The organism is Actinomycetospora sp. 2LY8.5 (assembly GCF_057180585.1).
Genome location: NZ_JBXUHE010000009.1, coordinates 1 through 114,403, shown reverse-complemented (window position 1 = coordinate 114,403; position 114,403 = coordinate 1). Strand labels below are relative to the sequence as shown.

Sequence of the window (114,403 nt, the reverse complement as noted above, 5' to 3'; positions counted from 1 at the left end):
CCGCGACCAGCTGGGCGCGCAGCACCGCGTGCGGGACGAGCAGGTACGGCCGGCCGTACCGGGCGCGCACCACCGGGCCGAGGTCGGCCGCCCGCAGGAGCGCGCCGGTCTCGGCGTCGGCGTGTGCGAGGCGGCGCGGCTCCCAGGCGTGCGGGGCGAGGGTGTCGGCGAGCCCGAGCGCCGCGAGCTCCCGCAGCGCGGCAGGGGTGAGGACGGCCAGACCCCGGTCGACGTCCTCGGGGCGGTCCCGGTCGACCACGTGGACCGGGAAGCCCTGATGGGCGAGGAACAGCGCCGTGGCGAGCCCGGCGAATCGGGCGCCCAGCACGAGCAGCGGTACGACAACCACGGCTCACCTCGTTCACCCGAGCAGACGAGACAAGCGTAGGCAGATCATCTCGGACGGAGCAATCGGGCCCCGTTGCGTATTCGAATGATGCACGCACATCCGAAATCGGTCACTCCGCGGAACGAGAAGTGTCCGGACGGTTCACCGGTAGGTCACCGTCGGGGCAGTCGCCGAGCCGCGTGCGAGCGTCGAGGACGCGGGCCAGCGTGACGCACGTGATCGCCAGCGCGGTCCCGAGGAACCAGCCGGCGAGCACGTCGGTGGTCCAGTGCACGCCGAGGTAGACCCGGCTCGCCCCGACGAGCAGGGCACCGAGCACCGCGAGCACGGTCACGACCCGCCGCACGAAGGCGGCGCGGGGGGTGTCGACGGTCAGGGCGATCACCGCCGCCGCCGTCAGCGTGAGCCCCAGCGCGGCCATCAGCGCGTGGCCCGACGGCAGCGACGCCGTCGTCTCCTCGGCGAGCCGCAGCGGCTCGGGTGGCCGCGGGCGCTCGACGCTCACCTTCACCAGCCGGATCGCCACCGCGCCGGCGAGAACTCCGAGCACCCAGATCAGGGCGGTGCGCCGGTGCCCGCGAGCGAACAGGACGACCGCGGCGACCACCGCGAGCCCGCCCGTCCCCATCGTGCCGCCGATCAGCGAGACGGCCTCCGCCGCGACGGTCAGCCCGGGCGTGCGGATGGCCAGCACCCACGACAGCACGGGCGCGTCCGCGTCGGCGAGGGCCTCGTCGGTGGCGACGAGACCGAACACGATCCCGGCGGCGAGGACGAGCACCGCGACGAGCCCGAGGTCGCGCAGGGCCCCCGGCACGCCCGTCAGGGCGCCGCCGGCGGCCCGGTCGGCGAGCACCGCGCCCCCGAGCAGGATCCCGAGGGCCACGAGCGTCACGGCGGTGGCGTCGAGGGCCACGGAGCCTCCTGCGGTGTCGGGGCGGGCATGAGCATCGCGACGCGCCGGGCTTCCCGATGTCTGTCCCGATCATCCCGAGGCAGACTGGTCGGGTGCTCCTCCTGGGGCTGCTCGCCGCGCTCGCGTCGGCGGGCGCCAACGCCGGTGCCGCCCTGCTCGAGGCGAGTGCCGCCCGCCGCGCCACCCGCGCCGCGACGGTGGTGCTGCACCCCATGTACCTCGCCGGGCTCGCCCTCGACATCGGCGGCTGGGTGCTCACCGTGCTCGCGCTGCGCTACATGCCCATCGTGGCGGTGCAGGCGATCGTCGCCGGCCAGGTGGGCATCACGGTCATCGCGTCGCACTGGGTCTTCGACACCCCACTGCGCCGGATCGACCTCGCGGCGGCCGGCGCCAACATCCTCGGCCTGGCGCTGCTGGTGGCGAGCGCGAGCGTCGACGACGCGCCGGTCGTCGCGTCGACGGCGAGCGAGGTCGCCCTGATCGTGGTGTTCGCCGTGCTGCTCGTGGTGTCGGTCCCGATCGTCTTCCGCAGCAAGCGCGCCATGCTGCTGTCGTTCCTGGCCGGGCTCGCGTTCGGCGGAACCGCGGTGGCCGTGCGCATGGTCGACCTGCGCGGTTCACTGGGCGAGATGGCGCGGACCGCGGCCACCGACCCGGTGATCTGGGCGCTGCTGGGGTTCGCCCTCCTGGGGCTCGTGCTCTACACGGTCGCACTGGGCCGCGGGGCGGTCGGGCCGGTGGTGGCCGTGCTCGCCGTGACCGAGACGCTCGTGCCGGGCCTGCTCGGGCTCGTCGCGCTCGGCGACTCCATCCGGCCGGGCTGGACACCGTGGTTCGTCGTCGGCCTGGCGCTCGCGCTGGGCGGGGTCGTCGTGCTGGCCCGTTCGCCCGCGCAGGCGTCGCTGTCGGGTGACGACGGCGTCGCGCCGCCGCCCCTCAAGCGACTCTGACCGCGAGGGACGACGGCGCGCCCGGCGTCACTTCTTGAAGGCGTCCTTGATCTTCTCGCCGGCCTGCTTGAGGTTGCCGACGGTCTGGTCCTTCCTGCCCTCGGCCCGGAGCTCGGGGTCGTCGTTGGCCTCGCCGAGGCCCTCCTTGACCTTGCCCTTGAGCTCCTGCGCCTTGTTCCCGATCTTGTCGTCGGCCGACATCGACGCCTCCCCTCCGGCGCGCGGGGCGCGCGCTCGCGTGTACCGGGAGACATACCCCCGGCCGGCCGGGGTCAATCCGGGAGCGCAGCCGGGCGAGCCGAGGAGTCCGAGCTGCCGAGCGTGATGTCACGCTCGACCTCGCCCTGGTCGGGGACGGCGACCCAGCCGACCTCGGGCCGGTACCCCTCGGCGCGCGCGACGAGCTGGAACGTGCCCGCGTGCTCGGGCGCGAGGTGGAAGGTCCCGTCGTCGACCGCGGCGACCGCGACCTCGCGGCCGTCGCGCCCCACGAGCGTCACCGTCGCCCCCGGCACGGGGTCGCCGTGCGCATCGACGACCCGGCCGCGCAGGGCCGCGCCGTCGGCGGGCACGGGGTGCTGGGCGACCGGCTCGACCGGGGTGTCGTCGGTCCGGGCAGTGCGCCGGCGTCGGCCGAGCAGCAGGTCGATCACCCCGAGGACGAGCGCGAGCACGACGAACGCCACGGCACCGACGAGCCCGCGGCTGATGGCCAGCGCCCAGTCGCCGCCGGTGGCGGTGAGCTGGCCGAAGAACACGGCGCCGACCGCGGAGATGCCGACCGCCGAGCCGACGCGCTGACCGGTCTGCAGGACGCCTGCCGCGGTGCCGCCCTCGCGGGGCGGGACCTCCTCGAGCGCGAGCGTCTGGTTCGGGGCGATGACGAACCCGCTGCCGATGCCCGCGACGAGCAACGGCCCGGCGATCGCCCACCCGACCTGCTCGGGGTCGAGGCGCAGGACGACGTCGACGGCGACCAGGCCCAGGGCGACGAGGAGGAGCCCGCCGACGACCAGCGGCTTGCCGAGCCGCGACACGAGCCGCCCGCCGATCGCCGACGAGACCGCGGAGCCGAGCGCGAACGGGGTCAGCGCGAGTCCGGCCTCGAGCGGCGTGTAGTTCCGCCCGTTCTGGAGGAAGAGGGTGACCACGAAGAAGATCGCGGTGAAGCCGGCGAAGTAGAGCAGGCCCAGCGAGGTGCCGAGCGCGTAGCTGCGGGTGCGCAGCAGGGCGAAGTTCACGAGCGGATGGCCGTGGGTCCGGCGCGCGCGGCGCTCCCAGAGCACGAAGACGAGGAGCAGGACGACGGCGACGGCGATCAGCCACCAGGGCGCGCCCGACCGGTCCTGCTCGGAGAGCACCAGCGGGACCATGAGCGACACGACGGCCCCGCCGAGCAGGATCGCGCCGACCGTGTCGAGGGGGCGCCTCTCGCCGTCGGTCGCGGTGTCGCGGGGCAGCAGCCGGGCGCCGAGCACGAGCGCGGCGACGCCGATCGGCGCGTTGACGTAGAAGACCCAGCGCCAGCCGTCGGTCTGGCCGCCCCACTCGAGCAGCAGGCCGCCGAGCAGCGGGCCGATGGCGGTGGAGACGCCGATCGCGGCGCCGAACAGCCCGAACGCGCGCCCGCGCTCACGTCCGGTGAACAGCTGCTGAATGAAGCCGATGACCTGCGGGTTCAGCATCCCGCCCGCGGCGCCCTGGAGGAGGCGGAACACGACGAGCGAGGCCGCGTTCGGGGCGAGGCCCGCCGCGATGCTCGTCAGCGTGAACAGCGCCAGCGAGATCATGAACATCTTCTTGCGGCCGCGGTCGTCGCCGAGCCGCCCGGACGCGACGAGCACGAGCCCGAAGGTCAGCGCGTAGCCCGACACGACCCACGACAGCTCCGCCGACGACGCGCCGATCCCCCGCTGCATGGCGGGGAGGGCGACGTTGACGATGCTGACGTCGAGCAGCGTCATGAACCCCGCGATGAGGCACACCGCGAGGGCGTGCCAGCGTCGGGGGTCGGGCTGGGGAGAACTCACCTCGGGGAGTTTCCCCGACCGCACCAGGCCAATCGTGACCCGAGACGGAGGGAACACCCGTGGAGATCCTGTCGAGCCGCATCCTCGTGCGCCCGCGGGACTGGGACGTCTCGCGGCGGTTCTACGCCGAGACGCTCGGTCTCGCGGTGGCCCGCGAGTTCCCCGGCGGTGTCGTGTTCTTCCTGGGCACGGGCTACCTGGAACTCTCGAAGGCCGGGGCGGTGGCGACGGGGGACGGGGAGACGGAGCACGACGGGGGGCACGCCGAGAGGGGAGCTCGACCCGAAGGGGACGCGCTGTGGCTGCAGGTGCGCTCGCTGCCCGACACGGTGGCGGAGCTGCGGGAGCGCGGCGTGACGGTCGTCCGCGAGCCGCAGCGGGAGTCGTGGGGCCTCGACGAGTGCTGGATCGCCGACCCCGACGACCGCGCCATCGTCCTCGTCGAGATCCCCCCGGGCCACCCGATCCGGACCGACACCCGCACGTGAGCACTTTCCGGGCCCATAGGCCCGGAAAGTGCTCACATCCCCAGGGCGACGGCGAGCTCGCGGAGGTCGTCGCGGGGGTCGGCCATGGGGTTCCCGCGGAGGGCCTGGATGAGGACGTGGTCGGCGCCGGCGTCGAGGTGCGCAGTCACCGAGGCCGCGACCGCGTCGATGCTGCCCATCCCGACCAGGGCCTTCTTGAGGCGGTCCGAGCCGCCGCGGGGCATGTCGGACTCCTCGAATCCCTGGCGCAGCCACGAGTTCCGGTAGTTCGGCAGGCCCGAGTAGATCTCGAGGTGCGTGTGCGCCCGGCGCATCGCGTCGTCGGCGTCGTTCCCGACCGCGACCGCCTGCTCGGAGACGACCCACTTGTCGGGGCCGAGGGCCTCGCGCGTCACCCGGGTCTGCTCCGGGGTGACGAGGTAGGGGTGCACGCCGTCGGTCTCGGCACCGGCGAGCTCGATCATCTTCGGCCCGAGGGCGGCGACGAGCCGGGCCGGGCGCCCGACGCCGGGCTCGATCTGCTCGGGGACGGCGGCCATGCGCGCGAGGTAGTCGCGCATCGTCGCGAGGGGCTTCTCGTACGTGCCGCCGCGTCCGCGCTCGACGAGCGGCGCGTGGCTCACGCCGAGCCCGAGGACGAACCGGCCCGGGTGCAGCGCGGTGAGCGTGCGCCCGCCGCTCTCGGCGGCGATCGGGTCACGGGCGTGGATGTTGGCGATGCCGGTACCGACGACGATCCGATCGGTGGCGGCGAGGAACGCGCCCGCCTGCGTCAGCGTCTCCTTGCCGTAGGCCTCGCCGTAGAAGATCGAGCCGTAGCCCATCGCCTCGATGTCGCGGGCGGCCTGCTGGGCGTCCGGCATCGACCAGGTGTCGCTGGTCCACCAGACGCCGATGCGGGACGGGAAGTCGATACGTGCGGCCATGGCCGCGGACGCTAGCCCGCGCCGGCGCTCGCCGCCGGGTCGGGCGCAGGCCCGAAGCGGTGGGCCGACTCCGACGCTTCGGCCATCCCCCGCAGGCCGGCGATGAGGGCGCCGCCGAGCACGACGCCGACGACCATGCGCTCGACGGACCGATCGCGCTCACCGGCGTCGACGACCGCGGACACCTCGTGCCCGGCCACCGAGTCGACCGCCTCGGCGTAGACGTCGAGCAGCCCGGCGACCCGCTCGCCGCCGAGGCGCTCGAGACCCGCCAGCGCCTCGACGGCGGCCCGCCGTCCGGGGTTCCTCTCGGTCGCGAGCCACCCCCGGCGCGCGACGAGGTCCGTGACCGCCTGCTCGGCCCGAGCCGAGGCCTCGTCCTCGGTCGGCCCGGTTCGCGCCATCACCGCCGCCTGGGCACGGCCGAGGGCGTCGTGCAGCGAGATCCGGTCGTCGTCGACGGCGGCGAGGACGTCGCGGGTTCCGGCGATCGACAGGCCGCCGACGTCGACGAGCGCGCGGATGAGGCGTAGCCGTCGGACGTGCGCCTCGCCGTAGCTGGCCTGGTTCGGGCTGCTCAGCTCGCCCGCGGGCAGCAGACCCTCGCGCAGGTAGTACTTGATCGACGCGACGCTCACGCCCGTCTCGCGGCTCAGGTCCCCGATCCGCATCGCTCTCCTCTCTGGACACCGCCGACGGATAGTCCTACTCTCCGTTTATGGACAGCGTCACTATCCGATCAACGGCGAGGGAGTCCCGATCCCTCGCCGCGTTCTGTGTCGCCATGGCCGCACTCGCGGTCGTGTGCCTCGTCGGACTGGTGCTCGACCCCCGTCTCCTCGGCGGCCAGCCCATCTGGGCCAAGCCGCTCAAGTTCTCGATCAGCTTCGTCCTCTACTCCGCGACCCTGGCCTGGATGATCTCCCTGATCGCGACGCCGCGCACGCGCCGCTGGGCCCGCCGCGCCGGCGTCGTCATCGCGGCCGCCGGGACGATCGAGATGATCGCCATCGTCGGTCAGGTCGTGCGCGGCCGGGCGAGCCACTTCAACGTCGCCACCCCCCTCGATACGGCCGTCTGGGGCGTCATGGGCACGACCATCGTGGTGCTCTGGCTCGCGACGGCCGCGCTCGGCGTCCTGCTGCTGCGCGAGCGCAGCCTCGCCGTCGACACCGCGTGGGCCGTGCGCCTCGGCCTCGTCGTCACCCTGCTCGGCATGGCCGTCGCGTTCCTCATGACGAGCCCGACCGGCGCGCAGGTGGCCGCCGCGGAGTCGACCGGGACGATGCCGACCGTCGGCGCCCACGCCGTCGCCGTGCCCGACGGCGGGCCGGGCCTGCCGCTGGTCGGCTGGAGCACCACGGGCGGCGACCTGCGCATCGCCCACTTCGTCGGGCTGCACGCCCTCCAAGGGCTGCCGTTGCTCGTCATCGTGCTGACCCTGCTCGCCCCGCGCGTGCCGGTGCTGCGCGACGCGCGGGTGCGCGCCCGTCTCGTCGGCGTCGCCGCGGCGGCCTGGACCGGGCTGACGGTGCTGCTCACGTGGCAGGCCCTGCGCGGCCAGCCGCTGATCGCGCCCGACGGCGCGACGATCCTCGTCGCCGGCGGCCTGGCCGTCGCCACCCTCGTCGCCACCCTGCTGGTCCTGCGCGGGGGCACCCGTCCCCGCGCCACCCCCGACCCCGTCCTGGAGCCGCAGTCATGACCGCACCGACCACGCTCACCCCCGCCCGCACCGGCAGCCCCGTCCTCGTCGCCGTCTACGCGGCGCTCTCCGTGGTCGGCCTCATCGGCACCTGGTACTTCAACCTCGCGTTCTTCGCCGCCGGCGGCACCGACTACCTCGGCGGCTGGTTCGCCAACGCCGCCAGCAGCTCGGCGGCCGTCGACATCATCGTCATGGCCGTCGCGGCCTGCGTGGTGATGGTCGTCGAGGGCCGCCGGCTGGGCTTCCGCACGATCGGCCTGGTCGCGCTGGTCGTGCTCAGCTTCGTGCTCGCCGTGGCCTTCACGTTCCCGCTGTTCCTGGCGCTGCGTGAGGTGCGCCTCCGGCGCATGTGAGCACTTTCCGGGCCCATAGGACCGGAAAGTGCTCACATACCGGTCAGAGCCCCAGGTGGCGCGCGATGAGGATCTTCTGGACCTCGCTGGTGCCCTCGCCGATCTCGAGGATCTTGGAGTCGCGGTAGTGGCGGGCCACCGGGTACTCGTTCATGAAGCCGTAGCCGCCGAAGATCTGCGTGGCGTCGCGCGCGTTGTCCATCGCGGCGTTGGAGCTGACGAGCTTCGCGACCGCCGCCTCCTTCTTGAACGGCAGCCTGGCGGCCATCCTCTCCGCCGCGTCGTACCAGGCGAGGCGGGCGCAGACGGTGCGCGCCTCCATCTCGGCGATCTTGAACTGGATGCCCTGGTAGGTCCCGATCGCGGCGCCGAACGCCTCGCGCTCGCGGGCGTAGCGCAGCGACTCGTCGACACAGCCCTGCGCGGCGCCGGTCGAGAGCGCGGCGATCGCCACGCGGCCCTCGTCCAGGATCGACAGGAACTGGGCGTAGCCGCGGCCCCGCTGCCCGACGAGGTTCGCGGCGGGCACCCGGACGTCGTCGAACGAGAGCTCGTGGGTGTCCGAGGCGTTCCAGCCGACCTTCGAGTAGCTGGGGGCGACGGTGAACCCGGGGGTCCCGGACGGGACGAGGATCGCCGAGATCTCCTTCTTGCCGTCCGCGCCCCGGCTCCCTCCCCCGTCGCTCCGCTCGCCCCGCCCGGTGACGGCGGTGACGGTGACGAGCGAGGTGATGTCGGTGCCGGAGTTCGTGATGAACGCCTTCGTCCCGTTGATCACCCAGTGGTCGCCGTCGAGCGTCGCGGTGGTCCGCGTGGCGCCGGCGTCGGACCCGCCGCCGGCCTCGGTCAGCCCGAACCCGCCCAGGTGGCGCGCCGTCGCGAGGTCGGGCAGCCAGCGCTGCTTCTGCTCGTCGGAGCCGAAGCGCAGCAGCGGCATGATCCCCAGGGACACGCCGGCCTCGAGCGTGATGGCCACCGACTGATCGACGCGCCCGAGCTCCTCGAGGGCGACGCACAGCGCGACGTAGTCGCCGCCCATGCCGTCGTACTCCTCGGGCACCGGCAGCCCGAACAGCCCCATCTCGCCCATCTGCGCGACGAGGTCGTACGGGAACTTCTCCTTGATGTAGTACTCGCCGATGACCGGCGCGACCTGCTTCTGCGCGAACTCCTCGACGGTCGCGCGCAGAGCCTCGTGCTCGTCCGACAGCTGCATGATCATTCTCCCGGTCCGGGCACGACGGTGACCAGTGGCGCGTCGAGGGCGACGGCGGCGCCTGCCTTCGCGGCCAGGTCCTTGACGACGCCGTCGACCGGCGCCGACACGACGTGCTCCATCTTCATGGCCTCGACGACGACGAGCCGCTGGCCTGCGGTGACGTGGTCGCCCTCGGCGACCTCCACGGCGGTGACCGTGCCGGGCATCGGCGCGGTGAGGGGGCCGTCCTGCCCCGCGGCCGCCGTGCGCGCGGCGCGCAGGCGCTCCTGCTCGCGCAGCGCCCAGACGCCGCCCTCGCGACCCAGCCAGCGGACCCCGCCGGCCATCGCGGTGCGGAACCGGCGGGTGGCGCCGTCGAGGGTGAGGACGAGGTCGGCACCCTCCCTCCGGCCGGCGACGGCGCGGGGTGTCCCGTGGGCCCCGATGGTGACCGCGGCGTTCGCCGGGGGCCCGGCGACGGCGACGTCCACCGGCTCACCGCCGGCGCCCGCGGCCGGCACGACACGCCAGCGGGCGGGCGCGGGGTCGGCGCCGAGGCGCCAGCCGCCGATGCGGTCGAAGGGGTCGTCGCCGGTCGGCAGGTCCAGGACGCCCGCGAGCGCGGCCGCGGCGAGCACGTCGTCGGGAAGGTCCTCGGCGGGCACCGGCAGGCGCGCGATCAGCCCGGTGTCGAGCCGGCCGGCGCGCACGTCGTCGTCGGCGATCAGGGTGCGCAGCCAGGCGAGGTTGGTGCGCACGCCCAGGACGGTGGTGGACGCCAGGGCGGCGTCGAGGCGGGTGAGCGCGGTGGTGCGGTCGGGCCCGTGCACGATGATCTTCGCGAGCATGGGGTCGTAGCGGGACCCGACCACGGTGCCTTCCGCGACCCCGGCGTCGACGCGGACACCTCCGTCGACGGTCGAGCTCCGCTGCGCTGCGTCTCCCCCCGGCCACACCAGGTCCAGCACCGTGCCGCCGGTGGGCAGGAAGCCGCGCGCCGGGTCCTCGGCGTAGAGGCGCACCTCGACGGCGTGCCCCTCGAGGGTCACGTCGCCCTGGTCGTAGCCCAGTTCCTCGCCGGCGGCGACGCGCAGCTGCTCGGCGACGAGGTCGAGCCGGCTGTGCAGACCGCTCTTCGGGCTCCGGACGCGCACGACCTCCTCGGTGACGGGGTGCTCCACCTGCAGGCGGGTGTTCATCTCGAGGAAGAAGAACTCGCTCGCGTCGGCGTTGGTCACGAACTCGACGGTCCCGGCCCCGACGTAGCCGCAGGCGCGCGCGGCCTCGACCGCGGCCTCGCCCATCGCGAGGCGCTGCTGGGCGTCGAGCACCGCCGAGGGCGCCTCCTCGACGACCTTCTGGTGGCGGCGCTGCAGCGAGCACTCACGCTCGCCGAGGTGCACGACGGTGCCGTGGGCGTCGGCGAGCACCTGGATCTCGACGTGGCGGGGGTCGGTGACGTACCGCTCGACGAGCAGGGTGTCGTCGCCGAAGGATCCGCGGGCCTCGCGGCGGGCGGCGGCGATCGCGTCGTCGAGGTCGGCGTCGCGTTCGACGACGTGCATGCCCTTGCCGCCACCGCCGGCGCTGGGCTTGAGCAGGACGGGGAAGCCGATCCCGCGCGCGGCCGCGGCCACCTGCGCGTCGTCGAGTCCGGAGCCGTCGGAGCCGGGTACCAGTGGGACGCCCGCCGGGCCGACCGTGGCCTTGGCGCGGATCTTGTCGCCCATCGCCTCGATGGCCTCGGGCGGCGGGCCGATCCAGGTGAGCCCCGCCTCGGTGACGTGCCGGGCGAAGGCGGCGTTCTCGGCGAGGAAGCCGTAGCCCGGGTGCACGGCCTGCGCACCTACCGACCGGCCGGCCTCGACGACGGCGGCGCCGTCGAGGTAGTCGGGCACGCGGACGGCGACGTCGGCGGCCGCGACGTGCGGGGCGCCCGCGTCGGGATCGGTGTACACCGCGACGGCTCGCAGGCCCCGCGCGTGCAGGGTCCGGGTGATCCGCACGGCGATCTCGCCGCGGTTGGCGATCAGCACGCTCGAGAACACGGTGACCCTCACATCCGGAAGACGCCGAAGTGCGGCGCCGTGGCGTCGGAGAGGGGGGCGTTGGCGCAGGCGGAGAGCGCGAGGCCCAGGACGGTGCGGGTGTCGGCGGGGTCGATGACGCCGTCGTCCCACAGGCGCGCGGTCGAGTAGTACGGATGGCCCTGGTGCTCGTACTGCTCTCTGATGCGATCCCCTTGGCCACCCTCGGCGTCACGCGACCCGACCGTCCCGAGCACCGTCGCCGCCTGCTCGGCGCCCATGACGCTGATCCGCGCGTTCGGCCACATCCACAGGAAGCGTGGCGAGTAGGCCCGCCCGCTCATCGCGTAGTTGCCGGCGCCGTAGGAGCCGCCGATGACGACGGTCAGCTTGGGCACGCGGGTGGTGGCGACGGCGGTGACCATCTTGGCGCCGTCCTTGGCGATGCCGCCGGCCTCGTACTCGCGGCCGACCATGAACCCGGTGATGTTCTGCAGGAACACCAGCGGGATGCCGCGCTGGTCGCACAGCTCGACGAAGTGCGCGCCCTTGAGCGCCGACTCGCGGAAGAGGACCCCGTTGTTGGCGACGATGCCGACGGGGTGGCCGTGCAGGCGCGCGAAGCCGGTGACGAGCGTGGTGCCGTAGTCGGGCTTGAACGGGGTGAACGCGCTCCCGTCGACCAGCCGCGTGATCACCTCGTGGACGTCGTAGGCGGTGCGCCCGTCGACGGGCACGACGTCGTAGAGCTCGGTCTGGTCGTGCTCGGGCGGGACGGTCGGCCGGCGCTGCCACGGCGGGGCGGGGCGGGGACCGAACGTGTCGACGATGGCGCGGACCATCGACAGGGCGTGGGCGTCGTCGTCGGCGAGGTGGTCGACGACCCCGGAGGTGCGCGCGTGCAGCACGCCGCCGCCCAGCTCCTCGGCCGTGACCTCCTCGCCGGTCGCGGCCTTCACCAGCGGCGGGCCGCCGAGGAAGATCGTGCCCTGGTCGCGGACGATGATCGCCTCGTCGCTCATCGCCGGGACGTAGGCGCCGCCCGCGGTGCACGAGCCCAGCACCGCGGCGATCTGCGGGATGCCGAGCCCCGACATCGTCGCCTGGTTGTAGAAGATCCGGCCGAAATGCTCGCGGTCGGGGAACACCTGGTCCTGCTCGGGCAGGAACGCGCCGCCGGAGTCGACGAGGTAGACGCACGGCAGGCGGTTGTGCAGCGCCACTTCCTGGGCGCGCAGGTGCTTCTTCACCGTCATCGGGTAGTAGGTGCCGCCCTTGACCGTGGCGTCGTTGGCGACGACCACGCACTCGCGCCCGGCGATGCGCCCGACACCGGTGATGATCCCGGCGCCCGGGGCGGCGTCGCCGTACATCCCGGTGGCGGCCAGCGGGGACAGCTCGAGGAACGGGCTCGACGGGTCGAGCAGGGCGTCGACGCGGTCGCGCGGGAGCAGCTTGCCCCGCTCGACGTGGCGCTGCCGCGAGCGCTCCGGGCCCCCGAGCCGCGCGGCCGCGAGCCGATCACGCAGGTCGGCGACGAGAACTTCATGTGAGGGCTCGTCTCGGCGATGGCCGTCAAGTCCGCTGACATGGTCGGTGCTGGGCGCAGCCACGCTCGACCTCCTCGCCGTCGTAGGTTAACGCTCATTCACGTTAGCGTCCGTTCACAACCCGTGGCAAGAGGCATTAGTGTGCCGAGGGTGCCGGTCACCACGTCGCGTCGCGAGCAGATCCTCAGCGAGGCCGCGCGCCTGTTCGCCGCCCACGGCTTCCACGGCGTGTCCATCGACGGGATCGGCGCGGCGGTCGGGGTCAGCGGGCCCGCCCTGTACCGGCATTTCCCGTCCAAGGAGGGCCTGCTCGCCGAGATGCTGGTCGGTATCAGCGAGCACCTGCTGGCCGGCGGGCAGGAGCGCGCCGTGCAGCACACCGATCCGGTCGCGCTGCTCGACGCGCTGATCGCGTTCCACACCGACTTCGCGCTCCACCAGCCCGAGCTGATCACCGTGCAGGACCGTGACCTCGCCAACCTCCCCGACGACGCCCGCCGCCAGGTGCGCGGCCTGCAGCGCGCGTACGTGGAGATCTGGGTCGGCGCCCTCGTCCGGGCCGGGCTCGCCACGAGCGACGAGACCGCCCGGGTCGCCGCGCACGCCGCGTTCGGGCTGATGAACTCGACCCCGCGCAGCGCCACCCACGCCGGCGCCGACGTCGCGGGCGACATCCTGACCACGATGACCCGGGCCGCGCTGCACACGCGCCCCGTCTGACCGGCTGTCTGACCGGCTGTTCGACCGGCCGTTCGACCGGCCGTTCGACCGGCTGTTCGACCGGCGACGAGCCGAGGCGGGATCGCACCCCTGTGCCCGGTCCCGCCGCTACGCTCCGCGCCTGTGAACCAGCCGCACGGTCAGTACCCGCCCCAGCAGCAGGGCCAGCACCCCGGGCAGTTCCAGGGTCAGCGCTACCCGATCCTGCTCTCGACGATGAACGACCTGCCGGGCTACGAGGTCGTGCGCGTGTTCGGCGAGGTCTTCGGCCTCACCGTCCGGAGCCGGAACATGTTCTCGACCATGGGCGCGGGCTTCAAGGCGATGGCCGGCGGCGAGCTCAAGGGCCTGTCGAAGCTGCTCTCCGACTCGCGGCACGAGGCGCTCGGCCGGCTCTCGGAGGAGGCGATGGCGTTCGGCGCCAACGCCGTGCTCGCGCTGCGCTTCGACTGCAACGAGATCGCCCAGACCGCGAGCGAGATCGCCGCGTACGGCACCGCCGTCTACGTCGTGCCGCACACCCAGCGCTAGGCGCGGGAACGGTGGGACAGCGCGACGACGGAGCGCTGTCGGACCGACTTCTCGTCGCCGGAGGACCTACGTGCTGCGCGTGGCGGCGCGCAGCTCCTCCTCGGTGCCGAGCAGACGGTTGCGCCGCACGATCGACTCCTCGAGGCGCGCGCGGACCGCGCGCTGGCGGGAGAGCAGCTCGCGGACGTAGTCGTCGCGGCCCTCCTCGGTCGCCTGGTGGATCTGCGCGCTCAGCTTGGCGTCGAAGCGCTCGAACACGCCCACCTGCTGGTCGGCCTCGCGCCGGCGACGCACAGCGTCCTCGTACTGCGCCCAGGTCACGACCCCGACGGGCGTGCGCGGCGCGGGCGCGCCGTACCCGGCGGTTCCGTGACCCGGTGCGCCCGGCGGCGGGTCGTACGGCCGCGGCGCACCGACGCCGGTGTACTGGGGCGGCGCGGTGTCGACCGCCCCCTCGTCGCGGCCGCGCCCGAACAAGCGGCCCAGTCGTGAGGTCGCCATCGCGATCCCTCCTCACCCGCCAGTGGCACGTTTCAGGGTGCACCGCACGCAGCCGGGACGGAAGCGGACACCGGCGATCGGGCGAGAACAGCTGATATGGAGGGTGTTCCTGTCGAGCGGGCAGGGTGTTCGGCCCGCGATGTGTTGTATCGTGGCTCGTCAGAGCGTTGTGGGTCCGGCGGGGCCGGGTGGGTGGAGGCGTGTCGGCGCGACGCGCGGTCAGGCTGATATGCGCGGGTTGGTTACCGCATGACCGGGTGTTCGTCGAGTTGCTCATAGCTGTTTCGCGGGTCGCTCCTCGCGCTGCCTGCATCCGCATCCGGCGCCCGCCGGGTCTGTGGGGGCGCCAGGGCTTTCGGTTGGGTCGGTGCCTGCTGGTCGTCGAGTACCGCGAGGCTCCAGCACCAGCCGGCGAGCTCGCGGGCGACCGCGATCAACGCTGGTGCCGCCTCGAGCAGCGCCGCAAGCGCCGGCCCGGCCAGCACCGGGTCGCTCGCGGCCATCTCGACGATGGCGGTGTCGAGCCGGTCGCGGCGGGCGTGCACGGTGAACACGGCATCGAGGGCCTCGCCGAAGGCCAGCTGCACCCCGCGCCGGTCGAAGTGCTGGCCGCGCAGCCAGTCGAGGTGCGCGGCGGTCCACGCGCTGTGGTCCCAGACCAGGCCCTGGCGCAGCAGCAGCTTCGAGAGGCGGTGCCGGGCGCGCATCAGATCGCCGCGGCAATCCTCCCGAGCCCGGACCAGGTCCCGGGCGGCTTCCTCGGCCTCGGTGGGCACCCGCACCCCGGGGACCTCGCGCCTCCCCGTGAATGCGGCACCGCCACCACCGACGGTGACCCGCGCCAACTTACGAGCGGAGGCGCCGGCCTCCATACGGTCTAGCGCTCGATCGGTACGGGAGCGATGTCCTCGCCCGCGGGCAGCACGAAGCCGAACATCTCGGCGTAGAACGCGAGCTCCGCGTCGAGGGCGCGGCGGATGTTCTCGGCCTTCCGGAAGCCGTGCTGCTCGCCCTCGAAGAGCAGGTACGCGACGGGCACGCCGCGCCGGCGCAGGGCGTCGACGATCATCTCCGACTGGTTCGGCGGGACGATGGCGTCCTCGTCGCCCTGGAGCACGATCAGCGGGGTCGCGAAGCGCTCGACGTGCGTGATCGGCGAGCGCTCTACGTAGACCTCGCGGGTCTGCGGGTACGGGCCGACGAGCCCGTCGAGGTAGCGCGACTCGAACTTGTGGGTGTCGGCCGCCAGCGCCTCGAGGTCGGCGACGCCGAAGTGGTCGGCGCCGGCCGAGAACGGGGTGTCGTCGCGGGCCAGTGCGGCGAGCGTGGTGAACCCGCCCGCGGAGCCGCCCCGGATGGCCAGCCGGTCGGGGTCGACGCGCCCAGCGTCGGCGAGCGCGCGCGCCGCGGCGAGGCAGTCGGCGACGTCGACGACACCCCAGGCGCCCTTGAGCTGCTCGCGGTAGGCCCGGCCGTAGCCGGTGGAGCCGCCGTAGTCGACGTCGACCACCCCGAAGCCCCGGCTCGTCCAGTACTGCAGGCCGAGAGCGAGCACCGGGGCGGCCTGCCCGGTCGGGCCGCCGTGGATGACGACGAGCAGCGGCGGGCGCTCGGCCGACGGCCCCTCGCCGGCGGGCGGGTAGTAGAGCGCGTGCGCCTCGCGGGGCCGTCCCTCGCCGTCGACCGACGCGAACGTCATCGGCTCCGGGACGGAGATCCTCGCGGGATCGAGTCCGAGGTCCCGGGGCTCCCGCAGGGTCGTGACCGTGCCGTCGACGCCGACGCGGTGCACCCCGGCCTCGGCGGTCGGCGAGCCGGCGATGCAGACGACGGCGTCCGGACCCTCGGCGCGCACCGAGCGGATGACGGTGAACGGGGTGTCGAGCTCGGTGACGACACCATCGGCGCCACGGACGGCGAGCGCGTCGAACCCCTGCGAGGAGCGCGCGAACACGACGTTCTCGCCGACGGTCGCGCTCCGGGAGCCGGCGAGCTGCCAGGCGGGCAGGCCGATCTCGGCGTCGATCACGACGAGCGGGCTCACGCCGTCGTCGGCCGACCAGCGGTAGAGGTTCCACCAGCCGGTGCGGTCGGAGAGGAAGTGCAGGGAGCCCCCATCGGTGTGCTCCCCTTCTTGCTGCCAGGCCGGCTCGACGACCGACTCACCGGGCCCGCCCGCGACGACGGTGTCGGCGCCGGTCGCGAGGTCGCGCACGATGAGCACGGTGTCGTCCCACGGCATCGACGGGTGGTCCCACGAGACCCAGGCGAGGCGGCTCGCGTCGGGCGACAGGCGCGGGGCGGCGACGAAGTCGGGGCCGGTGACGAGCACCTGCGGCTCGCTCGGCGCCCGGGCGTCGAGGCGCACGATCTCGTTGACGACCTCGGTGGCCGGGGCGCCCTCGCGCGGGTGGTGCTCGCGGACGCAGACGAGCCAGGTGCCGTCGGGCGCGACGTCGCCGTCGGCGTAGCGGTCGCCGCGGGGGGTCGCGGGCTCCGGGGTGAGCACCGTGATCGCATCCCCGTCGAGGCGGCGCAGGCGCTGGTCGGCCCAGTCGACGTAGAAGACCACGCCGCCGTCGAGCCACCATGCGCCGCCGCCGTACTCGTGCACGGCCGTGCGGGCGTTGGCGCCGTCGGGCAGCAGGTCGGTGACGGTGCCGCCGGCGTCGCGGCGCACGAGCTGCGTGCGCCCGCCCTCGGCCGCGCGGCCCTCGCCCCACACGACACCGCCGAGACCGTCGGGGCGGACGTCCTCGAGCCGCACGGCGGCGGCGACGACGCGCTCGGACGTGATCGGTGTCGGCCAGGATCCGTAGGGCAGCGGGGTCACGCCGCCACCGTAGGCGCCCCGTGATCGACGGAAGAATACGGACGTTGAGTGTCAGCGACGCCACGTCGCTGACACGAGCACTACTCCGTCCGGTCGCGGAGAACATTCTTCTGGATCTTGCCGGTCGAGGTCTTCGGCAGGTCGCCGAAGACGATGCGCTTCGGCGCCTTGAACCGGGCGAGGTGAGTCCGCACGTGCTCCACCAGCGTGTCGGGGGCGACGTCCTGCGACACCGTCACGAACGCGACGGGCACCTCGCCCCACCGCTCGTCGGGTGCGCCGACGACCGCGGACTCGATCACCGCGGGGTGGCTGTCGAGGACCCGCTCGACCTCGACCGACGCGATGTTCTCGCCGCCGGAGATGATCACGTCCTTGCTCCGGTCGCGGATCTCCACGTAACCGTCCGGGTGGATGACGCCGAGGTCGCCGGTGCGGAACCAGCCGTCGGCGTCCACCTCGGCGGTCGCCTCGGGGTCGCGGTAGTAGCCGAGCATGACGTCGTTGCCGCGCAGCACGAGCTCGCCGAGGGTCTCGCCGTCCCACGGCACGTCGGCGCCGGTCTGCTCGTCGAGCACCCGCAGCCGCTGCGCGACGACGTTGCCGACGCCCTGGCGCGCCTTGAGCCGCGCCTGCTCGTCGGGGTCGAGCCGGTCCCACTCGGGGTGCCAGTCGTTCACGGCGGCGGGCCCGTAGGTCTCGGTCAGGCCGTAGAGGTGGGTCACCGACATCCCGAGCTCGTCCATCCGCGCCAGCAGCGTCGGCGAGGGCGGGGCGCCGCCGGTCGCGACCGTGACCCGCTCGGGAGCCGGGCCGTCCTGCGCCGCCTCCGCGTGGGCGATCATCGTCAGCACCGTCGGCGCCGCGCAGTAGTGCGTGACGCCCTCGGTGCGGATCAGCCGCCAGATCTCCACGGCGTCGATCGCTCGCAGGCACACGTGCAGCCCGCCGGCCGCGGTGACCGCCCAGGGGAAGCACCAGCCGTCGCAGTGGAACATCGGCAGGGTCCACAGGTACCGCGAGGCGGGCTCGAGGCGCAGGTGGAAGGCCATCGCCAGCGCCTGGAGGTTGGCGCCGCGGTGGTGGTACATGACGCCCTTGGGGCGCCCGGTCGTCCCCGAGGTGTAGTTGATCGCGAGCAGGCCGCGCTCGTCGGCGACCGGCACGACGCGCTCGGGGGAGTCGGCGACGAGGCCCTCGTAGCGCTCACCCTCCTCCACCAACTGGACACCCGTCCGCTCCGCCACCGCCCGGGCGTTCCGGACCAGCTCGCGGGTCGCGATCAGCAGCTTCGCCCCGGAGTGCTCGACGATGTGGACGATCTCGTCGACGGAGAGCCGGGTGTTGAGCGGCACGAGCACCGCGCCCGCGTACGGCACGCCGTGGTGGCACTCGAGCATCACGTGGCTGTTGGTCGCCAGCGCCGCGACGCGGTCGCCGGGCTCGATGCCGATCTCGTGCAGCGCTCCCGCGAGCCGCCGCGAGCGCGCGCCGAACTCGGCGTAGGTGAAGCGTCGGGCCCCGTCGACGATCGCGTCGCGGGGGGCGAACACGTGCGCGGCGCGGTCCAGGAACGCCGTCGGGGTCAGCTCGGCGAAGCTGAAGGGCGCGGGGGTGAGGGACATGCCCCGAGTCCTACACGACGCCCCTACACGACACCCAGCGCCGTCATCGCCTCCGCGACGCGCAGGAATCCCGCCGCGTTGGCGCCGTTCTCGAGGTCGGTCGGGTCGCCGTGGTAGCGCTCGGCGGCATCGCGGACCCGATCGAAGGCCTCGCCCATGATCGTCTGCAGGCGGTCGTCGACGTCCTCGGCGCTCCAGCGCTCGCGGCTCGCGGCCTGCTGCATCTCCAGCGCCGACACCGCGACACCGCCGGAGTTGGCGGCCTTGCCCGGGCCGAAGCCGACGCCGGCCTCGCACAGGATCTCCCGCGCCTCGGGGGTGACCGGGCCGTTGGCGCCCTCGGCGACCACCCAGCAGCCGTGGTCGACGAGCGCGCGGGCCTCGTCCGGGCCGATCTCGTTCTGTGTCGCGCACGGCAGGGCGACGTCGCAGTCCAGGGTGAACGCCGAGCCGTCCGAGGCGGTGGCGTCCGAGCGCTTCTCGGCGTAGTCGGCGACCGAGCCGCCCGGCCCCTTGATCTCGCGCAGCGCCTCGACGTCGACGCCGTCGGGCTCGGAGACCGACCCCCGCGAGTCCGAGCAGCCGACGACGGTGCCGCCCGCGGCGATCACCTTGTCCATCGCGAAGAGCGCGACGTTGCCGCTGCCGGAGACGACCACGCGGGCGCCGTCGAGGTCGCGGCCCTGTTCGGCGAGCATCCGGCGGGTGAAGTAGACGGTGCCGAAACCGGTCGCCTCGGGCCGCAGGGCCGAGCCGCCCAGGACCGCCGGCTTGCCGGTGAACGCGCCGGGCTCGTGGTAGCCGATCAGGCGCTGGTACTGCCCGTGGATCCAGCCGACCTCGCGGGGCCCGACGCCCATGTCGCCGGCGGGGACGTCCACCGCGGCCCCGACGTGGCGGGCCAGCTCGGTGGCGAACGACTGGCAGAACCGCATGAGCTCGCCCGTCGACAGCGACTTCGGGTCGACGTCCGCGCCGCCCTTGCCGCCGCCGATGTCCTGGCCGGTCAGGGCGTTCTTGAACACCTGCTCGAAACCGAGGAACGTGATGACGTCGAGATCGACCGACGGCGCGAACCGCAGGCCGCCCTTGTACGGGCCGAGCGCGGAGTTGAACTGGACGCGGAACCCGCGGTTGACCCGCACGCGACCCGCGTCGTCGACCCACGGGACCCGGAAGACGATGACGCGCTCGGGCTCGCAGAGCCGGCCCACGACGTCGACGTACTCCGGGTGCTCGACGAGCACCGGTCCGATGCTGCGCAGCATCCCGCGGACGTCGGCGTGGAAGAAGCCCTGGCGGGGGTCGCGGCGCCGGACGTCGCGCCAGACCTCTCGCAGCACCGCGTTCTCGGGCTCGTCCGTGCGCTCGGGCGCCATCGCCGTCCTTCCGAAACGTCGCTGTTCCGGTCGGCTGGTACCCCGCGCTGATCGTTCTCAGTCGGACTGCTCGGCCGAGCACCACCAGGTCGTCCGGCCGCCGACCGTGCCCTTCTCCATCGGCGCGCCGCAGCGCGGGCACGTCTCGTCCTTCGCGCGGTGCGGGATCACCGCGCCGGTGTGCACGCCGCCCTTCTCGATCGCGTCGCGCGTGGCCTTGCGCAGGACGCGGCGCAGGTCGTCGAGCTCGGAGACCGACAGGTCCCCCGCCGGGCGCGACGGCGACAGCTTCGCCGCCCAGAGCGTCTCGTCGGCCAGCAGGTTGCCGACGCCGGCGAGCACCGACTGGTCGAGCAGCTTCGCCTTGATCGCGACGATCCCCTTGCCGACGCGGGCGCGGAACTCGTCGCGGGTGATCTCGGCGGCGTCCGGGCCGAGCGCGTCGAGGTCGGGCTCGAGGTACACGCGCCCGAGGCGGCGCTTGTCGAACAGCCGCAGCTCGCCGCCGTCGTCGAACGTGATCCGCACGCGGTCCCACTGTGGCTTCTCATGGGGCTGCTCGTCCGGCCGTTCGCCGGGCTTCGTGGGCATGCCGCCGACGTGCGGGTCGCCGCCGGCGTAGAGGCTGCTCGTCTCGCCGGTCGGCCCGGCCACGAAGATGCGCCCGCCCATGCCGAGATGGATGCCCAGGTGCGGGCCCGGGTCGCCGTCGGCGGTCACGGTGTCGCACCACATCGTCTTGCCGCGCCGGTGCGCCGCGGTGAGGCGGCCGCCCTTGAGGGCCCGGTCGATCTCGCCGGGGTGGTGCGGGCGGCAGACGTACTCGTCGGTGTCGTCGACGCTCGCGATCACCCGGTCCAGGGCCTTCTCGACGACCTGGCGTGCGTTCTCGACCTCGGGAAGCTCCGGCACGCCACCAGCATGCCCGGTGGTGCATCACCGACGCTTAACAGCCAGGACACCTCCGGCATCGCGCGCGGGCGCAGGGTGGCAGCGTGACCGCCGTGCTCACCCCCACCGCGATGCTCGCCGTCGCGCTCGAGGAGGCCCGGACCGGCGCGGCAGCGGGGGGCGTGCCGGTCGGCGCGGCCCTGTTCGGCCCCGACGGGGAGCTCCTCGGGCGCGGTCACAACCGCCGCATCCAGGACGGCGACCCGGCGACCCACGGCGAGACCGCCGCGTTCCGTGCCGCCGGGCGCCGCCCGCACTACCGCGACACGACGATGGTCACGACGCTCTCGCCGTGCTGGTTCTGCGCGGGGCTGATCCGCCAGTTCCGCATCCCGCGCCTGATCGTGGGCGAGGCGGAGAACTTCGGTGGCCAGCACGCCTGGCTCGCCGACCTGGGTGTCGAGGTGTCCGTCCTCGACGACCCGGCCTGCGCGGCGCTCATGCAGCGCTTCGCCGCCGACCACCCGGAGGCGTGGCTCGAGGACATCGGGGGCCCGGAGTGAGCGGCCTGGACGCGCAGCGATCAGTGGAGCACGCCGAGAGGGGAGCCGGACCATCGATGCCGCCCGTCCCCCTGATCGACCTCGAGCCCTGGTTCCACGGTGACGACGACGACCGGGCCGACGTGGCGCGCCGCACCGACGAGGCCCTGCGGACGTCGGGGTTCCTCCTGGTCACGGGGCACGGCGTGCCAGGCCCGGTGCGCACGGCCGCCCGCGCCGCGGCACGGCAGTTCTTCGCCATGCCCACCGAGGTCAAGGCCGCGTACACCGTCGGCGTCGGAGGCCGCGGCTGGCTCCCGCCCGGTGCGGAGGCGAACGCCGGCGCGGAAGGGGAGGCCGGCCCGCCCGACCTCAAGGAGAGCTGGACCTGCGGCGCGGACACCCCCACCGGGGACCCCGCCGTCGACGCCGTGTGGTTCGCCCCGAACGTCTGGCCGCGGGAGGTCCCCGCGCTGAGGCTCGCCCTCTCCGAGCACCTCGCCCACGTGCGGGCGCTGGCCGACGAGCTGCTCGTCGTCGGTGCCTGCGCGCTCGGGCTGGCGGACGACTTCTTCACCCGCCACACCGGCCACCCGTCGTACACGCTCAACGTCAACCGTTATCCCCCGCTGGCCGAGACCGGGGAACCCGCCGAGGGGCAGTTCCGCATCGGTCCGCACACCGACTTCGGGACGGTGACGGTGCTCGACCGCGAGGTCGGCGCCGGCGGGCTCCAGGTCGACGTGCCCGGGCTCGGCTGGGTCGACGCGCCGCACCACCCCGGTGCCTTCACGATCAACATCGGCGACCTGCTGGCGCGGTGGACCGGGCAGCGCTGGCGCTCCACCCGCCACCGCGTGCTGCCGCCGCAGGACGTCGCGCCCGACGAGGACCTGGTCTCGCTCGTCTACTTCTACGAGCTGGACCCGGACACGACGGTCGAGGCCCTCGGCCCGCCCGTCGGACACGTGGCCGCGGCACCGGTGCGCGCCCGCGAGTACCTCGCCGCGAAGTTGGCGGCGATCACCGTGCAGTGAGGGGGACCCGCGATGTCGATCGCCCAGGATCCGTCCGACGTCGTCGTCCGCGAGGGTGAGTACGGCGACAAGGTCGTCGCCGTCGAGCCCGGCGGCGCCGAGTTCATCCCGGTCGCAGAGCGCCACGGCCGGCCGCGCCAGCTGTTCTGGACGTGGTGCTCACCCAACCTCGAGTTCGCGACGATCTTCGTCGGGGTGCTCGCGGTCAGCGCGTTCAGCCTGTCGTTCTGGGGCGCGGTGCTGGGCATCGTGGTCGGCACCGCGCTGGGGTCGCTGACCCACGGCCTGCTGTCCTCGCGCGGGCCCGGTTCCGGGGTTCCGATGATGGTGCTCTCGCGCCTCGGTTTCGGCTTCCGGGGCAACGCGCTGCCCGCCGGGCTCAACGCGATCGTCGGCGGCATCGGCTGGTTCGCGGTCAACAGCGTGTCCGGCGCCCTGGCACTCGCGACCCTGACCGGGATGCCGGCGTGGCTGGGCCTGCTGATCGTCGCGGCGGTGCAGATCGGGGTGGCGCTGCTCGGGCACAACCTGATCCACGGCTTCGAGAAGGTCGTCCTGCCGGTGCTGGCCGTGGTCTTCGCGATCACCTCGGTCGTCATCCTCACCCAGGTCGACCCGGCGTTCGTCCCGACCGACGGCCAGCCCGCCGGGCCGGTGGCCGGGTTCCTGCTGACCGTCGGGGCCACGTTCGGCTACGCCGCGGGCTGGAACCCGTACGCCACCGACTACACCCGTTACCTGCCGCCGACGACGAGCCGGCGCGCCACCGGCTGGGCCGCCGGGCTCGGCGTCTTCGTGCCCTGCGTGATCCTCGAGACGGTCGGCGCGGCGTCGGCGACACTGGCCGCCGCTCCCGACGCCACCCCGACCGGCGCGTTCACCGAGCACCTGCCGGGCTGGCTCGCGGCGCTGACCCTGCTGTGCATCGCGGTCGGGGCGGTGGCCGCGAACGCGATCAACGTCTACTCGGGCGCCATGTCGTTCGTGGCGATGGGCATCCGGATGCCGTTGCACCTGCGCCGGGCGCTCGCCGTCGGCGCCTTCGGGATCCTCGGGTTCGTCGTCGCCCTCTTCGGGCTCGCCGACGCGGGGCACGCGTACGAGAGCTTCCTGCTGATCATCGCCTACTGGATCGGCCCGTGGCTCGCGGTGGTCTTCGCGGACTGGTGGCTGCGGAGGGGCACGGACGCGGAGGGGCTCCTCTTCGACGTCACCCACCGCAACCTCGCCGGGCCGGCGGCCATGCTGACCGGCATGGTCGTGTCGATCGCGCTGTTCGCGAACCAGGTCGCGTTCACCGGCCTCGTCGCGTCGGCCCTGCCCGGGATCGGCGACATCTGCTTCGAGGTCGGCTTCCTCGTCAGCGGGGCCGTGTACCTGCTGATGCACCGCCGGAGCCACGCCACCACCCCCTGAGAGCCCGGAGCCACCCTCCGCCCCGGCTCGCACCGTCTCCCGCGCCACGGTCCGTGGCCTCGCCGTCGTCGGTGCGGGTGCTGCCGCGCTCGCGGGCTGGACCGTCGGCGCGCTGCTCGGCGCCGACTACTGGATCACCGACGCGCAGGGCACCGCCCGCGTCGACATCCCCGCGGCCGTCGGCACCACGGTGATCACGGTCCTGTTCGCCTGGGCGCTGCGGGCGGTCCTCGAGCGCGTCGCCTCCTGGGGCCGCACCGCCTGGACCTACCTCGCCGTCGGCGTCCTGGCCGTGTCGATGACCCCGATCGGCCTGGTCGAGGCCAGCGCCCCCACCCGCATCGGTCTGATGATCGCCCACCTCGCCGTCGCGGCCGTCGTGATCCCCGCCTTCACGCGCCGATGAGGTGCACGGCGGGCGTGTGAGCAGCATCAGTGCCGGAGCGCTGATGCTGCTCACGTGCGCGCAGCGCACACCTCGGCGACGCACCGGGCGATCGGGCCCTCCGGATCCGCCGCCGCCGCGACCGCCGCCTCGCCGACGCCGAGCCCGCGCAGCAGGGTGCGCGTGAACTCCGCAGCCACGTCCCCGGGGCGCATCCGGCCGTGCGGGTCGAACCAGGTCCACATCCAGTGCAGCGAGCCGAACATCTGCAGGCTGCGCAGGCGCGCGTCGCCGGGCAGGAACACCCCGGCGTCCTCGCCCTCACGCAGGACCGCGACGACCAGGTCGCGGTACGCGTCGCGCTGGGCCCGGGCGGTCTCCATCCCGGGCACGTCGGTGAGACGCACGACCTCGCGCTGGAAGGCGACCGTGGTCGCGGGCTCGTCGGTGGAGTACCGGACCCCGGCGTGGACGAACGCGGCGATCCGTTCCTCGGGAGCGGTAAGCCGGGCCAGGAGCGCGTGCGCCTCCTCGAGACGCCGGCCCATGTACCGCTCCTGGACCTCCGCGAGCATCCGGTCCTTGGTGCCGAAGTGGTGGACGATCGTGCCCTTGCTCATCCCCAGCTCGGCGGCGACGTCGCCGAGGTTGGCGCGGTCGTAGCCGCGCTCGGCGATGTGGCGGGTGAACGTCGCGAGGATCTCGTCGCGCCGCCCGCCGCGGGCGCGGCCCGGGGCCACCACCGGTTGGGTCACGACTCCCCCTTGAAAACTGACCGCACGTACGGGCAGAGTAGCGCACGCCACGTCGTCGTGGGTCAGGACGAAGGGAGCCGGCGGTGGACGGTGGGATCGCCGACTGGATCGCGCGGCGGGCGGAGCGCCGGCCCCGCGCGACAGCGCTCGTGGACGTCGCCACCGGCGCCCGCCACGACTACGCCGCGCTCGAGCGGCGCGTGAGCGCCCGAGCCGCCGCCCTGGCCGCGCTCGGCGTCGAGGCCGGCGCACGCGTCGCCCTGCTCGGTGAGAACTCCGCCGCCTACCTCGAGTGGCTCTTCGGCGCGGCGCGCATCGGCGCGATCGCGGTGCCGGTCAATCACCGCCTCGCGCCGGCCGAGGTCGCGCACGTCCTGGGCGACTCGGGGGCGACGGTGCTCGTGCGCTCGACGGCGTTCTCGGTGCTGGCCGAGGCGTCCGTGGCCGACCTGGACACACCCCCGGTGCTCGTGGAGCTCGGCGCGGAGCCGGGCGGCGGGACCGTCACGCCGCACGCGGCGGCGGGCGACGACGCCTGCGTGATCATGTACACCTCGGGCACCACGGGCGTCCCGAAGGGCGCCGTGCTCACGCACGACAACATGCTGTGGAACGCGATCAACATGGTCACCGCGGGCGCCGGCATCAGCGGCTCCGACGTGACGATCGCGGCGGCGCCCCTGTTCCACATCGGCGCGCTCGGACTCTCCGCGCTCCCCCTGCTCTACGCGGGCGGCACGGTCGTCGTCGTGCCGTCGTTCGAGCCCGCGGCGTTCGCCGAGCTCATGGCCGACGAGCGCGTCACCACCCAGTTCCTCGTGCCCGCGATGTGGGCGGCGCTGACCCGGCTGCCGTCCCTGCCGCCCCAGCCCGCGCTGCGCTGGGCGATCTCCGGCGGGGCGCCGTGCCCGGTGACGGTGATCGAGCACTTCACCGGCCTCGGCTGGACCTTCACCGAGGGATTCGGGATGACCGAGCTCTCGCCGGCGGCGCTCTTCCTCGATGCCGACGACGTGCTCACCCACGCCGGCTCGGTCGGGCGGCCGTTCCTGCACGTCGACGCGCGGCTGGTGTCCGAGAGCGGGGAGGACGTCGGCGTCGGCGAGGTCGGGGAGCTGGTGCTGCGGGGGCCGACGGTGTTCGCGGGCTACTGGAACCGGCCGGAGGCGACGGCCGAGGTGCTGCGCGAGGGGTGGTTCCACTCCGGCGATCTCGGCGTGCGCGACGTCGAGGGCTTCGTCACCCTCGTCGACCGCACGAAGGACATGATCATCACGGGCGGCGAGAACGTCTACCCGATCGAGGTCGAGCAGGTGCTCCACCGCCACCCCGCGATCGGTGACGTCGCCGTCGTCGGGGTCGGCGACCCGCAGTGGGGCGAGACGGTGCTGGCGGTGGTCGTCGCATCCGGCTCGCTGGATCCGGACGAGGTGATCGCCTACGCCCGCGAGCGGATCGCGCACTTCAAGGCGCCGCGACGCGTCGAGGTCGTCGAGGAGCTGCCGCGCAACGCGACCGGGAAGCTGCTCAAGCGGGTCCTGCGCGAGCAGTTCGCCGGGCCGGCCGAGGCGGTCCGCCGGTGACGGGGTCGGCAAGCTCGTGGAGCGAGGGACGCCCTGGCTGCGTGGGAGGCAGCGAGGGTCACCCTCGCTCCTCCGGATCCGCGCACGACGCGTGGGCGACGCCGGAGCGGCGGGCGCTGCGCGAGCTGGTCGGCGACTTCACCGCGCGCGAGATCGTGCCCCACCTCGCGACCTGGGAGGACGAGGGTGCCCTGCCGCGCACGCTGCACGAGCGCGCCGGGGCCCTCGGTCTGCTCGAGCTGGGGTTCCCCCAGTCCGCGGGCGGGGTCGGCGAGCACCTCGACGCGTGCCTCGTCGCCGAGCAGCTGATCCTCTCCGGTGGGTCGAGCGGAGTCTGCGCGGGGCTGTTCACCCACGGCATCGGGGTCCCGCACATCGCCAACGCCGGCGACCCCGACCAGATCGCGCGTTTCGTGAAGCCCGCGCTCGCCGGGCAGCTGATCGCCTCGCTCGGCATCACCGAGCCCGAGGCCGGCTCCGACGTCGCGGCGATCAGCACCCGCGCGCGCCGGGAGGGCGACGAGTACGTCGTCGACGGGGCGAAGACGTTCATCACCTCGGGGACGCGGGCGGACGTCGTGACCACGGCGGTGCGCACCGGTGGCGAGGGGCACCGCGGCCTCTCGCTGCTGGTGATCGAGACCGACCGGACGGGAGTGTCGCGCTCGCGGCTGCGCAAGATGGGCTGGCACTGCAGCGACACCGCGGAGCTGCGCTTCGACGGGGTACGCGTTCCGGCGGCGAACCTCGTCGGCGCGGAGGGCACCGGATTCCGCCAGATCATGGTCAACTTCGCGGCCGAGCGGCTGTCGATGGCCGTGCAGGCGTACGCGACCGCGCAGCGCTGCGTCGACCTGACGATCGAGTGGGCGCGGTCCCGGCGCACGTTCGGAGTGCCGCTCGCGCAGCGCCAGGTCGTCCGGCACCAGATCGCGGAGATGGCGCGCGAGACGACCGTGGCGCGGACCTACGTGCGGGACGTCCTCGTGCGCTGGCAGGCCGGGCAGGACGTCGTCACCGAGCTCGCGATGGCCAAGAACACCGCGGTCGCGGCGTGCGACGCCGTCGTCGACCGGGCCGTCCAGCTGCACGGAGGGATGGGCTACATGCACGGCGTGGAGGTCGAGCGCCACTACCGCGACGCCAGGATCCTCGGCATCGGGGGCGGGGCGAACGAGATCATGACCGAGGTCGTGGCGGGCCGGTTGGGGCTGGACGGATGAGCGCCCCACGGGAGACGGAGCGCAGCGGAGCTCGACCCGGACCGACCGTGGAGTCGTTGCTGGACGACCTCGACGCCGAGCGGGCGGCCGTGATGTCGCTGGTGCGCGAGATCCCGCGGTCGTCCTGGACGTTGCCGACGCGGGCGCAGCCCTGGACGGTGCGCGACCAGATCGCCCACCTCGGGTGGTTCGACGGGTCGTTCGCGCGGGCGATCTCGACGCCGGCGGAGTTCGAGGCCGAGCGCGACGCGATCACCGACGTCGCGGGCTACGTCGAGCAGACCCTGCGCCAGGTCCCCGCGGTCGGGCCCGCCGCGCTCGCGTACTGGCAGGACGCGGCCCGGTCCTTCGACCGCGCCGCCCGTGCCTGCGCCCCCTCGGCGCGCCTGCCCTGGTACGGACCGTCGATGTCGCTGCGCTCGGCGATCACCAGCCGGATCATGGAGACCTGGGCGCACGGCACCGACGTCGCCGACGCCCTGGGCGCCCGCCTCGCCCCGACCGACCGCCTGCGCCACGTCGCCGACATCGCCGTCCGCGCCCGGGCGCAGGGCTACCGGGTCCGCTCGCTGGACGTGCCCGACGTGCCCGTCCGTGTCGAGCTCACCGCCCCCTGCGGCGGTGCTGCCTGGGTCTGGGGAGATGTCAGCGACGTGGCGTCGCAGACACTGGACGTCCGTAACGCCACGCGCTCGACCGCGGATCGGATCGCCGGCGATGCCGAGGAGTTCTGCCTCGTGCTCGTGCGCCGGGTGCACGTCGACGACACGAACCTCGAGATCACCGGTGACGCGGCGCGCGAGTGGATGGAGCTCGGTCAGGCGTTCGCGGGCACACCGGGAAAGGATCCGCAGCGCGCATGACCGTCCAGGACATCACTCCGAGCGCCGTGCTGGCTTCGCACCTCGACCCCGCCTCGCCCGAGTACGCCGCCGACCGCGCGGCGATGCTCGACGCGCTCGCGGGCGTCGACGAGGTCGCCGCCACGGTGCTCGCCGCGGGCGGCGCGAAGCACGTCGACCGGCACCACGAGCGCGGCCGGCTGACCGCCCGCGAACGCGTCGACCTGCTCCTCGACCCCGACGCCGCGTTCCTGGAGATCGGCGCGCTGGCCGGGGCGCACGAGCCGGACCTGACGACGCCGGGCGCGGGTCTGGTGGTCGGGATCGGCGCGGTCAGCGGCGTCGAGTGCATGGTGATCGCTAACGAGCCGACGGTGAAGGGCGGCTCGATCACCCCGATCGGCGTCACCAAGCAGCTGCGCGCGCTGGAGATCGCCGAGCGCAACCGGTTGCCGGTGGTCGCGCTGGTCGAGTCCGGCGGCGCCGACCTCCCGCGCCAGGCCGACCTGTTCGTGCCCGGCGGGCGGACGTTCCGCGAGATGACGCGGCTCTCGGCGGCGGGCATCCCGACGATCGCGGTGGTCTTCGGCTCCTCGACCGCCGGCGGCGCGTACATGCCGGGGATGAGTGAGTACACGGTCTTCGTCCGCGGGCAGGCGACCGTCTACCTGGGCGGGCCGCCGCTGGTGAAGATGGCGATCAACGAGGACGTCGACGACGAGACCCTCGGCGGCGCCGAGATGCATGCGCGCGAGTCGGGCCTCGCCGACCACCTCGCCGCCGACGAGCGCGACGCCCTGCGCATCGGGCGGCGCATCGTCGCCGATCTGGGCTGGCGGAAGGCCGGTCCGGGGCCGTCGCTGCCCTCCGTCCCGCCGCGGTTCGACCCCGAGGAGCTCCTCGCGTGCGCGGCGTCCGACCCGAAGCGGTCGGTCGAGGTGCGCGACGTGCTCGCGCGCGTGCTCGACGGCTCGCGGTTCGACGAGCACAAGCCGCTCTACGGCACGACGCTCGTGTGCGGCTGGGGCTCGATCGGCGGCTTCCCGGTCGGCGTGCTCGCGAACAACGGGATCCTGTTCTCCGAGGAGTCGCAGAAGGGCGCGCAGTTCGTCCAGCTCGCCAACGCGCGGTCGATCCCGCTGCTGTTCGTCCAGAACATCACGGGGTTCATGGTCGGCTCGGCGTACGAGCGCGGCGGGATCATCAAGGACGGCGCGAAGCTGATCAACGCGGTGTCGAACTCCGAGGTTCCGCACCTGACGCTCATGGTCGGCGCGTCCTACGGCGCCGGGAACTACGGCATGTCCGGGCGCGCCTACGACCCGCGCTTCGTGTTCACCTGGCCCAACCACCGCATCGCGGTGATGGGCGGCACCCAGCTCGCCGGCGTGATGTCGATGGTCCAGCGCCGCTCGGCCGAGCGTGCGGGTCGCGAGTACTCCGAGGAAGCCGACGCCGCCACGCGGAAGGCGATCGAGGACGGCGTCGAGGCGCAGTCGAACGCCGTCTACGCGTCGGGGCGGATGTGGGACGACGGGGTCATCGACCCCCGCGACACCCGCACGGTCCTCGGCCTCGCTCTCTCCGCGGTCCACTCGGCCCCGATCACCGGCGCGACCCGCTTCGCGCCGTTCCGGATGTGAGCGGGGTGCCTGCTCGTGTCAGCGGCGTGGCGTCGCTGACACCCAGTGTCCGTCACGCCACGTCGATCATGGAGGGCCGGCGGTGATCAGCACGCTGCTCGTGGCCAACCGCGGGGAGATCGCGCGACGGGTGATCCGCGCGGCGCGCGCGCAGGGCGTCCGCACCGTCGCGATCCACTCCGAGCCCGACGCCGACGCCCCGCACGTCGCCGAGGCCGACCGGGCCGTGGCGCTGCGCGGGTCGACGAGCGCCGAGACGTACCTCGACGTCGCGCAGGTCCTCGCCGCCGCGCGGGCGACCGGCGCCGACGCCGTGCACCCCGGCTACGGCTTCCTCTCGGAGAACGCGTCCTTCGCCCGCGCCTGCGCCGACGCCGGCCTGACGTGGGTGGGCCCGGACCCGGGGTCGATCGAGGCGATGGGCGTCAAGCACACCGCGAAGGCGCTCGCCCGCGAGGCCGGCGTCCCGACGCTGCCCGATGCCCTGCTCGACACCGACGACCCCGCCGACTGGGCACGCGCCGGCGAGCACGTCGGCTTCCCGCTGCTGGTCAAGGCGAGCGCCGGCGGCGGGGGCAGCGGGATGCGGGAGGTCCGGTCGGCCGACGAGCTGCCCGACGCCGTCCGCTCCGCCCGCGCCGAGGCCGCGCGCAGCTTCGGCGACGACACCGTCTTCCTCGAGCGCCTGCTCGACGCGCCCCGGCACGTCGAGATCCAGGTGCTCGGCGACGCCCACGGGCACGTCGTGCACCTCGGCGAGCGCGAGTGCTCGATCCAGCGCCGGCACCAGAAGGTCGTCGAGGAGGCGCCGTCGCCGGTCGTGCCGCCGGAGCTGCGCGAGCGGATGGGCGCCACGGCCGTCGCCCTCGCCGAGAAGCTCGGCTACGTCGGCGCCGGGACCGTCGAGTTCCTCCTCGATGACGACGATGACGACGCCGGCCCCGACGTCGGGGGGGTCTCGGGGGGCGGAGCCGCCCGTGGGTGCTTCTTCTTCCTCGAGATGAACACCCGGCTGCAGGTCGAGCACCCGGTGACCGAGGAGGTCTACGGCGTGGATCTCGTCGGGCTCCAGCTGAGCATCGCCGAGGGTGCGCCGCTGCCGTTCACCCAGGACGACATCGCCCCGCGTGGGCACGCGATCGAGGTGCGGCTCTACGCCGAGGACCCTGCCGCCGGCGACCGCCCCAGTCCCGGCACGCTGCACCGCTACCGCCACGACTCCCACGACGCGGCCCTGCGCTGGGAGGACGCCCTCGGCGCATCCGGCGAGGTCAGCGCCTTCTACGACCCGATGATCGCAAAGGTCGTCGCGCACGCCCCGACGCGCACCGCGGCCGCGCGCAAGCTCGGCGCCGGGCTCGCCGCCGCCGAGATCCACGGCCCGGCCACCAACCGTGACCTGCTCGTCGCCGTGCTCCGCGACGCCGACTTCCTCGCCGGCCAGACCCGCACCGACTTCCTCGCGAACCACGCGCACCTCCGCACCCCGGAGCCCGCCACACCCCGCGTCGTCCACCTCGCGGCGGCCGTCGCGTGCACGAGCGCGGCCCGCCGGGAGGACGACCCGCTCGAGGACCTCGCCCCACCCGGCTGGCGCCTGCTCCGCGGGGCGCCCGGGCCCGCGATCACCTGGGAGGGCCCGGAGGGCGAGGTCATCCCGAACCTCGACGACGTCGAGCTCCGCGACGTCACCCCGCACGGCGCCCGCGTCACCCACGCCGGTGTCGAGTACCGCTGCCGCGTCGCCCACCACGACGGCACCGCCCACGTCGACGACGGCGAGGGCCACAGCGCCTGGCGCGAGGTTCCGCGCCTGCCCGCCCCGGACGCCGCGGCCGGTGGGGCCGGGCCGGTCAGCGAGGTCCCGGGCACCGTCGTCGAGGTGCTCGTGCAGGAGGGCGAGCACGTCGTCGCCGGCCAGAAGCTCGTCGTGATCGAGGCCATGAAGATGGAGCACCCCGCCCTCGCCGCCGCCGACGGCGTCGTGGAGACCGTGCACGTCGCGGTCGGCCAGTACGTCGAGGCCCACGCCACGCTGGTGACGCTGGGAGTGGCCGAATGATCGCCGTCGCCAACATCTCCGGCTTCTACGGCGACCGTCTCGCGGCCGCCCGCGAGATCGTCGACGCCCACCTCGAGGGCCGCGTGCACGTCGACGTCCTCACCGGCGACTGGCTCGCCGAGCTCACCATGGGCCTGCTCGCCAAGCAGCGCGAGCGCGGCAAGGGCGGCTGGGCGACGACGTTCGTGCGCCAGATGCAGGACGTGCTCGCCGACTGTCTCGACGCCGGCATCGTCGTCGTCGCCAACGCCGGCGGGCTCGACCCCGCGGGCTGTGCGGGGGAGATCGCGGCGATCGACGAGCGCGCTCGCGTCGCCTGGGTCGGCGGGGACGACGTCACCGACGTCGTCGCCGGCCTGTCCTCCGAGCAGAGCGCGCACCTCGAGACCGGCGAGCCGATCGGGGAGAAGCCCCTGGTCGCCAACGCCTACCTCGGGTGCCGCGGGATCGTCTCCGCGCTCGAGGCCGGGGCGAACGTCGTCGTGACGGGGCGGGTCACCGACGCGGCGGTGGTCGTCGGGCCGGCCGCCTGGCGCCACGGGTGGGGTCCCGACGACCTCGACGCCCTCGCCGGCGCGGTCGTCGCCGGGCACGTCATCGAGTGCGGCGCGCAGGCCACCGGCGGCAACTTCTCGTTCGCCGGCGAGCTCGCGGGCACCGAGCGCGTCGGCCTGCCCGTCGCCGAGATCGAGTCCGACGGATCCGCAGTGATCACCAAGGCCTCCGGGACGGGCGGGGCGGTCACCGTGGAGACGGTCACCGCGCAGCTGCTCTACGAGGTCGACGGTCCGCGCTACCTCACGCCCGACGTCGTCGCGCGCCTCGACACCGTCACGCTGACCCAGGACGCGCCCGACCGCGTGCGGATCGCCGGCACCCGGGGCGAGGCGCCGCCGGTGACGGTGAAGGTCGGCGCGATCGTGCCCGCCGGCTGGCACAACGAGATGACCTTCGTGATCACCGGCCTCGACGTCGACGCCAAGGCGGAGCACGCGCTCGCGGCGCTCTGGGCCGGCGTACCGGGCGGCCGCGACGCCTTCGAGCGCGTCGAGGCCCGGCTGCTGCGCGCCGACAAGCCCGACCCCGCGCGCATGACCGACGCCGTCTCCCTGCTCACCGTGGCCGTCGCCGGGAGCCGAGAGGCCTGCGCGCGCCTGTCCCGGGCGGCCGTCGAGACCGCGCTGAGCGGCTACCCCGGCTTCTTCGCCACCACCCCGCCCGGCCCCGGCAGCGCCGCGAGCGTGTTCTGGCCGATGCTCCTGCCCGCTGCCGACCTGCCCCAGCTCGTCGGTCTCGCGGATCGCACGTGGACGGTGCCACCGCCGGCCGTGCCGGCGAGCGAACGGGGAGTTCCGACGCCAAGAAGCAGCGAACAGCACGTTCGTTCCGAATCGCGCGCCACCACCCGCGCCCCCCTCGGCCGGATCGCCGGCGCGCGGTCCGGGGACAAGGGCGGCAACGCGACGCTCGGGCTCTGGGCGCGCGACGACGACACCTACGCCTGGCTGAGCAGCTGGTGGGACGACGAGCACGTCGCGTGGCTGCTCGGCGAGGATGCCGCCGGGTGCACCAGGCGGCTCTGGGCGTTCCCGCTGCTGCGCGCGGTGGGCGTCACCGTCGTCGGGTTCCTGGGTCGCGGGGTGGCCGACAACCTCGCGCTCGACCCGCAGGCCAAGGGGCTCGGCGAGTTCGTCCGGTCCCGACACATGGACATCCCCGAGGAGCTGCTGCGATGAAGGTCGACGCCACCGTGGTCACCGGTGGGCTCAGCGCGTTCGCCGACGACGCCGTCACCGCGGAGAAGGCGGGCTACGACGCCGTCTGGGCATCGGAGACCCAGCACGACCCGGCCGTGATGATCACGCTCGCGGCCACCCGCACCGAGCGCATCACGCTCGGCACGGCGATCACCGTCGCGTTCGCCCGCACACCGATGACGACCGCGATGACCGCGGGCGACCTGCACCAGGTCACCGGCGGGCGCTACATCCTCGGGCTCGGCACCCAGATCAAGCCGCACGTCACCAAGCGTTTCTCGATGCCGTGGTCGCGGCCCGCCGACCGGATGCACGAGTACATCCGGGCCGTCCGCGCGATCTGGGACGCGTGGAACACCGGCGAGCGGCTGGACTTCCGCGGCGAGTTCTACACGCACACGCTGATGACGCCGTTCTTCTCGCCCGACCCGAACCCCTACGGCACCCCGCCGATCCACCTCGCCGGCGTCGGCCCGCGGATGACGGCGGTGGCGGGCGAGGTCGCCGACGGGTTCATGGCGCACGCCTTCTCCACCGAGCGCTACCTGCACGAGGTGACGCTGCCCTCGCTGCGCCAGGGCTTCGAGAAGGCCGGCAAGGACGGCACCGGCTTCGAGTTCTCCGCCACCGCGCTCATCGCGACCGGCAACACCGAAGAGGAGTTCGCGGCGTCGGTGAAGGACGTGCGCCGCCAGGTCGCGTTCTACGGGTCGACGCCCGCGTACCACCCGGTGCTGGAGCTGCACGGCTGGGGCGACCTGGCCCGCGAGCTCAACACGCTGTCGAAGCGGGCGGCCAAAGATCCGACACAGTGGGAGGCGATGGGCGACGCCGTCGACGACGAGGTCCTGCACACGATCGCGATCGTCGCCGAGCCCGACCAGGTCGGCCCGGCGCTCGAGGCCCGGTTCGGCGGGATCGCCCAGCGCATCCCGCTCTACGCCCCGACCGGCTCCCAGACCGACCGCTGGGGTCCCGCCCTGGCGCACCTGCAGGGTGACGCAGCATGAGACGAGCACGCCGGTAGGGGAGCTCGACCGATCGAGGAGGAGTGACGTAGATGGTCGCGTTCACCGAGGAGCACCAGGCGTTCCGCAAGACCGTCCGGACCTTCGTCGAGCGGGAGATCGACCCGTACGTCGACCAGTGGGAGCGCGACGGACGCATGCCCACCCACGAGCTGTTCGCCAAGCTCGGCGACCTGGGTTTCCTGGGTCTCGAGTACGACCCGGCGTACGGGGGCGGCGGCGCCGACCACCTGTTCTCGGTGGTGCTGGCCGAGGAGATCGGGCGGGCGGACGCCGCCGGCGTCGGCATGGCGATCGCCGTCCAGACCGACATGGCGACGCCGTCGCTGGCCCGCTTCGGGTCGGAGGAGCTCAAGCAGCGCTACCTCGCCCCGGCCATCCGCGGCGAGCACGTCACCGCCATCGCGGTGACCGAGCCCGACGCCGGCTCGGACGTCGCCGGGCTGCGCACCCGGGCCGTCCGCGACGGCGACGAGTGGGTGATCCACGGCTCGAAGCTCTACATCACCAACGGGGTGCAGGCCGACTGGCTGTGCCTGCTCGCGCGCACCTCCGACGTGGGGGGCGCGCGGGGGATGTCACAGATCATCGTCCCGACGGACACGCCCGGGGTGTCGGTGTCGCGCACGCTCGACAAGCTGGGCAACCGCTGTTCGGACACCGCGCAGCTGTCGTTCGACGGCGCGCGGGTGCCGGTCGCGAACACGATCGGGCGCGCGGGCCGCGGCTTTCAGCAACAGATGGCGCAGTTCCAGAACGAGCGGATGGTCGCCTGCTACGGCCGGGTCGGGGCCTGCGAGCGGGCCCTGGACCGGACCGCGAGCTACCTGCGGCAGCGGCACGCGTTCGGCGGCCCGCTGATCACCAACCAGTACCTGAGCTACCAGCTCGCCGAGCTCTACGCCCGCGTCGACATGTGCCGGCACTACAACTACGCGTGCGCCGAGGCCTTCATGCGCGGCGAGGACACGTCGCGGTTCGCGACCATCGCCAAGCTCGCGATCGGCCGGCTCTGCGAGGACGTCGCCCGCACCTGCCTGCAGTACCACGGCGGTCTCGGCTACATCGAGGAGACGTGGACCGCGCGGTTCCTGCGCGACATGCGGATCACCTCGATCGGCGGCGGTGCCGACGAGGTGATGCTCCAGGTGATCGCGAAGATGCACGGCATGTAGGGCCGTTCGGCGTATGTGAGCGATTTCCCGGGCTATAGGGCAGAAAATCGCTCACATGGGAGTCGAGGTCCGGCCGCTGCCGCCGGAGCAGGCGGTCACGCTGATGACCGAGCCGGAGGCGTTCGCGGAGCGCTTCGGGCTCACGCTGGTCGACGGCTACCTCGCCTTCCCCGACGCGCTCGAGCCCACCGTCATCGCGCTCGAGGGCGGTGTCGACCCGAGGTGGTTCGCCCACCTCATCGTCGAGGGCACCGAGGTCGTCGGGCTCGGCGGGTTCACCGGCCCGCCGACCGACGGCGAGGTCGAGATCGGCTACTCGGTCGCGCCCGCCAAGCAGGGCCGCGGGGTGGCGACGGCCGCGGTCGGGCTGTGGCTGGACCGTGCCACGCGCGGCGGGGTCCGGCGCGTCCGCGCGCACACGCGGCCGGAGGAGAACGCCTCGGCCCGTGTCCTGCGCCGCCACGGGTTCGTGCGCGACGGCGAGGTCACCGACCCGGACGAGGGCCCGGTCTGGCGCTGGGTGCGGGACCTCGCCGGATCGGCCGGTTGATCTACCGTGTCGCCCGTGACCGCGCCGACCTCCGTCCAGCGCTCCTTCCAGCTCTGGATCGCCGCCGTCGTCGTCGGCGTGCTCGGCAGCGTGTTCTCCCTCGCGACGTCGGCCACCGTCCCGAACGGCCTCCTCGCCGCCGGCGGGATCGTCGGCGTCGTCATCGGGCTGCTCTTCCTCGCCGCGCTGGTCTACCTCGCGCTGCGGATGCGGCAGGGCGAGAGCTGGGCCCGCCTGGCGCTCGCCGTCCTCGGCGGGGTGTCCGCCGTCTTCACCGTCGTCGGCGTGCTGCTCACCGCGGGTCTCGGCGTCACCGTCGGCGTGCTGTCGACGGTCGTGGGCCTCGTCCAGGCCGTGCTGATCATCGCGGCGATCATCTTCTCCTTCCAGGCGCCCGCGAACGACTACTTCCGCTGAGCACGGCGCCGACCCCCGCGCGGGGCTCCTCACGCTCGTCGCGGGCAGCGCGCCCTCGCCCCGATCCACGCCTGGAACGCCTCGCCGAAGGCCAGGTTCGGCACGCTCACGGTCTGAGCGCAGCCGGCGCCGCGCCGGTGCGGTAGAACGGCGGGGTGGAAGGACAGGACCGTCCCTGGGGTTTCCGGACGCGCGCGGTGCACGCGGGCGCCGTGCCCGACGCCGCCACCGGGGCCCGCGCCGTACCGATCTACCAGTCGACGAGCTTCGTCTTCGAGGACACCGCCGACGCCGCGAACCTCTTCGCGCTCCAGAAGTACGGCAACATCTACAGCCGGATCGCGAACCCGACGGTCGCGGCGTTCGAGGAGCGGCTCGCGAGCCTCGAGGGCGCGCTCGGGGCGGTCGCCACGGGCTCCGGGCAGGCCGCGGAGTTCCTGACCTTCGCGACGCTCGCGGGCGCCGGCGACCACATCGTCGCGTCGTCGGCGCTCTACGGCGGCACGGTCACCCAGCTCGACGTCACCCTGCGCCGCTTCGGGGTCGACACCACGTTCGTGCCCGGCGACGACCCCGCCGACTTCGCCGCCGCGATCACCGACCGCACGCGGTTCCTGTTCGCCGAGATCGTCGCCAACCCGTCCGGCGCCGTCACCGACGTGGCCGCGCTGGCCGAGGTCGCCCACGACCGGGGCCTGCCGCTGATCATCGACGCGACGATGGCGACGCCGTACCTCTGCCGGCCGATGGAGCACGGCGCGGACGTCGTCATCCACTCGGCGACCAAGTTCCTCGGCGGCCACGGCACCACCATCGGCGGCGTGATCCTCGAGTCGGGCCGGTTCGACTGGGGCAACGGCAACTTCTCCCAGATGACCGAGCCGATCCCGTCGTACGGCGGGCTGACGTGGTGGGGCAACTTCCAGGAGTACGGCTTCCTGACGAAGATCCGATCCGAGCAGCTCCGCGACATCGGTGCCACCCTCAGCGCGCACTCCGCGTTCCTGCTGCTGCAGGGCATCGAGACGCTCCCTCAGCGCATGGAGTGCCACGTCGCGAACGCCCAGCGCGTCGCGGAGTGGCTCGAGGCCGACGAGCGCGTCGCGTGGGTCAGCTACGCCGGCCTGCCGAGCCACCCCCACCACGAGCGGGCTCAGCGCTACCTGCCGAAGGGGCCCGGCGCGGTGTTCAGCTTCGGAGTCCGCGGCGCGTCGGAGGGCGAGACCGCCGCGCGCGACGCCGGGCGCCGGTTCATCGAGTCGGTGCAGCTGTGCAGCCACCTCGCCAACATCGGCGACGCCCGCACGCTCGTGCTGCACCCGGCCTCGACCACCCACCAACAGCTCACCGCCGACCAGCTGCGCGAAGGCGGCGTCCGGCCCGATCTGATCCGCATCAGCGTCGGTATCGAGGACCCCGAGGACATCCTGTGGGACCTCGACCAGGCGCTCACCGAGGCCACGAAGGAGACGGAGCGCAGCGGAGCTCGACCCGTCGAGAAGGAGGGCGCGTGAGCTGGACCCCGCCGTCGGCGCAGGAGCGTCAGGCGATCCTGCGCAGGACGACGACCGTCGCCATGGTCGGCGCCTCGCCGAACCCGGCGCGGGCGTCGAACTTCGTCGCGACCTACCTGCTCTCCACCGACCTCGAGATGTACTTCGTCAACCCGAACGCGCGCGAGATCCTCGGGCACCCGGTGTACCCGTCGCTCGACGCGCTGCCGGTGGTCCCGGACCTCGTCGACGTCTTCCGCCGCCAGGAGGACCTGCCCGAGGTGCTGGACGCGACGATCGCGGTGGGGGCCTCGACGTTCTGGACGCAGTTCGGGCTCTACGACGAGGCCCTCGCCGAGCGCGCGGAGGCGGCCGGGCTCACGGTGGTGATGAACCGCTGCCTCAAGGTCGAGCACGCCCGCTTCCACGGGGGGCTGCACCTGGCCGGGTTCGACACCGGGGTGATCACCTCCCGGCGCCGGTGAGCCGGGGCCGCGGCGGCGGGGTTCGCGAGCGGGCTCGTGCCCGGCATCGCGCTGCTGGTCGTGGTCGGGGTGCCGCTGACCGTCGGTCGATCCCGCTCAGCTTCGCTTGCGCCGCACCTCGGTCGCGAGCACGGCGGCCTGCACCCGGCGCTCGAGACCGAGCTTGGCGAGCAGCCGGGTGATGTGGTTCTTGACGGTCTTCTCGGCGAGGAACAGCCGCTCGCCGATCTGCCGGTTGGTCAGGCCCTCGCCGATCAGCTCGAGCACCGCGTGCTCCTGCGGGGTCAGCTCGGCGGTCGGGTCCGGCGCCTCGGGCGGCGTGCGCAGCTTGGCCATGAGCACCGCGGCCGCCCGGTGGTCGAGCAGCGAGCGTCCGGACCCGACGTCGCGGACCGCGGTCGCGATGTCGCTGCCCCGCACGTCCTTGATGACGTAGCCGGACGCGCCGGCGAGCACCGCGTCGAGGATCGCCTGCTCGTCGGTGAACGAGGTGAGCATCAGGCACGCCAGCTCCGGACGCCGCGAGCGCAGGTCCCGGCAGAGCTCCACCCCGTTGCCGTCGGGCAGGCGCACGTCGAGCACGGCGACGTCGGGGCGGACGGCCTCGATGCGGACGACCGCCTCGGCGACGGTGCCCGCCTCCCCGACGACCTCGATGTCGGGCTCGTCGGAGAGCAGGCCGGCCACGCCCCTTCGGACCACCTCGTGGTCGTCGACGAGGAACACACGGATCACGCCGATGAGCCTAGGCGCCCGTCCCGGTTCCCGGCGTCGTCGAGGGGTGTCGCTGAGGGGTGTCGCTGAGGGGTGTCGCTGAGGGGTGTCGCTGCGCCCCCGGCGGGTCTACCGTCGGCCCAGGCGATGGGACTCGCCTTCAACCGCAGGTCTCCCTGCTGACGGTCCCTGTGTCGGTTCCGACCGAGCAGGAGGCCGCATGCCCGCTCTTCGCCCTCACCACGGACCGGCAATGGTCGCCGGCCCGCACCTCGTGCGCCCCCGCCGCGCGCAGTGACGACCCCGTCGCCCGCCGACGGGGCGGGCCCGACCGAGAGGCACGACCGATGACCACGCCATCCCTGCCGCAGAGCCTGCCGACGCTCGCCCGCGGGAAGCACCGCAGCCCGGCCGAGGGCGCCTGCCTGATGGAGTACGTCTCCGTGCTGGCCGGATGCCGGTTCGGCGACCGCCCGCGCTGCACCCACCCGCTGCTGGGCTGGCTCGCCCGCCGCGTGAACGACGCGGTGGGCGACGCCGCCCGTCCCGGGCTGGCGGGACTGGCCCCGGCGCTGATCGGCACCCGGGGCCGCGGGCTCCGCGACCACGAGGTGGTGCGCGCCGTCGTGTACGGCGAGCTCGCGGCCGTGGCCCGTGACCCGTGGTTCGACCGGCTCGGGCACGGATGGCCCCTGGCCACCGTCGACCGCAACCTCGTGTTCGAGCGGGCGGCCGCGGCCCTGGCCGGAGCGGACGATCGCGACGCGCTGCTGGGCGCGGCGCTGGCGGCGGCCGTCGCACGGACCCGCCGCGCCCTCGGACGGGCCGACGTCCCGACCGTGACCGCGGCCGTGTGCGCCCGGTGAGGACCGATCAGGGACCAGGGTCCCCGCGACCGGGGACCTCGGGGACCTGACCGGGGATCTCCGCCTGCGCCGAGGCTGGACGCCGTCATCACCACCACGAGGCGAGCGAGGCGAGCGGTGTCGGCACTGGATGCGGCCCGATGGCAGTTCGGGATCACGACGGTCTACCACTTCCTGTTCGTGCCGCTGACGATCGGCCTGTCGCTGCTGGTGGCCGTGATGCAGACGGTCTGGCACCGCACCGGGTCCGAACACTGGCTGCGGGCGACGAAGTTCTTCGGCAAGCTGTTTCTGATCAACTTCGCGATGGGCGTGGTCACCGGCATCGTCCAGGAGTTCCAGTTCGGCATGAACTGGAGCGACTACAGCCGCTTCGTCGGTGACGTCTTCGGTGCACCACTGGCGATCGAGGGGCTCGTCGCGTTCTTCCTCGAGTCGACGTTCCTCGGCCTGTGGATCTTCGGGTGGGACCGGCTGCCCCGGTGCATCCACCTCGCCTGCATCTGGCTGGCCGCGATCGGCACCGTGCTCTCGGCGTACTTCATCCTCGCCGCGAACTCCTGGATGCAGCACCCCGTCGGCTACCACATCAACCCCGAGACCGGGCGCGCCGAGCTGAACGACTTCGCCGCGGTGCTCACGCAGAACACCACCCTGGTGACGTTCGCCCACACGCTGACCGCGGCGATGGTCGTCGCCGGCGCGGCCGTCATGGGCATCAGCGTCTGGTTCCTGGCGCGTCGGCGCGAGGACGCCCTCTTCCGCCCGGCGATGCGTCTGGGCGCCTGGACGGTGATCGTCGCGAGCGTCGCCGTGATCGTCAGCGGCGACATCCAGGCCAAGATCATGACCGAGCAGCAGCCGATGAAGATGGCCGCGGCCGAGGCGCTCTACGAGACCAGCGCGCCGGCGTCGTTCTCGCTGTTCACGATCGGCAGCCTCGACGGCTCCCAGGAGCTGTGGAGCGTGCGCGTGCCCGGCGTGCTGAGCTACATGGCCACGGGTTCGGTCGACGGCACCGTGGAGGGCATCAACGACGTGCAGCGCGACGAGGAGGCGCGCTACGGGCCCGGCGACTACCGGCCGATGATCCCCGTGACCTACTGGACGTTCCGCTTCATGATCGGTTTCGGGGTGCTGGCGGCCCTCGTCGCGGTGGGCGCGCTGTGGTTCGGCCGTCGGGATCGGACACGGAGCGCAGCGGAGCCGGACCGTCGACACCGTGTGCCCCCGCGCTGGTTCGCCCGCGTCGCACTGCTGTCCATGGCGCTGCCGCTGCTCGCGAACTCCATGGGCTGGATCTTCACCGAGATGGGCCGGCAGCCCTGGGTCGTCTACGGGCAGCTGCGCACCGCCGACGGTGTCTCGCCGTCCGTCGGACTCGGTTCGGTCCTGACCTCGCTCATCGTCTTCACCCTGCTCTACGGCGTCCTGGCCGTGATCGAGGGCTGGCTGTTGGTGCGCACCGTCAAGGCGGGCCCGGCTCCCGCTCCACCCCCCGAGGCGGTGTCCCCGCGCAACAGCGCGGATCCCGACGACGCCGACCGCCCCTTCGCCGTGGCCTACTGAGGAGCAGGAGAGATGGCACTCACCGACGTCTGGTTCCTGCTCATCGCGCTCCTGTGGACGGGCTACTTCGTCCTCGAGGGGTTCGACTTCGGCGTGGGCGCGCTGCTGCGGGTCCTCGGCCGCGACGACACCGACCGTCGCATCATGATCAACACGATCGGCCCGCTCTGGGACGGCAACGAGGTCTGGCTGATCGTCGCCGGTGGCGCGACGTTCGCGGCCTTCCCCGAGTGGTACGCGAGCCTGTTCTCCGGGTTCTACCTCGCGCTGCTGCTCGTCCTGGTCGCGCTCATCGGGCGCGGGGTCGCCTTCGAGTACCGCGGCAAGGTCGACTCGCCTCGCTGGCGCGCGCGGTGGGACTGGGTGATCGTCGTCTGCTCGGCGCTCCCGGCGCTGCTCTGGGGCGTGGCCTTCGGCAACATCGTCGGCGGTGTCCCGCTCGACGCCGACCACGAGTTCGTCGGCAGCCTGCTCACGTTGCTGCACCCCTACGCCCTGCTCGGCGGCCTCACGACCCTGCTGCTGTTCCTGCTGCACGGCGCGGTGTTCCTGTCCCTGAAGACCGACGGCGACATCCGGACCCGCGCCCGCGCGCTGGCCGTCCGCCTCGGACTCGGCGCGGTGCCGGTGGCGGCCGGGTTCCTGCTGTGGACCTGGCTCGACCACGGCGCCGACGCCGTCACCGCGGTGCTCGGGCTGGTGGCCGCGCTGGCGCTCGTCGGCGGCATCCTCGCCACCCGCGCCGGGCGCGAGGGATGGGGCTTCGCGCTGACCGCGGGCACGATCGTCGCGGCCACGGCGTTCCTGTTCACCGCGCTCTACCCGGACGTCCTGCCCTCCACGATCGATCCGGCGTTCAGCCTGACGACCACCAACGCCGCGTCGACGCCGTACACGCTGACGATCATGACCTGGGTCGCCGCGGTCATGACGCCGATCGTGCTCTGCTACCAGGGCTGGACGTACTGGGTGTTCCGCCAGCGGATCACCCGGGCGCACATCCCGACGTCGCCCGCCCCGGCCCAGGCCGAGGAGCACGCGTGAAGCCCCTCGACCCCCGGCTGCTGCGCCACGTCGCGCCGGTGCGCCGGCACGTGGTGCTCTGCGCCGCGGTCGGGATCGCCACCGCGGCCCTGGTCGTCGTCCAGGCCGACCTGATCGCGACCGCGGTGACGCGCGGGTTCCTCGGCGGGGAGACGCTCGCCGCGCTCGGCGGGGTGCTCGCCGCGCTGCTCGCCGTCGTCGTCGGACGGGCGCTGCTCGCCGGGGCCGGTGAGGTCGCGGGCGCGCGGGCCGCGGCGTCGGTCGTGGCCGGCCTGCGCGGGCGACTCGTCGCGAAGGCCCTCGAGCTCGGCCCCGACGACCCGCGCCTGCCCGCCCCGAGCCGGCTCGCCACGCTCGCGACCCACGGCGTCGACGGCCTCGACGGCTACGTGCGCCGCTACCTGCCGACCCTGCTCGTGGCCGCGGTCGTCCCGCTCGCGGTCGGGGCACGCATCCTCGGCGCCGACTGGCTCTCCGCGGTGATCATCGCCGCCACCGTCCCGCTGATCCCCGTCTTCATGATCCTCATCGGGATGTACACCCAGCGGGACGTCGAGCGGCGCCGGCGCACCCTCGCCGTCCTCGGGCATCACTTCCTCGACCTCGTCGCCGGTCTCGACGTGCTCGTCGCGTTCGGCCGTGCCCGCCGCCAGACCGGGCGGATGCGCGAGATCGCCGAGCGCCACCGCACCGCCACCATGGCCACCCTGCGTGTCGCGTTCCTCTCCGCGCTCGCGCTCGAGCTGCTGGCGACGCTGTCGGTCGCGCTGGTCGCGGTGGCCGTCGGGCTGCGCCTGGTGCACGGCGATCTCGACCTGCACACCGCGCTGCTCGTGATCGTCCTGGCGCCGGAGGTGTACCTGCCGCTGCGCGCGGTCGGCGCCCGGTTCCACGACAGCCTCGACGGACTGACCGCCGCGCAGGAGGCGTTCGCGGTCCTCGAGCTCCCACCCCTCGCGGCGGGCGACCGCCGTCCCGCCCCCGATCCGCGCCGCGTCGCGCTGCGCGTCCGGGAGGCCGGGGTCGCCGGGCGCGGTGGCGATCCCGTCCTCACCGGCTTCTCGCTGGACGTCGCCCCGGGCGAGGTCGTGGGCGTCGCCGGCCCGAGCGGCGCCGGCAAGACCACCCTGCTCGACCTGCTGCGCGGCGCCCGCCGCCCCGACGACGGGCGGGTGGAGGTCGGCGGCGTCGACCTCGCCGCGATCGACCCGTCGTCCTGGCGCGACCGCGTCGCGTGGGTGCCGCAACGCCCGGTGCTGCTCGCGGGCACGGTGGCCTCGAACCTGCGGTTGGGGTCGTCCACGGCGTCGCTCGCCGACCTCCACGCGGCGGCCCGTGCCGCGGCCCTCGACGTCCCGCTCGACACCCCCGTCGGCGACGGCGGCGCCGGCCTGTCCACCGGACAGCGCCGCCGCGTCGCGCTGGCCCGCGCGCTGCTCGCCGACCGCCCGCTGCTGCTGCTCGACGAGCCGACCGAAGGCGTCGACGCCGACACCGAGCGCGCGATCCTCGCGGCCCTGCCCGGCGTGCTGGCGGGGCGCAGCGCGGTCGTCGTGAGCCACCGCGCCGCGGTGCTGGAGCTCTGCGACCGGGTGGTCACGGTGCCGCACCGCTCCACCGACTCCCGTCCCGCGGCGGCCGTCGCTCGGCCGCCGACCACGGTCCGCCGCGCCCCGGTCCCGGTCCCGTCCGTCGCGGACCTCGCGACGCCCGCCCACCCCGTCGGCACCGGGCGCTGGCTCGCCCGCCTGCTGCGTCCGCGCGCGGGGCACTGGGCCCTGGCGGTCCTGCTCGGCGCGGGGGCGGTGGCCTGCGGGGTCGCGCTGACCGGCACGTCGGCCTGGCTGATCTCCACCGCCGCGCTGCACCCGCCCGTGCTGACGCTGATCGTCGCGATCGTCGCGGTGCGCGCCTTCGGGCTGGCCCGCGGCGTCCTGCGCTACGGCGAGCAGCTCGTCGCCCACGACGCGGCGCTGCGCCTCGGCGCCGACCTGCGCGTGCGGCTCTGGACCGCGCTCGTGCGCCTCGGACCGGCCGTCACGGCGCGACGGCGGCGCGGGGACCTGCTCGCCCGCCTGGTCGGCGACGTCGACGCGGCCGAGGACGTCGTCGTGCGCGTGGCCCTGCCCGCCGCACGGGCCGCGCTCGTGGCCGTGGCGGCCGCGGCGGCGCTGGCGCTCGTGCTGCCCGCCGCCGGGCTGGCGCTCGCGGTCGGTCTGCTCGTCGCCGGCGTGGCCGCGCCCGCTCTCGCGCTGTGGGCGGTCCGCCGGGCCGCCGCGCGCACGGCCGGGCTGCGCGGCGAGGTGCTGGCCACCACCACCGAGACCCTCGAGGCCGCCGGGGAGATCGTCGCCTTCGGCGCCGCCGAGGACCGGCGCCGCGCGCTCGCCGCGGTCGACGACCGGCTCACCGCCGTGTCCCGGCGCGCCGCGTTCTCCGCGGGCCTGGGCTCCGGGCTCGGGGTGCTCGCGCTGGGCGTCACCGCAGCGGTCACGACGGCGCTGGGACTGGCTGCCCTCGCGTCCGGCGGGCTCGCGGGCACCGCGCTCGCGGTGCTCGCGCTCGTGCCCCTGGCGTGCTCCGACGTCGTCGCCGGGCTGCCCGAGGCGGCGACCCGGCTCGCCACCGCTGGCCCCGCGATGCGCCGGCTGGTCGAGCTGGAGACGGCGCCGGCGCCGGTGGTGGACCCGTCCCGGCCGGTCGGCGTGGGCGCCGGCGACCACCTCGGTGCCGACGCTCTCGCCGTCCGCTGGCCCGGTGCGACGACCGACGCGCTGCACGGCGTCGACCTCGACGTCGCGCCGGGCGGCGGGCTCGTCGTGGCCGGCCCGTCCGGGGCCGGCAAGAGCACGCTGCTCGCGGCGTTCGCCCGCACGTTGCCCGTGCGGGCCGGGCGGGCGACCGTCGACGGCGTCGACGTCGCGCGCCACGACGGCGACGACGTGCGCTCCCGACAGGCGTGGTGCGGGCCCGCGAGCCACCTGTTCGACTCCACGCTGCGCGAGAACCTGCTCCTCGCGCGGCCCGACGCGAGCGACGACGACCTGGTCGACGCTCTGGACCGGGCCCGCCTCGGCGCCTGGTTCGCGGAGCTCCCCGACGGCCTCGACACCTCGCTCGGCGAGCACGGCGGCGTGGTGTCCGGCGGCGAACGCCAGCGTCTCGGCGTCGCCCGGGCGCTGCTGGCCGATCGCCCGGTGCTCGTGCTCGACGAACCCGCCGCCCACCTGGATCCGGCCACCGCCGACGCGCTGTGCGCCGACCTCCTCGTCGCCGGGCAGGACCGCACGATGCTGGTCGTGAGCCACCGGCCCGACGAGTTCCCCGGTCTGCCGGTGCTGCGGCTCGGTGCCCGGGCGGGGCAGCGGGTGACCACATGAGCGCCGCGGCCCTCCGGGTGTCCACACCGGTGATCGTTCTGCCGACGGGCACGACGCACGGGGAGGCGCTGGCCGCCATGCGCCGCCACGGGGTCCGTCACCTCCCGCTGGTGACCCGTCCTTCCGGCGGTGACGCGGTGTGCGTCGGGTTGCTGGTGGACCGCGACCTCGTGCTCGTCGGGACCTCCGGCGCCGACGGTCCGGTGGACGGGCTGGTCCGGACCGACGTGCCGCGCGTGGCCGCCGGGGCGGCGCCCCGATCGATGGCCCGGGCCGTCCTGCGCGGCGGCTGCGACGCCGCGCTGGTCGTCGAGGACGGGTGCCTGGTCGGCATCGTCACCGCGACGGACGTCCTGCGCGCCCTCGTCGGCGCCGGGGCCGGGGGGATCGGGGCCGGGGGGATCGCGGCCGGGGGGATCGGGGCCGGGGGGATCGCGGCCGGCGAGGGCACGAGCCCACCCGGCACGGAGCACCGGTCGTGATGGCCGCCCTGTCCCCGTCGGCCGTGCTCGACGTCCTGGCCGCCGGGGCCCGCGCGCCCTCGGGGCACAACACCCAGCCCTGGATCCTGCGCGCCGACCCGCCCGACACCTTCGAGGTACGGGGCGACCCCACGCGGGCGTTGCCGGTCACCGACCCCGACCACCGCGAGCTCCGCCTGGCCTGCGGCGCAGCGCTGGCCACCATGCGCCTGGCCGTGCGGGCCCAGGGTCGACGTACCCACGTGCGCCTGCTGCCCGACCCCACCGACCCCTGGTCCTTCGCCCGCCTGCGGGTCGGCAGCCCGTTGCCGCCCGATCCCGTCGAGCAGGCGCTGGCCGCGGCGGTCGGTCGGCGCCACACGCACCGACGGGCGTTCGGTGAGACCGAGGTCCGGGCCGCGACGCGGGCGGAGCTCCGCCGGGCGGCGGAGGCCGAGCGCAGCTGGCTGTACTGGATCGCGACGCCCGCGGAGCGCGACGCGGTCGCCGGCCTCGTCGCGGACGCCGCGCGGATCCAGGAGGCCGACCCGGCCTGGCGCGCCGAACAGCAGTCCTGGACCGGGCGCGACGACGACGCACTCGACGGCGTCGCGGCCACCGTCGCCGGCCCACGACCCCCGCGCGACGACCCCTGGCGCGTTCGCGATCTCACCGGCGGCGTGGGCGAGACCGACCGCCCCGACCGGCACGCGCTGATCGGCGTGCTCGCGACCGCCCACGACCTGCCGCTGGCCCACCTGCAGGCCGGGCAGGCGCTGCAGCGCGTCCTGCTCACCGCGACCGTGCACGGTCTCGGCGCGTCGTTCGTCGCGCCGCCGGTGGAGGTCGCGTCGGTGCGCGACGCCTTGCGCACGCTGCTCGGCGGGGCGCTGTGGCCCCAGGCGGTGCTGCGGCTGGGACCGCGAGCGGGCGACGACGTCCCGAGCCCGCGCCGGCCGGTCGGCTGAGCGCGCGAGCCCTCAGGACACGGGGAGCGGGACCCGCCAGACGAGGCGGGTCCCGGCGCCCTGCTCGCGGCCGGTGACGGTGAGGTCGCCGCCGTGGGCCCGCGCCCGGCGCTCGAGGTTGAGCAGGCCCGACAGGGCGACCGCCTCCGGCATGCCGCGTCCGTCGTCGCTGACGTCGACGACCAGCTCGTCACCCACCGACACGGTGACCACGACACCGGCGGCACCCGCATGCCGCACGGCGTTGCTGACTCCCTCCCGGACGACGGCCTCCACCTGGTCGGCCAGGACGTCGGACACGACGTCCACCGGCCCCGTCACGCGCACCACGGGCCGGACCGTCCCGTGGGCGGTGAGTTCGGTGACGGCCGCGCGGATGCGTCCTCCCAGACCGGGGCGACCGGCGGCGTCGGCGTGGAGGTCGAAGATGCTCGTGCGGATCTCACGCACGACCTGGTCGAGCTGGTCGACCGCATCGGAGATCCGGTCGGCGAGGTCGCCGCCGCCCGCGCGACGCTGGGCGCTCTGCAGGCCGAGACCGACCGCGAACAGGCGTTGGATGACGTGGTCGTGCAGGTCCGCGGCGATCCGGTCGCGGTCGGCGAGGACGTCCAGCTCGCGCTCGGCGCGGCGGCTGACCGCCAGGGCGAGGGCGAGGGCGGCCTGGTCGGCGAACGCGGCGACGACCGGCAGCTGGCCGGCGTCGAACTCCGCCGCCCCGGACCGCCTGCCGGTGACCAGCACACCCGACACCTCGTCGCCCGCGCGCAGCGGGAGCACGAGCGCCGGGCCGAGCGCGTCCTCGGCGTCCGACAGGGTCAGAGCCGCCTCGCGCCGTGGTGCGCGCGAGGCGGCGACGACACCGAGCGGCGAGTCGCGGGTCGCCACGCGCAGCCCGACCGGGAAGGCGTCCTCCATCCCGACCGACGCCGTCACCGTCATGGTCGCGTCGTCGTCGGACGAGGAGCCCGGCGGGGCATCGGGCTCGACGATGAGGGCGCACTCGGCGTCGGAGAGCTCGGCGGCTCGCTGGGCGACGAGAGCGAGGGCCTCGGCGGGATCGGTGCCGCGCAGCAGTTCCGTGGTGATCTCCCCGGTGGCCTCGAGCCAGCGCTCCCTGCGTTGCGCCTCGTGCATCAGCGTCGCGGTGCGCCCGTACAGACGGGCGTTGTCGATCGCGACCCCCGCGGCGGTGGCGAGGGCGGAGACCACCGCCTCGTCGTCGGCGGTGAACGCGCCGTCGCGCTTCTCGGTCAGGTAGAGGTTGCCGAAGACCTCACCGCGCACCCGGACGGGGACGCCGAGGAAGGAGCCCATCGGGGGATGCCCGGACGGGAAGCCGACCGACGCGGGATGCGTCGACAGGTCGTCGAGACGCAGGGGACGCGGGTCGGCGATGAGCCGACCGAGGAGACCCTCGCCGTGCGGCAGGCGCCCGATCCGCTCCCGCACGGAGTCGGCCACGCCGACGTGCACGAACCGGGCCAGCGAGCGACGGTCGGCGGCCAGCACACCGAGGGCGCCGTAGCGGGCGTCGACGAGGTCGGCGGCCGCCCGGACCACCCGGTCCAGGGTGGTGTCCAGATCCAGCCCGGCGGCCACGGCCAGCACGGCGTCGAGCAGCCCCTCGGTGCGGTCCCGGGTGCGTCCGAGCGCCTCGACCCGCGTGGACACCTCGTCGAGCAGATCGCGCAGGGGCAGCCGCGAGGGATCGGACCGCGCCGCCGCCTCCGACGCCGGGTCCCAGTTCCGGCTCCCGTCCGCGGACGCGCCGCTCGTCATGGCCCTCCCGTCCGCCTCCCGCGTCGCCGTCCCCAACGTAACGGACCGACGTCGCCCGACCGGCGTCGCCGGCGGGGGCGCCGCCGCCCGCGGTGGCCAGGTTCTCCCGCCGGCGGCGCCGGTCGAAGGGACGTGCGGGCCCGGCCCGATGAGGACTTCCGGCCCTCGTCGCCGGGCGGGCGCACCCACACGCTGGGTCCGTGCCCTCCGACGATCCCACCGACGGCCCCCGTGACGATCTCGACCTGCTCGATCGCTGGTGGCGGGCGGCGAACTACCTCGCCGTCGGCCAGATCTACCTGCGGGCCAACCCGCTGCTGCAGGAACCGTTGACCGCCGAGCACGTCAAGCCCCGCCTGCTCGGGCACTGGGGAACCACTCCGGGCCAGACCTTCGTCTGGGCCCATCTCAACCGCGTCGCGCGGCGCGGCGGGTTCGACCCGCTCTTCGTCTCCGGCCCGGGGCACGGCGGCCCCGCCGTCGTGGCCGCGACCTGGCTCGAGGGCACCTACTCCGAGCGGTACGCGCACGTGCCCCAGGACGCCGAGGGTATGGCCGCCCTCTTCCGCCAGTTCTCGTTCCCCGGGGGCGTCCCGAGCCACGTCGCCCCGGAGACCCCCGGCTCCATCCACGAGGGCGGGGAGCTGGGCTACTCGCTGGCCCACGCCTACGGCGCCGCGTTCGACAACCCCGATCTGCTCGTGGCCTGCGTCGTCGGCGACGGCGAGGCCGAGACCGGCCCCCTGGCCACCGCCTGGCACGGCAACAAGTTCCTCCACCCCGTGCAGGACGGGACGGTGCTGCCGATCCTGCACCTGAACGGCTACAAGATCGCGAATCCGGCGGTGCTCGCCCGGATCCCGACCGACGAGCTGCTGGCGCTGCTCACCGGGTACGGCCACCGGCCCTACCTGGTGGAGGCCGGGCTCGACGAGGACCACGCCGACGTCCACCGTCGGATGGCCGCGACCATGGACGAGATCGTCGACGAGATCGCCCGGCTGCGGCGTGACGCCGCCGACGCGAGCACGGCCGGCCGGCCGGTCGGCCGCCCGCGGTGGCCGATGCTGGTGCTCCGGACACCGAAGGGGTGGACCGGCCCGCGGGCGGTCGACGGCGTGCCGGTGGAGGGCACCTACCGGGCGCACCAGGTGCCGCTGGCCGGCACCCACCAGGACGCGGGACACCGCGCCGAGCTCGAGCGGTGGATGCGCTCCTACCGCCCGGAGGAGCTCTTCGACGACGCGGGCCGCCCGCGCCCCGAGCTGGCCACGCTGCACCCCGGCGGCGACCGGCGGATGAGCGCCACGCCGCACGCCAACGGCGGCGAGCTGCTGCGCGATCTGCGCCTGCCCGACTTCCGCGCCCACGCCGTGGAGGTGGACCGGCCCGGCGGGCCGGTCGCCGAGGCCACCCGGGTCCTCGGGGGCTGGGTGCGCGAGATCGTGCGGCAGAACCCCGAGACCTTCCGGCTCTTCGGCCCCGACGAGATCGCCTCGAACCGTCTGCAGGACGTCTTCGCCGTCACCGCCCGCCAGTTCACCGGCGAGATCGTCGAGGGCGACGACCACCTCGCCCCGTCCGGTCGCGCGGTCGAGATGCTCTCCGAGCACATGTGCCAGGGCTGGCTCGAGGGCTACCTGCTCACCGGCCGGCACGGGCTGTTCACCTGCTACGAGGCCTTCATCCACATCGTGGATTCGATGGTCAACCAGCACGCGAAGTGGCTGAAGGTCACCCGCGGCATCCCGTGGCGGCGCCCCGTCGCGTCGCTGAACTACCTGCTGACCTCCCACGTCTGGCGCCAGGACCACAACGGCTTCTCCCACCAGGACCCGGGGTTCATCGACCACGTCGTGAACAAGAAGGCCGAGCTCGTCCGCGTCTACCTGCCGCCGGACGCCAACACCCTGCTGTCCACCGCCGACCACTGCCTGCGCAGCCGCGACTACGTGAACGTGATCGTCGCCGGCAAGCAGCCCGCCCCGCAGTGGCTGGACGCGGAGGCGGCCGTCGCGCACTGCACCCGGGGGCTCGGGGTGTGGGAGTGGGCGTCCAGCGACGACGGCACCGGGCCCGAGGTCGTGCTCGCGTGCGCGGGCGACGTCCCGACGCTGGAGACCCTCGCCGCGGTCGACCTGCTGCGCCGCCACCTGCCCGACCTGCGGGTCCGTGTGGTGAACGTGGTCGACCTGATGCGCCTGCAGACCCCGTCGGAGCACCCGCACGGACTGCCCGACCGCGAGTTCGAGGCGCTGTTCACCCCGGACAAGCCGGTCATCTTCGCCTACCACGGCTACCCCTGGCTGATCCACCGCCTGACCTACCGGCGCACGAACCACGCCCACCTGCACGTGCGCGGCTACAAGGAGGAGGGCACGACGACCACGCCCTTCGACATGGTCATGCTCAACGACCTCGACCGCTTCCACCTCGTGATGGACGTGATCGACCGCGTGCCGGGGCTCGCCGTGCGCCACTCGGCCCTGCGCCAGCAGATGGCCGACGAGCGGCTCGCGTGCCGCGAGTACACCCGCCGGCATGGCGAGGACCGGCCGGACGTGCGGGACTGGGTGTGGCCCGAGGAGCCCGACCCGCTCGCCGACGTGCGCGGGGCGCCCGCCGGATGAGGGTCCTCGTCGTCAACGCGGGCTCCAGCAGCGTCAAGCTCCGGGTGGTGGAGGACGACGGTGCGGTCGCCCACCGGGCGGACCTGTCCGCGCCCCACGGCCAGCCCGCCGCGGGCGCGCTGGAGGCATCCCTGGCGCGGCTGGCCCACGAGGCGGGCGGCGTCGACGCGGTGGGGCACCGGGTGGTGCACGGCGGGGCCGAGTTCACCGCGCCGGTCGTGGTCGACCCGGACGTCCTCGAGCGCATCGACCGGCTGACCGTGCTCGCACCGCTGCACCAGCCGCCGGCGGTCGCGGGGCTCCGGGCCGTGGCCGGCGCGCTCCCCGGGGTGCCGTCGGTCGCCTGCTTCGACACGGCGTTCCACGCGACCCTGCCGGCGGCCGCCCGCACCTACGCGGTGCCGCGGCGGTGGCGCGCCGAGCTCGGGGTTCGCCGCTACGGCTTCCACGGCCTCGCCCACGCCTGGGCGTCCGCGCGGGCCGCCCGGATGCTGGGGCGCCCGCCGGCAGGCCTCCGGGTGGTGGTCGCCCACCTGGGCTCCGGCGCGTCCGCCTGCGCCGTGCTGGGAGGACGGTCGGTGGACACCACGATGGGCTTCACCCCGACGGCCGGGCTGGTCATGGCGACCCGCTGCGGCGACCTCGACCCGTCCGCGGTGGCCTGGTTGACGCTGCGCGCGGGTGTGCCCGTCGCGGAGGTCGATCACGCCCTCGACCACGCCTCGGGCCTGCTGGCCCTGGCGGGCGAGGCCGACATGCGCCGCGTCCTGACCGCCGCCGGGGACGGGGACTCCGAGGCGCAGCTCGCCGTCGACGTGTGGGTGCACCGGGCCCGCGCCCAGCTCGCCGCGATGGCCGCCGCCGCCGGCGGCGTGGACGTCCTCGCGTTCAGTGGCGGCGTCGGCGAGAACGCCCCCACCCTGCGACGCCGCGTCGTGGAGGGCCTGGGCTTCCTCGGACTGGCCCTCGACCCGGACGTCGACGCGGGCGTGGTCGGCGGCGCCGAGGGGGACGTCTCGGCCCCCGGCGCCGTCGCGCGGACCGTGGTCGTGCACGCCCGCGAGGACCGGGTGATCGCCGACGGCGTGCGGGCGGTGCTCGGCGCCGACGCCTGAGCCGGTCGGTCCCGGTCAGCGGTACCCGACCGCCGCGAGCGCGTGCCGCACGGTCAGAGCCGGGTCGCCGTCGGTGGTGACGTCCACCCCGCCCTCCCACGGTCCGTCGCCGCGCGCCGCGGCCATGCCTGCCGCCACCTCGGGCGTCGCGTCCGAGTAGCCGGGCGCGCGCCGGCGGATGCGCTCGGCCGCGACCTCGGCGGGCGCGGTGCAGCGCAGCACCACCGGGCGCGCGTGGGTCCGCGCCGCGAGGCCGAGCGCCGCGGCCCGGCGCCGCGGGTCGGTCCACGACGCGTCCAGCACGACGGTCTCGCCGCGGCTCAGCAGCACCTTCGCACGGTGCAGCAGCTCGTCGTAGACCGTGCCCACCGCGGCGTCGTCGTAGCGCCCGTCCGTGCCCCCGTGCGTGTCCCCGGCCGTGTCCCCGGCCGGGGGGCCGAGCACCTCGTGACGGACGCGGTCGCTGGCCAGCAGCACCCACCCGGTGGCGTCGGCGAGCCGCCCGGCCACCGTCGACTTCCCGACGCCCGGCAGCCCGCCGACGAGCACCAGGCGGACGTCGGCGGCCTGCAGGTGGGTGCGCGCGATGTCGAGCAGGCGCCGCGCGGCCAGGACCGACGCCTCGTCGCCCTGGGCGCTGCGCAGGCAAGCGACCAGGCAGCGCACCACGGCGCGGTAGGCGGTGTAGTGATGCCGCAGCGACTCCGGCGCCGGGTCGGCGGCGAAGTCGGCGTAGGCGCGCAGGAAGTGCTCGCCCAGGTCGGGGCGTCCGAGCCGCTCGAGGTCCATCGCGAGGAACGCGGCGTCGTCCAGCCCGTCGACGTGGCGCAGGTGGTCATCGAACTCGAGGCAGTCGAGCGGCTGCGGGCCGTCCTCGACACAGAACACGTCGTCGGCGATGAGGTCACCGTGCCCGTCGACGACGCGGCCGTCGGCGACACGGTCGTCGAACAGCGGGCCGCGCCCGGCCACGAACCGCTCGGCGTCCGCGACGACGGCGTCCAGCACCGCGGGGGCGAGCACCTCGCCGCGGAAGGGGGCCAGGCCGTCGAGGCAGCCCCGCCAGCCGTCGGCGACGGACTCGCGGCGTCCGGCCTCGTCGATCTCCGCGCCGCGGTGGGCGCCGGCGTGGAAGACCGCGAGGCGGCGGGCGAGGGTCCGCAGGTGGTCGCGGACCTCGTCGTCGGGCGCACCGCCGGTGGCGAGCGCCGCGAGGCGGCGCTCCGTGGGCATCCGCCGCATGACGACGATGTGGTCGCACGGCCGGCCGTCCGGTCCGACGACGTCGGCCACGCCCTCGTACACCGACGGGCACAGCCGGCGGTTCAGCGTGACCTCGCGGCGGCAGGCGTGCTCCCGGGCCTCGCGGGTGCGGAAGTCGAGGAAGCCCGTCCGGACCGGTTTCTTGATCTTGTACACGTGGTCGCCCAGGAACACGACGGTCGCGACGTGGGTCTCGGTGACGGCGGCGGGCCGGTCGACCCCGACGACGAGGGTGCCGCCGGGGGCTCCCGGCGCCACGTCAGGACTCCGCCGGGACGGTCTCGGGGACGCGGACGACCAGCACGGGGCACGTCGCGTGGACGACGACGCCCAGCCCGACCGAGCCGATCAGCCGCGAGGCCAGGGCACCGCGGCCGCGGTGGCCCACCACGAGCAGCTCGGCGTCGCGGGCGACACGGCACAGCACGTCGGCAGGTGCGCCGGCCCCGACGACGAGCTTCACCTCGGGCACCTCCAGGCCGTCCGCCGTCGCCGCGGCCACCGCGCCGTCGACGGTCTTCCGCAGCGCCTCGCGGACCTCGCGGTCGATCTCGGCGAGGTCGGGGGCGAGGGCGCCGAGCTCGACCGCCCAGAGATCCGGCGGTGTCGTGGCGGTCACCGCGGTGACGCCGACGCCCATCCGGGACGCCTCGCGCAGGGCGCGGTCGAGCGCCACCCGCGCGTGCTCCGAACCGTCCACTCCGACGACGACGGTGCCCGCTCCGGCCGCGGCGTCGTTCACCAGGCTCATCCGAGTCCCTCTCCTCCGGCGGCACTCCCGGCCGCTCGGGTCCCAGCCTCCGCGCGCGGGTGGTCGGGGAGCAGGGACCTGCTGGGCAGGGCCGCTGGGACGAGAGTCCCTACCCTCCGGGGGCGAACGACCAGGCCGCGACGACGACGGCGCCGACCGTCAGGACCATCGCGCCGGGGATGTGCACCGAAAGCGGCCCGTGGCTGCCGACGTAGGCCTGCACGAACGTCAGCACGAACACCACCGCGGCGAGCACCGTCGGCCACAGCACCGCGCCCGCCCGCCACAGCACCGCCGCGGCGACCATCGCCAGCCCGGCCACGACGTGCAGGACGATCGCCCCGGTCGCGTGCAGGCTCTCGGCGGCCTCGCCGCCGCTCTGCTCGACGAACCCGCCGGCGGTGACGAACTGCCACAGCAGCACGACGACGGTCAGCGTCGCGGTGATCCGCAGGGCGGTGAGCACGGCGGGCGCCGAGCCGGACCGTCCGGTCGCGGTGTGGGACATGGGTCCTCCGTGGTGGTGGTGACCCGGATCCGATCACGGCAGGCGCGGTCGCGCTCACCACTGCGTCCAGCCGGGTGAGGGCCTGGCCGAGGACGCTCAGCTCCGCGCGGGCCCTCGCGCAGGACCAGCAGCGCGACCCCCAGGCGGTCGTCGTGGGAGATCGACCGGGAGACGGAGCGCCGTCGGCGCTGCCGCGCTGAGCTCACTCGAAAAGCCCAGTTCTGGTGTCACCGGGTGACAGTGTGGTCGGGAACAGCCCCGGGCGTGCGTGCGCTGACAATGGTGACCGGGAAGTCCGTGGACCAGGCAGCGACCATGGTCCCGTCCCGTGTCCCGCCCGTGTCCCGCCGCGGCGGGAGACCACGTCCTGCCAGGAGGAGCCCGCACGGTGTCCGCAGCCACCGACCCCGCGACCGTCACCGCCGGGGACCTCGCCGCCCGCGTCGCCGCGCTGGGGCTCGCGGACTCCCATCGGCTGCGGCGCCGGATCGCCGGCGCGGAACGGATCGGCGACGCCGGGAAGCGGGCGGGCACGCTCGACGAGATCGCGGGCGACGTCACCGCCGCCGAGGAGCGCCTGGCGCGCCGGCGCGCGTCCGTGCCCGTCGTCTCCTACCCCGAGGCGCTGCCGATCGCCGACCGCGTCGGCGACATCCGCGCGGCGCTCGAGTCCCACCAGGTCGTCGTCGTCGCGGGCGAGACCGGATCGGGCAAGACCACCCAGCTGCCGAAGATCGCCCTCGAGCTGGGTCGGGGGATCCTCGGCACGATCGGGCACACCCAGCCCCGCCGCATCGCCGCGCGCACGGTGGCCGAGCGCGTCGCCGAGGAGCTGGGCACCACGGGCACCGACACGGTCGGCTACCAGGTGCGGTTCACCAGCCGGGCGAGCGAGGACACGCTGGTCAAGCTGATGACCGACGGCATCCTGCTCGCCGAGATCCAGCAGGACCGGCTGCTGCGTCGCTACGACACGCTCATCATCGACGAGGCGCACGAGCGCAGCCTCAACATCGACTTCCTGCTCGGCTACCTCGCCCAGCTCCTGCCGCGCCGCCCCGACCTCAAGGTCATCATCACCTCGGCGACGATCGACCCCGAGCGCTTCGCCGAGCACTTCAGGGCCACCTCCGGCGAGCCTGCCCCGATCATCGAGGTCAGCGGTCGCACCTACCCCGTCGAGGTCCGCTACCGCCCGCTCGTCAACGAGGAGGGGGACCAACGCGACCAGGTCGACGGCATCGTCGACGCGGTCGACGAGCTGCGCCGCGAGGGTCCGGACGGCGACGTGCTCGTCTTCCTGTCCGGCGAGCGGGAGATCCGCGACGCCGCGGAGGCGCTGTCGCGCTGCGCCTTCGGTGACGACCTCGACGTCCTGCCGCTCTACGCGCGCCTGTCCGCGGCCGAGCAGCACCGCGTCTTCGAGCCGTCGAAGGGTGGCCGGCGCCGGGTGGTGCTCGCGACCAACGTCGCCGAGACCTCGCTGACCGTGCCGGGCATCCGCTACGTCGTGGACCCCGGCCTCGCCCGCATCTCCCGCTACTCGCGGCGCACCAAGGTCCAGCGCCTGCCGATCGAGCCGATCTCGCAGGCCTCGGCCACCCAGCGCGCCGGGCGCTGCGGCCGGGTCGCCGACGGCATCTGCATCCGGCTCTACGCCGAGGACGACTTCGACGCGCGCCCCGAGTTCACCGACCCCGAGATCCAGCGCACCAACCTCGCCTCGGTGATCCTGCAGATGGCGGGCGCCAAGCTCGGGCCCGTCGAGGAGTTCCCGTTCGTCGACCCGCCCGACCGGCTCGCGGTCCGCGACGGCGTCCGCCTGCTGACCGAGCTCGGCGCGCTGGCCGGGGCGAGCGGAGCGACGGGGAAGGACGGGGACGGCGACGCCACGCGCCTCTCGGACGTCGGGCGGCAGCTCGCGCGCCTGCCCGTCGACCCCCGCATCGCGCGCATGGTGCTCGCGGCCGACGAGCTGGGCTGCCTGCACGAGGTCACCGTGATCGCCGCGGGGCTGTCCGCGCAGGACCCGCGCGAGCGGCCGGCCGACAAGACGGACGAGGCGGACGCCGCGCACGCGCGGTTCACCGACCCGCGCTCGGACTTCCTGTCGTGGGTGCACCTCTGGGAGCACGTCCGCACCGGGCGTCGCGAGCTGTCGTCGAACCAGTTCCGCAAGCGCTGCGGTGCGGAGTTCCTCAACCACCTGCGCATCCGCGAGTGGCAGGACCTGGCCGCGCAGCTGCGCCAGCTCGGCGACGAGCTCGGGCTGACACGCAACGAGCCTGCTCCCGAGATGACCAAGGAGCTCGGACAGCGCATCCACCAGGCGCTGCTCACCGGGCTGCTCTCCCAGATCGGCCTGGCGCAGGAGCCGCCGAAGGACCCGAAGACGGGCAGGGCCCGCAGGCGCGCTCTGATCGAGTACGAGGGCTCCCGGGGCGCCCGGTTCGCGATCTGGCCCGGCTCGACGCTCGCGAAGCGCCCGCCGACGATGGTCATGGCCGCCGAGCTCGTCGAGACCTCGCGGCTGTGGGCCCGCACGGTCGCCGGCGTCGACCCGGCGTGGGTCGAGGAGGCCGCGGGCGACCTCGTCACCCGGACGTACTCCGAGCCGCGGTGGTCCACGCGGCGCGGCACGGCCGTCGCGACCGAGCGGGTCTCGCTGTTCGGGGTGCCGCTGGCGATGGACCGCACGGTCGACTACTCACGCATCGACCGCGAGGCGTCGCGCGACCTGTTCGTCCGCCACGCGCTGGTGCTGGGCGAGTGGAACACCCGCCACGCCTTCGTCACCCGCAACCGCGAGCGGCTCGAGCAGGTCGCGGAGATGGAGCGCCGGGCGCGCCGCGAACTGGTCGTCGACGAGGAGACGATCGTCGCGTTCTACGACGCGCGCGTGCCCGCCGACGTCGTGTCGGTGCGCCACTTCGACCGCTGGTGGCAGAAGGCGTCGCGGCGCGACCCGCACCTGCTCGACCTCGACCCCGAGGCGCTGCTGGCCGGCGGTGCGGACAGCGCGCCGACCGCCGAGCAGTACCCCGACACCTGGACCTCGGGCGGGCTGACCCTGCCGCTGTCCTACGCCTTCGAGCCGGGCGCCGAGAGCGACGGCGTCACGGTGACCGTGCCGCTGGCGGTACTCGGACAGGTGCGCGCCGAGGACCTCGCCTGGCAGGTGCCCGGTCTGCGCGAGGAGATGCTGACCGCGCTCGTGCGCTCGCTGCCCAAGAACCTGCGCCGCTCGCTGGTGCCCGCGCCCGACTCGGCGCGGGCGCTGCTCGCGCGCCTGGCCCACGACGGGAAGCCCGCGCCCGGCCAGCCGCTGCTGCCGGCGCTCTCGGAGGCGGTCCGGCGGCTCTCCGGGCTCGACGTGCCCGTCGACGCCTGGAACGTCGCGGGGCTGCCGTCGCACCTGCGGCTGACGTTCCGGGTGACCGACGACGCGGGCGGCAGCGACGCGGAGCACGGCGGAGCCGGCGCCGTGCGGGTGGTCGCCGAGGGCCCGGACCTCGGCGCGCTGCGCCGCCGCCACGCCGAGGCGACGCGGGCGGCCGTGGCGGCCCTCGCCGACGGGGCCGAGCGGCGCGGGCTGACGTCGTTCGCGGAGATCGGCGAGCTGCCCCGCACCCGCGAGCAGCAGCGCTCCGGGGGCACGGTGACCGCGCACCTCGGCCTGGTCGACACCGGGAGCGCGGTCGACGTCCGGGTCTTCGACTCCGCCCTCGAGGCGCGTGACGCCATGCGTGCGGGCACCCGGCGGCTGCTGCGGCTCGCGATCCCGTCGCCGGCGCGCTCACTGGTGCGCTCGCTGGACAACGGCGCGGTGCTGCGCCTGCGCGGGGCGATGACCGCCGGCGGCTACGCCGACGTCGACGCGCTCGCCGAGGACTGCGTGGACGCCGCGATCGACGCCCTCGTCGCGACCGGCCGCGGCCCGGCGTGGGACCCGGCGGCGTTCGAGAAGCTGCGCGCCCACGTCGCCGCGCGCCTGCCCGCCGCCGCGGCCGAGGTGCTCTCCCGCGCCGAGACGGTGCTGGGCGAGGCCGGGCAGGTGGAGCTGGCGGTCCACGACCTCGCGCGGCGCCCCGGTGGCCTGCTCACCGATGCCCTCGACGACGTGCGCGAACAGCTGCGGACCCTGGTCGGCGACCGCTTCGTCGCCCGGACCTCGGTGGCGCACCTGCCCGACGTGGCCCGCTACCTGCGGGCAGCGCGCAAGCGCCTCGAGAAGCTGCCGGCCGCGCCGGTGCGCGACGCCGAGGGGATGGCGGTCGCGCACCAGATCGAGGCGGCGTACCGCGCGCAGCGCACCCGCGCCGCCGGCGAGCCGCGCAGCTTCGACGGCGACGCCTACGACGCCGTGGCGTGGATGCTCCAGGAGCTGCGCGTGAGCCTGTTCGCCCAGGAGATCGGCACCCCGGGCCCCGTGTCCGAGCAGCGCATCACGAAGGCCCTCGCCAAGCTCACGTGAGCGACACGTCACGGCGATGGCCGGGAAGCTCGCTCACGGAGGGGGTGGGGGGTCGCCCTGGCGCATCGCCCAGGCGATGAGGGTGATGGGGACGACGACGAGCACGGCGGTGGCGACGGCCGCCAGGACGAACACGCCGGGCACGACCAGCAGGGCCACCCCGAGGACGGCGAGCACGCCGGCGAGGACCCACGGCGCCTTCCCCGCCCGTCGCTCCGCCTCACCGCGCAGGCGCCGTGCGAACGCCGGATCGGCGCCCGCCTCGTGTGCCGCGAGCCGATCGAGCAGATCCTGTTCCCGGCGGGTGAGCGGGCGTTCCATGGCAGACCTCGAGGAGTGCGGGCCGGCGCCGTTGCCGGACGCCGATCAGCATGCCGTGGATCCCCGTCCGGCGCACCCACCGCCGGAGAAGACGGACCGCGGGAGAGAGGATGCGCGCTCGTGGTGAGCGATGCCGAGGAGGCGCTGGTCCAGGAGCAGCTCGAGGCGCTGCACGATCACCACGCGGACGAGCACGAGGAAGACATCGTCTCGATCGCCCTGCCGGCCGCGGAGGGTGAGGAGGACGTCTTCGGGCTGGCCGGGACCTCCGTCGACGGGACGCAGTGGACGGTCGGCGACTGCGAGTTCCGTTTCCCGCTGCAGTCGATCTCGAAGGTCGTCACCTACGCCCTCGCGCTCGAGGACAACGGCCGCGACACGACCGTGCGCCACGTCGGCGTCGAACCGTCCGGCGACCCCTTCAACTCGATCACCTTCGACGACGAGCACCAGCGCCCGCACAACCCGATGGTCAACGCGGGCGCGCTCGTCGCGGCCTACCTCGTGCACGGCGACACCGCCGACGAGAAGGTCGAGCGGATCCTGGCGCGGATGCGGGCGTTCAGCGGCGTCCCGGACCTCGAGGTCGACCAGGACCTGCTCGACGACCAGCTCGCCTCGGCCGACCGGAACCTCGCGATCAGCTACCTCATGCGCTCGCTGGGCATGCTCACCGGCGACATCGAGGACAACCTGCGCGTCTACCTGTCGATGTGCTCGGTCCGCGTCACCACGCGCGAGCTCTCGGCCCTCGGCGCCACGCTCGCCAACGGCGGCCTGAACCCGCTGACCGGCGAGCGGGCCCTCAGCCAGGGCCACGTCCGTGACGTGGTCAGCGTGATGATGACCTGCGGGATGTACGACGCCGTCGGCGAGTGGGCCACCGACGTCGGCATCCCCGCCAAGAGCGGGGTCTCGGGCGGGATCGTCGCCGTGATGCCGGGCCGCCTCGGGCTGGCGACGTTCTCGCCCGGGCTCGACGAGCACGGCAACTCGGTCCGCGGTCAGGCGGTGTTCCGGGAGCTGTCGCTGCGCTACGGGCTGCACATGTTCGCCTCGCCCGACCAGACCCGCTTCGGGCGGCTGCGACGCACCGGAGGACCGAGGCTGACGCGAGCCTCGTCCGCGCTCTGAACCGGGCAGAATGTCGATCGTGGTCGACAAGGCGGAGGGAGAGCTCGTCCGCAAGCAGCTGGACGAGCTCCACGCGAAGTACACGACGTTCGGCACCGAGGAGGTCGTCAGCTACTACCCCGAGGACGCGCCGGAGGAGCAACGGCACCTGTTCGGGCTGGCCGGCACCAACATCGACGGCACCCAGTGGCGCGCCGGCGACTGCTCGGTGTCCTTCCCGCTGCACTCGGTGTCCAAGGTCTTCACCTACGGCCTCGCGCTCGAGGACAACGGCGCGGAGGCCACGCTGGCCCGGGTCGGCGTCGAGCCGTCCGGCGACCCGTTCAACTCGATCACCTTCGACGAGGTCCACCACCGGCCCTACAACCCGATGATCAACGCGGGCGCGCTGGTCGCGGCGAACCTCGTCCAGGGCCGGGACGTCGACGAGAAGGTCGACCGGATCCTCGAGCGCTACCGCGCCTACGCCGGCAACCCGGATCTCGCCGTCGACCAGCGCATCCTGCGCCAGCAGCTGCGCAGCAACGACCGCAACCTGGGGCTCTGCTACGTGATGCGCTCGCTGGGAATGGTCACCGGCGACGTGGACGAGGTGGTCGAGACCTACCTCTCGGCGTGCTCGATCACCGTCACCGCGGCCGACCTCAGCGTCATGGGCGCCACGCTGGCCAACGGCGGGGTCAACCCGGTGACCGGCGAGCGGGCGGTCGCGCGGGAGTACGTCCGTGACATCGTCAGCGTGATGATGACCTGCGGGATGTACGACGCGGCGGGTCAGTGGGCCAACGAGGTCGGCATCCCCGCCAAGAGCGGGGTCTCCGGTGACATCGTCTGCGTCCTGCCCCGCTACTTCGGGTTCGGCGTCTACTCCCCCGGCCTCGACGTGCACGGCAACTCGGTGCGCGGGGTCGGCTTGTGCCGCGAGCTGTCCGAGACCTTCGGCCTGCACGTGTTCGCCGACCCGGCCGACTCGCGGTTCGGGCGGGTGGCACAGCCGGTCATGGCGGCGCCCGACGAGGGATGATGGTCGGGTGCGTGACGTCCGGGCCTCCGACGCCGAGCGCGAGCTCGTGGTCGAGCGCCTCCAGCGTGCCGTCGGCAACGGACGCCTGACCGTCGCGGAGTTCGAGGAACGAGCGGCGGCGGCCTACGCCGCCACCACCCGCGGCGAGCTCGCCGAGCTCACGAAGGACCTGCCCGGTCATCTCTGGTGACCGGCTCGTCCTCGGCCTGCTTCGCCACCAGCGGCCCGGCGGCGGCGTCGACGGCCCGCCGCACGGCCTCGGGGTCGGGACCGGCGTTCTCGAAGAACCGCAGCAGCTCGATCGGCAGCGGCATGACCAGCGTCGAGTTCTTGTCCGAGGCGACGTCGGTGACCGTCTGCAGCAGGCGCAGCTGCAGTGCCCCGGGCGCGGCGCTCATGCGCTCGGACGCCTGCGTGAGCTTCTCGGAGGCCTCGAGCTCGGCCTGCGCGGCGATGACGCGGGCCCGGCGGTCGCGCTCGGCCTCGGCCTGGCGCGACATCGACCGCCGCATGCCCTCCGGCAGCGCGATGTCCTTGATCTCGACGCGGTCGATGCTGACGCCCCAGTCCTCGGTGGGCGCGTCGATGACCGCCTTGAGCTCCGAGTTGATCGCGTCGCGGTCCGACAGCAGCGTGTCGAGGTCGGCCCGGCCGATCACCGAGCGCATCGAGGTCTGGGCGACCTGCGAGGTGGCCCGCAGGTAGTCGTCGACGTTGATCACCGCGCGGACCGGGTCGGCCACGCGGAAGTAGACGACCGCGTCGACGCCGATGGTCACGTTGTCACGGGTGATCGCGTTCTGCGAGGGCACGTCGAGCACCGTCGTCTGCACCGGGACCTTCCGCATGCGGTCGACGAACGGGACGATCACCCGCAGGCCGGGCTGGCGCACCGCGGGCAGCAGCCGCCCGAAGCGCAGCACGACCCCGCGCTGGTACTGCTGCACAGCCTGCACGGCCGCGCCGCCGGTGATCAGCACCAGGAGCACGACCACGAACGCGATGACCAGGAGCGCATCCATGCGCGCCTCCTCCCGACGGGTCCCCCCCAGCGTCCTCCTCGGAGCTGATCATCGGCTGGCGATGCGCTGAGCGGCGCCTGAGCGTCACCGCTTCGGCATGATCACCCACAGCGCGATGTAGATGACGAACTGCGGCCCGGGCAGCAGGCAGGAGAGCACGAAGAGCAGGCGGACGACGCCGGCGGACATCCCGAAACGGTCCGCGAGCCCGGCGCACACCCCCGCGATGACCTTGTTGGACTGCGGCCTGGTCAGCGTGGCCATGGTGATGCCTCCGTCTCGTCGGTGTTCCCTTCCGACGCTCCCCCAACGTGCGAGGCGGGACGCCGGTGCCCGACCCCGGACTTTTCCGGGGTGTGGTCCGGGAACCGTCCCGGACACACCGGCGGGACGCGCGGGCGACGGAACCACCCACCTGAGCTGCGGTGACGGCATGGTTGGTGCGTTCGTCCCACCGTCACCCGGACGGTGCGGCTCATCGCGCCGTCCCACATTGAGACAGGCGTCACGTGCCAGGGGCCCTAGCGTTTCCTGATGTGGACGACGACGTGGTGCCCGTGGGCGGTGGGTCGCGGTCGCTCAAGACCGCGGCGACGGTCCTGCGCGCGCTGCGCCTGCTCGGGGACCACCCCGACGGCCTGTGCGCGACGGATCTCGCCGAGGAGCTCGGCAAGAGCGCCGCGACCGCCCGATACATGATCAACACGCTGTGCGAGGCCGGTTACGCCGAGCGCGCCTCCTCGGGCCGCTGCCGGCTGTCCGACGCGCCGCCGTGGGGGCACTGGGGGACCTCGGCGGAGCCCTCGAGCCCGGTCCCCGGCGATCCCGACCCGGGTGCGGTGCTGGCCGAGGCCACCACGGAGCTCTACCGGCGCACGCGCCAGCGCTCGTACCTGGTGCGCCGCACCGGCACGGTGGTCGCGACGGTCACCGACACGCGCGGTCACCAGGGCCTCGCCAAGCACCCCGGGCTCGGTACCCACGTGCCGCCGGCCCACGCGCACGCCCTCGCCATGACCAAGGTCCTGCTCGCCACGTCGGCGGAGTACCGCGCGGCCGTCGACGAGGAGGGCGACCCGCTGGCCCGTCTGACCCCCGCGACGGTCACCGACCTGCCCGCGCTGCAGGCCGAGCTCGAGGAGGTGCGTCGCGCGGGCGTCGCGCTCGACCGCGAGGAGTTCGCGGGCGGGTTCGCCACCATCGCCGCCCCCGTCGTCTCGCCGTCGGGTGCCGCCACGGTCGCCCTCGGCCTGTCCTGCTCGGCACGCCGCCTCGCCCTCGACGAGGAGGAGCTGGTCGAGGCCGTCCGCGCGGTGGCCGCCCGGGCGAGCGCGCAGTGGGCCGGGGAGATCGGCGCACGTCCGGTCGGCATGCCGCCCGCGCGCCCGAACGACACGGTCGAGATCGGCGAGCCGTTCGCGACCGGGCTCAGCGGCCCACGTCGGTGATGCCGAAGGCCCGCAGGCGCCGGTAGAGCGTCGCGCGGCCGATGCCGAGGGCGCTGGCCGCCTGCGAGCGGTTGCCGCCCGCCTCCACCAGCGCGGACACGATGAGGTCTCGCTCGGCGGTCTCGAGCGGGGTGAGGCGCCGGCGGGTGCCGCTGACCGCGAACTCGGCGGGCAGGTCGGCGGGCTCGACGTCGCCGGCGGGCCGCGCCGCGAGCGCGCGGCGCAGCACGTCGGCGAGCTGGGTGACGTTGCCGGGCCAGCGGGCGCCGGTGAGCAGCGCCGCGGTCTCCGGGGTACATCGGGCCCGGCGCGACGGCGCGAGACGGGTGATCAGGGCCGCGGCGATCAGCGGGATGTCGTCGGGCCGGCGACGCAGCGGCTCGACCAGCACGGACGTGGCGAACTCGGCGAGCACGCCGCCCAGCGGCCCGTCCTCGGGAGCGCGCTCGGCGGTGAGCAGACCGACCACCCACCACGACGGCGGGACCTGCCCGAGCAGGGCGGTGAGCGCGCCGGCACCGGCCTCGTCGAGGGCCTCGGTGTGCCGGACGACGACGGTGACCGGGCCGATGCCGGCGGTGGTCGCCTCCGCGGCGTACCCCGCGAGCGTCACGGCCGCCTCCGGGTCGGCGCCGTCGACGGTGACCCACCGGGCCGCGGGGCGCGCCTCGCCGTGGACGGCGCGGACGGCGGCGGTCTTGCCGGTGCCCGGCTCGCCGAGCACCACCGTGCTGCGGGCCGCGGCTGCGGCCGTGCGCAGCGCCCCGGCGACCGTGCGCCACGGCCGCGAGTCGCCGGCGAGCCCGGGCAGCGGCCGCTCGACCGACGACGGGGACGGCGGGAACCACGCCGAGGACGACCCGGACGCCGCCGGCGGTGCGGGCAGCTCGCCGGTGCGCGAGGAGGTGCGGCTCGCGTCGTCGCCGCCGGCGAGCCGCAGGCTGCTGCGGCTGGGCACGACCTCCACGACGACGCCCACCGGGCGCTCGGCGGGCACCGGTGTGATCATCAGGCGGGCGGGGCCCGCGGTGAGCAGCACGCGGTCCTGGTGGGCGCGCCCGCCCACGCCGAGCTCCATCGCCCGCATCGTGACCCGCTCCTGGTCGAGCGAGGAGAGCTCGCGGGCCGAGCGGTTGACCATGACGAGGTCGTCGGTGAGCGCGAGGACCGGCCCGCGGGTGCGCGCGCACGTCGCGCGGAAGGCCGCCATGACCCGGCGGACGCCGACGCCGCCGCGCTCGCGCAGGACGTCCTCGATGTCGGTGGCGGCCTGCTGGGCCAGGAAGCGCATGAGGTCGTTGGCCTCGGAGCGCAGGCAGGTGACGTCGAGGATGCCGGCGAGCGCGCCGTCCGGGCCGCGGACCGGAGCGCCCGCGCACGCGAACGCCTGCAGGCGCTCGCTGAAGTGCTCGGCGCCGACCACCAGCGCCGGGATCGCGCCCTCGAGCGAGGTGCCCACGCCGTTGGTGCCGGCGAACTCCTCGGCGTAGCTGAAGCCGGGCGCGAGCGAGATGGCGTCGAGGCGGCGCTGGAGCTCGCCCTCGCCGACCCGGCGTTCGAGCACGCGACCGTCGGCGTCGGTGAGCACCACGGCCACCGACATGCCCGAGAGCCGCTCGGCGAGGTCGTCGAGCACCGGGCGCGCGCAGTTGGTGAGGCTGCCGTCGAAGTCGAGGTCGGGCTCGTAGGGGAGGTCGAGGTGGGTGGCGTCGACGCCGGCGGCCCGCGACCGCTCCCAGGAGTCGACGATCTCTGGACGGACGATGCCGGAGGCGCTCACGGAGCCTCGGTCGACGAACCACTCACGCGCGCGACCGAGGGCGCTCTGGGCGCGTCCGTCCATGGGCCACCTCGCCATCTGCCACCACCACGGAGTGACGGCTAACACGCGATGGTACGGCCCCGACGGTGCCTTCAGGGACCCTCGATTGTCTCGGATCGAGACGCCGCGGAGGGCGACGCCGCAGGTCAGGACCGGGTGGACGGAGCGGCACCGGCCCTCGGCAGGATCTCAGCCGGGGTCGGCGCCCGACGCCCGGCCCTCGCCGGCGTCCGGCGGGCGGACGAAATCCTGCGGGGTGGCCTGCTCGAGGAACGCGCGCATCTCCTCCACCTGCTCGGCGGCCTCGCGCGCGGGCTCCTGCCGGTCGCCGCCCAGCTCGGTGTACGACTGGCCGACCGCGTCCACCACGGAGTCCGCGACCTCGAGGGGCAGGGCCTCACGCACGGTCACCGCGAGCACGTCGCTCGGGCGCCCGGGCAGGCGCGTGCCGTCGTCGAGCACCAGCTCCGCCCGGAAGCGGTCGTCGACGAGGTCGACGATCTCCCCGCGCGCCAGGCGATGCCCGAGCAGCGCGGCGAGCTCGCCGACGAGATCCTGGGTGAGGCGGTCGTCGTCGTCCGGCGACGCCGCGCGCGGGCCCCGGTCGATGACCTCCGCCTGCGGTCCCCGCACCGAGACCACCACGCAGCGGTCGGCGTCCTCCTCGACGAGCAGCGCGAGCGGCTCGCGGGTCATCCGGTGCACCACGAGCCGCGCGAAGCGCATCGCGACCACGGTCAGTCCCGGGAGGTGTCGGTCGAGTCGACCGGGTCGAACGCCGCCCGCAGCGCCGCGAGGTCCTGGCGCACCCGCTCGGCGTCCTGGCCCTCGCCCCACGACGGGTCACCGGGGGTGATGCCGAGGGAGCTCAGGAGCTCCGCGGCCGCGGCCGAGGGGTCGCCGTTCTCGCCCAGGACCGGGTGCAGGCCCTGGTCCGCGAGGTGCTCGAACACCAGGTTGACGACGGTCCACGGGTTGTACTTCTCGATCACTCGTCTCCCTCCGGCGTGTCGGTGAGCTCCACCTCGTCGAGCGTCTCGAGCTCGGACGGGCTCAGGGCGCGGGCGCCCTCGAGGACCGTCCCCTGGTGCTCGGCGATGCGCTGGTCGACGCGCTGGCTGAGCTGGTAGGCGATCGCGCCGGTCTGGTGCACCGAGATCGTGTCCGGCAGCGACTGCCGTGTGGACGTGATCGCCACGCCCTGGGGCACGCCGTCGGCGACGGCCACGCCGACGTCGAACGTCTCGCGCGGGTTGGTCGCAGGGTCCGCGTAGTGCTTCTTGAGCTGGCGCAGCATCTTGTGCCAGCCGAGCACCTCGCCCTCGAGCTCGAGGGCGGTGACGTCGTCCTCGGTGAGGTTCATGCCGCGCTCGCCGGGCGCGAAGCAGCGCGAGTACGACAGCAGCGCGGTGGTCCACAGCGACTCGACGACGACCGGGTCCGGCTCCGGGACGTTGAGTGCCGTGACGAGGCGCTCGCAGCACAGCAGCACCGTCTGCAGGTCGTCGAAGACGGCGGCGAGGTCGGCGAGAGCCACCGCGGCCGGCGATCCGATGCGCCGGACGGTGCGCGGGGTCTCGCTGGGGGCGCTCATGCGACGAGCTCCTTCGTGGAGGCGGCACGCAGCGCAGCGGAGCTGCCGCGGCGGCGTCGGGTCGTGTGGACGGTGTCGCTGGTGTACGGCGCCGGCACGTCGTCGAGAACGCCGTCGAGGACGCTGTCGAGCAGGGCCACGAGCGCGACGTCGCGTTCCACCGAGCCGGGCGGCCCGGCCACGGCGATCAGCCCGTGGATCGCGGCGACGAGCTCGTCGAGGGCGGCGAGTCCGCAGCTCACGAGGGCCCAGCGCGGGAGGCGGCGAGCGAGCGGGCGTGGCAGCACCGTGCCCCACAGCCGCCGGGACCGGCGGGCCCGGGCGAGCCGCCGGGACGCGCCCCGGTCGTACGGGCGGCTCAGGAGGGTGGCCTCGGCGGTCAGGGCCACGAGCCGCCAGGTCAGGGCGGGGTCGGTGCTCTCGGCGCGCGCGAGCGCCTCGGCCCGGCCCAGCAGCACCGCCCGCCCCTGCGCCGAGCACCGGTCGTTGACCAGGGTGGCCAGCGCGGCGACGGCGGGGTGGGTGCACCGGGGCCAGGCCCGGAACGGTTCCCCCGCGAGCACCGACACGTGCTCCATGAGGCAGCGGCCGGCCCCGGGTTCGTCGTGGTTACCGGGGTCGAGCTGCACCGGGTCGCGGTCCGGATGGCGCGGCATGGCGGGAGCTCTCCTCTCGAGCGGGCCCGCTCTACAGCCCGTAACGGGCCGCGAGCTGACCGCGGCAGATGCTGGTGTTCGCGTCGACGCCGACCTGGTACGAGCGCGCCTTGCGCAGGTGCAGCGGCAGGGCCTCGAGCCCCACCGTCCGGCCCACGGGGTCGACGACCAGGGGCGCCTCGTCGTCGGCCGGGATGCCGAGCTCGCGGCGGCGTGCCCGCAGACGGCGCAGGTCGTCGCCGTCGGCGACACCTTCGGCGTCCCCGAGGGTCATCTCGGCGACCTGCTCCGGGGTGGCGCCCGCGCGCATCATCGGACGCACGACGAGGTCGGTGCCGGCCATCATCGCCCGCTCGGTGAACGACCGACGCAGGTCGTGCAGCTCCTCGACGGCCTCGCCGACCTCGCTACCGGCCATCGAGGTGACGAAGCCGGCCCGCGCGGCGACGCCGGCGTTGATGGCGTCGGAGGCGAAGTGGTCGATGAGGGTCACGTCGACGTCCACGAGCCCCTCCACCTGCGACACCGCGTCCCAGGCGTCGGCGACCATGAGGAACGCGAAGTTGGGCGCGCAGAAGTAGGTGGGCAGGCGCAGGCGCACGTGCGCGATCCCGTCGTCGCTCACGGAGCACTCGGCCACGAAGTCCAGGCTGACGACGTCGTTGTCGAGCTCCGGGTCGCGCACCGTGCGCAGCGCCCCCCACACCCCCGCCACCAGGGTGGCGGGGGCGTCGGGGACGTGGGACACGGAGCCAGACACGCAGCCCGCCGAGAGGGGAGCTGGACCCGTGTCCAGCGTCATGCCTGCGCCACCTCGCGCTCGTCGACGAGCTGGGCGCCCTCGCCCTCGGCGATCCGGCACTCGGCAGGCACCTCGATGCCGTAGAGCTTCGCCGCGTTCAGACCGAGGATCTTCTTCTTGCCGTTCGTGTCCAGACGCGGGTAGTCCGAGAACTGGTCGTCGTCGGGCATCGTCCAGTCGACGAGGCCCTCGATCTGCCACTTCGGTTCCCAGATGTTGTAGTCCGACCCGAAGGTCATCTTGTCCTCGCCGACCCAGAACAGCAGCTCGCCCATCACCTTGGCGAAGAACTTCGGACGGGCGTGCATGAGGCCACCGATGACCACCGAGAGTCCGGCGTACACGTTGGGCTCCTGCGTCGCCATGAAGCAGAAGTCCTCGATGCGCGGCAGGCCCACGTGCTCGACGATGAAGTTCAGGCCCTGGAAGTCGGTGGCCGCGTGGTCGACGTCGGAGACGTCGAACGCGTCCTTGTCCAGCGGCCAGATGGTCGGGCCCTTGTGGACGTGGATGTTCTTGACGCCCAGCTCCTCGGCCCGCTGCAGGAAGCGGTAGGCCTCCGGGTCGGTGAGCTTGTAGCCGCGCGAGTCACCGTTCCACTCGGCGGTGTAGAGCTTCGCGCCGATGCAGCCGTACTTGCGGACGTTCTCCTCGAACTCCCGCATGCCGGCGTCGCCGTCACGCGGGTCGAACCGCGTGTTCAGGATGAACTTGCCCGGGTACTTCTGGGCCAGGTACCCGTTCTGCTCGGTCGTGTTGAAGCCGTTCGTGTACCACTCCTTGAGGTACGTCGACTGGAAGATCGCGACGTCGACGTACCCCTCCTCGAACTCCTCGCGCATCAGCTGTTCTTCGGAGACCTTCTGGAACTCCTCGATCGGCTGATGCGTGTCGGCGGGGCCGAGACCCTGGTAGGCGTGGAAGCACTCGATCCAGCCCTTGGCGTACTGCTCGGCGCCCGGCACCCAGTTCTGCGGCGACGCGTCCCAGTAGTGCATGTGGGAATCGACGATGAAGTACTTCTCGCCGTCCTTCTCGTACATGTGGTGGTGTCCTTCCTGTACTCGGCCGGCTAGGGGACGAGGATCGCCCGGCCGCGGACCTTCCCCGCGTCCAGGTCGTGCAGGGCGTCCAGCGCCGACGTCAGCGGGTACTGGGCGGTGTGGAGCGTGACCTTGCCGCTCTGGGCCAGGACCATCAGTTCCGCGAGGTCGTTGTACGTCCCGACGATGTTGCCGATGACGTTCTTCTCGCCGGCGACGAAATCGAGGGTCGGGGCCCGGAACTCACCGCCGTAGCCGAGGTTGAACTGGTAACCCGCCGGCCCGGTCATCTGCCAGGCCTCCAGCTCGACCCCCTGCTCGGCCACGTAGTCGAAGACCACGGTGGCGCCCCCGCCGGTGAGGTCCTGGACCGCACCCACGTGGTTGCCGTCGGCCACGACGGTCTCGTCCGCGCCGATCTGCTTGGCGAGCTCCAGCGCGGCCGGGTTCTTGTCGACCACGATGATCCTGGTCGCGGTCAGGGCGGCGAGCGCCTGGATGCCGATGTGGCCCAGGCCGCCGGCCCCGATGACGACGGCCGTCGTGCCCGGGTACAGGTACGGGACGGCCTTGCGCACCGCGTGGTAGGCGGTGATGCCCGCGTCGGCGAGCGCCGCGACGTCCGCCGGGTTGGTGTCCGGGTTCAGCTTCACGCAGGCACGGGCGGTGGTCCGCAGGTACTCGGCCATCCCGCCGTCGTTGTTGGACAGGCCGGGGAAGAACGCGTCCCCGGTGCACTGCATGTCCCGGCCCGCCCGGCAGGCCAGGCACAGCCCGCAGGAGGGCTGCGGGTGCAGGATCACCGTGTCGCCCGGCCGGACGTTGGTGACGGCGTCGCCGACCTCGTGCACCCAGCCGGCGTTCTCGTGCCCGATGACGTAGGGCAGCTCCGGGTTCTGGATGTCGGCCCAGTCGCCGTCGACGATGTGCAGATCGGTCCGGCAGACGCCCGCGCCACCGATCTTGACGATGACGTCGAGCGGACCCTGGAGCTTGGGCTCCGGGATGTCGTCGATGCTCGGATCCTGCTTGTACCCGTGGACACGGACGGCCTTCACGACGAGCTCCTCCCAATGGTCACAGCGGTCACAGCGGTCACCCCATCGACGGGCCGAGGCCCATCGACTGGGGCGTGCTCGAGTCGGGCGCCGGCTGCGGCAGCCCCTCGTCGAGCTGGCCGAACTCTGTCATGAGGGACTTGTTCCACGGGGTCTGTTCCTCGGCGACCAGCGAGTTCGTCGTGAGGATCAGGCCGGCGACCGAGGCGCCGTTCTGGAGCGCGGAACGCACGACCCGCAGCGGGTCGATGATGCCGAGCTCGACCATGTTGCCGAAGCGCCCCTCGAGGGCGTCGAAGCCCTCGTCGACGCCGAGGTCGCGGGTCTGCTTGACGACGTCGCCGCCCTCGTACCCCGCGTTGGTCGCGATGAGGTTCGCCGGCTCCGCGAGCGCGGCCCGCACGATCTCGGCGCCGATGCGCCCGTCGCCGGTCAGGCCGTCGAGGTCGGCGAGCGCGGCCTCGGCGTGCAGCAGCGCCGCACCGCCGCCGGCCACGATGCCCTCGGCCATGGCCGCACGGGTCGCCTGCAGCGAGTCGTCGACGCGGTGGCGGACCTCCTTGAGCTCCGCGTTGGTGGGCGCGCCGACCTGGAGGATCGCGGCCTTGCCCGACAGCCGCGCGATGCGCTCGGAGAACCAGTCCTCGTCGGTGCCGATCGTCGCGCGGTCCATCTCGGCGCGCAGCTGCTGGACGCGGGTCTCGCGCGCCGTCGGGTCGCCGAGACCGCCGATGATCGCGGTCTGGTCGCTGGTGGCGCGGACCTGCGTCGCGCGGCCGAGGTGCTCGGCGCCCATCTGCTCGAGCCCGAACGCCGACGCCTTGGAGTACACCTTGCCGCCGCAGAGCGCGGCCATGTCCTCGAGGAGGTGGACGCGCTTCTCGCCGAAGCCCGGAGCCTGGATCGCGGTGACCTTGAGGTGCCCGTTCACGTGGTTGTGCACGAGCATCTGCAGCGCGGAGCCCTCGACCTTCTCCGCGACGATCACGAGCGGCCGGGGGTCGCGCATGATCCGCTCGAGCACCGGCATGAGGGAGCGCACATCGGTGATCTTCTCGGCCGAGAAGAGGATGTACGGGTCGTCGAGGACGGCCAGCATCGAGCCAGGGTCGGTCACCAGGTACGGCGAGACGTAGCCGTTGTCGAACTCGAAGTCCTCGACGAAGTTCACGTGCAGGCCCAGCATCGGGCCGTCGTCGACGGTGATGACGCCGTCGTCGCCGACGGTGTGCAGGGTCTCCGCGACGACGCGGCCGATGGCGTCGTCGTCGTTGGCGGAGATCGCGGCGACGCGGGCGAGCGCCTCGACGTCGTCCACCGGGTGCGCCACCGACGCGAGGTGGTTGACGATGCGCGCCACGGCGGCGTCGATCCCGCGCTTGACGAGCACCGGGTTGCCGCCCTGACCGATGGCCTTGAGGCCCTCGCGGACGATCGCCTGGGCGAGCACGGTCGACGTGGTGGTGCCGTCACCGACCACGTCGTTGGTCTTGACGGCCGCCTCCTTGAGGACCTGCGCGCCCATGTTCTCGAACTGGTCGCGCAGGTAGATCTCCCGCGCGATCGTGACGCCGTCGTTCGTGACCTCCGGCGTGCCGGTGATCTTCTCGAGGATGACGTTGCGTCCCTTGGGCCCGAGAGTCGATTTCACCGCTTCGGCGAGCTGGTCGACTCCAGCCTGGAGAGCCCTGCGCGCGTCGGCGCCGAATCGCAGTTCCTTGGCCATGTCCTCACTTCTCCGGTGCTCTGGGGCGCGAACGGGGAGTCAACGGTTCTTCGGTGTTCTTCGGTGGTCGTGCAACGGCCTCGGGTCGCCGCACAACCCACCCCGCGCGCGGGAGTGCGACGACCCGAGGACCGGTGTCCTACTTGTTCACCACCGGAGGCAGCATGTCGCCGATGAACTCGGCGGCCTCCTCGAGATTGCCGAACATGATCGTCCGGTCATCCATGTGGATCATCTTCCCGTAGTGGGTCGACATGTTCTCCTCGAACTCGGCGGCGTTGTAGAAGTCGGGCTCCTCGCCGAGCGCCTCGGAGATCTCCGAGTACACGAAGTCCATGCGTCCCTGACAGTCCACGCGGATCATCGAGGGCAGGTGCTGGACGGTGACGTTCGGCTGGCGGTTCATCACCTCGGCCACCACGACGCCGACCTGGTTGTTCATTAGCGTCACACCGGCCATGCCGGACTCGGTGTTGTCCTGCTTGAACGGGCTCTCGGCCGTCTTGAAGGACTTCGTCGTCACTGGTTCAGCTCCTTCGGAGTCTCGAGCCCGAGATCGGTGAGGATCCCGGAGAAACGGCTCTTGGCGCGGTCGAGGCTGTCCTCGAAGCGCGGGGGCTTGGCGTCGGGCTGCGACCACAGCGGCTGCATCGCGCGGGCCGCCTCGAGGCACTGGGGCACCCATGTGGCCAGCCAGCCGTTGAACAGGTCCTTGTTGTGCTGCGCGAACTCACGGTCCTGGGTCAGCGGGGCGAAGGCGGCCACGGTCCAGCGCAGGTCGCGCTGGGCGTAGTCGTACTCACCGGCACCCACGACGGTCGGCGTCACGTAGTCGCCGTTGCCGGCCGCCGACTGCATGACCAGGCCGGACCGGAACAGCTCGCCGAGCAGAGGCTCGAAGACGATGTTGGTAGCGAAGATCATCTCGCCCCAGTCGTCCTCGATCGCCGTGATCGCCTCGGTGACCTTGCGGACGCCCTGCCACTCGGGGTCGTTGTTCCACGCGTCGAGGTGCGCGGTGCCGTCGAAGCCCTCGATCTCCTCGGTGAGGGTGAGGTTGTAGAGCGCGAGGTCCTGCGCGAATCGGATCTTGTGCTCGCTGTTCACCGCCATCGCGGTGTTGTGCATGTTCGTCGGGCCGGACCGGTTGCAGCCGGCGAAGACGTACAGCCCGAGGATGTGCTCGATGTGCATCCAGGCGCCGACGTTGCGCTCGACGAAGCGCACCCAGTTCGGGGTCCACTGGTCGAACGCCTTCGCGTTGCGGGCGTTCTCGACGTTCTGGTTGATCTGCCGGACAACGTTGGCGTTGTACCGGTACATCGTGAGTTCCCACTCTTCGTTGGGATCACGGAACTCGTGCCAGCCGTGGGCGGGCCAGTCCTCGACGTGCTTGCCGCCGGAGCCGGGGCCACGCTCGGGCTCGGGGTTGTCGACGCCCCACGCCTTGAGCTTCGTCCAGGTCAGCGGGTAGCCGCGGGAGCCGTCGGCGAAGCCGTAGATCCACCCCTGGGCGAGGTAGTGGCGCGGGTCCGGCTGGACCTCGACCGTCACGTCCTCGTAGTGGGTCTGCTTGCGCTTCGCCGGCTTGAAGTAGTTGTAGCGCCGGGCGCCGGGCCCGGAGTCGGGGAACTCCTTGGCGCCCGCCTCCGCGTCGGTGAAGACGGGCTTCGGAACGCTCCGCTCTGGACGTTCTTCGGTGCTTGTCATGGGTTAGCCCTCGTCCTCCGGCTCTCCAGTGGTGGTGAACTTGTCGTAGTAGATGTGCTGCTCGTCCATTCCGCGCTGGGTCAGCAGGGCGATTGCCGCATCCACCATCGGCGGCGGCCCGCACACATACGCATCCATCCCTTCCAGCGCCGGCTCGTTCTCCCGGACGACCTCGGTGATGAGGCCCGTCGCGCCGTCCCAGTCGTCGCCGTCGTGCTCGGAGAGAGCGGGGATGTAGCGGAATCCGGGGATCTTCTCCTCGAGGGCGTGGAGCTCGTCCTCGAAGCACAGATCGGCCTTCGTGCGGGCGCCGTAGTAGAGGCGCGCCTGGCGCTCCCCGTCCTTCTCCGCGAGCGCCCGCAGGAGACCGAGCAGCGGGGCCATGCCCGCGCCGCCGCCGATGAACACGATGTCCGAGGTCCGGTTCTCCCGCAGGGTGCAGGTACCGAACGGCGCCTCCACCTCGATGCGGTCGCCGATCGACACCTTCTTCTCCAGGAACTGCGAGAAGGCGCCGTCCGGGTAGATCTTGATGACGAACTCGAACACACCTTCGCGGTTCGGGAGGTTCGCCATCGAGAACGACCGGACCTCGCCCGTCTCGGGCACCGTCAGGTCCATGTACTGGCCCGGGAAGAACTTGATGTCCTCGCCGGCGACCTGCTTGACCACGAGGTGGCGCATGTCGTGGGTCACGGCGTCGTTGGCGAGCACCTCCACGGTGCCCTTCCGCAGCGGGAGACCGCTCCGGATGATCTCCTCGTCGTAGTTGAGGAGCTCGATGACCAGGTCGTCGTAGGCGTGGGCGCGGCAGAGGAGCGTCTGTCCCTCCTCGCGCTCCATGTCGGGAAGGGCGAAGGTCGAGTACCGGTCCAGCTCGATCTCGTCCATGTCGCCCTCGAGGACGAACGATTTGCAGGCGGCGCACTGGCCTTCCTTGCAGCCGTGCATCAGCTGGACGCCCTGTTCCGATGCGGCCCGCAGGATCGTCTGGTCCTCGTCGACCTCGATCTCGATGCCCACCGGTTCGAATCGAACGCGGTGCTTCTCACCCATCGATGGCTTCTCCGTTCGGGAGGAAAGGTGCCGAAATCCGGACGAATCTCCTCAGATTCGGCCGGACGAGGGCGTGAGGGATCGAGGGAGGGCCGGGTGACCCCGGCCCTCCCTCTCACCTCACCGTGCTGGCCTCGACCAGCTCGCGGTGGCTAGCTGGTCGCGTCGGCCGGACGGCCGGCGGGGCCCTGCTGGTTGTAGTCGGCCACGAACGCCTCGCGCTCGGCGTCGCTCATCTCGTTGAGGATGACGTTGGGGCTGGCCACGTGCGGCATGCGCCGAAGGTGGTCGAGCGTCCACATCTTCTTCGGGTCGAGATCGAGGTGCGGCTGGGCCGTCATGGTCTTGCCGTCGTCGCGGACGAAGCCCATGTCGGACACCACGTCGGCCCAGTTCCATCCGTGGTACAGCGTCTCCCACTCGCGGTGACCCACGAGCTTGCCCATGTTCGGGGTCTCGCGACCCTGGTACGTGGGCCGGAAGGCCTCGGCGTCGGTCCAGCGGCAGGCCTCGTGGCAGTACGTCCGCCACTGGCCGTCCACCTTGTCGACGACCATGTCCTCGCGCACCAGACACGGGACCATGCACGTCCAGCAACGGTGCGGGTACACGTAGTCGACGTCCTCGGCGACGATCGGGTGGTGCCCGTTCGGCTTCGCCAGGCGGTTGTAGTTCTCCCACCACTTGCCGTACTTGTCGTACCAGCCCGGGTACTTGTACTCGAACCACTCGAAGTCGTCGTCGGTCATGCCGTCGATGCGCCAGTAGTTCGCGAGCCACCCGGTGGCGAAGAACTGCGCGACCTCGTGGACGTAGCCCTTGTTCCAGATCTGGTTCCAGGACTCCTCGACCAGGTCGTGCGGGATCACGAGGCCGTACTTCTCGAGCGGCAGCAGGTACGCCCGGTAGTAGTCGTCGTAGATCCAGCGGCGCCACATCTCGGCGTAGGACTCGCGGTCCTTGCGCCGGTCCTTGGTGCCGTACTCGATGAACGTGCCGATCGCGGCGTCCACCACGCGGTGGTTGTTCCACCACGCGTAGCGCAGGTCGCGCTCGAGCAGCTGACGGTTGTCCTCGTCCGACAGCGCCATCAGCAGCGTGGCGTAGCCGTTCGAGATGTGGCGCGACTCGTCCGACTGGACCGAGTGGAACACCGTGGGCAGCAGGTAGTCACCGTTGGCCGCGGCCTCGGCCGGCATGGCCACGAACAGGGTGTTCGTGAACGCCGTCTCGGCGACGATCGTCAGGTAGATGCTGGCCGCGGTGATCGCGTCACCGGTGATGAATCCCTCGGCGAACTGACGGCCGATGGTGCCGCAGTAGTCCGAGTGGAAGTTCCGGAGGGTGTTGTTGAAGCCCGCCGGGTCGATGTAGTTGTTCATGTACAGCCGCTTGAGGTTCTGCTGGATCGTGCTGTGCCGAACCTCGTCGATCATCTGGATCGCCTGGCCGTTGTGCAGCTCCGGGTTGGGAACGGCCTGGAACAGCATCGGCATCGACCGGGCGGCCGAGATCTCCGGCAGTGGGATGATCGACAGGAAGAGCTTCTGCCACTCCAGCCAGCGCTCCTGGACCTGGCGGAACATGTTCCCGCGGATCGCACCGTCGGATGCACCGTAGACGCGGTTGTCCTTCTCCTCCTGCATGGGGAAGTAGGACCGGAGGACCTGCTTGAGCGGGTCCTTCTTGGCCGCCTTACGGAAGGTGTAGTCCGTCCCGTACTTCATGTACGGCTCGTGATACACCGGCTCCCAGGAAAGTTCCTGGATCTTCTGGTGAGCCTTCGCCAAACTCTGTCGGCTCATCTTCTTCTCCTTGTGGAGTTCCAGCTCGGCGTACGGGGTTCCGCAGCCGTGGTCCGTGGTGGTGGCCGCCGGCGCCGGTGGGGCTGGTTGGCGCTGTGCGGCACGGCCGGTGTCGGCCCGCGTCAGTACCCGGGGGGTACGGGGTCGGCCGGCAGCGGTGGCGGGAGATCGGCACCGTCGGCGTCGGGCTCACGCCATCCGCGCGTGGTGGTGCGGGCGACGTCGCGGACGCCGCCCGTGGACTCCTCCGCGTGCGTGGCGAAGCGCCACACAGGCGTGGAGATCGAGGCCCCGGCGGCGGCCCGCCCGGCGGGGGCGTGGATCGGCGCGCCGAGGCGGCGGAAGGACGGGTGGAACGTCAGGTCGTGGGGGGCTGTGGCATCACCGCCATCACCCCAGGCGTCGCCCCAGGGCGGGGTCTCGGTGAGCCGGAACGTGCCGGTCCGGCCGTCGCGGACCGCGAAGCCCTCCTGGCACAGGGTGTTGAGCAGGTAGCGGGCGGTGGCCGTGCTCTTGCCGAGCTCGGCGGCCAGCGCCTCCGCGGTGGCGCCCTCCTCGGCGGCCCCGAGGAAGCGCAGCGCCGTGAGCGCCTCGGCAGCGGTCTTGAGGGAGCGACCCCCGCTGACGCCGCGGCCGTGGCGCGATTCCGTCATGGGTGCTCCTCCTCCCCGCTGTCGGATGTTCGCCCTGCTCCGATCGGCCCTCGCGCGCCGTCATGCGAAGGTCACTGAACGCGTCCGCGGCCCCTGTGGTCAACATCACTGTTTCCGTGTGCAGATGCTGCACCAGCCGCTGGCCGCGGCAGGTCGACCGCCGCTCGCGGACGATCATCGGGGGCCCGCCGACGAGCGGCGGGCGAGCGGTCGGGGCGCCATCCGGCGCGTGGCCCGGAGCGGGGTCGTCGTCACGATTACGCTCGGTCCGCGTGAGCACCCGGCTGGCGTTGAGCCGCGCCTACCCCTACGGCGTGTCCGCCTTCGCCGCTGCGCTCGCCGATCCCGAGTTCCACCGCGTGAAGCTCGACGTCGACGGCTCCGGTCGCATCGAGGTCACCGCGTTCGAGCGGACCGGGCCGGCCGCCGGCACGGGGCGCCCGGGGGGCCCGGAGCGCGTCCGTGTCGTGCTGCGCCAGCCGGTCCCGCCCGGCCAGGTCCCGCCCGTGGTCGAACGGCTCCTGTCGGGCGTGCTCGTCATCGAGCGCACCGAGGAGTGGGCGCTGGCGCCGGACCGCTGCTCCGGGCGCACGGGGGTCGCCGTCCCCGGCACGCCGATCAGCGCCGACGGCACGATGTCGGTCGTCGGCGAGAACGCGGGCAGCCGGCTCTCGGTGGACCTCGACATCACCGCCTCGGTCCCGCTACTGGGCGGCGGGATCGAGCGCGCGGTCGTCACCGGCATCCGCGGGCTGACCGGCCGCGAGCACGACCGGATCTCGCGCTGGCTCGCGGACGAGGAGCGGGCGCGCTGATGCCGGCCCGACGCAAGCGCCGCCCCGGGTCCGACCGGCTCTACGTGTCCTCGTCCGACGGGCTGCCGCTCGGGCACCTCGACCTCGTCACCCGCGTCGCCCACGACGTCCCGGCGGGCTACCGGGAGCTCTTCACCCAAGAGGCCAACACCTGGCTGTGGGGCAATCACCTGCCGCCGATGGCGAGCCCGGCCGAGGCCGCCGAGCCGGCCGCGCTCGGCGCGGGCGCCGAGCCCCCGGACGGCGGGTGGGTCCCCGGCTGGGAGGACCTCGCCCTGCGCCGGCCCGGCCACGGGCTGCTCGAGGAGGCCGCGACCGCCCGGGCCGAGCAGGGCCCCGGTGCCGACCGGCCCCTGCGCCTGCGCGCCGACGGGCAGCACGCGGTCGCCGAGACGGTCGCCAAGCTCACCCGCCCGCCGACGCTGCTGCGCGGGCGCGGGGCGCGCTGGCGCATCCTGCACAGCATCCCGATGGCCTTCGTCGAGGAAGATGCGGCGCCGCGGAGCTCGACCCCGGGGCTGGTCACGATCGACCACCTCGTCGTCGGCCCGCCCGGCCTGTTCGTCATCGAGGTCGTCAACGTCCCCGGCGGCCGGGTCACGATCGAGGACCACACCCTCGACGTCGGCGGATCGCCCCTCGACCTCGACCGGCTGCGGCGGATCGGGCTCGAGGTCGGCGACCGGGTGTCGATCGCGCTGGCGCACGCGGCCGGGGCCACGGAGACCCTGGACCCGCCCGCGGTGCACCCCGTCGTCGCCGTGGTGGGCGCGATCCTCTCGGGCACGGGGCGCCCCCGCGGCGTCGCGGTCACCCGGCTCGGCCAGCTGCCGCGCCTGCTGACCGCGTTCGGCACGCCGCTGTCCGACCAGGGCGTGGACCAGACGTTCGAGGTCGCGCGCCGATCGACGACGTGGCGCCCGTGACCGCACCCGGACCCGCCTTGCGGCGTGCCCGGGTCGCGGTGATCGGGATGTTCGTCGTCAACGGGGCGACCTACAACAGCATCGTCCCGCGGTTCCCCACCCTGCGCGACGAGCTGGGGCTGTCGAACGCCGCGCTCGGGACGGCCATCGCGGCGTTCCCCGCGGCGGCGCTGATCTTCGGTGTGCTCGCAGGCCCCCTGATCGCGCGGGTCGGCAGCGGCCGCGCCGGGGCCGGCGTGGGACTGGTCGGAGCGGTCCTGCTGCCGGCCGTGGCCCTCGCCCCGGGGTGGTGGGCCCTGGCCGCCGCCCTGTTCGTCCTGGGGCTCACCGACGCCTGGGCCGACGCGGCCATGAACGCCCACGGCCTGCGGGTCCAGACCGGGTACGGGCGCTCGATCGTCAACGGCCTGCACGCGGTGTGGAGCTTGGCCGCGGTCGGCGCCGGGCTGCTCGGCGCCGCGGCCGCCGGATTCGGGGTCCCGCTGCTCGCCCACCTCGGGATCGTCGCGGTCGTCCTCGTCGTGGTCTCGGGGCTCGCGTGGCGCTGGTGTCTGCCGGGGCCGGAACCGGAGGCGGAGCACGGGGAGGACGCCGACGGTCCGCGTCACGCCCCGTGGCGCGCCGTCCTCGTCGCCGCCGGGCCGCTGCTGGCGCTGTCGGCGCTGCTCGTGTCCTCGGGCGGGATCGAGGACTCGGCGGCGTCCTGGGGCGCGATCTACGTGCGCGACGACCTCGGCGGCGGCGCGTTCGTCGCCGGCCTGCCGTTCGTGGCGTTCCAGGCGGCGATGACGCTCGGGCGCCTCGCCGGCGACCGCGCGGTCGACCGGTTCGGTGCGGTCGTGGTGGCCCGCGCGGGCGCGGGGCTGGCGACGGTGTCGATGGCCGGCGCCCTGCTGGTCGCCCACCCGGTCGCGGCGGTCGTCGGCTACGCGCTGACCGGCTTCGGGGTCTCGACGCTGTTCCCGCTCGGGTTCGCCGCCGCCGGCCGGGTGCGGGGTGTGCGGCCCGGCGACGGGATCGCGGTCGTCGGGTGGCTCGCGCGGCTCGGGTTCCTCACGTTCCCGCCGATCATCGGGGCGGTCGCCGACGGCGTGTCGGTGGGCGTCGGGCTCGCGCTCGTCCCGCTCGCCGGGATCGCAGCGATCCTGCTGGCGGGGTCGCTGCGCCCGCCGGGCTCGGCGCGGACACTGCGGGGGTGAACGTCTCCTCCGCGGTCGCCGCGCTCTCGGAGCCGCTCCGCCCGCTCGACGAGGCCGTGGTGGCGCTCGGGCGCGACGCGGGCCTCGTGGCGTGGTGGGGATCGGGGCTGCCGGTCGACGGTCCCGCCCATCCCGTGGACCGCGAGTACGTCCTGCTCGACGTCGGCGACGCGACGATGCTGCGCAACCGCGTGACCCGCCAGGACCTCTACCGCACCGGCGTCTCGCCGCTGCGCCGCGCGCTCGCGGGGCTGCTGCTCTCCGAGCTCGCGCTCGCCCCGACCTGGGCCGCCGACGTCGTGCTCACACGCGCCGACGAGGACACCCTCGGCACGTGGATGCGCGCGCACCTGCGCCTGACGGCCGTCGTGGATCCGGACCGCAAGCTGCTCCTCGGGCCGGTGCGCGACGCGATGGGGCCGGGGCTGCGCGAAGACGGCGAGCGCGCCCGCGCGGCCCGGGAGCGCTTCGCCGCAGCCGCCGGACCCAAGCCCGTCCGCGACCCCTCCGTTCCCTTCCGCCGCCCCTGACCATGTGAGCACTTTCCGGGCCCATGGGCCCGGAAAGTGCTCACGTACAGGTGAGGCAGGTGCGGACGGCCGGGCGGGCCTCGAGGCGTTCCGGGGCGATGGGGCGACCGCAGCGCTCGCACACCCCGTAGGTCCCCGCGTCCACCCGCGCCCGGGCGGCGTCGATCTCGGTGAGGTCGTGGCGGGCCGCGGCGAGCAGCGCGGCGACCTGGGCGCGGTCGTAGGCGATCGTCTGGCCCTCGGGGTCGTGCTCGTCGTCGCCGGAGCTCGCCGACGCCGTCTCGACGATGCCCGCGAGCTGGGCCTCGAGGGACGCGACGCGGGCCACGGCGTCGCCGCGGGCGTCCTCCAGCGGCCCGCTCACACGACCGTCGCCAGCGCCTGCGGGGCGATCCGGACGATGACCGAGCGGTGCGCGGGCAGCTCGAACACCTCGCCGTCGAGCTGCACCGGGATCGGCGAGAGCGTCGTGAACGAGAACCGCGACGTGCGCGGCTGCGGCCCGAGGCCCCGCAGGGCGGCGCGCACGGCGTAGGCCAGGAGCCGCAGCTTGGAGCGGTGCGGCAACGTGACGACCTCGAACAGCCCGTCGGCGGGGTCGCCGTCGGACAGCGTCACGTACTTCGCCATCTCGGTGGTGTTGGCCAGCACGAGGCTGTCGAAGCGCCGCACGCCCTCGCCGTCGACGTCGACCTCGAAGGGGTGGAACGCCGAGAACGCGCGCACGGTGGTGACGATCTCGCGCACGGAGCCCTTGCCGCCGCGCTCCAGCTCGAGCGCCACGGTGGGCGTGATGCCCAGCCCCAGGTAGGAGTGCGCCCAGCGCGGTCCACCCTCGCCGGCGATCTCCACGCGCAGCAGGTCGATGCGGCTGACCCGCGCCGCGGCGACGGCATCGACCAGCGGGCGCACGCGGGTGGCGCGCCGGTGGTCGTTGGCGTTGCCGGCGGGCAGCACGGCGGCGACGGCCCCGGACCGCGTGCCGTCGCCCGCGGCCATGACACCCTGCACGACCTCGTTGTAGCCGCCGTCGCCGCTGACCGACACGACGAGCACCCGCCCGGCGCGCGCCTCCTCCTCGGCGATGACGCGGGCGTGCCCGGCGTACTCCGTCGCCCGCAGCGCCACCCCGAGCTGCGGGGCCTGGGCGGCCAGCGTCGCCCGCGCCTGGTCGGCGCGCTGCTCGCCGTCACCGCTGCTCTCGGGGTTGTAGACGAGCACGACCCGGTCGTACGCGGGCATCGGGGACGGTTCGGACGGCAGCGCCACGACAGCAGACTACGACGAGGACGCCGCCGAGCGGCGCAACGCGAGCACGTGCTCCACCGCCTCGGGCAGCGTCGGCACCGCCGGTGCGGCGGTCCGCAGATCCTCCGCGTGGTGGGTGGAGTGCTCCGCCACCAGGATGCAGGCGCTGCCCACCGCGGCGGTGGCGGCGGCGTCGTCGAGGGTGTCGCCCACCAGCACCACCCGGGCGGGGTCGAGCCCCAGCACGTCGAGGTGCGCCGCGAGCGCGGCCTCCTTGCCACGGCCGTCGTGGTGGTGGTCGCCGTCGACCCGCACGAACCAGTCGTGGAGCCCGCGCCGGCCCAGCGTCGCGTGGAGCTCGTCGTGGCCGAGCATGCTCACCACCGACTGGCCGAGCCCGGCGCCCGCGAAGCGCGCCAGGGCCTCGAGCGCCCCGTCGGCCAGCGGGAGCCCGGGTTCGAGGCTGCGGTAGTGCTCGCCGAACACCGCGTTCATGCGCGCCCACTCCTCGTCGTCGACCTCCCGCCCGACCAGCGCGGCGTAGAAGTCGCGCAGCGGGCGCCGGAAGATCGAGCGGTAGCGCGACAGGTCGAGGCCCCCGCTCACGCCGGCCGCCGCCAGCCCGGCCGCGGAGGCGTCGACGACGGCGTGCACGTCGGCGAGCAACGTGCCGTTCCAGTCCCAGACGACGTGGTCCACCACGCCGTCCATGGTCCGCTACTGCCCCAGGTGGTCCAGCAGGGCCTGCAGCGACCGGACGCGGGTGTGGCGCAGGATGTCCTGCGGCTCGTCGGAGTCGGTCTTCTCCCTCCACGCATCGGTCTCGCCGCGGTCGGAGATCGCGAACCACACCGTGCCCGGTGGCTGGCCGTCCTGGGGCTCCGGGCCACCGGCGCCGCTCACCGCGAGCGTCAGGTCCGCCCCGAGCAGCTCGGCGGCCTTCTCGGCCATCGTCCGGACCGCGGGCTCCGACACGACCGGCCCGTCGGGCACACCGAGGGCGCCGTGCTTGGTCGTGCGGTCGTAGGCGATGACACCACCCCGGAACCACGCGCTCGAGCCCGGGGACGCCGCCAGGTCGCTGCAGACGAGCCCGCCGGTCAGCGACTCGACGATCGCCAGCCGGCGCCCGTCGCGCGACGCCACGTCCGACACCGACCGGGCCAGGTCCTCCGGTTCCTCCGACACGCCTGCGGCCTTGCCGGTCGCGGACGCCCGGAAACCCGCTCAGGGCTTGAAGCGACGCAGGCGCAGGCTGTTGCCGACGACGAAGACGCTCGACAGCGCCATGGTCACACCCGCGATCATCGGGTTGAGCAGCCCGGCGACGGCGAGCGGGAGCGCGGCGACGTTGTAGGCGAACGCCCAGAACAGGTTCCCGCGGATCGTGCCCAGCGTGCGGCGGGCCAGGCGCAGGGCGTCGGGCACCGCGCGCAGGTCGTCGCGGACGAGCGTGACGTCGCCGGCCTCGATGGCCATCGCGGTGCCGGTGCCCATCGCGACGCCGAGGTCGGCCTGGGCGAGCGCGGCGGCGTCGTTGACGCCGTCACCGACCATGGCGACGACCTTGCCCTGCTCCTGCAACCGGCGGACCTCGTCGGCCTTCTCGGTCGGCAGCACCTCGGCGACGACGTCCTCGGCGGCGATGCCGACCTCGGCGGCGACGGCCCGCGCGGCGGCGGGGTTGTCGCCGGTCAGCAGCACCGGGCGCAACCCGCGCGCCGTCATCTCCGCCACCGCCTCGGCGGAGCCCTCGCGGACCCCGTCGGCCACCTCGAGCACCGCCCGGGCGGTGAGCGCGCCGCTGCCGTCGTCCCAGGCCGCGAGCACGGTCGTGGCGCCGTGCGCGGCCGCCTGCTCGAGGGCGTGGGCCAGCTCGGCGGGCACGGTCACGCCCCGGTCGTCGAACAGACGCCGCCGGCCGGCGAGCACGCGGACACCGTCGACGGTGCCCTCGACCCCGAGGCCGTCGAGCGGGCGCACGTCGACGCCCTCGCCGATCCCGGACGGGAGACGAAGCGATGAGGGGAGCACGCCGGCAGGGGAGCTCGACCCTCGGACCGGCAGCTCCTCGCGGGCCGCCGCGGCGATCGCCCGCGCGACCGGGTGCTCGAGCTTCGCCTCGAGGGCACCGACCCGGGCGAGCACCTCGTCGCGCCCCGTACCGGGCGCCGTGTGCACCGCGCGCAGCGTCATACGGCCGGTGGTCACGGTGCCGGTCTTGTCGAGGACGATCGTGTCGACCCGACGGCTCGACTCGAGCACCTCGGGCCCGCGCAGCAGGATGCCCAGCTGCGCGCCGCGGCCCGTCGCGACCGCGAGCGCCGTGGGCGTCGCGAGCCCCAACGCGCACGGGCAGGCGACGACGAGCACGGCCATGCCCGCCGCGATCGCGAAGCCCCAGCCGGCGCCCGAGACGCCCCAGAACAGCAGGGTGTTGACCGCCACGAGGATCACGACCGGGACGAACCACGCGGAGATGCGGTCGGCGAGGCGCTGGATCGCGGTCTTGCCGGCCTGCGCCTCCTGCACGCGGCGTGCCATGCGGGCCCACTGCGTGTCCCCGGCCGCCCGGGTGGTCTCGACGACCACGCGCGCCGACTCGTTGCGCGTCCCGGCCAGCACCTCGGCGCCGGGCTCGACGTCGACCGGCGTCGACTCGCCGGTCATCGCCCCGGCGTCGACCGTGGAGCGTCCCTCGACGATCCGGCCGTCGAGCGGGAACGGCTCGCCGGCGGCGACGGCGACGCGGTCGCCGGGCTGCACGCCCCCGACCGGCACCGGCAGCTCGCGGTCCCCGACGACGACCCGGGCCTCCGCGGCCGGGGGCGCCATGAGGGCCGCCGAGACGCCGAGCGCGCGGCGCCGTCCGCGCCGCTCGATCCAGCGGCCGAGCAGGGCTGCCGTGGTGATCGCGGCCGCGGCCTCGAGGTAGATCGTGCGGGAACCGTCGAACTGATCGGGGCGCGGCAGGAGGTACAGCGCGTGACGCATGCCGCCCAGTCCGGCGCCGCCCTGGAACAGCGCCCAGACCGACCAGCCGAACGCGGCGAGCGTGCCGACCGAGACCAGCGTGTCCATCGTCGCCGAGAAGTGCCGCAGGTGCCGCACGGCCGCCCGGTGGAACCGGTACCCGCCCCAGATCACGACGGGGGCGGTGAGCACCAGCGAGAACCACTGCCAGTACCGGAACTGCCAGTCCGGGTTCATCGCGACCGCGATCACCGGCACGGTCAGCGCGAGGCACACCAGCGCGCGGTGGCGCAGCTCGGCGAGCTCGGGATCGGGTGCGTCCTCCGCGGAGGCGGCCGGGACCGCGGCGCCGTGCTGCGCCTGCTCCGGGGCGGACCGCGGAGAGGGCACGGGGATGCGCGGCGCGACGGGCTCGGCGCCGAACCCGAGCCCGGTGACGGCCGAGACGAGGTCCGCGGGGTCCTGGTCCGCCGGGTGGGTGACCCGGGCGCGGCCGCTGGCGTAGTTCACGCTCGCCTCGACCCCGGGCAGGCGTCCCAGCTTGCGCTGGATGCGTGCCGCGCACGTCCCGCACGTCATCCCGGTGACGGCCAGCTCGGTGGTGACCCGGGTGTCGTCCGCTGTCGTTCCCGCCGGTCCGGCACTCTGCGCGACGTCGGTCGCCACTCCGGCACCTCCGCTCGTTGTCGATCGACGGCGCGACGCTAGGGGGCGCCCTCGCGCGCACCCCCGGAGCTGAGAACCCCCGGCCCCTCGTCCGACGACTGTCCGGTTCGGGCCGGACGAGCGGTCGGCCGGTGTCCCCGGACGGGTGGCCCGCCTCCTCCGGATGGAGCAACGCCGGTCTCAGGCGAGCGCGTGTGCGTCGGCGCGATCATCGGGTACGCGCGCCGCCGACACCGCCCGCCAGAAGGAGGCGGAGGCGCAGAAGGCCCCCGGGCCGAGGCGGACAAGAAGGCGGACAAGGCGGCGGACAAGAAGGAAGCCGACCAGAGGAAGCACCAGTAACCGGTTCCCCATCTCGTCTGGTGACCCGGCGGTAACGATCTCCACCACGCCGGCGATGCAGCGTGCATCACAAGGTCGTGGAGGGGGCAGCGATGGTGGTGCTCGTCGTTCTGGGTGCGGTGGTCGCGGGACTCGCCGCGGCGTGGGAGCTGCGCTTCGTCGCACTCTGGCTGCTCGTGCGGGTCGTCGACGCGTCCGAGGACACCGATTCCTCCGGGCGCCGGAGCTACGCCGACTTCCGCGCGGTCGTGGCGACCCAGGGACTCGCCGGACTGGACATCGCCTGGCTGTCCGAGGACGTCTCGGACGTCTCCGACCGCGCCGACTGGCAGCTGCGCGGCGTCTGATGCGCACTCGGCGTGCACACTCGCGTTCTCGATGCTCGTCGCCTCGTCCGAGAAGACGACCATCAAGCTCGTCGAGGCCGCCACCTGGCTCGTCGACGAGGCGCGCAGGAAGAACGGCCGTGGGCGATCGTCGGCTCAGGTCTCGCCGGTTCGACCACGTGAGCCGGCGGGACCGCCCCACTCACAGGATTGTCGTGGCCGCGCGGGAGGTCGACCATCGTGGCCATGGTGGACGACGGAACCCACGTGATCGTGGGCGCGGGTCTGGCGGGGGCGAAGGCCGCGGAGACCCTGCGGGAGGACGGCTTCACGGGCCGGGTCGTGCTGGTCGGCGACGAGCAGGAGCCGCCCTACGACCGCCCGCCGCTGTCCAAGGAATATCTGCAGGGCAACGCCGACCGCGACAGCGTCTACCTGCACGCGGCCGACTGGTACGCCGAACAGGGCGTGCAGCTGCGGACCGGGACGCGCGCGACGGCGATCGATCGCGACGCGCACGAGGTCGTCCTCGCCGACGGCGACCGGGTCGGCTACCGCAAGCTGCTCCTGGCCACCGGGTCGTCCCCGCGGCGTCTCCCGGTCGCCGGCGCCGACCTCGACGGCGTCCACTACCTGCGCACCCTCGGGGACAGCGACGCCGTCGCCGCCGCGATCCGGTCCTCGTCGCGGATCGTCGTGATCGGGGGCGGGTGGATCGGCCTCGAGGTCACCGCCGCGGCGCGGATCGCCGACGTCGCGGTCACCGTCGTCGAGTCCGCACCGCTGCCGCTGCTGCGCGTGCTCGGGCCCGAGATCGCCGAGGTCTTCGCGACGCTGCACCGCGAGCACGGCGTCGATCTGCGCGTCGACACCGACGTCGCGGAGATCCGTGGCGACGGCGGGCGGGTCACCGGTGTCCGACTGGCCGACGGCACCGAGATCGACGCCGACGCGGTGGTGGTCGGCGTCGGGATCACCCCGAACACCGACCTGGCGGAGGCGGCCGGGCTCGAGGTCGCCGACGGCGTCGTCGTCGACGCGCGCCACCGCACCTCGGACGCGGACGTCCACGCGGCCGGCGACGTCGCGAACCTCTGGTACCCGGCGTTCGAGCGGCACCTGCGCGTCGAGCACTGGGACAACGCGCTCAGCGGCGGGCCCGCCGCCGCCCGCGCCATGCTCGGCGACGACACGGAGTACGACCACCTGCCGTACTTCTTCACCGACCAGTACGACCTCGGCATGGAGTACACCGGCTACGTCGCGCCCGGCGAGTACGACGAGGTCGTGGTCCGCGGCGAGCTCGGGTCGCGCGAGTTCGTGGCGTTCTGGCTGGCCGGCGGTCGGGTGCTGGCGGGCATGAACGTCAACATCTGGGACGTCACCGACCCGATCGCCCGGCTCGTCCGCCTCGAGGAGTCCTTCGACCACGCCCGCCACGCCGATCCGGCGGTGCCGCTCGCCTGACCGTCATCGAGCACACCGTCATCGACGCCGCACCGAGCCACGCTCCCCTGCAGGCGGCGTCGGTGTGCGACATCTCGGCGAGGTCGGGCCACCGGGGGGCAGCGGCCCGCAGCCGAATGCGGCGAAAGGCGTCGATGACGGCGCGCGCGGCCCTGCCGCTGTCCGGTCAACCAGCAGGACCTCACCCAGGAGGCCGAGCAAGGGCCGCCGAGGCTGGACAGACCATGCGCTTGCTGTCTATACGAACGCAACCAATGGTCCGAACGCGTACGACAAGCGGGCACCTGTACGAGACGGGCGTGGTGGCCGGGATCACACCCCGCCGGCCTCACCGGGACCACGCACGGGAGACGCCGTCCGGCCGACGGGTAGGCCGGCGGGGCACGACGCGGCACCATTCCCGGGCATGGGCGCTCCCGACGGACCGGCGTTGCTCCGTTCCCCCGGCTCGTTGGACGGCACCGGGCTCGGCGCCTACCTCCGGTACCTCTCGTCGACCCGCGGGCTGGACTTCGACGACTACTGGGGCCTGTGGCACTGGTCGGTCGACGAGCCGGAGGCGTTCTGGGCCTCGATCTGGGACCACTACGGGGTGCCGGGGACCTACGAGCGGGTGCTCGGGTCGTCGGCGATGCCCGGGGCGCGGTGGTTTCCTGGCGCGCGGGTGAACTACGCCGCGCACATGCTCGGCACCGACGAGGACACCGACCGTACGGCGATCATCGCCCGCTCCCAGACGCGCGCGCCGCAGGAGCTCACGTTCGGCGAGCTGCGCGACCAGGTGGGACGGACCCGCGCCGGGCTGCAGCGCCTCGGCGTCACGGAGGGCGACCGGGTCGTCGGGTACCTGCCGCACGTCCCGGAGACGATCGTCGTGTTCCTGGCGGCGGCGAGCCTCGGGGCGATCTGGGCGTCGTGCGCGCCGGAGTTCGGCGCCCGCAGCGTCGTCGACCGGCTCGGCCAGCTCCAGCCGACGGTGCTGCTGGCCGTCGCGTCGTACCGCTACGGGGACAAGGAGATCGACCAACGCGAGGAGCTCGCGCGCATCCGCGCAGGGCTGCCGACCGTGCGCCACGTCGTCGGCCTGGACTACGGGCCGCACCCCGTGCCGGACGCGATGACGTGGGACGAGCTGCTCGCCTCGCCGGGGCCGCTGGAGTTCGCCGACGTCCCGTTCGACCACCCGCTCTACGTGCTGTTCTCGTCGGGCACCACGGGGCTGCCGAAGGCGATCGTCCACGGCCACGGCGGGATCCTGCTCGAGCACCTGCGGCTGTTCGGCCTGCACTTCGACATCCACCCGGGCGACCGGACGCTGTGGTTCACCACCACCGGCTGGGCGATGTGGAACATCACGATCTCGGTGCTGCTGCATCGCGGCGCACTCGTGCTGCTCGACGGCAACCCGCTGTGGCCGGATCTGGAGGCGCAGTGGCAGCTCGCGGCCGAGACCGGGGTCGCGCTGCTGGGCGCCAGCCCCGGATACCTGACCGCCTGCCGCAAGGAGGGCATCGTCCCGCCGCGGTGGCCGGAGCTGAAGCAGCTCGGGACCACCGGGGCACCGCTGCCGCCGGAGGCCTTCGACTACGTCTACGAGCACCTCGGGCCGGACGTCATCCTCAACCCTTTCAGCGGCGGCACGGACGTGTGCAGCGGCTTCGTCGGCGGCGGTCCCTGGCTACCGGTGTACCGCGGCGAGATGTCCGGGCCCGGGCTGGGCCACGACGTCGCCGCCTTCGACGAGGACGGCCGCTCCGTGGTCGAGCAGCTCGGGGAACTGGTCGTCCGGGCGCCGATGCCGTCGATGCCCGTCGGGTTCTGGAACGACCCGGACGGCGAGCGCTACCGCGAGGCCTACTTCGACGCCATGCCGGGCGTGTGGCGCCACGGCGACTGGGTGCGGTTCACCGACCGCGGCAGCTGCGTGATCACCGGGCGCTCGGACGCGACCCTGAACCGGGGCGGCGTGCGGCTGGGCACCGCCGAGTTCTACGACGTCGTGGAGGACATGCCCGAGGTGGCCGACTCGCTGGTGGTGCACCTCGAGGACGACGAGGGCGGATCGGGCGAGCTGCTGCTGTTCGTCGAGCTCGTGCCCGGCGCCGAGCTGGACGAGGACCTGCGCCAGCGGATCGCCACGGGGCTGCGGCGCAACCTGTCCCCGCGGCACGTGCCCGACCTCGTCGCAGCGGTCCCCGCGGTGCCGCGCACGCTGACCGGCAAGAAGCTCGAGCGCCCGGTGAAGCAGGTGCTGCGCGGCCGGGCGGTCGAGGAGGTGATCAGCGCCGACGCCGTGCGGGGCGCGGCCGCCGTCCCGGCCTTCGTCGACGCCTACGGCGCGAAGCGGTAGAGGGGATCCGGCGCCGAGCGGCGAGCTCACGCGGCCGGCTCCGGCGAGGTCGCGCGCGGCGGGGGTCGCTCGTTCTTCGCGGCTCCGGCCACGGAGCAGTGGCCGCGGCCGTCCTGCTCCGATGCGGCACAGGGCACGCCGCGCACGAGGGTTCCAGTGCCGGGGCTCCGCTGTCAGGATCACCACCGATGCCATCGACACCCGATCTCGAGCGCCTCCGCCCGCTTCTCCACGCGCTGTCGTCGGAGGATCGCGACGAGCGCCGCCCCTGGGCCGACACGCTGGGCGACTGGTGGCGCGAGGGCACCCTGGACCCGGAGACCGCAACCACGCTGGGCACCGTCGTGACCTGGTGCGCGATGGTCGACGACGACGCCGGCGGCATCCGCGCCCAGGTCCTCGGCTCCCTCGCGGCGCTCGCCGAGGACGGGCGCCTGCCCGAGGCCGCCCTCGACCGGCTCCTGCGGGGCGTCGACGCGCAGTGGGTCCCCGACAGCGAGCAGGCCGCCGTCAAGACCCTGCGCGCCGCACTCGACCGGGCGCCCGGCGGCCGGCGCGACCCCAAGGGCTATCTCTGGGCCCTCGTCGACCACGTCCACGCGCTCACGTCGCCCGATCCCGCGCAGCGCCGGGCCGCCGTGGACCCGGCCGCCGCCGAGCCCGGCGTCAGGCCAGCGGACCGCGAGGCGCTCACCGTCGTGTCCGAGTGGGCGACCGCCTGAGGCGCATCAACGTTCCGACGACCCCCGCGCCCGGCCCCGCGACCCGGGACAACAGGCTCGGGGTCGGCTCCACGCCGATGCTGACTGGGCTCCCGAGTGAATCTCGACGATGCCTGTTCCCGCAGCGTTCCAGCCCGCGCCGGAAGACCCCCGGACGTCACTCGTCGTGTCGTGCTCGATGCGGGAGCCACCCTCGTCCTGGGAGCCGAACAATACGTAGTTGCCGCATGGTTCGCCTCGTCGAACGCGGTGGACGCTGGCCGCCGTGACGACCACGCAGAGCACGAACGTCGCCACCGTCCAGGGTGCTTACGGCGCCTTCAACAGTGGCGACATCCCGGGCGTCCTCGCGGCGATGCAGCCCGACATCGAGTGGACCGCCCGGGGGAGCGGCACGTCGTTCCGGCCGCGGGACTGACGGTTCTGGGGCTTGTCGGTCTTGCACATGGCGGTCGGGCCAGGAGCACGTGGGGGTGGCTTCCGACCGGCGACCCGTGTCGGGCTGACCGGGTCTGTCAGCCCGCTTGGTGCCAGGCGTCGACCTCGGCGTGCAGCACAGCGGCTCGCGCGGTGGAGACGAACGCCGCGTCGACGCCGTGGTGGGCCAGCCGCGCCACCTCATCGCGGGACAGGCCCAACGCATCGATGACCGCCCGGTAGTTGTCATCGACGTACCCGCCGAAATACGCGGGATCGTCGGAATGGACGCTCACCCGCAGGCCCTGGCGGAGCATCTCGGCCAGCGGGTGGGCCCGGAGATCGTCGACGCACCGCAGCCGCACGTTGGACAGCGGGCACACCGTCAACGGCACCGCCTCGGCCACGAGCCGCTCGACGAGCGCCGGGTCGTCGAGGCTGCGGATGCCGTGGTCGATCCGCTCCGCTCCCAACGCATCGAGCGCCTCTCGCACATAGGCGGCTGGGCCCTCCTCCCCGGCGTGCGCGACACGGTGCAGCCCGGCGTCGGCGGCCAGCTCGAACACCTCGGCGCACGCGCCCGGAGGGTGGCCGGCCTCGGCGCTGTCGAGCCCGACCCCGAGCAGCGGTGCCTCCAGCGCAAGCAGCGACCGCAGCACCGCGAGGGCCTCGTCGGCAGGACGGTCACGCAGGAAGCAGGCGATGAGCCCGGTGCTCACACCCAACCCAGGCGCGGTGTCGGCCAGCGCCCCGGCAACACCGTCCACCACGGCCCCCAGCGCGACTCCCCGGGCCAGATGGGCTTGGGGATCGACGAACAGCTCGACATGGCGGACCCCGCCGGCCGCGGCCCGCTGCAGATAGGCCCGCGTCATGGCCGCGAAGTCCTCCGCGGTCTGCAGCACGGCCATGTTCGCGTAGTAGAGCTCGAGGAAGTCCGGCAGGCTCTCGAAGGCGTACCGGGCGCGCAGCTCGTCGAGACTGCGATACGGCAGGTCCACCCGATTGCGTCCGGCGAGGTGCATGATCATTTCAGGCTCGAGGGTTCCCTCGACGTGGACGTGCAGTTCGACGGCTGGAGGGGTGTCGCCCCGAGGTGTTCCGTACGCGTCCGCGGTCACCGGCCCGAGCGTAGGGCCGGCGACGTCCTGCGTGCGCGGATCGTGCTGCTGGCCGCCGACGGGTCGGCACGATGGAGATCGCACGCGGGTCGCGGCCTCCAAGCCGACGGTGATCTCCTGCAAGCGCCGCTAACCCGACGACGGTGTGGGCGGGCCGGACGACCGGGCCGACCCCAGGCGGCCCGCGAGATCGACGAGGCCGAGATCGTCGCTCGTGGGCTCCGCGAGGACCTCCGTCGACGTCGAAGCAACACCCTCGACTCATCGGTGCGCTATACACCTGCTCCGTGCGAGCGAGGGAAGGTGGCCGGCGAGACATGGGCGGCTTCTGGATCGAGGCCACCGCGGTGCTGTTCCACTCGGTGACGCGGCTGGTCGCGCGGCGCCGCCTGTCGGGCCTGGAGCATGTGCCTGCCGAGGGCCCGGCGCTGCTGGTGTCCAACCACCTGTCCTACCTCGACCCGGTCTACCTCGGCGTGTTCGTGCACCGCGCCGGCCGCCTCCCGCGGTTCCTGGCCAAGGCCAGCCTGTGGGAGGCACCGCTGATCGGGCGCATCATGGCCGGAACTCGACAGATCCCGGTGCGGCACGCGAGCGGCGAGACCGGCACGAGTGTCACCGAGGCTCGGCGGGCGTTCGACGACGGCGGCGTCGTGGTGATCTTTCCAGAGGGCACCGTCAACCGCCGGGCCGACGGGTGGCCGACACCGGGGCGCCCGGGCGCGGCCTATCTCGCCCTCGAGCGCAACGACCTCGCGGTGATTCCGGTGGTGGTCTGGGGCACCCAAGCGATCTACGACCACCATCGCCGCCGCTTCCGCCCGTCCCCGTTCCGCACAGTGGTGGTGCGCGCCGGGCCGCCGATCCACCTCGACGACCTGCAGCAGCGGTTTCCGGACGCCTCGTCACGGAACACTGTGGTGCTGCGGGAGGCCACAAACCGGATCATGGCCGCGGTGCGCGACCTGCTCGAGGAGGTGCGCGCCGACGAACCGGACACCAGGGGAAGGCAGTGAACGTCGGGCCGGCTCCTGTTCCGTCATCACGTGCCTACTGCCTGCGTGCGTGCCGAATGGCAGGGCGTCGGTGATCTCGGTTGCCGCCCGTCGTCATCGAGAGCCGGCGGTGAACCCGGTTGTCGGCCTCAGGAGTGGGCCCCGTGGGAGTCGAACCCACAATCATCGGGGTCGTAGTCCCGGCTTGGTGTCGTTGGTGGTCGATGGTGAGCCCCGCGCTGAGCTGCGCCGAAGCTCTCGCGAGGTTCTGGCCATATCGCGGCGCTCGTGGTCGTCGGCCGCCGGTAGGCAGTAAGCGGTGCCGGTGATCTTCGGCCCGAGGGTCGATCGGACGCCTACCGGGTCCACGGGTCGACGTCACCACCGGAGCGTCGAGAGGATGCCGAGGTGGCCGGTGACATGTCGGAGGGCGTGTGCGTCGGCCCCAACGAGGGCGAGTCGCTTCCCGCTGCGGGCGGCGGGCTCCTCGTCGGAAGCAGCCAGACCGGTGGACGGCCAACAGCCGTCCACAGCTCGGCGGCGCCGCGGGACGAGGTGCCTTTGCACATCCATCACGTGGCGGGCGAGAGGACGTTCGAGGCGCGGGCGGGGAGCTTCGTGTCCTTGCCCGGGGAGTGCCGCACGCCTGCCGGTTGGGACACGATCCGGGCGAGAAGCTGATCATCGCGGTGCCGTCGGGGCTGGAGGAGTTCTTTCGCGAGATGGAGCGAGAGGACGCGGACCTCGACGAGCTCCAGCACCGACACGGCATCACGTTCGTCGGCTCTGCCTACCTCCGAAGGTCCGACGTGCCCCACCTGCAAGCCGGAGCGTGCCCGGACAGTGGATCAAGGTCGGTCCGGGCCCCCAGTTGGAAGGCCGCGCCGGCCGCTCCTCACCGCACGCTGATCGCAAGGCTGCGGTACCTGATCTTTGACAACTAGTGTGGCCGCCGGCTAGCTGCGGGCGCGGAGACCGAGTTCGACGATGGACTCCCTCGCTTGCAGGAGCGTGGTCATCTGCTCCTCGGTGGGACGTGAACCGTCGAAGGTCGGCGTCGGTGACCTCGGCGCGCTGCCGACGAACCCTGTTCGCGAGATCGCCAACGTGGGCGGCCAGCCGAAGCGGCGGCCTCGCGCGCTGACCGCCGAGGAACGGAAGGCGTCGGTGAGCCGGCTGGCCGGTGACGAGGACGCCCGGCGCAAGGACCTGCCCGATCTGTGCGCGTTCATGCTCGCGACCGGTGTGCGGATCGGTGAGGCACTGGCACTGAGCTGGGACGAGGTCGACCTGGACGCGGGCACCGTGGCGATCGACTGGACGGGTGATCCGGATCAAGGGGTCGGGCTCGTGCGCAAGACGGCGGCCACCGAGCTGGACGACCAGGGGCTCAGCGCGCGGCTGATCGCGGACCAGCTCGGGCACGCCCAGGTGTCGATGACGCAGAACACCTACCTCGGCCGGCATGCAGTCTCGTCGGCCGCTGCCGAGGCTCTGGACCGTGCCTACCGCGACGACGAGGGGCGTAGCGGCGGGTAAGCGGTGGGCTGATCTTGGACAACTCCACAGTGGAACGCCCTGAGCAGGGAGTTCGGTGGGCCCCGTGGGACTCGAACCCACAACCAACGGAGTCGTAGTCCGGGCTTGGTGTCGCTGGTGGTCGATGTTGACCACCAGCGCTGAGCTGCGCCGACGCGCGTGCGCGGTTCTGGCCGTCTCGCGGCGCTGGTGGTCGTTGACGGCCGGTAGAGGGCAGTAACCGGTGCCGGTGATCTCGTGTTGACGTCAGGCCGAGATGAGCGGCTTGTAGCCCAGCACGCACGCAGCTCCGTCGAGGTAGGCCCGTCGGTGCGCCCTCGGGACCCACTCCTCGACCGGCCGGACCGTGAGCATCCCGCCGCCGGCGATCTGCCAGTAGTCCTCCTCGGCGAGCGCGATTGACGCGTCCTGCTCGCCCTGGGCCTGGGCCTGCTCCTGCTCGGTCATGTCCGGCACGCTGCCCGAGCTCGTCGACGTCGTCCAGCCATGACGGCTGGTGTGGTCTCCCCGTCGGCCAGGTCCTCCCGGAGCGCGCCAGGGCCAGGGGGCCAGGTGGAGCACCCGACGCGCTGAACGACCTGGCCCCCTGGTCCTGGGGTGCTACGCCCTCGCGGTGGCCGGCGGGGAGACCTGCCCTTACCCCCTCCCCGGAGGTCGCCTGGGGTGCGGGGGCGGCGAGCGCCCCGCTGCTCAGCCATTGGTTAGTTGCAGCCTGCTGGCACCTCGGATATCGCTCTGGCTATTGGAGGGTTCGCTCGCGAGGGAAGGGAAGCACGCTCTTCTCTCTCAGGTCGACCTTGGGTTCGCCGAACCCAGGAACCCCAACTATCAGTATAGTGGATCCGAACTGGGTATATCCCCGGATTGAACTTGTATGAAGTACACCTTGGAATTCCGTCCAGCGTGATGCTCCCGACTGAGTCGTAGACTCCATCGTTGGTGGTCTCGACCCAGACGTTCTCGATTCTGTTCGGACTCCCGTTAACCAACATCCATACTCGCCCGCGGCCGGGCGGAACTAATGGGTCATTAGGGAACTGGTGGTTCTCGGGCGCTTCGTCTATTTCGATGAGCGAGGAGAATTCTCGCTCGCGTTGATCGCGCTGTAAATCGAACGTGTTGTCCGATATGTCCGTAGCGCGCTTAGCAACGTCCACCGATTCCGCCGCTTGCGAGAGTGACACCGTCGAAAGTATGACACCGACCGCACTTAAGAGTAGAGCCGCCACCGCCACCATCGCTGTGATCGACTCAGCCCTACTGCTCTTCGGTCTCTTGTCGGTCGGGTCCGTCATTCGCGTCTCCTCCGCGATCTTGTTCATCGGCGTTGGGGCAGAACTCCACCTCTTAGTCCGATCGCGTAGTCCGCGCGCTTGTTACGTCAGCTGATTGCTCTATTCGACTGAAACTGTGCACTGTCGGAGTAGCGGGCGTGCCCGCGCCGGCCGCCGGGTCGAAGACAGGAGGCGTGCCGGCAGCGAGGCCGCCCGTCCGGCCCGTCAGGGCCGGCTTGAAGACGTAAAGAAAGTTCTCACCGAGCGCCGGCAGGCGGCACGCAAGCGCAAGAGAGTCCTAGTATAGGTCGAGATACCCGAACTCGCGTAGATGCTCAACGATGCTCTGTACGTGCTCGTCCTCGGCGAGGTCAAAGCTATGCCGAAGGATGCGAGATGAGACGGTCGGTGCGTCGTCGCCCGCTAGATAGAGCGCCAGAATATATGCTCGCCGCCTCACGAGTATCGGGAACGACTTCCGGTCCTCAGCAAGCAAGATCAGATTGAGCAGTGCATCGCGCGGTTCCGACACAATCGCGCAGATGTTCTGACCAAAGGTTCCTCGGCCCCACATATCTTCTTCCTCATCCTCTGCAAGGAGGCCAAGTAGCAACGCGATATCGCCGCGACTCCAACGCAAGTTCGACACGATTGCGTTTCGAATAGCAGTGGGGCGAATGTTTCGCGGATGATAGAACACATCGCCGTGCCCAACGATGGGCGTCAACGCGAGAATAAGGGTATGCACCGCGTCTTGAGATAAGTAGTGTAGTAGGCGCCGAGCTACGACCATAGGTCTCGGATCTGATTGCGCTAGTACGAAGCAGTCGAATATGGCCTGTTGCTGGACTTCGGCATCGTCGCTGACCAATTGGAGGGTAGGATTACTGAGGTCGCTGGTGGCAACGGTGCGCATCTCCTCTAGGAATGCGCGAAGATGGTAGCTATTGAGCCTTCGTTCAGCTTCGGCGAAGCCACCCTTGTCCTCGCCGTTGACTTTGAACACCTCCTGGCAAAATTTCTTCAGATCGACCCAGAGGAACTCGTCTACTCGACCGTCGTCCGTCCGAACCACGCCTATCACTGGTATGTTCGAACTCCGGAAGCTCTTGCAGTCCTTCGCGTTGAATGGAATCCCGCGTGCGTGTCGTTCTCGAGTACTCTTTTGTGTCTGCTCGCCACCCTTCACCTGCAAGCCGACCCAGATTCCTGTCGAGACGTCGTCTTCGACAAGCTCGATCGCGGCGTCTTTGCCGAAGTCCACACGCAGATCGACCTCGAAAAATGGCACGTTGTGGTGCTCGAAGAAGTAGCGGACGGCGTTCACTGCGTCTCGTTCGATCGGTCGATTTGCGCTAACTTTCTTGTCAGCCTTCACTTCTCCCCTTTTGGATGGGCGTCGCGCGGAGAGTTCTTCGTACACTGAACTTTAACTGACAGACTTGCAAGACTATGAGATACTGAACCTGTGGCAGACGGCGTAGGCAAGCGAATCGCGACGTATCGACGTCGCCGTGGTCTAAGTCAAGCCGCGCTCGCTGGTCTCATTGGCCGATCTGAGTCATGGCTCTCGCAGGTGGAGCGGGGTGTGCGTTCAGTCGACCGCATGTCTGTATTGCTCGACCTCTCACGACTCTTGAACGTGGAGGTCCAGGCACTGACAGGAACGCCCTGGCAGCTCGCGCCGAACGGTGGCCCTCGCGCCGAGGGCCTCGGCGAGATTCGCTCGGTGCTCACGCGATACGCGAACCTTGTGGAGGACGACGTACCGGCGCCGACGGCGACGTCGCTTCGCGCGGTGGCCTCGGACCTCCACCAGGAGTACCAGGCGGCCAAGTACCTGAGCGTCATCCGCGAGCTGCCGTTGCTGATCGGGCAGGCGGACTCGGCGCTCCTGGGCGCAGCCGGGGACGACCGGGAGGCGGCGCTGTCCTATGTCGAGGCGTACGTCGTCGCCTCGAAGCTACTGACGAAGCTCGGCGTCGGCGACCTCGGTGCCGTGACTGCCGATCGGGCCGCGATGGCAGCCGGCCGGACCGACTCGAACGTCGCCCAAGGCATGGCTATCTATCAGGTCGTGACGGCCCTTCTGCGCTCCGACCAGGTCGACCAGGCCGAGCAGCTCGCCACGCGGATGGCTGAGCAGCTCGTTCCGCGCGTCCGCTCAGATGACCCGGCGCTGGTGTCAGTCGCCGGCGCGCTCTGGCTGATCTCCAGCGTGATCGCCGCCCGTCGCGCCGAGAAGTGGGAGGCCGAGCGCCGGCTCGATCGCGCTCAGATGCTCGCCGAGATGCTCGGACACGACGCGAACTACGCCTGGACCGCGTTCGGCCCGACGAACGTCGCCATCCACCGGGTGTCGGTCGCGGCCGAGCTCGGCGACCCGGCGGCAGCGCTCGACGCGGCGGCCGCGGTTGACCTCGACCGACTGCCCGAGGGACTTGCCAGCCGTCGCGCTCAGGTCAACCTCGACCTCGCCTGGGCGCAGGCACAGCGCAAGCGCGACGCCGAGGCCACGCTGAACCTCCTCGAGGCGGAGAGCGCCGCATCCGAAGCGGTCGCCCACAACGTCATGGCCCGGGAGGTCATGCGCGAGATGCTCGCGCGGTCCAAGCGTGGCCACGGCTCGGCGCTGCAAGCTCTCGCGACCCGCGCGGGTGTGCTGCACTGACGTCATGTCGTCGCCCCTCGGCCTGGTGGTCTGCGGTGCTCCGCTGGCATCCCGCGCCGACGAGGTCGCGCGCGCCCTGGTCGGGGCCGGCTGGTCGATCTCGGCCGGCGTGACCGAGTCCGGAACCGGATGGATCGACGCCGACACGTTGTCCGAGGCGGCGGAAGCACCTGCGTCCACACGTCGTCGCCAGCCCGACGAGCAACGGCGAGAGAGCCGCCCCGACCACGTCGTGGCGTTTCCGCTGACCTTCAACACGGCCAACAAGATCGCCCGCGGCGTGATGGACAACCACGTGACCGGGACTCTGTGCGACGCGCTCGGCACCGGAGCGACCATCGTGTCGGTGCTGTTCGTCAATGACCGGCTGTGGGCTCACCCGGCGTGGGCGTCGACCCTTGACACGCTCACCTCGGCCGGTGTGGTGTTCCTCGACCCACACTCCGGCCGTCTGGGACCGCCTGTTCCCGTTCGTTCCGGTACAGGTGGAGATGTCGTCGCCGGCTTCGATCCCGAATGGGTCGTCCGCGCGCTGCAATCGCGCCGAGCAGCGACGGCCTGATCGCACTTCACACGACCCGCACATCTGTGCGGGTCGCACTTTTGTGCGGGTCGAGTCGCTGACCTGCGGTTTTCCTGGTGTTGCGCCCCGAACGGATCGGGAATCGCGCGACGAGTCCCTGGAGGACCGCAGGCATGGCAGCGATCAAGGTGGACACCTCGGCGTCCCGCTACAGCGTGGGCGTGGTCCCGAAGCCGAAGAACGACATGGAGGGCCGCCAGCGCACGGACCGCATCACTGGTACCCCGCTGTTCGTCACCCAGCTGATCAAGCTCGACGACGACGGCGCGGAGATCATCGCGGTGACCACTCCGGGAGCCCCTGACGTCGGTCAGGGCGCGGAGGTCCGACCGGTGAACCTGGTGGCGATTCCTTGGCAGCAGGCCCAGCGCTCCGGGGTCGCTTTCCGGGCGGACGCCATCGAGCACACGCCCGCGTCGGCACCCACGCCGAAGGGCTCGGGCTCGTGACCGCCGCGGCCCGCAGCGAAGCGCTGTGGCAGGGACTCAACCCCGCTCAGGCCGACGGCACGGAGTGCGTCATGTGCGAGCGCTCCTTCACCTGGCCCGAGCTGCCCGACGCCTACCGGCCCACTCCGGTGCCCGGCACTCGATCTGGTCCCGCCGGCATCCCTGCCGTCCCGGTGGGCCGCTCGGAGACCGGCTCGCAGGTCTTCGCGTGTGCGGGCATCTGCGCGGCCCTGGCCTGGCCCGACTGATCGGGCCGTCCGCCCCCACGGGGGTCGGGGCTGACTTCCCCGCAGCCCCGACCCCCTCCCTCGTCCCATCTTCCGGCCGGCGCGGTCCGGCCTCGGCTCACCTCGGAGTGATCGTCATGGCCCGTTCCGCCTCGTCTTCCACCCGATCCCGTCCATTCCTTCGCGCCTCCCGTACCGACGGATTCGAGATCATCACCGCCCCGACCACGCACCCCGCCGCACGTGCCGCGGGCCTGGCGATCCGGCTCCGCGCCGAGATCATGGCGGTCCTCGCCGTGGTCGCCGGCTGGCTACTGCTCACGACCTGGATGCCCTGGGCCGCTGCGCTCGCTCTCGTCGCTGTCGTGATCGCCGTCCTGGCGGCGGTGCCCGCCCTGCGCAGGTTCGTGACCCGACGAGCAATGGCGACGATGACCCGCCACCGGCTCCGTCAGGTCCTCGTCGAGAGGCGGTGCCTGAACTTCTCCCGCGCCGCTCCGCTGTTCCTGTGGTCGCATCCGACCGAGGTCGGCGAGACCGTGTGGCTGCTGCTGCGCGCCGGGATCAGCCCGTCGGACGTCGAGGGCGAGGTCGAGTGGATCGCCTCTGGGTGCTTCGCACGCGACGCCCGCGTCACCCCCACCCGTCGCATGACCGCCCTGGTCAAGGTCGACGTGATCCGCCGCGACCCGCTGGCTTGCGAGCTGATCGCCTCCGAGCTTGACGACTGGACCGCCACCACCGGCGAGGCGCCTCCGCGCGGCACTGTGATCGTTCCGCCGACGCCGGCCAACCGACACTGGTCGGGCACCGGGAACCGGGCCAGCACGTCGGTCCCCGCTCCGCGCGCGACGCTCGACGAGCACGACGACGTCCCGCTGGTCATCGACCACGCCGAGCGGGCGAAGGACGACCGGACCGCGGTGCCGGACCGTGGCGGGGACTGGTCGGACTATGTCTGAGCCGCTCCGCCTGCGTGCCTTGCTCCGCGATTGGGTCACCGCCGTCCGCACCCCGGATGTCGTGCGCGATGAGGCGCCCGCGCCGGCTGGTCTGTCGATCTGGGACCCGATCCACCTCGGGGTCGACGAGTACGGCCGTGCGGTCCGCGTGACGCTCGCCTACCGCAACGCTCTGCTGGCCGGGGAGCCCGGCGCCGGGAAGTCGGTCGGGCTGAACTGCATCGTCGGCCACGCCGCCCTGGCCACCGACTGCGGACTCTGGCTCTTCGACGGCAAGCTCGTCGAACTCGGGCTCTGGCGCACCTGCGCCGAACGGTTCGTCGGCCCGGACCTCGACGACGCCATCGACGCCCTCGACGCGCTGCAGGGCGAGATGGACCGGCGCTACGACCTGCTCGACGCCGACCGCCGCCGCAAGATCACCCCCGACGACGCCGCCCACGGCATCGCGCCCGTGGTCGTGGTGCTCGACGAGGTCGCCTACTACTCGGCCACCGTCGGCACCAAGACCCAGCGCGAAGCCTTCTCCGTGGCCGTACGCGACCTCGTCGCTCGCGGGCGGGCCGCCGGGATCATCGTCGTTGCCGCCACCCAGCGGCCGTCCTCGGACATCATCCCGACCTCGCTGCGGGACCTGTTCGGTTACCGGTGGGCGTTCCGCTGCACCACCGACTCGTCCTCGGACATCGTGCTCGGCGCCGGCTGGGCCACCCGAGGCCACACCGCCGCCGCGATCGCCCCCGAGGACAAGGGCGTCGGGCTGCTGCTGGCCGAGGGCGGCGAACCTCGCCGGATCAAGTCCGCCTACCTGTCCGACGAGCAGGTCTACGCCCTGGCCGACCACGCCGCCGCTCTGCGCGCCCGGGACGCGGCATGACCACCGCGACCGACGCTCGTGCGACTGTCGAGTCCCTCGGGGCGCGGCGACGAGCTCGTGACGCCAAGACCGCGTCGCTGGCCGAGCTCGCGACCGCCGTGCGCGCCGATCACGACCGGTGGATGAGCCACGTGGCTGGCGCCGCCGGCTGCTCGCACCCGATCCGGCTGGTCGGCACCGTGACCCACGTCGAAGCCTCCACCGGCCGGATCACCCGTGACACCCACACCACCGCGATGCCCGACGGGGTGCTCTACACGCCCTGCGGTAACCGACGAGCGAGCGTGTGCGCCGGCTGCGCGGAGACCTACCGCGCTGACACCTACCAGCTCGTCACCGCCGGCCTCGTCGGCGGCAAGGGCGTCCCGGTCTCGGTGTCCGAGCACCCGTGCGTGTTCCTGACCGTGACCGCCCCGAGCTTCGGGTCGGTCCACGCGCACCGCACCGACCGCGCCGGGCGCACCATCGCCTGCCGCCCGCGCCGCCACCTCGAGCACTGCCCGCACGGCGTTCCGCTGGCCTGCTTCGACCGCCACGACGACGACGCGCCCGAGCTGGGCCGCCCGCTGTGCCTGGACTGCTACGACCACCCCGCCCAGGCGGTGTGGAACCTGCACGCCGGGGAGCTGTGGCGCCGCACCATGATCGCCGCCCGACGCGGGGTCACCGCGCTGGAGAAGCGCCACCACATCAAGCTGCGGCTCTCGTACACCAAGGTCGCCGAGTTCCAGGCGCGCGGCGCGGTGCACCTGCACGCCCTGGTCCGCCTCGACGGCCGCGACCCCACCGACGCCGACGCCGTCCTCGTGCCCGACGCCCGGGTCGGCGCCCACCACCTCGCCACCGTGCTGCGCCGAGCTGTGGAGGACACCCGGTTCACCACCGCCCCGCACGCGGCCCGCGAAGCCGGCTGGCCGATCGCGTGGGGCGAGCAGGTCGACCCCCGCCCCGTCCGGCTCTCCCGCCTCGACCTCGACGAGACCGGCGAGATCACCACCGGTGCTGTCGCCGGCTACCTCGCGAAGTACGCCACCAAGGCCACCGAACTCGCCGGCCACGCGTCCAAGCGGCTGCGCGCCGACACGGTCCGCGAGTACGCGCGCCTCGACACCCACCCGGGCCGCCAGATCGACGCCTGCTGGCACCTCGGCACCCGCCCCGAGACCGCCGACTCCACCGAGTGGGCCGCCGGCTGGGGCCGGCTCCAGCGCTGGGCGCACATGCTCGGGTTCGGCGGGCACTTCTCCACCCGCTCCCGGCGCTACTCGACGACCCTCGGCGCCCTGCGCCAGGCCCGCCGCGACTGGCGCCGCGAGCACGCCCCACGCCCCGACGAGGACGACGAACTCGCCGACGAGGACACCACCGAAGTCATCGTCAACTCGCTGGTCTTCGCCGGCATCGGCTGGCACACCACGGCCGACGCCCTGCTCGCCAACACCTCGGCCGCCAACGCCAGAGCCAGGAGGCGAGCCGCCAAGGAGGAGACCGACACCGCAGCCTGACCAGGAGACCAACCCGATGTATCCGCGAGAGCGACTCTGGTCCGTCCAGGACCTCGCCGAGTTCCTCGGCGTCCCGATCATGACCATCTACCACTGGCGCCGCACCGGCTACGGCCCGCGAGGCACCCGCGTCGGCCGCTACGTGAGGTACCGCGAGGCCGAGATCGAGCGGTGGCTCGACGAGCAGGTCGAGAAGGTGGGGTAACCGTGCCTCGTCCACCCCTGCCCATCGGCACGTACGGCAACATCACCACGCATCCCGTGGCCGGCGGCGGCTTCTGCGCCGTCACGCGCTTCCGTGATCACGACGGCGTGACCCGGAAGGTGAAGCGGGTCGCGGCCACCGCGGCGGCGGCCAAGAACCGGCTTCGAGCGGACCTCCGCGACCGGGCGAAGGTCACCGGTGGCTCCGGGCTGACCGGCGACTCCCGGTTCTCGGTCGCGGCCGAGCAGTGGATGAGCGCAGTCGACGTCCTCGTCGAGCAGGGCCGCCGCTCGCCCGGCACCGCGCAGGTCTACCGCTCCACGCTCCAGGGGCACGTGCTGCCTGCGGTAGGGGAGCTGCGGCTGCGGGAGCTGACGGTCCCTCGCGTCGACCGGGTGGTCCAGCTCGTCCACCTCCACCAGGGCGCTCCGACGGCGAAGCTCGTCCGGACGGTGCTCTCGGGCGTCCTCGGGCTCGCGGTGCGGCACGGCGCGCTGCCGACGAACCCCGTCCGCGAGATCGCCAACGTGGGCGGCCAGCCGAAGCGGCGACCTCGGGCGCTGACCGCCGAGGAACGGAAGGCATGGGTGAGCCGACTGGCCGGCGACGAGGACGCCCGGCGCAAGGACCTGCCCGACCTGTGCGCGTTCATGCTCGCGACCGGTGTGCGGATCGGTGAGGCACTGGCGCTGAGCTGGGACGAGGTCGACCTGGACGCCGGCACCGTGGCGATCGACTGGACGGTGATCCGGATCAAGGGTGTCGGGCTCGTGCGCAAGGCGACGAAGACCAGCGCCGGGGAGCGCACGCTGGTCGTTCCCGGGTACGGGCGCTCGATCCTGCGGCGGCGCTTCCTCGCGGCCGGCGGTCGCGGCCCGGTCTTCCCGGACTCGCTCGGCGGATGGCGGGACCCGTCCAACACGCTGCGCGCGCTGCGGGCGGCCCGGGGCTCGGAGGAGTTCGCCTGGGTCACGTCGCACGTGTTCCGCAAGACGGCCGCGACGGTGCTCGACGGCGCCGGGCTGACCGCTCGGGAGATCGCCGACCAGCTCGGGCACGCGCAGGTGTCGATGACGCAGAACCGGTACCTGGGCCGGCGGGCGGTGTCCTCCTCGGCGGCCGAGGCCCTGGAGCGCGCCCACCACGACGAGGGTCAAGAGGACGTTTCCGACCCGTAAGCGGTACCGCGATCTCGTACAACTCCACAGTGGAACGCCCTGAGCAGGGAGTTCGGTGGGCCCCGTGGGACTCGAACCCACAACCAACGGATTAAAAGTCCGTAGCTCTGACCCATTGAGCTAGAGGCCCGCGACCACGCCGAGCCGCAGGGAGAGCGTAGCTGGGCGGACCCGCAGAGCCGTCAGGAGCAGGCCGAGCGCCTCGCATGTTGGTCCGTTCAGCGCATCCATCGTGGCGTTCGGCGAACGCCGCCCGCTGCGGGAGGTCGGAGCGCTGCATACACGGCGTCCCACTCCGTGCCATCGGCTGTCACTCACCGGGGGAGGCGCTGTGACGACCAGCCCGGTCCGGACGACTGTTTCTCCTGTTCAGAGGGCTGAATCGAGATCCGACGCCGCCACCGGGCGCGACACGCCGGACGGGAACACCGGGTGATGTTCTGACGCAGTGTCACCGAAGGTCACCGCTGGGTCACCGTCGTGCAGCGGAGAGGAAACGAGTACGAACAGCGGGTACCGGAGGTCTCGCCTCCGGCACGCACAACCGATGCGGTAGGTCGAGCACTCCCCGATCTCGACGCCTCGCCTGCCGCGACGCCTACCCGCGGGCCCCGACCGAGCGCTTGACGCCCCAGGCGCGCCGGCCGCACCGAGAGGAGCCACCGGCATGTCGATGGCTGTGGTCATGTCCGAGATGCCCGACGTTTGGCGCAAGGTGCTCGCCGAGCACGTGCCGGACGGGCACCAGAACTGCCGCGAGTGCTTCCAGGGCGGGTCCCGGGCGAGCTGGCCGTGCCAGACCTACCGGATCGCCCAGGAGGCGAAGTGGGTCGCCGAGGGCGGCCTGCCCGGCACCGGCCCGCACGGCCCCGGCCCGAGCCGCACCCGGATCAGCCCGCCGGAGAACCAGCCGGGCCCGCCCTCGGCCCTCTCGGAGCCGCTCTCCGAACCCTCACCGAATCCTCTGCCCGGCTCGCTGTCGCAGCCTCGGGGCCGCTATGACGGACCCCTCCACGGGACGCCGCTCGCGTCGCGACCGGAGCCGCCCACGACCGGCGACTGGCCCCTGTCGGCCTCCGCCGGATCGGCGTTCGACGACCGCCCCCTCGCGGGCGACCCGCGCGGCGAGACGTCGGGCGCGACGACCGCAGAGCGCTCCTACGGATCGACCTTCGACGCGCCCTACGGCTCGTCCTTCGGCGTCGACGACCGGATGCACGCCTCGCGCTGGTAGGCGAGGCCCCGAAGACAGGCAGGCCCCCGGAGCTGCTCCCGTCCGCTCCGGCCGATGCCGGGCGGATCGGGCCCCGACTGGACGAGTGTCGGGGAGCTCCGGGGGCTGGTGTCCTGCCTGGATTCGCTGGCCGCCCTGCCGCGACGATCAGTGCGATCGCTGAGATCGCTGCCCGCGGACCGGCCATTCCACGGCCTTCGAGCGGCTAGCTGACGGACACCTCACGAGTCCTGTCGTTCTTCAACGCTGGACCACCTCCTCTCCCGTGTACGTCCCAACGTAGGCGCGTGGAGATCACCCCGCAAACGCCTTCCGGCGGGTGCCGTTGACAGGCAACCGAACGGTTCCCTATTGTCGAATAGGCAACCTTCTGGTTGCCTGATCGGAGTGGTGATGGACGAGGTGTTCCGCGCTCTCGCCGACCCCAGTCGGCGGGCGCTGCTCGACGCGCTGCGCGACCGCGGCGGCCAGTCGCTGCGCGAGCTCGGCGAGGGTCTGGAGATGACGCGCCAGGCCGTCGCGAAGCACGTGGGAGTGCTCGAGGACGCGGGTCTCGTCGTCACCTCGTGGCACGGGCGGGAGAAGCACCACCACCTCAACGCCGCGCCGATCAACGACGTCGCCGACCGGTGGATCCGGCGGTACGACCGGGCGCGGGCGGAGGCCCTCGCCGACCTCAAGACAGCGCTCGAGGAGACCGAGATGTCCGACGACTTCGTCTACGTGACCTACATCCGCACGACGCCCGAGAAGCTCTGGCAGGCGCTGACCGACCCGGCGTTCATCACCCGCTACTTCGACGGCGGCGGGCCGAAGTCGGACTGGACGGTCGGCTCGAAGGTGCTGTGGTCGATGCGGGGCGAGGAGCACCACGACTGGGACCAGCGCGTCCTCGAGGCCGACCCGCCGCGGCGGCTGTCGTACAGCTGGCACAACTACCAGCCGGAGATGGCGGAGATGTTCGGCTGGAGCGACGAGCGGCTCGCCGAGCTACAGCAGGAGAAGATCTCGAAGGTGACGTTCGACATCGAGCCGGCCGGTCAGGCCGTGAAGCTGACCGTCACCCACGACGACTTCGCGCCCGACAGCGAGATGCGCGCGGGTGTCTCGCAGGGCTGGCCGGCGATCCTGTCGAACCTCAAGTCGGTGCTGGAGACGGGCGAGCCGATCGTCACCGAGTGAACGTCAGCCCCGGGAACGCCAGGCGGAGAGGTCGTCGGCGGAGCGGGTGTTGACGATCCGCTCCACCGGCACCTCGCACTCCTCGGCGCGCTCGGCACCGTAGGGCTGCCAGTCCAGCTGGCCGGGGGCGTGCGCGTCGGTGTCCACGACGAACTCGCAGCCCGCGGCGAGGGCCTGGCGCAGCAGCGAGCGCGGGGGGTCGAGGCGCTCCGGACGCGAGTTGATCTCGACGGCCACGCCGTTCTCGATGCACGCGTCGAACACCGCCTCGGCGTCGAACGTCGACGGCGGCCGCGTCCCCCTCCCACCGGTGACGAGGCGCCCGGTGCAGTGCCCGAGCACGTCGACCAGCCGGTGCGACACCCCGGCGACCATACGGGCGGTCATCACCTCGCTCGGCGCCCGCAGCTTCGAGTGCACGCTGGCGACGACGAGATCGAGCTCGGAGAGCAGGTCGTCGGGGGCGTCGATGTCGCCGTCCTCGAGGATGTCGACCTCGATGCCGCGCAGCAGGCGGAACGGCGCGAGCTCCTCGTTCACCTCGGCGATGACGTCGAACTGCCGCCGCCGGCGCTCGGGGGTGAGGCCGTTGGCGACGGTCAGGTTCTCGGAGTGGTCGGTGAGCACCATCCACTCGTGCCCGAGGTCGCGGGCCGTGCGCGCCATTTCGAGGATGTCGCTGCCGCCGTCGGACCAGGTCGAGTGCGTGTGGCAGTCGCCGCGCAGCGCGGCACGGATCGCGGCGCCGCCGGCGACGGGCTCGGTGTGGCGGGCCTCGAGATCGGCGAGCGTCGCCGACGTCCCGCCGTCGAGGATCTCGGTGACGACGGCGGCGGTCTTCTTCCCGACGCCCTTGAGGTCGGTCAGCGTGCCGGCGCGGGCGCGGCTCGCGACGTCGTCGGGGTCGAGCTCGGCGAGCTTCTCCGCCGCGGAGCGGTACGCCTTCACCCGATAGGTCTCGGCTCGCTCGCGCTCGAGGTAGAAGGCGACGGCGCGCAGTGCGGCGATCGGGTCACCGTCGACGGGGAGGGCGGTCACCTGTCCAGGGATACCGCACCCGGAACCGGCGTGGGCCACGCCACCACGGACAATCGGTGACGGGAGATGCGATGGAGGAGGTCTGCTCGTGCGGGTGACCGGAGTCGGGCACGCGGGGATGCGCTTCGAGACCGCGGGCGGCAGCGTGCTGTGCGACCCGTGGGTGAACCCGGCGTTCTTCGCGTCGTGGGTGCCGTTCCCGGACAACACAGGACTCGACTGGGCGGCTCTCGGTGCCTGTGACTACCTCTACGTCTCCCACCTGCACCGCGACCACTTCGACGCGGACAACCTGCGTGACCACGTCTCCAAGGACGCCCGCGTCCTGCTGCCGGACTACCCCACCGACGAACTCGAGAACGAGCTGCGCGCGCTGGGGTTCACGCACTTCGTGCGCACCGAGACCGGCGTTCCGCAGGAGCTCGACGGCGGTCTGCGCTTCATGATCACCTCACTGAAGGGCCCCGGCGACGGGCCGATCGGCGACTCCGCGCTCTCCCTCGACGACGGGACCGCGCGCGTCGTCAACCAGAACGACGCGCACCCGCTCGACATCCCGAAGCTGCTGGAGTTCGGCGCCTACGACGCGCACTTCACGCAGTTCTCCGGCGCGATCTGGTGGCCGATGGTCTACGACCTGCCCAAGGCCGCGAAGCGCGAGTTCGCCCGCCGCAAGCGCATCGGCCAGGAGGACCGGGCCATGCGCTACATCCGCGAGGTCGGCGCGCCGCACATCTTCCCGACCGCCGGCCCGCCGTGCTTCCTCGACGACGAGCTCTTCCGGTGGAACGCGCTGGGCTACGAGGGCGTCGAGGGCGAGTCGATCTTCACCGACCAGTGGGAGTTCCTCGCGCGGATGCGGGAGCTGGGGCACTCGGCCGGATCGGATCAGGAGGGCCACCTGCTGCTGCCGGGGACCACTGCCGAGATCGGCCACGGCACCGTCACCGACCTGACCCACCCCGTCCCGGACGCCGAGATCGAGACGATCTTCCTTGACAAGGAGCGCTACCTGCGCGACTTCGCCGAGCGCGTCCGCCCGGCGATCGACGCACAGAAGGCGCGCTGGTCGGCGCCGCAGGCCGACATCCTGCGCCAGCTCAAGGAGTGGATCGAGCCGCTGATGAAGCGCGCCGACCACATGTGCGACGGCATCGGCGGCCCGGTCCGCATGGACCTGCACGGGATGCCCGAGGGCACCCCCGGGATCGACGAGGAGGGCACGCTCTCCCTCGCGTTCGACTTCCCGGCCCGCGAGATCCGCGTCTGGAACGGCGAGCAGGCGCGCTACCGCTGGGGCGTGCCGGCGACGCTGGTACAGACGAACATCGACACCGGCGAGGTCGACTGGTCCAACTCGCTGTTCCTCTCGGTGCGGTTCACCGCCAGCCGCGTGGGCCAGTACAACGAGTACCTCTACACGTTCTTCAAGTGTCTGTCCGAGGAGCGGATGGACTACGTGGAGAACTGGTACGACGCGCAGAACGACGACGGCCGCGACATCGAGCTCGACGGCTGGCGCGTGCAGGCCCGGTGCCCGCACCTGTCGGCCGACCTGTCGAAGTTCGGCTCGGTCGACGGCGAGGTCCTCACGTGCTCGCTGCACAACTGGAAGTTCAACCTCAGGACCGGTCGCTGCCTGACCTCCGCGGGCCACGAGATCCGTGCCAGCAGGATCGACGCCGAGAAGCTGGGAGAGTAGAAGGCGTGCTGCGCATCGGTCCCCTCGAGCTGCCGACGCCGGTCGTGCTCGCGCCGATGGCGGGCATCACCAACGTCGCCTTCCGCCGCCTCTGCCGCGAGCAGGGCGCGGGGCTCTACGTCTGCGAGATGATCACCGCGCGGGCGCTGGTGGAGAAGCATCCCGGCACCGCCGAGATGATCGCTTTCGACCCGGACGAGAACCCGCGCTCGATGCAGCTCTACGGCGTCGACCCGGTGACGATCGGGCGCGCGATCGAGCGCATCGTCGACGAGGACCTCGCCGACCACGTCGACCTCAACTTCGGCTGCCCGGTCCCCAAGGTCACCCGCCGAGGCGGCGGGGCGGCGCTGCCGTTCAAGCGGCGGCTGTTCGGTGCGATCGTGCGCACGGCCGTCGAGGCCGCGTCGCGAGGCGGGCTGCCGCTGACGGTGAAGATGCGCGTGGGCATCGACGACGACCACGTGACGTTCCTGGACGCCGGCCGCATCGCCGCCTCCGAGGGCGCCGCGTCGGTGGCGCTGCACGCGCGCACGGCCTCCCAGCGCTACTCGGGGCACGCCGACTGGGACCGGATCGCCGAGCTGCGCGACGCGCTGCCCGCGACGACGCCGGTGCTGGGCAACGGCGACATCTTCGCCGCCTCCGACGCCGTGGCGATGATGGAGAAGACGGGCTGCGACGGGGTCGTCGTGGGGCGCGGGTGCCTCGGGCGGCCGTGGCTGTTCGGCGAGCTCGAGGCGGCGCTGGCGAGGCGCCCGATCCCGACGCCACCGACGCTCGGCGAGGTCGCCGCGGTGATGCGCCGGCACGTGGAGCTGCTCATCGCCCACCACGGCCACCACAAGGGCGTGCGCGACTCGCGCAAGCACATGTCGTGGTACCTGCACGGGTTCCCGGTCGGCTCGGAGCTGCGCCGGGAGCTCGGGATGATCGACGGCCTCGACCGTCTCGACGAGCTGCTCGCGAAGCTCGACCACGACCTGCCGTTCCCCGCCGACGCCGACGGGCCGCGCGGACGCCAGGGCTCGCCCGCGCACGTCACGCTGCCCGAGGGCTGGCTCGACGACCCCGAGGACGACACCGTTCCCGCGGCCGCCGACGTGATGCACAGCGGCGGCTGAGGCTACTCTTCGTGCCCGGTGGATTCGGGCACGTCACGGCAGGCACGCACCGTTCGCGCAGGACCACCGGCGCGGGCGACTCAAGGTGGGCCGAACGGGTCGATGCCTGATGCTTCTACGCAGCGTCACCTGCGCCGGACGATTGAAGTTGCGGGCGACGCGGGGAATGGCCGTTACATCGCGGTGATCCGGGGCGACACTAGAGACGGGACGGAGGTGGTGTGTGTGCGGCTGGTCGGGCTGCTCCAGGGACGTGGGAGCGCGGCGGTGACGACCGCGGAGCCGACACGCACCGAGAACGGCGAGAACGGCGAGGCCTCCGTCACCTGCAGTTTCCCCACCAAGCCGATCGTCGGGCTCGAGGCCGTGGCGACCGGGGAGACGACGCCCGACGATCGGACCGACCAGGCGCGGGCCCACGAGGCCGCCGCCGAGGTCCTCGCCGACCGCGGCGACTGGCGCCGCGCGTACCACCACCTCAAGGCCGCCGTCTCGCTCGTGCGCGACGAGCGGACGCTCCCGTCGGGAGTGCCCGACCAGTTACGCGTCGAGGTCGATCGTCTCCGGCGCGAGCGGGCGGAGGCGCGCGAGCAGAGCCGCCGCGACAGCCTCACGGCGACCTGGAACCGGCGCTACCTCGACGAGCGGCTCGGCACGCTGCTGCCTAATGCTTCTGTCAAGCGGCTTGGACCGGCCGATGGTCGAGACGGTAAGGCTGGCGGGTGCGCAACATGGCGTGCAGGACGTTGACCCGCCGGCGAGCGAGCGCAATCACGGCTTGTTGAT

The 114,403-nt window shown here is 73.1% G+C and carries 107 protein-coding genes, 1 tRNA gene, 1 pseudogene and 1 riboswitch (1 of these 110 cut by a window edge); of the genes and pseudogenes, 60 read left to right on the top strand and 49 right to left on the bottom strand.

Annotation, left to right across the window (positions count from 1 at the left end):
* Positions 1-349, bottom strand: the beginning of a protein-coding gene (locus AC2A1K_RS13510) for an FAD-dependent monooxygenase (protein ID WP_483896822.1). Its footprint begins 941 nt before the window's first position; 349 of the gene's 1,290 nt are visible here — the first part of the coding sequence; it begins with the start codon at positions 347-349; its stop codon lies beyond the left edge, outside the window.
* A gap of 109 nt (positions 350-458) precedes the next feature.
* Positions 459-1,265, bottom strand: a complete 807-nt coding sequence (locus tag AC2A1K_RS13505) for a phosphatase PAP2 family protein (RefSeq protein WP_483896821.1) — start codon at positions 1,263-1,265, stop codon at positions 459-461.
* A gap of 92 nt (positions 1,266-1,357) precedes the next feature.
* Here AC2A1K_RS13505 and AC2A1K_RS13500 point away from each other — a divergent pair, with 92 nt between their 5' ends.
* Entirely contained in the window at positions 1,358-2,218 is an 861-nt protein-coding gene (locus AC2A1K_RS13500) for a hypothetical protein (RefSeq protein WP_483896820.1), read from the top strand.
* A gap of 27 nt (positions 2,219-2,245) precedes the next feature.
* Here the strand turns inward: AC2A1K_RS13500 and AC2A1K_RS13495 are convergent, their stop codons facing one another.
* Both AC2A1K_RS13495 and AC2A1K_RS13490 read right to left on the bottom strand, forming a co-directional pair.
* Positions 2,246-2,419: a CsbD family protein gene (locus AC2A1K_RS13495; RefSeq protein ID WP_483896819.1), complete on the bottom strand. Its 174-nt coding sequence runs from the start codon at positions 2,417-2,419 to the stop codon at positions 2,246-2,248.
* A gap of 71 nt (positions 2,420-2,490) precedes the next feature.
* Positions 2,491-4,248 (bottom strand): MFS transporter, encoded by a 1,758-nt coding sequence (locus AC2A1K_RS13490; RefSeq protein ID WP_483896818.1) that lies wholly within the window; start codon positions 4,246-4,248, stop codon positions 2,491-2,493.
* 59 nt (positions 4,249-4,307) lie between these two features.
* On the opposite strand from AC2A1K_RS13490, the gene AC2A1K_RS13485 reads away from it, so the two are divergent.
* Entirely contained in the window at positions 4,308-4,736 is a 429-nt protein-coding gene (locus AC2A1K_RS13485) for a VOC family protein (protein WP_483896817.1), read from the top strand.
* A gap of 32 nt (positions 4,737-4,768) precedes the next feature.
* On the opposite strand, the gene AC2A1K_RS13480 is transcribed toward AC2A1K_RS13485, so the two are convergent.
* Positions 4,769-5,662 carry an LLM class F420-dependent oxidoreductase gene (locus AC2A1K_RS13480; protein ID WP_483896816.1) on the bottom strand — a complete coding sequence of 298 codons (894 nt, stop codon included), beginning with the start codon at positions 5,660-5,662 and terminating at the stop codon, positions 4,769-4,771.
* A gap of 11 nt (positions 5,663-5,673) precedes the next feature.
* Positions 5,674-6,333 carry a MerR family transcriptional regulator gene (locus AC2A1K_RS13475; RefSeq protein WP_483896815.1) on the bottom strand — a complete coding sequence of 220 codons (660 nt, stop codon included), beginning with the start codon at positions 6,331-6,333 and terminating at the stop codon, positions 5,674-5,676.
* A gap of 113 nt (positions 6,334-6,446) precedes the next feature.
* Here AC2A1K_RS13475 and AC2A1K_RS13470 point away from each other — a divergent pair, with 113 nt between their 5' ends.
* Together AC2A1K_RS13470 and AC2A1K_RS13465 are read left to right on the top strand one after the other, a co-directional pair.
* A complete protein-coding gene (locus AC2A1K_RS13470) occupies positions 6,447-7,367 on the top strand; it encodes a hypothetical protein (RefSeq protein ID WP_483896814.1) in 921 nt (306 codons plus the stop codon).
* The gene (locus AC2A1K_RS13465; protein ID WP_483896813.1) at positions 7,364-7,723 is read left to right on the top strand and encodes a DUF2834 domain-containing protein; all 360 of its coding nucleotides are present in this window, start codon (positions 7,364-7,366) and stop codon (positions 7,721-7,723) included. The genes AC2A1K_RS13470 and AC2A1K_RS13465 overlap by 4 nt, the downstream gene beginning before the upstream one ends.
* A gap of 43 nt (positions 7,724-7,766) precedes the next feature.
* Here AC2A1K_RS13465 and AC2A1K_RS13460 read toward each other — a convergent pair whose 3' ends face one another.
* From AC2A1K_RS13460 to AC2A1K_RS13450, 3 genes are read right to left on the bottom strand one after another with little or no spacing between them, the layout of a single operon-like run.
* A complete protein-coding gene (locus AC2A1K_RS13460; RefSeq protein WP_483896812.1) occupies positions 7,767-8,945 on the bottom strand; it encodes an acyl-CoA dehydrogenase family protein in 1,179 nt (392 codons plus the stop codon).
* On the bottom strand, positions 8,942-10,969 hold the full coding sequence (locus AC2A1K_RS13455; RefSeq protein WP_483896811.1) for an acetyl/propionyl/methylcrotonyl-CoA carboxylase subunit alpha: 2,028 nt from the start codon (positions 10,967-10,969) through the stop codon (positions 8,942-8,944). The genes AC2A1K_RS13460 and AC2A1K_RS13455 overlap by 4 nt, the downstream gene beginning before the upstream one ends.
* A gap of 8 nt (positions 10,970-10,977) precedes the next feature.
* A complete protein-coding gene (locus tag AC2A1K_RS13450; protein ID WP_483896810.1) occupies positions 10,978-12,561 on the bottom strand; it encodes an acyl-CoA carboxylase subunit beta in 1,584 nt (527 codons plus the stop codon).
* Positions 12,562-12,648: 87 nt separating this feature from the next.
* On the opposite strand from AC2A1K_RS13450, the gene AC2A1K_RS13445 reads away from it, so the two are divergent.
* Positions 12,649-13,218, top strand: coding sequence for an SACE_7040 family transcriptional regulator (locus tag AC2A1K_RS13445; protein WP_483896809.1), 570 nt, complete (start codon positions 12,649-12,651; stop codon positions 13,216-13,218).
* Positions 13,219-13,341: 123 nt separating this feature from the next.
* The gene (locus AC2A1K_RS13440; RefSeq protein WP_483896808.1) at positions 13,342-13,749 is read left to right on the top strand and encodes a YbjQ family protein; all 408 of its coding nucleotides are present in this window, start codon (positions 13,342-13,344) and stop codon (positions 13,747-13,749) included.
* 66 nt (positions 13,750-13,815) lie between these two features.
* On the opposite strand, the gene AC2A1K_RS13435 is transcribed toward AC2A1K_RS13440, so the two are convergent.
* The 6 genes from AC2A1K_RS13435 to AC2A1K_RS13410 form a co-directional block, all read right to left on the bottom strand.
* Positions 13,816-14,250: a hypothetical protein gene (locus tag AC2A1K_RS13435; protein ID WP_483896807.1), complete on the bottom strand. Its 435-nt coding sequence runs from the start codon at positions 14,248-14,250 to the stop codon at positions 13,816-13,818.
* A gap of 242 nt (positions 14,251-14,492) precedes the next feature.
* Positions 14,493-15,026 carry a hypothetical protein gene (locus AC2A1K_RS13430; protein ID WP_483896806.1) on the bottom strand — a complete coding sequence of 178 codons (534 nt, stop codon included), beginning with the start codon at positions 15,024-15,026 and terminating at the stop codon, positions 14,493-14,495.
* A 101-nt stretch (positions 15,027-15,127) separates the two neighbouring features.
* Positions 15,128-17,083, bottom strand: coding sequence for a S9 family peptidase (locus tag AC2A1K_RS13425; RefSeq protein WP_483896805.1), 1,956 nt, complete (start codon positions 17,081-17,083; stop codon positions 15,128-15,130).
* Between the two features lie 80 nt (positions 17,084-17,163).
* Positions 17,164-18,708, bottom strand: a complete 1,545-nt coding sequence (locus AC2A1K_RS13420) for an acyl--CoA ligase family protein (RefSeq protein ID WP_483896804.1) — start codon at positions 18,706-18,708, stop codon at positions 17,164-17,166.
* Positions 18,709-18,731: 23 nt separating this feature from the next.
* Positions 18,732-20,087 carry an NADP-specific glutamate dehydrogenase gene (gene gdhA / locus AC2A1K_RS13415; protein WP_483896803.1) on the bottom strand — a complete coding sequence of 452 codons (1,356 nt, stop codon included), beginning with the start codon at positions 20,085-20,087 and terminating at the stop codon, positions 18,732-18,734.
* Between the two features lie 57 nt (positions 20,088-20,144).
* The gene (locus AC2A1K_RS13410) at positions 20,145-20,999 is read right to left on the bottom strand and encodes an Fpg/Nei family DNA glycosylase (protein WP_483896802.1); all 855 of its coding nucleotides are present in this window, start codon (positions 20,997-20,999) and stop codon (positions 20,145-20,147) included.
* 110 nt (positions 21,000-21,109) lie between these two features.
* On the opposite strand from AC2A1K_RS13410, the gene AC2A1K_RS13405 reads away from it, so the two are divergent.
* From AC2A1K_RS13405 to AC2A1K_RS13390, 4 genes and pseudogenes are all read left to right on the top strand, one after another.
* Entirely contained in the window at positions 21,110-21,541 is a 432-nt protein-coding gene (locus AC2A1K_RS13405; protein WP_483896898.1) for a nucleoside deaminase, read from the top strand.
* 56 nt (positions 21,542-21,597) lie between these two features.
* Positions 21,598-22,557: an isopenicillin N synthase family dioxygenase gene (locus AC2A1K_RS13400; protein WP_483896801.1), complete on the top strand. Its 960-nt coding sequence runs from the start codon at positions 21,598-21,600 to the stop codon at positions 22,555-22,557.
* Positions 22,558-22,569: 12 nt separating this feature from the next.
* Positions 22,570-23,973 carry a purine-cytosine permease family protein gene (locus tag AC2A1K_RS13395; protein ID WP_483896800.1) on the top strand — a complete coding sequence of 468 codons (1,404 nt, stop codon included), beginning with the start codon at positions 22,570-22,572 and terminating at the stop codon, positions 23,971-23,973.
* 46 nt (positions 23,974-24,019) lie between these two features.
* Positions 24,020-24,379 (top strand): annotated as a pseudogene (locus tag AC2A1K_RS13390) (DUF6069 family protein); the annotation flags it as partial.
* A 50-nt stretch (positions 24,380-24,429) separates the two neighbouring features.
* On the opposite strand, the gene AC2A1K_RS13385 reads toward AC2A1K_RS13390, so the two are convergent.
* Positions 24,430-25,113 (bottom strand): TetR/AcrR family transcriptional regulator, encoded by a 684-nt coding sequence (locus AC2A1K_RS13385; RefSeq protein ID WP_483896799.1) that lies wholly within the window; start codon positions 25,111-25,113, stop codon positions 24,430-24,432.
* 83 nt (positions 25,114-25,196) lie between these two features.
* Between AC2A1K_RS13385 and AC2A1K_RS13380 the strand changes: the two genes are divergently transcribed.
* The 12 genes from AC2A1K_RS13380 (at position 25,197) to AC2A1K_RS13325 (ending at position 39,371) form a co-directional block, all read left to right on the top strand.
* Positions 25,197-26,696, top strand: coding sequence for an acyl-CoA synthetase (locus AC2A1K_RS13380; protein ID WP_483896798.1), 1,500 nt, complete (start codon positions 25,197-25,199; stop codon positions 26,694-26,696).
* Positions 26,697-26,737: 41 nt separating this feature from the next.
* Positions 26,738-27,919 carry an acyl-CoA dehydrogenase family protein gene (locus tag AC2A1K_RS13375; RefSeq protein WP_483896797.1) on the top strand — a complete coding sequence of 394 codons (1,182 nt, stop codon included), beginning with the start codon at positions 26,738-26,740 and terminating at the stop codon, positions 27,917-27,919.
* Positions 27,920-27,966: 47 nt separating this feature from the next.
* Complete coding sequence (locus tag AC2A1K_RS13370; RefSeq protein ID WP_483896796.1) at positions 27,967-28,782, top strand: TIGR03084 family metal-binding protein; 816 nt, start codon at positions 27,967-27,969, stop codon at positions 28,780-28,782.
* Positions 28,779-30,404, top strand: a complete 1,626-nt coding sequence (locus AC2A1K_RS13365; protein ID WP_483896795.1) for an acyl-CoA carboxylase subunit beta — start codon at positions 28,779-28,781, stop codon at positions 30,402-30,404. The genes AC2A1K_RS13370 and AC2A1K_RS13365 overlap by 4 nt, the downstream gene beginning before the upstream one ends.
* Before the next feature lie 82 nt (positions 30,405-30,486).
* On the top strand, positions 30,487-32,466 hold the full coding sequence (locus AC2A1K_RS13360; protein ID WP_483896794.1) for an acetyl/propionyl/methylcrotonyl-CoA carboxylase subunit alpha: 1,980 nt from the start codon (positions 30,487-30,489) through the stop codon (positions 32,464-32,466).
* On the top strand, positions 32,463-34,202 hold the full coding sequence (locus tag AC2A1K_RS13355) for an acyclic terpene utilization AtuA family protein (protein WP_483896793.1): 1,740 nt from the start codon (positions 32,463-32,465) through the stop codon (positions 34,200-34,202). The genes AC2A1K_RS13360 and AC2A1K_RS13355 overlap by 4 nt, the downstream gene beginning before the upstream one ends.
* Positions 34,199-35,233: a TIGR03617 family F420-dependent LLM class oxidoreductase gene (locus tag AC2A1K_RS13350; RefSeq protein ID WP_483896792.1), complete on the top strand. Its 1,035-nt coding sequence runs from the start codon at positions 34,199-34,201 to the stop codon at positions 35,231-35,233. The genes AC2A1K_RS13355 and AC2A1K_RS13350 overlap by 4 nt, the downstream gene beginning before the upstream one ends.
* Before the next feature lie 50 nt (positions 35,234-35,283).
* A complete protein-coding gene (locus AC2A1K_RS13345; protein ID WP_483896791.1) occupies positions 35,284-36,426 on the top strand; it encodes an acyl-CoA dehydrogenase family protein in 1,143 nt (380 codons plus the stop codon).
* Between the two features lie 55 nt (positions 36,427-36,481).
* On the top strand, positions 36,482-36,976 hold the full coding sequence (locus AC2A1K_RS13340) for a GNAT family N-acetyltransferase (protein WP_483896790.1): 495 nt from the start codon (positions 36,482-36,484) through the stop codon (positions 36,974-36,976).
* 15 nt (positions 36,977-36,991) lie between these two features.
* Positions 36,992-37,393, top strand: a complete 402-nt coding sequence (locus AC2A1K_RS13335) for a hypothetical protein (protein WP_483896789.1) — start codon at positions 36,992-36,994, stop codon at positions 37,391-37,393.
* 155 nt (positions 37,394-37,548) lie between these two features.
* On the top strand, positions 37,549-38,907 hold the full coding sequence (locus tag AC2A1K_RS13330) for an O-acetylhomoserine aminocarboxypropyltransferase/cysteine synthase family protein (RefSeq protein ID WP_483896788.1): 1,359 nt from the start codon (positions 37,549-37,551) through the stop codon (positions 38,905-38,907).
* The gene (locus tag AC2A1K_RS13325) at positions 38,904-39,371 is read left to right on the top strand and encodes a CoA-binding protein (protein WP_483896787.1); all 468 of its coding nucleotides are present in this window, start codon (positions 38,904-38,906) and stop codon (positions 39,369-39,371) included. The genes AC2A1K_RS13330 and AC2A1K_RS13325 overlap by 4 nt, the downstream gene beginning before the upstream one ends.
* 96 nt (positions 39,372-39,467) lie before the next feature.
* Here the strand turns inward: AC2A1K_RS13325 and AC2A1K_RS13320 are convergent, their stop codons facing one another.
* Positions 39,468-40,106, bottom strand: a complete 639-nt coding sequence (locus tag AC2A1K_RS13320) for a response regulator (RefSeq protein ID WP_483896786.1) — start codon at positions 40,104-40,106, stop codon at positions 39,468-39,470.
* A gap of 113 nt (positions 40,107-40,219) precedes the next feature.
* A riboswitch (Fluoride riboswitch) is annotated at positions 40,220-40,284 on the top strand.
* Positions 40,285-40,432: 148 nt separating this feature from the next.
* Between AC2A1K_RS13320 and AC2A1K_RS13315 the strand changes: the two genes are divergently transcribed.
* The 6 genes from AC2A1K_RS13315 (at position 40,433) to AC2A1K_RS13290 (ending at position 48,373) form a co-directional block, all read left to right on the top strand.
* Positions 40,433-40,951 carry a hypothetical protein gene (locus tag AC2A1K_RS13315; protein ID WP_483896785.1) on the top strand — a complete coding sequence of 173 codons (519 nt, stop codon included), beginning with the start codon at positions 40,433-40,435 and terminating at the stop codon, positions 40,949-40,951.
* Between the two features lie 117 nt (positions 40,952-41,068).
* Positions 41,069-42,520, top strand: a complete 1,452-nt coding sequence (locus tag AC2A1K_RS13310; protein ID WP_483896784.1) for a cytochrome ubiquinol oxidase subunit I — start codon at positions 41,069-41,071, stop codon at positions 42,518-42,520.
* A 12-nt stretch (positions 42,521-42,532) separates the two neighbouring features.
* A complete protein-coding gene (gene cydB, locus AC2A1K_RS13305; RefSeq protein WP_483896783.1) occupies positions 42,533-43,564 on the top strand; it encodes a cytochrome d ubiquinol oxidase subunit II in 1,032 nt (343 codons plus the stop codon).
* Entirely contained in the window at positions 43,561-46,944 is a 3,384-nt protein-coding gene (gene cydD, locus AC2A1K_RS13300; protein ID WP_483896782.1) for a thiol reductant ABC exporter subunit CydD, read from the top strand. Before cydB ends, cydD begins: the two co-directional genes overlap by 4 nt.
* Positions 46,941-47,426, top strand: coding sequence for a CBS domain-containing protein (locus AC2A1K_RS13295; protein ID WP_483896781.1), 486 nt, complete (start codon positions 46,941-46,943; stop codon positions 47,424-47,426). The genes cydD and AC2A1K_RS13295 overlap by 4 nt, the downstream gene beginning before the upstream one ends.
* Positions 47,426-48,373: an Acg family FMN-binding oxidoreductase gene (locus AC2A1K_RS13290; protein WP_483896780.1), complete on the top strand. Its 948-nt coding sequence runs from the start codon at positions 47,426-47,428 to the stop codon at positions 48,371-48,373. The genes AC2A1K_RS13295 and AC2A1K_RS13290 overlap by 1 nt, the downstream gene beginning before the upstream one ends.
* A gap of 12 nt (positions 48,374-48,385) precedes the next feature.
* Here the strand turns inward: AC2A1K_RS13290 and AC2A1K_RS13285 are convergent, their stop codons facing one another.
* A complete protein-coding gene (locus tag AC2A1K_RS13285; protein WP_483896779.1) occupies positions 48,386-50,155 on the bottom strand; it encodes a GAF domain-containing sensor histidine kinase in 1,770 nt (589 codons plus the stop codon).
* A gap of 200 nt (positions 50,156-50,355) precedes the next feature.
* Between AC2A1K_RS13285 and AC2A1K_RS13280 the strand changes: the two genes are divergently transcribed.
* Positions 50,356-52,785, top strand: a complete 2,430-nt coding sequence (locus tag AC2A1K_RS13280; protein ID WP_483896778.1) for a phosphoketolase family protein — start codon at positions 50,356-50,358, stop codon at positions 52,783-52,785.
* Positions 52,782-53,900: an acetate/propionate family kinase gene (locus tag AC2A1K_RS13275; protein ID WP_483896777.1), complete on the top strand. Its 1,119-nt coding sequence runs from the start codon at positions 52,782-52,784 to the stop codon at positions 53,898-53,900. The genes AC2A1K_RS13280 and AC2A1K_RS13275 overlap by 4 nt, the downstream gene beginning before the upstream one ends.
* 15 nt (positions 53,901-53,915) lie before the next feature.
* Here the strand turns inward: AC2A1K_RS13275 and AC2A1K_RS13270 are convergent, their stop codons facing one another.
* The 3 genes from AC2A1K_RS13270 to AC2A1K_RS13260 form a co-directional block, all read right to left on the bottom strand.
* Entirely contained in the window at positions 53,916-55,421 is a 1,506-nt protein-coding gene (locus tag AC2A1K_RS13270; protein ID WP_483896776.1) for a bifunctional aminoglycoside phosphotransferase/ATP-binding protein, read from the bottom strand.
* Position 55,422: 1 nt separating this feature from the next.
* Complete coding sequence (locus AC2A1K_RS13265) at positions 55,423-55,914, bottom strand: universal stress protein (protein WP_483896775.1); 492 nt, start codon at positions 55,912-55,914, stop codon at positions 55,423-55,425.
* A 109-nt stretch (positions 55,915-56,023) separates the two neighbouring features.
* Complete coding sequence (locus tag AC2A1K_RS13260) at positions 56,024-56,422, bottom strand: hypothetical protein (RefSeq protein WP_483896774.1); 399 nt, start codon at positions 56,420-56,422, stop codon at positions 56,024-56,026.
* Positions 56,423-56,810: 388 nt separating this feature from the next.
* On the opposite strand from AC2A1K_RS13260, the gene hrpA reads away from it, so the two are divergent.
* Positions 56,811-60,896 carry an ATP-dependent RNA helicase HrpA gene (hrpA, locus tag AC2A1K_RS13255; protein ID WP_483896773.1) on the top strand — a complete coding sequence of 1,362 codons (4,086 nt, stop codon included), beginning with the start codon at positions 56,811-56,813 and terminating at the stop codon, positions 60,894-60,896.
* 33 nt (positions 60,897-60,929) lie between these two features.
* Here hrpA and AC2A1K_RS13250 read toward each other — a convergent pair whose 3' ends face one another.
* Positions 60,930-61,217 carry a DUF3040 domain-containing protein gene (locus AC2A1K_RS13250; RefSeq protein ID WP_483896772.1) on the bottom strand — a complete coding sequence of 96 codons (288 nt, stop codon included), beginning with the start codon at positions 61,215-61,217 and terminating at the stop codon, positions 60,930-60,932.
* A gap of 123 nt (positions 61,218-61,340) precedes the next feature.
* Between AC2A1K_RS13250 and glsA (AC2A1K_RS13245) the strand changes: the two genes are divergently transcribed.
* The 3 genes from glsA (AC2A1K_RS13245) to AC2A1K_RS13235 are packed head-to-tail and all read left to right on the top strand — an operon-like array spanning position 61,341 to position 63,565.
* Complete coding sequence (gene glsA / locus AC2A1K_RS13245) at positions 61,341-62,351, top strand: glutaminase A (RefSeq protein WP_483896771.1); 1,011 nt, start codon at positions 61,341-61,343, stop codon at positions 62,349-62,351.
* A 19-nt stretch (positions 62,352-62,370) separates the two neighbouring features.
* Complete coding sequence (gene glsA, locus AC2A1K_RS13240; protein WP_483896770.1) at positions 62,371-63,375, top strand: glutaminase A; 1,005 nt, start codon at positions 62,371-62,373, stop codon at positions 63,373-63,375.
* Positions 63,376-63,382: 7 nt separating this feature from the next.
* A complete protein-coding gene (locus AC2A1K_RS13235) occupies positions 63,383-63,565 on the top strand; it encodes a DUF1707 SHOCT-like domain-containing protein (RefSeq protein WP_483896769.1) in 183 nt (60 codons plus the stop codon).
* Here AC2A1K_RS13235 and AC2A1K_RS13230 read toward each other — a convergent pair.
* Both AC2A1K_RS13230 and AC2A1K_RS13225 read right to left on the bottom strand, forming a co-directional pair.
* Positions 63,534-64,397 carry a slipin family protein gene (locus AC2A1K_RS13230; protein ID WP_483896768.1) on the bottom strand — a complete coding sequence of 288 codons (864 nt, stop codon included), beginning with the start codon at positions 64,395-64,397 and terminating at the stop codon, positions 63,534-63,536. The genes AC2A1K_RS13235 and AC2A1K_RS13230 overlap by 32 nt on opposite strands.
* Before the next feature lie 84 nt (positions 64,398-64,481).
* Positions 64,482-64,661, bottom strand: coding sequence for a PspC domain-containing protein (locus AC2A1K_RS13225; protein WP_483896767.1), 180 nt, complete (start codon positions 64,659-64,661; stop codon positions 64,482-64,484).
* Positions 64,662-64,933: 272 nt separating this feature from the next.
* On the opposite strand from AC2A1K_RS13225, the gene AC2A1K_RS13220 reads away from it, so the two are divergent.
* The gene (locus AC2A1K_RS13220) at positions 64,934-65,845 is read left to right on the top strand and encodes an IclR family transcriptional regulator (protein ID WP_483896766.1); all 912 of its coding nucleotides are present in this window, start codon (positions 64,934-64,936) and stop codon (positions 65,843-65,845) included.
* Here AC2A1K_RS13220 and AC2A1K_RS13215 read toward each other — a convergent pair.
* From AC2A1K_RS13215 to AC2A1K_RS13150, 14 genes are all read right to left on the bottom strand, one after another.
* Entirely contained in the window at positions 65,826-67,625 is a 1,800-nt protein-coding gene (locus tag AC2A1K_RS13215) for a sigma-54-dependent Fis family transcriptional regulator (protein WP_483896765.1), read from the bottom strand. The two genes, AC2A1K_RS13220 and AC2A1K_RS13215, sit on opposite strands and share 20 nt — an antisense overlap.
* A 231-nt stretch (positions 67,626-67,856) precedes the next feature.
* Entirely contained in the window at positions 67,857-68,393 is a 537-nt protein-coding gene (locus tag AC2A1K_RS13210) for a bifunctional nuclease domain-containing protein (RefSeq protein WP_483896764.1), read from the bottom strand.
* An 11-nt stretch (positions 68,394-68,404) separates the two neighbouring features.
* A complete protein-coding gene (locus tag AC2A1K_RS13205; protein WP_483896763.1) occupies positions 68,405-68,659 on the bottom strand; it encodes a hypothetical protein in 255 nt (84 codons plus the stop codon).
* Positions 68,656-69,261, bottom strand: a complete 606-nt coding sequence (locus tag AC2A1K_RS13200) for a hypothetical protein (protein ID WP_483896762.1) — start codon at positions 69,259-69,261, stop codon at positions 68,656-68,658. The genes AC2A1K_RS13205 and AC2A1K_RS13200 overlap by 4 nt, the downstream gene beginning before the upstream one ends.
* A complete protein-coding gene (locus AC2A1K_RS13195; RefSeq protein ID WP_483896761.1) occupies positions 69,258-69,917 on the bottom strand; it encodes a hypothetical protein in 660 nt (219 codons plus the stop codon). The genes AC2A1K_RS13200 and AC2A1K_RS13195 overlap by 4 nt, the downstream gene beginning before the upstream one ends.
* A gap of 31 nt (positions 69,918-69,948) precedes the next feature.
* Entirely contained in the window at positions 69,949-70,719 is a 771-nt protein-coding gene (locus AC2A1K_RS13190; protein WP_483896760.1) for an iron-sulfur cluster assembly protein, read from the bottom strand.
* Positions 70,716-71,762, bottom strand: coding sequence for an amidohydrolase family protein (locus tag AC2A1K_RS13185; protein ID WP_483896759.1), 1,047 nt, complete (start codon positions 71,760-71,762; stop codon positions 70,716-70,718). Before AC2A1K_RS13185 ends, AC2A1K_RS13190 begins: the two co-directional genes overlap by 4 nt.
* 29 nt (positions 71,763-71,791) lie before the next feature.
* Positions 71,792-72,820, bottom strand: coding sequence for an NAD(P)-dependent alcohol dehydrogenase (locus AC2A1K_RS13180; RefSeq protein ID WP_483896758.1), 1,029 nt, complete (start codon positions 72,818-72,820; stop codon positions 71,792-71,794).
* 37 nt (positions 72,821-72,857) lie between these two features.
* Positions 72,858-74,546 carry a chaperonin GroEL gene (groL, locus tag AC2A1K_RS13175; protein WP_483896757.1) on the bottom strand — a complete coding sequence of 563 codons (1,689 nt, stop codon included), beginning with the start codon at positions 74,544-74,546 and terminating at the stop codon, positions 72,858-72,860.
* 139 nt (positions 74,547-74,685) lie between these two features.
* The gene (mimD, locus tag AC2A1K_RS13170) at positions 74,686-75,069 is read right to left on the bottom strand and encodes a propane 2-monooxygenase effector subunit MimD (protein WP_483896756.1); all 384 of its coding nucleotides are present in this window, start codon (positions 75,067-75,069) and stop codon (positions 74,686-74,688) included.
* On the bottom strand, positions 75,066-76,256 hold the full coding sequence (locus AC2A1K_RS13165) for a ferritin family protein (protein WP_483896755.1): 1,191 nt from the start codon (positions 76,254-76,256) through the stop codon (positions 75,066-75,068). Before AC2A1K_RS13165 ends, mimD begins: the two co-directional genes overlap by 4 nt.
* Positions 76,257-76,259: 3 nt before the next feature.
* Positions 76,260-77,312, bottom strand: a complete 1,053-nt coding sequence (locus tag AC2A1K_RS13160; RefSeq protein WP_483896754.1) for an FAD-binding oxidoreductase — start codon at positions 77,310-77,312, stop codon at positions 76,260-76,262.
* A gap of 152 nt (positions 77,313-77,464) precedes the next feature.
* The gene (locus tag AC2A1K_RS13155; RefSeq protein WP_483896753.1) at positions 77,465-79,117 is read right to left on the bottom strand and encodes a ferritin family protein; all 1,653 of its coding nucleotides are present in this window, start codon (positions 79,115-79,117) and stop codon (positions 77,465-77,467) included.
* Positions 79,118-79,239: 122 nt separating this feature from the next.
* Positions 79,240-79,770, bottom strand: coding sequence for a helix-turn-helix domain-containing protein (locus AC2A1K_RS13150; protein ID WP_483896752.1), 531 nt, complete (start codon positions 79,768-79,770; stop codon positions 79,240-79,242).
* Positions 79,771-80,042: 272 nt separating this feature from the next.
* Here AC2A1K_RS13150 and AC2A1K_RS13145 point away from each other — a divergent pair, with 272 nt between their 5' ends.
* From AC2A1K_RS13145 to AC2A1K_RS13130, 4 genes are read left to right on the top strand one after another with little or no spacing between them, the layout of a single operon-like run.
* Positions 80,043-80,585, top strand: a complete 543-nt coding sequence (locus AC2A1K_RS13145) for a DUF2505 domain-containing protein (RefSeq protein ID WP_483896751.1) — start codon at positions 80,043-80,045, stop codon at positions 80,583-80,585.
* Complete coding sequence (locus tag AC2A1K_RS13140; protein ID WP_483896750.1) at positions 80,585-81,511, top strand: nuclease-related domain-containing protein; 927 nt, start codon at positions 80,585-80,587, stop codon at positions 81,509-81,511. The genes AC2A1K_RS13145 and AC2A1K_RS13140 overlap by 1 nt, the downstream gene beginning before the upstream one ends.
* A complete protein-coding gene (locus AC2A1K_RS13135) occupies positions 81,508-82,710 on the top strand; it encodes an MFS transporter (RefSeq protein ID WP_483896749.1) in 1,203 nt (400 codons plus the stop codon). Before AC2A1K_RS13140 ends, AC2A1K_RS13135 begins: the two co-directional genes overlap by 4 nt.
* Positions 82,707-83,240: a hypothetical protein gene (locus AC2A1K_RS13130; RefSeq protein WP_483896748.1), complete on the top strand. Its 534-nt coding sequence runs from the start codon at positions 82,707-82,709 to the stop codon at positions 83,238-83,240. The genes AC2A1K_RS13135 and AC2A1K_RS13130 overlap by 4 nt, the downstream gene beginning before the upstream one ends.
* A gap of 40 nt (positions 83,241-83,280) precedes the next feature.
* Here AC2A1K_RS13130 and AC2A1K_RS13125 read toward each other — a convergent pair whose 3' ends face one another.
* Genes AC2A1K_RS13125 through AC2A1K_RS13105 form a run of 5 tightly spaced genes read right to left on the bottom strand, consistent with a single transcriptional unit; the run spans position 83,281 to position 88,127 of the window.
* Complete coding sequence (locus tag AC2A1K_RS13125) at positions 83,281-83,604, bottom strand: TraR/DksA family transcriptional regulator (protein ID WP_483896747.1); 324 nt, start codon at positions 83,602-83,604, stop codon at positions 83,281-83,283.
* Positions 83,601-84,509, bottom strand: coding sequence for a diacylglycerol/lipid kinase family protein (locus AC2A1K_RS13120; protein ID WP_483896746.1), 909 nt, complete (start codon positions 84,507-84,509; stop codon positions 83,601-83,603). The genes AC2A1K_RS13125 and AC2A1K_RS13120 overlap by 4 nt, the downstream gene beginning before the upstream one ends.
* 9 nt (positions 84,510-84,518) lie before the next feature.
* Positions 84,519-85,199, bottom strand: a complete 681-nt coding sequence (locus AC2A1K_RS13115; RefSeq protein WP_483896745.1) for an HAD family hydrolase — start codon at positions 85,197-85,199, stop codon at positions 84,519-84,521.
* A gap of 6 nt (positions 85,200-85,205) precedes the next feature.
* Positions 85,206-85,676, bottom strand: a complete 471-nt coding sequence (locus AC2A1K_RS13110; RefSeq protein ID WP_483896744.1) for a CinA family protein — start codon at positions 85,674-85,676, stop codon at positions 85,206-85,208.
* Between the two features lie 39 nt (positions 85,677-85,715).
* Complete coding sequence (locus AC2A1K_RS13105; protein ID WP_483896743.1) at positions 85,716-88,127, bottom strand: heavy metal translocating P-type ATPase; 2,412 nt, start codon at positions 88,125-88,127, stop codon at positions 85,716-85,718.
* Between the two features lie 419 nt (positions 88,128-88,546).
* Between AC2A1K_RS13105 and AC2A1K_RS13100 the strand changes: the two genes are divergently transcribed.
* From AC2A1K_RS13100 to AC2A1K_RS13080, 5 genes are all read left to right on the top strand, one after another.
* Positions 88,547-88,816 (top strand): hypothetical protein, encoded by a 270-nt coding sequence (locus tag AC2A1K_RS13100; protein WP_483896742.1) that lies wholly within the window; start codon positions 88,547-88,549, stop codon positions 88,814-88,816.
* 225 nt (positions 88,817-89,041) lie between these two features.
* Positions 89,042-90,262, top strand: coding sequence for an NAD(P)/FAD-dependent oxidoreductase (locus tag AC2A1K_RS13095; protein WP_483896741.1), 1,221 nt, complete (start codon positions 89,042-89,044; stop codon positions 90,260-90,262).
* 406 nt (positions 90,263-90,668) lie between these two features.
* Positions 90,669-92,612 (top strand): acetoacetate--CoA ligase, encoded by a 1,944-nt coding sequence (locus AC2A1K_RS13090; RefSeq protein WP_483896740.1) that lies wholly within the window; start codon positions 90,669-90,671, stop codon positions 92,610-92,612.
* Positions 92,613-92,800: 188 nt separating this feature from the next.
* Entirely contained in the window at positions 92,801-93,334 is a 534-nt protein-coding gene (locus AC2A1K_RS13085) for a hypothetical protein (protein WP_483896739.1), read from the top strand.
* 265 nt (positions 93,335-93,599) lie between these two features.
* The gene (locus tag AC2A1K_RS13080) at positions 93,600-93,752 is read left to right on the top strand and encodes a hypothetical protein (protein ID WP_483896738.1); all 153 of its coding nucleotides are present in this window, start codon (positions 93,600-93,602) and stop codon (positions 93,750-93,752) included.
* Between the two features lie 97 nt (positions 93,753-93,849).
* Here AC2A1K_RS13080 and AC2A1K_RS13075 read toward each other — a convergent pair whose 3' ends face one another.
* Positions 93,850-94,872 carry an adenosine deaminase gene (locus tag AC2A1K_RS13075; RefSeq protein ID WP_483896737.1) on the bottom strand — a complete coding sequence of 341 codons (1,023 nt, stop codon included), beginning with the start codon at positions 94,870-94,872 and terminating at the stop codon, positions 93,850-93,852.
* 317 nt (positions 94,873-95,189) lie between these two features.
* Here AC2A1K_RS13075 and AC2A1K_RS13070 point away from each other — a divergent pair, with 317 nt between their 5' ends.
* Positions 95,190-95,888 (top strand): lysophospholipid acyltransferase family protein, encoded by a 699-nt coding sequence (locus tag AC2A1K_RS13070; RefSeq protein WP_483896736.1) that lies wholly within the window; start codon positions 95,190-95,192, stop codon positions 95,886-95,888.
* Positions 95,889-96,439: 551 nt separating this feature from the next.
* Here AC2A1K_RS13070 and AC2A1K_RS13065 read toward each other — a convergent pair.
* Complete coding sequence (locus tag AC2A1K_RS13065) at positions 96,440-96,634, bottom strand: hypothetical protein (RefSeq protein ID WP_483896735.1); 195 nt, start codon at positions 96,632-96,634, stop codon at positions 96,440-96,442.
* 262 nt (positions 96,635-96,896) lie between these two features.
* Between AC2A1K_RS13065 and AC2A1K_RS13060 the strand changes: the two genes are divergently transcribed.
* Complete coding sequence (locus tag AC2A1K_RS13060; protein WP_483896734.1) at positions 96,897-97,406, top strand: hypothetical protein; 510 nt, start codon at positions 96,897-96,899, stop codon at positions 97,404-97,406.
* 246 nt (positions 97,407-97,652) lie between these two features.
* On the opposite strand, the gene AC2A1K_RS13055 is transcribed toward AC2A1K_RS13060, so the two are convergent.
* Positions 97,653-97,853 (bottom strand): hypothetical protein, encoded by a 201-nt coding sequence (locus tag AC2A1K_RS13055; protein ID WP_483896733.1) that lies wholly within the window; start codon positions 97,851-97,853, stop codon positions 97,653-97,655.
* Between the two features lie 1,125 nt (positions 97,854-98,978).
* A complete protein-coding gene (locus AC2A1K_RS13050) occupies positions 98,979-100,058 on the bottom strand; it encodes a DUF4365 domain-containing protein (protein ID WP_483896732.1) in 1,080 nt (359 codons plus the stop codon).
* 90 nt (positions 100,059-100,148) lie between these two features.
* Here AC2A1K_RS13050 and AC2A1K_RS13045 point away from each other — a divergent pair, with 90 nt between their 5' ends.
* From AC2A1K_RS13045 to AC2A1K_RS13005, 9 genes are all read left to right on the top strand, one after another.
* Positions 100,149-101,351, top strand: a complete 1,203-nt coding sequence (locus AC2A1K_RS13045; RefSeq protein WP_483896731.1) for a helix-turn-helix domain-containing protein — start codon at positions 100,149-100,151, stop codon at positions 101,349-101,351.
* Positions 101,352-101,355: 4 nt separating this feature from the next.
* Positions 101,356-101,913 carry a flavoprotein gene (locus tag AC2A1K_RS13040; RefSeq protein ID WP_483896730.1) on the top strand — a complete coding sequence of 186 codons (558 nt, stop codon included), beginning with the start codon at positions 101,356-101,358 and terminating at the stop codon, positions 101,911-101,913.
* Between the two features lie 134 nt (positions 101,914-102,047).
* Entirely contained in the window at positions 102,048-102,383 is a 336-nt protein-coding gene (locus AC2A1K_RS13035; protein WP_483896729.1) for a hypothetical protein, read from the top strand.
* Complete coding sequence (locus tag AC2A1K_RS13030) at positions 102,380-102,631, top strand: hypothetical protein (protein WP_483896728.1); 252 nt, start codon at positions 102,380-102,382, stop codon at positions 102,629-102,631. Before AC2A1K_RS13035 ends, AC2A1K_RS13030 begins: the two co-directional genes overlap by 4 nt.
* A 116-nt stretch (positions 102,632-102,747) precedes the next feature.
* Positions 102,748-103,572: a hypothetical protein gene (locus AC2A1K_RS13025; protein WP_483896727.1), complete on the top strand. Its 825-nt coding sequence runs from the start codon at positions 102,748-102,750 to the stop codon at positions 103,570-103,572.
* Complete coding sequence (locus tag AC2A1K_RS13020) at positions 103,565-104,449, top strand: FtsK/SpoIIIE domain-containing protein (RefSeq protein ID WP_483896726.1); 885 nt, start codon at positions 103,565-103,567, stop codon at positions 104,447-104,449. The genes AC2A1K_RS13025 and AC2A1K_RS13020 overlap by 8 nt, the downstream gene beginning before the upstream one ends.
* Positions 104,446-105,954 (top strand): replication initiator, encoded by a 1,509-nt coding sequence (locus tag AC2A1K_RS13015; protein ID WP_483896725.1) that lies wholly within the window; start codon positions 104,446-104,448, stop codon positions 105,952-105,954. Before AC2A1K_RS13020 ends, AC2A1K_RS13015 begins: the two co-directional genes overlap by 4 nt.
* A gap of 16 nt (positions 105,955-105,970) precedes the next feature.
* Positions 105,971-106,159, top strand: coding sequence for a helix-turn-helix transcriptional regulator (locus AC2A1K_RS13010; protein WP_133828470.1), 189 nt, complete (start codon positions 105,971-105,973; stop codon positions 106,157-106,159).
* A 2-nt stretch (positions 106,160-106,161) separates the two neighbouring features.
* Positions 106,162-107,337, top strand: coding sequence for a tyrosine-type recombinase/integrase (locus tag AC2A1K_RS13005; protein WP_483896724.1), 1,176 nt, complete (start codon positions 106,162-106,164; stop codon positions 107,335-107,337).
* Positions 107,338-107,393: 56 nt separating this feature from the next.
* Here the strand turns inward: AC2A1K_RS13005 and AC2A1K_RS13000 are convergent.
* A tRNA-Lys gene (locus AC2A1K_RS13000) sits at positions 107,394-107,467 on the bottom strand.
* Between the two features lie 537 nt (positions 107,468-108,004).
* Here AC2A1K_RS13000 and AC2A1K_RS12995 point away from each other — a divergent pair.
* Positions 108,005-108,571: a hypothetical protein gene (locus AC2A1K_RS12995; protein ID WP_483896723.1), complete on the top strand. Its 567-nt coding sequence runs from the start codon at positions 108,005-108,007 to the stop codon at positions 108,569-108,571.
* A gap of 393 nt (positions 108,572-108,964) precedes the next feature.
* The gene (locus tag AC2A1K_RS12990; RefSeq protein ID WP_483896722.1) at positions 108,965-109,753 is read left to right on the top strand and encodes an ArsR/SmtB family transcription factor; all 789 of its coding nucleotides are present in this window, start codon (positions 108,965-108,967) and stop codon (positions 109,751-109,753) included.
* A 3-nt stretch (positions 109,754-109,756) separates the two neighbouring features.
* On the opposite strand, the gene AC2A1K_RS12985 is transcribed toward AC2A1K_RS12990, so the two are convergent.
* The gene (locus AC2A1K_RS12985) at positions 109,757-110,791 is read right to left on the bottom strand and encodes a PHP domain-containing protein (RefSeq protein ID WP_483896721.1); all 1,035 of its coding nucleotides are present in this window, start codon (positions 110,789-110,791) and stop codon (positions 109,757-109,759) included.
* An 88-nt stretch (positions 110,792-110,879) separates the two neighbouring features.
* On the opposite strand from AC2A1K_RS12985, the gene AC2A1K_RS12980 reads away from it, so the two are divergent.
* The 3 genes from AC2A1K_RS12980 to AC2A1K_RS12970 all read left to right on the top strand — a co-directional run bounded on the left by AC2A1K_RS12980 (position 110,880) and on the right by AC2A1K_RS12970 (position 114,367).
* Positions 110,880-112,493 carry a Rieske 2Fe-2S domain-containing protein gene (locus AC2A1K_RS12980; RefSeq protein ID WP_483896720.1) on the top strand — a complete coding sequence of 538 codons (1,614 nt, stop codon included), beginning with the start codon at positions 110,880-110,882 and terminating at the stop codon, positions 112,491-112,493.
* Between the two features lie 5 nt (positions 112,494-112,498).
* Positions 112,499-113,617 carry a tRNA dihydrouridine synthase DusB gene (gene dusB, locus AC2A1K_RS12975; protein ID WP_483896719.1) on the top strand — a complete coding sequence of 373 codons (1,119 nt, stop codon included), beginning with the start codon at positions 112,499-112,501 and terminating at the stop codon, positions 113,615-113,617.
* Between the two features lie 267 nt (positions 113,618-113,884).
* Positions 113,885-114,367, top strand: a complete 483-nt coding sequence (locus AC2A1K_RS12970; RefSeq protein WP_483896718.1) for a hypothetical protein — start codon at positions 113,885-113,887, stop codon at positions 114,365-114,367.
* The last annotated feature ends 36 nt before the right edge of the window (positions 114,368-114,403 follow it).

Excerpts from the sequence above, each read along its gene's own strand:
- AC2A1K_RS13495 (WP_483896819.1), bottom strand. The coding sequence starts at position 2,419 with ATGTCGGCCGACGACAAGATCGGGAACAAGGCGCAGGAGCTCAAGGGC.
- AC2A1K_RS13480 (WP_483896816.1), bottom strand. The coding sequence starts at position 5,662 with ATGGCCGCACGTATCGACTTCCCGTCCCGCATCGGCGTCTGGTGGACC.
- AC2A1K_RS13475 (WP_483896815.1), bottom strand. The coding sequence starts at position 6,333 with ATGCGGATCGGGGACCTGAGCCGCGAGACGGGCGTGAGCGTCGCGTCG.
- AC2A1K_RS13470 (WP_483896814.1), top strand. The coding sequence starts at position 6,447 with ATGGCCGCACTCGCGGTCGTGTGCCTCGTCGGACTGGTGCTCGACCCC.
- AC2A1K_RS13465 (WP_483896813.1), top strand. The coding sequence starts at position 7,364 with ATGACCGCACCGACCACGCTCACCCCCGCCCGCACCGGCAGCCCCGTC.
- AC2A1K_RS13460 (WP_483896812.1), bottom strand. The coding sequence starts at position 8,945 with ATGATCATGCAGCTGTCGGACGAGCACGAGGCTCTGCGCGCGACCGTC.
- AC2A1K_RS13435 (WP_483896807.1), bottom strand. The coding sequence starts at position 14,250 with ATGGCGACCTCACGACTGGGCCGCTTGTTCGGGCGCGGCCGCGACGAG.
- AC2A1K_RS13420 (WP_483896804.1), bottom strand. The coding sequence starts at position 18,708 with ATGTCCCTCACCCCCGCGCCCTTCAGCTTCGCCGAGCTGACCCCGACG.
- gdhA (WP_483896803.1), bottom strand. The coding sequence starts at position 20,087 with ATGGCGCCCGAGCGCACGGACGAGCCCGAGAACGCGGTGCTGCGAGAG.
- AC2A1K_RS13405 (WP_483896898.1), top strand. The coding sequence starts at position 21,110 with ATGCTCGCCGTCGCGCTCGAGGAGGCCCGGACCGGCGCGGCAGCGGGG.
- AC2A1K_RS13400 (WP_483896801.1), top strand. The coding sequence starts at position 21,598 with ATGCCGCCCGTCCCCCTGATCGACCTCGAGCCCTGGTTCCACGGTGAC.
- AC2A1K_RS13395 (WP_483896800.1), top strand. The coding sequence starts at position 22,570 with ATGTCGATCGCCCAGGATCCGTCCGACGTCGTCGTCCGCGAGGGTGAG.
- AC2A1K_RS13365 (WP_483896795.1), top strand. The coding sequence starts at position 28,779 with ATGACCGTCCAGGACATCACTCCGAGCGCCGTGCTGGCTTCGCACCTC.
- AC2A1K_RS13355 (WP_483896793.1), top strand. The coding sequence starts at position 32,463 with ATGATCGCCGTCGCCAACATCTCCGGCTTCTACGGCGACCGTCTCGCG.
- AC2A1K_RS13350 (WP_483896792.1), top strand. The coding sequence starts at position 34,199 with ATGAAGGTCGACGCCACCGTGGTCACCGGTGGGCTCAGCGCGTTCGCC.
- AC2A1K_RS13345 (WP_483896791.1), top strand. The coding sequence starts at position 35,284 with ATGGTCGCGTTCACCGAGGAGCACCAGGCGTTCCGCAAGACCGTCCGG.
- AC2A1K_RS13340 (WP_483896790.1), top strand. The coding sequence starts at position 36,482 with ATGGGAGTCGAGGTCCGGCCGCTGCCGCCGGAGCAGGCGGTCACGCTG.
- AC2A1K_RS13315 (WP_483896785.1), top strand. The coding sequence starts at position 40,433 with ATGACCACGCCATCCCTGCCGCAGAGCCTGCCGACGCTCGCCCGCGGG.
- cydB (WP_483896783.1), top strand. The coding sequence starts at position 42,533 with ATGGCACTCACCGACGTCTGGTTCCTGCTCATCGCGCTCCTGTGGACG.
- AC2A1K_RS13295 (WP_483896781.1), top strand. The coding sequence starts at position 46,941 with ATGAGCGCCGCGGCCCTCCGGGTGTCCACACCGGTGATCGTTCTGCCG.
- AC2A1K_RS13290 (WP_483896780.1), top strand. The coding sequence starts at position 47,426 with ATGGCCGCCCTGTCCCCGTCGGCCGTGCTCGACGTCCTGGCCGCCGGG.
- AC2A1K_RS13285 (WP_483896779.1), bottom strand. The coding sequence starts at position 50,155 with ATGACGAGCGGCGCGTCCGCGGACGGGAGCCGGAACTGGGACCCGGCG.
- AC2A1K_RS13275 (WP_483896777.1), top strand. The coding sequence starts at position 52,782 with ATGAGGGTCCTCGTCGTCAACGCGGGCTCCAGCAGCGTCAAGCTCCGG.
- AC2A1K_RS13265 (WP_483896775.1), bottom strand. The coding sequence starts at position 55,914 with ATGAGCCTGGTGAACGACGCCGCGGCCGGAGCGGGCACCGTCGTCGTC.
- AC2A1K_RS13260 (WP_483896774.1), bottom strand. The coding sequence starts at position 56,422 with ATGTCCCACACCGCGACCGGACGGTCCGGCTCGGCGCCCGCCGTGCTC.
- AC2A1K_RS13250 (WP_483896772.1), bottom strand. The coding sequence starts at position 61,217 with ATGGAACGCCCGCTCACCCGCCGGGAACAGGATCTGCTCGATCGGCTC.
- AC2A1K_RS13230 (WP_483896768.1), bottom strand. The coding sequence starts at position 64,397 with ATGGATGCGCTCCTGGTCATCGCGTTCGTGGTCGTGCTCCTGGTGCTG.
- AC2A1K_RS13225 (WP_483896767.1), bottom strand. The coding sequence starts at position 64,661 with ATGGCCACGCTGACCAGGCCGCAGTCCAACAAGGTCATCGCGGGGGTG.
- AC2A1K_RS13210 (WP_483896764.1), bottom strand. The coding sequence starts at position 68,393 with ATGCGCTTCGCGCGGCTCGTGGTGCACCGGATGACCCGCGAGCCGCTC.
- AC2A1K_RS13200 (WP_483896762.1), bottom strand. The coding sequence starts at position 69,261 with ATGAGCGCCCCCAGCGAGACCCCGCGCACCGTCCGGCGCATCGGATCG.
- AC2A1K_RS13195 (WP_483896761.1), bottom strand. The coding sequence starts at position 69,917 with ATGCCGCGCCATCCGGACCGCGACCCGGTGCAGCTCGACCCCGGTAAC.
- AC2A1K_RS13190 (WP_483896760.1), bottom strand. The coding sequence starts at position 70,719 with ATGACGCTGGACACGGGTCCAGCTCCCCTCTCGGCGGGCTGCGTGTCT.
- AC2A1K_RS13185 (WP_483896759.1), bottom strand. The coding sequence starts at position 71,762 with ATGTACGAGAAGGACGGCGAGAAGTACTTCATCGTCGATTCCCACATG.
- groL (WP_483896757.1), bottom strand. The coding sequence starts at position 74,546 with ATGGCCAAGGAACTGCGATTCGGCGCCGACGCGCGCAGGGCTCTCCAG.
- AC2A1K_RS13165 (WP_483896755.1), bottom strand. The coding sequence starts at position 76,256 with ATGACAAGCACCGAAGAACGTCCAGAGCGGAGCGTTCCGAAGCCCGTC.
- AC2A1K_RS13160 (WP_483896754.1), bottom strand. The coding sequence starts at position 77,312 with ATGGGTGAGAAGCACCGCGTTCGATTCGAACCGGTGGGCATCGAGATC.
- AC2A1K_RS13155 (WP_483896753.1), bottom strand. The coding sequence starts at position 79,117 with ATGAGCCGACAGAGTTTGGCGAAGGCTCACCAGAAGATCCAGGAACTT.
- AC2A1K_RS13150 (WP_483896752.1), bottom strand. The coding sequence starts at position 79,770 with ATGACGGAATCGCGCCACGGCCGCGGCGTCAGCGGGGGTCGCTCCCTC.
- AC2A1K_RS13140 (WP_483896750.1), top strand. The coding sequence starts at position 80,585 with ATGCCGGCCCGACGCAAGCGCCGCCCCGGGTCCGACCGGCTCTACGTG.
- AC2A1K_RS13115 (WP_483896745.1), bottom strand. The coding sequence starts at position 85,199 with ATGGACGGCGTGGTGGACCACGTCGTCTGGGACTGGAACGGCACGTTG.
- AC2A1K_RS13095 (WP_483896741.1), top strand. The coding sequence starts at position 89,042 with ATGGTGGACGACGGAACCCACGTGATCGTGGGCGCGGGTCTGGCGGGG.
- AC2A1K_RS13090 (WP_483896740.1), top strand. The coding sequence starts at position 90,669 with ATGGGCGCTCCCGACGGACCGGCGTTGCTCCGTTCCCCCGGCTCGTTG.
- AC2A1K_RS13085 (WP_483896739.1), top strand. The coding sequence starts at position 92,801 with ATGCCATCGACACCCGATCTCGAGCGCCTCCGCCCGCTTCTCCACGCG.
- AC2A1K_RS13070 (WP_483896736.1), top strand. The coding sequence starts at position 95,190 with ATGGGCGGCTTCTGGATCGAGGCCACCGCGGTGCTGTTCCACTCGGTG.
- AC2A1K_RS13055 (WP_483896733.1), bottom strand. The coding sequence starts at position 97,853 with ATGACCGAGCAGGAGCAGGCCCAGGCCCAGGGCGAGCAGGACGCGTCA.
- AC2A1K_RS13040 (WP_483896730.1), top strand. The coding sequence starts at position 101,356 with ATGTCGTCGCCCCTCGGCCTGGTGGTCTGCGGTGCTCCGCTGGCATCC.
- AC2A1K_RS13035 (WP_483896729.1), top strand. The coding sequence starts at position 102,048 with ATGGCAGCGATCAAGGTGGACACCTCGGCGTCCCGCTACAGCGTGGGC.
- AC2A1K_RS13025 (WP_483896727.1), top strand. The coding sequence starts at position 102,748 with ATGGCCCGTTCCGCCTCGTCTTCCACCCGATCCCGTCCATTCCTTCGC.
- AC2A1K_RS13020 (WP_483896726.1), top strand. The coding sequence starts at position 103,565 with ATGTCTGAGCCGCTCCGCCTGCGTGCCTTGCTCCGCGATTGGGTCACC.
- AC2A1K_RS13015 (WP_483896725.1), top strand. The coding sequence starts at position 104,446 with ATGACCACCGCGACCGACGCTCGTGCGACTGTCGAGTCCCTCGGGGCG.
- AC2A1K_RS13010 (WP_133828470.1), top strand. The coding sequence starts at position 105,971 with ATGTATCCGCGAGAGCGACTCTGGTCCGTCCAGGACCTCGCCGAGTTC.
- AC2A1K_RS12995 (WP_483896723.1), top strand. The coding sequence starts at position 108,005 with ATGTCGATGGCTGTGGTCATGTCCGAGATGCCCGACGTTTGGCGCAAG.
- AC2A1K_RS12990 (WP_483896722.1), top strand. The coding sequence starts at position 108,965 with ATGGACGAGGTGTTCCGCGCTCTCGCCGACCCCAGTCGGCGGGCGCTG.